The following is a 110,977-nucleotide window of genomic DNA, read 5'->3' on the forward strand; positions in this document are numbered from 1 at the left end:
GCTGGTTCGCGCAACTGGAAAGACGAGCGCTGTACCGGGGCGCCTTCACCAGCGTGGCCGATTTGAAAGCGGCTATCCGCCAATTTATCGAGGCTCATAACGAGCATTCAGCCAAACCGTTCAAATGGAACAAAACAGCTGAGTCCATCATCAGTTCGGTGCATAAAGCAAAGCTGAGTGCGACCAAAAATAAATTAATGGATTAACCGCTCAGGACACTAGCTTACATTGGGAAAATCAGTTATGGGCTATACATATGGCATGGCTTTACGTTCCACATCGTAAGCGCAGCAATCTATCACAACTGGATTCCGGCTTACAGCGCACCAACAGCAGATGCAATTCGCTTACTTTTAACATTTTCGGTCACTATAATTTGCTATCACTTTTTTGAGCTCCCAATACTTAAAATTAAAGATAAGCTAGCATATGGCGTGAAGAAAACGCCACGCCCTACCATGCCAATGGCTACTCCGATAACCCATCCATCAAACACCATTTAATCAGAAAGCCTCCTTCGTGAGATCAGATCACGAAGGAGGCTCTTTTAATACCGCCCTTCAATTGGAAAAATAGTTAAGCCTTCGAGTACCGAACGCCGTCAAAGCTAGCAGACGGACTGGCCGACACCCCCCTCACTACAGCCGCTGATTTGATAGCAACAAACCCAGCAGAAGACGATACGCTACCGAAAATTGAACCCATTCGAATTACGTTCGGTACCAAAAATTCCGGTGTATTGAACACTGTCGTTCCATCTGCAATGTTGCCGCTGTTGGCAGTAACACTACCTCGAAACTCAATATCATCATCGATAAACCTGAATTGTATGCTGCCTGAAAATCCGGCAGCGTAAGACGAGGCGGCTATATCCATCCATGATGTATTGGGCACCGACACCGGACAAATAGTCTCTGCCAGGCATTTCGCGATGGCATAACCGAACACCTCATTCAGATAAGAGGTTTGGTGAACGTTGTCGCGCAGGTATGAGTCTGCAAATGTTGAGTTCAGATACGATGCAGCCAACGGACCTGTTACATGCGTGAGATCAATTAAGTTGTATCCCCTGTCAGCTGCAAATCTACCGATTGCCGCCCGCATGTCCCCACCTTTGCTTGCATTTTGGCTTGCCCCGCCGGACCCACCTGATTGAGCCTGAGTCCACCAAAGCGGAAAGATAGCCAATGTAATTGAGCGCCCTTCGCTTCGCACCTTCTCAAGCACTGCAGAGTACGTAGCAACAAATGCCGCATATGTGTTTGCACCCTGAGTATCATTCGTACCGACAAACACCAACACATCAGACGCATTTACAAAGGGGTTGGAATTAAGATTATTTAGTTGCTGTTGCGTAGTTTGGCCACTAATAGCTCTGTTCTCAATCCCGTTAATCCTTATTCCAAACGAACCATCCAGCGCGTTCGCAATCCACCATGGATGCGCCCCATATAAATCATCAGTCAGGGAATCCCCAAGAAACCCTAAAACTCGCGACCTAGGAGAGTCTGAAACCTTGAATTTTTCTGAGTACCATCCTACATAATTAATAGAGGCTCCAGAACCGATCCCAGTCGCCCCGAATCCTGCGTACATCAGGTAGCCACTAGTTAACTGCACATCTACGAGAACTGACCCACTGATCAAAACTTGAAACCTGATCGATGTGATAAAACGCACAGTTAAAATAGGACAATCGGGACGATAGCCAGGCGTGTCAGAAATAACAGCCGGTCTTAGTACCGTTTGCGCAACCCCTTGATACTTAGTCACCAGCTCCCATACATCACTGTTTGGATAGCCCCTGAGAACACAGTAGCCAGTGGAAAATATCACTCCTACAGCGATTTCCCCTTGATTCGACGGGGGGACACTTACACCAGCCACTACTGAACTGCCCGGCCTGAGCGCATACAAACCAAGCTGAGTCTGTCCTCCGCTAGGAGGAGTCAGATACAAAGTATCGGCACCGCCACCCGCAGGAGAAAACGACACGACCGTATCGCCTCCCAGGCCAATCTGTTTATAAACCAACTCAGTTGCTGCCCCGTTAGCCACAACTGCTTTTGGCCGGCGATCAGTAATGTCCGACTCAGAAAGCCATAACCGCTTTTTGTTCCTACGGCTCCCGCGGCTAAAATTCGCCCTCAGCTCCAAATCGTAATTCTTTGGGTTTCCTTCTGTCACTCGATAAACATAGTCCGTTGTGGTAACGATATTCGAGGAAAACATACCCCCATAAATTGCACCAGAAAATGTCACCTCCGGATCAGGATCCAGTACGATCCCTGACAAATCAGCTCCAGCGACAGGCCAGTAATAGACACCGGTTGAAAGTTTCGGAAATTTAATTTTACCTCCAGGCACAACCGCTGCTTTCGCTCGATTGTATGCTGGGAGATTGTCAGAAACCTCCTCTCCACCACCATAGTCTCTTATCGAAACCTGCTCTTTTAACTTAATGTCCAAAGTTTGATCAAGATTACGAACGAAGGATGCGCCATCTGCCGAGGCCATTTCAGTACGCAATGCACGATCACCAACGGCTTTTAGTTTCGAAGCATCGGTAGCCCAAGACCCAGAAAGAATTAGCGGCAGGCTAGCCTGATCGACAACTTGATAAAGTTCACCGTCCCGCTGAACAAGCTGCTTAGGCCGTTCGACTTTAATTCCAGCACCGTAAATGAGATAGACCGGTTCAAAGCCCAAGCTGTTATACAGGGCATTAAACTCTTGCTCCATTTCATCTAAAGAGTCAGAAATCTTATTCAGCGCGCTGTCAATTTGCGCCTGAACCTGCTCTACGGCAGTAGCTGCGTCCCACGTTGAGATATCGACCAACAGCGGGGCCACGTAGCCGTATCGACTGATCCGCAGATCAATTCTGGCAGCTGTCGTGTAGAAAAAAACCCGTGCATTTGCGTCAGCCTGGACCGGATTTTCTATCGGGGTGGTTACAGGGGAGCTGGAGTACAGAACGGCACGTTCCTGGGTACCGTGAACAAACACGTCCACGGTAGCGCCAGGCAATAGGGCACCGTCTTCGGCTCTTGCGGCGAAGAACTGAATAGGCTGCATAGTTAATCTCTGTCAGGTTTGAAAGACGATCGCGGGCGCGAAATTTAGTTGTGAACGAACACTGCTCCAGGTATCGAAGGCAGCAATCCGCAGGTAGTAGGTTGATCCGGCGATTAACCCTGAAATTTGGCCGCTTGCCGAACTCCCTTGATAACCGACGGTGCCGGCAACAGTGGGGTCGAAGCCCGAGGCCGTCGAGTAAACAAACATGTATCCAGCCGCGTCGGGGGCCGGGCTTGGGGTACAACTCACACTGGCTGTGGTGCCGCTGGTGACAGTTACCGCCGAGCCAGAGACAGCAGGCGGTGCAGTGTTGACCACCACCAGAGCAACCACTGGCGCGTTGCCAGCAGCGTTTCGCTCAACGACCTCCACGCGGTAACTCCGAACCAAAGCACCATCGACAAGCGCATCAGCACGCTGGTAGGTGAAGGTAGTGCCCGTGGTGGGCACCTCACGCAACAACGTGTTGGTAGCAGCATTGCGGATCCTTACCAGTCGATTTTCCGCGCGCACTCCAGCAACCCAACTTACTGTGAAGTAAGGAGCTTCAAAGGTACCCACCAGTTGCAAACTTTCAGCCGAACCAGGTACTACACGCACAGGAGAAAGCATGACGCTGTACGCGGTGACATCGGCTAGATCCTCCAAGGCGCGACCGAAAACATTGAACGACCGAAATTTGACCCAAGCCTGCTTACCTATCTGGTCCACTGCATAGTTGTACTTCCATATCGCATCATCGAGACGAACAAAAGAAGCATCTACGGAATGATGAGAAACAGCCGAACCCAGCCGCCCGCGCCGTAGGTATTTCAAGTTGTAAGTCCCTGGCGCCGTTAGTGTTGCATCCCTGTAGCTGATCAACTCACCATCAATCCAGCACAAGGTCGCTCCACTGTCAGCTTCGGCGGTTGTCGCCGCCGTGAGTTCAGCAGAAACAGATAATTTCACTGACAACGTGTTGGCATTGTCAGGATCTGCCCCGGTGGCCAGCGGCGCGGTTAGTCGTCCAATTCGTGAGCGTCCGTAAACGCTTTCCACCATACGATAACTGTTACCGTCAGCACTGATCCAAACCTCACAACCGCCCCAGTTCACCCCAGCGCCGGCCACAGCCCCCCAGATTTGCTGCTCACCAGGAAGCAACAAACTCTCTGGAGGATTGAAGAGAATGGGCGGCAAAATCGGCCCAGGCGCTGAATTTTGATTGCCCTGATAACCGGTTTTAGCTTGGACTGGGTACTTTGGAGCGCTGCCTACTCCCAGCAAGGCGTCCTCAGCAACAATTGCCAACTTCCCATCCTCGTCCTCTTCTACTGAAACCAGCCTGACCAGTCTGCGATTCAGCTTCAGCGCAGGCTCCGTTACAGTCACGAGATCCATCGGTTCAAGCAAAACGTGCTGCCAGCCCAGGGAAAATCGATATTCATTGCGAATGTAGAGTTTGCGCTGCACCAACAGTTGCGCTGCGTGAGAGCCAATCGCAACGTCACAAATTTCATACGCTTTAATGGTATCCATGGGCCGTGAGCCGAACTGCTCTATGGCCGTTTGATCTACACCGCGCACAACATCCGTATTGTATTCATGGTCACGATCAAGGATCTCCAGTGACACTTCGTTGTAACTGTCGGCTTGACTCTTGATCTTGAGTTGTACGGGGGGCGTGCCAGTCTCAGCCAGAAAATCGTCATCGGTAAGATGCGCAACCGGGGTCACGTTTGGTGACCACGTAATACCGTTGCCGGTAACCACCTGGTCCCCATATGGAATGACCTTCATTTTGCCCGCCGACCAAACCATCTCACTATTGGTCAGCTGCAGCCAACGGGTAATAGCCTCACTCGCCGGCGCCTGCTCATCGAGCACAGGACTTAACAGAAGGTTCTCGGCCAGGCAGTAGTCACGATAACTGGACATGTCAGCAATCCACCGCGGATCGAAACCCACACCATCTAACGGGTCCATCAACAGCCCAGGCAAAAATACACCGGGGTTCGCATCGGCCAGACCGGGCACCTGATAGGGGCCATCAACCTCAAACGTGTGGTTCTGCACGCCAGCGTTATCGTTCAAAAGATAGTGAGCCGAATAAACGTAGGCTGTGTCTGAATAGGCGATCGCCTCGGACGGGTGTTTAGTTTCAAGATAGCCCCACACCGGCTGGTCTGGAATGCCAGGCATAAAACTAAAACCTATCTGGGCGAGCGCAGATTGGGCTACACCACCCACCACTTTTTCTTCGAAGACTTCCTTGTCCCGAAAGATCCGCCGCACCGTTACTAGCGGACCACGTCCAATAGCCAAGATAATGGCCGCATAATAGGTATAGGTCGTGTCCTTTTGCGTAGCCCCGCCACCGCCCTTGCCACCTGTTTTGGTTTTGGTCGTTTTCGCGACCGCCTCAAAGTCTGTGTAATAAATCAGGTTGGGGCTGATGCGGTTACGCCCAGCAACCCATGCGATAGGCTTGCCACTGGCGCTGCTTTGAATCTGCAGGGCGTTAATGCGTGTCGCACTGTTCGAGATGCTACTGCCACCGCCTCCCATCATTCGCCCCCATATCGGTTAAGTGTGTAGTAACGCACCGGCCGGCTCGCCAAGCGTTCCTCGCGCATATCGGCGACTTCTACCCCGATATCGCGGTATGAATGAATAATCCGGTGCTCATCAATGACCACCGCGCCATGGCTGTAAGTACGCCCGAACTTCCAGATGGCAACGTCACCCGGCTGCGGGCTTTGAATTTCATGGCCGTACTCATCAAGCCACCCTAGGTACAGCTCTTGGCTACGGTGTAAATGCCAGTCCTGAGCGTAAGCGCCGGGGTCAATCCAGGGCATGAGGCCAGCCGAGTGAAACACCTCAATCAACAGCCAGGCGCAGTCCACACCAACGCCGAGAAGGTGCTGGCGATGCGCATAGGGCGTTTTGAGCCAACGTCTCACCTCTGCTAATACTGCTTCACGCTGCTGCTGCTCCAGCCCAGTCATACAGAGGTCTCCGCAACGGGGATGAAAGGCATCCCACGATAACGACCACGATTGCCGAACTTGTTGGTGCAAGCGTCCAGCGTGCGCGGGCAACCGGGATAAATCAGGAACTGATCACCTGGTTGTGGTACCGCTGGTAACCCGAGGATAAGACTGACGGTACCGTCATCAGCTTGGTGCCGAACCGTGCGTGAAACACCAGCGTTACCTCCATTCACAAAGCGGATCACGCCTTGGTCAAACCATCCATTCCCCGCCGCGACATCGGTCTGAATGCTCAAGGAAGTGATATTGGCCAAGACGTTCCCTGCCGTTTCAAACAATGCACGGTTTACACCGCAATCAGCGCTATAGACGGTTCGCAGGCAACCTGGCTGAAACACGCCTTTCGGCACCTTAGTGTCCAGCAGCTCCATGGGCGACTTGACCGCAAAAGTTGCCTGCTCTCGATCTGCCGGATCGACTTCGGCCACACGACCGATGAAGCGCGTAATGGTCCCGACCACCGGCTCCCCCCAGTCCGGCATAAATGCTCGGGAAAGAGTCAATGAAGCACCATCGAAACCACCGCCAGCAATAAATGCCAAGACCGGCTCACCAAGCAGTGTGTCCTGTAAACCGGCATAAAAAGTGACGTTCAAGGTGTCAACTTCAACCCCCCGAACCATGCGTATTCCAGTGCGCCGAATCAACGGCCCAGACGCCGAATAGTTCAGCCCGTCAACATAAATCTGACTACCAGCGTCTGTGTATCGCAGCACCTGGCCGCTCGCCAGAGCAATGGTGTAGAGGTCAGCCATAACGAAGCTTCGGGCCGTAGCCAGAAACTGAGTTAGTTCAGGGGATGCTGCGATCATGGTTTAATGCTCTTGAAGGACACGTTTTTCATTTCCCAGATTTTCCCGAACGGCTGCGCACCATCCAGTGAGTCCGAGTCGTACGCACAACGGAAGAAAAAGGCCCCCGTCCACTCCAGAGCAGCGCCGGCTGGTGGTGGTTGACTGAACGTGACCTTGCCTAATTCATCGACGCTGTAGTTCGACACAGGGATGCCACCCACGGCCAACCTTTCAACATTGACCACGCCATAGATCGGCTCAACCCAACTGCCAATAGCCCTGGACAGTTGAAATGTCTGTGTACTGCCATCGCCAAATCCGAAGCGATGTTTCGACACCTGGTGGTCAGTGCGATCGAAGAAAAGAAACTCCCCAAACTGCCCTTTTCGCTCGTTGAAGAACTGCACCAGGCGTGTCCATTCGTCGAGCCCTGGGCGTTTACGGACAGCGTTGTAATTCATCTGAAACGACCAAGTCGGAGCGACGAAGTAAGACGTCGTGCGGCGTCGACCACTTACCGACTGTTGGACGCCCGTACTCCACTCCGGAGACTTTTTGGCTAGCAACGTTTGCCCCGGCATATGGGGCAATACGTCATCAGCCATCACCCCCCGGTCAGGGAAACTGGCTATCCATCGTGCTGGGAAAAAAGGCCCTAGAATCATCAAACGCCCCCTATGCCTTTATGGCTCCATTGCGTCGCATCTTCTGCATTTCATCCGCGAACACCCGCGCATTGCGGCGGATGTCGGCAGGTGTCAGGCGTCCGCTGTTGTCGTGATAGTGATAACCACCGCCGCCACCGCCCAACTGCCCCTCGCCGCTCGCAGCCTGACGAATTACGTTGGCGTACTGCTTTGGCAGAACCATTTCCTGCTCGTGGAGCTGAGTCATTGGGTTTACCCCCGCAGGGATGTCGTAACCGCCTTCAGCGGACGCCACGTTCTTAACCAAGCCAAACACAAACGCACCGGCCGCTACAGCCGCTGCGACGCCAAGCACGGGACCAATAAACGGAATGGCAGACATTGCGGCAAAGGCACCCGCCATCGCCTGCCAGGCACTGGCGATGATGTTGGAGATGGTCGCCGCGCCCCAGATCGCGACCGACATGGCCGCTCCACCCGCCTCTGCAGCAGTACGCACACCGACACCAGTGACGGTCGCCCCGGTTTTCGCCGTCTCGCCGAAGATCCAAGCCATCAAGGGTTTGGTAACCATGTTTTCGATGAACGCGGTACCGATGCTTCCAAAGATCCCTTTTAACAACCCCTGAGTGCTCATCGTTCCGGTGAGGATCCCGTTTAGCCCGCTGGACCAGCTGGACTGCAAGCTTCCCACCATCCCTGTCCAGTTGCTTTGGGACTCCATGGTTTGTTGTCGGCCGATCACGGCCATGCTGTTGCGGTGGGTCTGCTCCAGTGCGAGGATTTGCTGCTGCACCTGCTGCAGCGCGACTGGGTTTCGATCCGGATCCTGATCCAGCAGCGCTTTGCGTTGGGCCAAGGACTCAGCTTCAATCGCATACCGCTGCTTTTCAAACTCAGCCTGGGATTGCAGCAACTGACCTTGTGTAATCAGATTGGCCTGCAAATCCAGCTGCGCCATTTGTTCGGCATGGGCAACATCGGTCAGCCGCGCTTGCTTATCAGCGGCAAATTCCTGCTGTTTCATGTTGGTGATCTGTTGCTGTTTTTCCCGCTCGATGGCGACTACCTCAGCTGCCGCCTTTCGGTACTCCTGGCTGTCCTGGCCGTAAAGCTGCTGACTACGCACCAACGTTTGTTGAGCGATGTTCAATCGCGCGTCCATGTTGTTGCGGTACTGCTGAGCCTGTGCCTGGAGGTCGGCGAACGCCTTACCTTCGTCCTCACGGCGCAACGACCCAAGCGCGGTGAGGTAATTACGTTGCACTCCCAGACGCTCCTTGGCCGTGAGGTCTGTGCGTTTGAGAATCCCCTGCCAGTAGTTCGCTTCCTGTTGCTGGGAGAACTGTAGAAATGTGCCCTGCTCTTCCTGCTGTTGCGAATGCGCGACTTTTTGCGCATCTAGCGCCTCGGACCACTGACTAACCCGCGATGTTGCTTTACCGGGAGAAGTAATGGGGTCGTCCGTCTTTTTCGTAGGAGGCGTCGTGGACGTCTTAACTTTCTCCCGATGCTCAATCGCTGCCGCATAGCCTGCTTCAAGCTTAGTCAGACGGGCGATCTCGATGCCGTAAGCCGTTGGCGCCGTCCTGCCCTGCTGTGGAGGCTTAGTTAGCGCGGTGTCGCCCGTCGCTGCCATGTCAGCCACCTTTCGCCGCTGCTCTTCAATGCGCGCAACACGGGAACGCATACCGGCGTCCACCTCATCAACTTTGTTGGAGACAAGTTGCATGTTCTCCAGCAGCAGACGCTCCTCCACCAATGCCGCTTCAAGTGGAGCCTTACTACCGTTACCACGTGGACCAGGCTTGAAGTCCTTGAGGATTGCTTCATAGCGAGCAACATTCGCCGCTACTTCGTCGACTGTCGCCCCTACACCAGTCATGCCTTTCAAAAGACTATTGAACCAACTAGCTGTCTCAGCCAATCGCTTGTTCAGGCTGACAAAAACAGGCTCCAGAATCGTGCCTATAGTGACTTGCAGCTCGTTACTTTTTGAGTCGAGCTCAGCCTGACTACCAGTCAAGCCGTCAGCCGCTTTCGCGGCGTTGCCAACCTGCGCTTCAGTCTCTTTCATCACCCCGTTGTACTCAGCGGTGATCTTCTGCGAATCGGTCAACTTGTCACGGGTGGTGCCAATGCTCTTGGCATATTCCTCCCACATTTTCGCCACGTTTTTCGTGACACCGGCGTTGTCGACCAACACCGAGTTTTCGTTCTTCAAACCTTCGGTGGCCGACACCACCGCTTCCGACAGACTAAGGTTTGCCTGTCTATTGAAGGCCGCAGCATCTTTCAAGCGCGTGATAACACTCACTGCCTGGTCGACGTTGTAGCCCCGGCTCAAGAGGTTTTGAAGCGCTTTTGCCGAATCTCCCACACTGATCAGGCCATCAGCAGCAAGCTTGTTCGCCTCATCCATGGCGCGGCCAATACCGACGCCCGCGTGGTTGGCAACTGCCTCCAAGCCTCTATAAGCCGCCTGCTGCTGAATTGCCGCATCCTTGCTGTCAACAACCAGTTGCTTGACCTTGAACGCGCCAAGCGCAAAAACACCGATCAGCCCGGCCGCGACGCTGGAAAGCCCAGAGCGCATGATGGTGCTGACGCCGCCCAATGCATCATTGACCGCCGGGCCAAACCGGCTTAATTGCGTTTGGCTACCCACCATTTCGGTATTGATCGCCCGCAGTTCGCGACTGAAAGTCGTTCGAGCGTCACGCATATTCCGCTCAATGCTTTCGATTGCGCGGTCAAAGCCCTGGGTGCCGGCAGTGAACTGGTACGCGATATTTCTATCCATGCCAAAACCTCACATTGCAGACGTAAAAACTCCGCCGGAGCGGAGTTAGTGGGTGATTGGGAAAAATGCCGGATCAGGGTCATACGGGCGGGACGAATGCATCCAGCGCCCCACGCAGATGCTCAGGCAAATCCGCCCGCATGTCTGCCGCCATTGCCGCCAAGTTGCTCGCCAGATCAGGCGCATCCGTAACGTCATCAGTCGGCTTGTAGCCCATGTAACCAGCCACAAGCACGTGCACAGGTGGATGATGCCGCCAGTAGTCGGTCATATGCCCAACCATCACCATGTCCCAATCACGCCGCAGCGTGACCGGGCTTTGACCGGTACTGGCGATCAAGTGAGCGTAGAGCTGGCCCCAGTCGAAGGGGCCTGACCTTCCCCCGGCGCAGGCTCCGTCACTTCAAGCCCAGACGCCCCCATAACGGCACCGAGGGCTTCGCGCATGTTGCCAAGGTCCAGCAGGTTGGCGACTTCGGCGCGCTCCATTTCGGGGTAGTTTCGACGAAGCGCAGCATGGGTGGCGTCGATCACCGTGGAGATACTGTCTTTGTCCATGTTGCCGGCCATGACTCGATTGATCCGGTCCAGCAGTTGCTCCAGGTCACCCAACGTCAGAGGCGGGATAACCAGGGAACTTCCGGGGAACGGGAAGATCACACCGGGGATTTTAACGACGGTCATTCGCTGGAACTCCAGTAAGCGACTTCGCCAAACTCATCGGCATAGCCAGTGAATTCAAAGTCAGGGATTGTGTAGTCGTCCTGCTTAGTCGAAAGACTCAACTTATTGCTGACGAAGTTGGGTACGCGGACGTAGATCGACTTGCCTTTGTATTTCAGGTAAAGCTCGCCCTGGAACACCGGCATATCGCCCATCGGCAAATTGCGTACCGAAAGGCTCTTGCCGGTGGCGACCGAGTAGCGATAGTCGATAAACACCGGTACGCCGACGTCCGCAGTGGCGAACGCATATTCTCCGGTACCAGAGTCGAAGGTGTATTCCCCCTTGGCCGGCGCTGCCAGAACACGGGTGAAGGGAGCAGCACCACCGCCGCGAACCCCCAGGTCACCCGACAGCAAACCAGCACCTGGTGCGGCGACAATGATCTTGCCACCCACCGGGATGTCCTGGGGCGTGGTCGCGTGGTGCACCAGCACCTGGCCGGCCTGCAAGGTTTGCCCGAATACCAGCGCATTCATTTGCGACAGGCTGATCTGGGCGGCCTTGGCCTTGCCGGACAACTTGCCCTGGCCACGCGCGGCATCGACGGCGAACTGCTCGCTACCGAACAACTCCTTGGAGTCGTAGGACAGATCAACCGATGCTTCCTGCATGATGCCCAGCAGGATCGGGGTGGGTGACGCCAAGGCGTTGCCATAGGCGTCCATCAGCGGGGTGGCGTAAAACAACCCACTGCCGAATGCAATTTGCATAATTTATTCCTCAGTAATAGGTGGGGCCGGTGGTCAAGTCGCCGGTGTTGCACAAGTAGGTAAAGCGATAGCGGACCAGGCAGTTGCCTGCGGTGTTGTCCCCTTCGTCCTCGATCCAGTCGATGTAAAACCGCTGGACCCGATCCGCTTCCGGGAAAGCGTCCTCGGTGGCCAACACTGCGTGGACGGCAACCTTCACAAGGTCAGCCACCTGGTCCCAGGCGCCCCCTGTCACAGTGTCTTCCCTGGCGATGATCTCCACCGTAAGTTCGAACTGGTTGCGGTCCACGGCAAAGCTTTCCCGTTCGGTGGTTTCGAGGCTGGGACGCAGCACGATCGCAGGCGTGAGGTCGCGGGTGATCGCTTCGGTACGGCTTCGAAACACGCGATCAGCCGCCGGCGTACCGGCAGCCTTAATCAGCGCCTGCGCCTTGGAGACGATGCGGTCTTGAATTGAGGGCATGGGTCAAACCCTGGTGAGCGAAGCCAGGCTGAAGGCGCCGTCATCGATCATCCGGCGGTCGCGGACCCGGTAGGACACGCCACCGATGGTGATCAGCTTCGAATTGTTGATACCGAGGCGTTCAGCCTCGGCGGTGATGACAAGGATCTCGTAGCCTGTGGACTGGCTGTTGGTGCCGCCCATGCCGTGGATCTCATCCGGCATGTCGCGCGCCGCCAGAAACGGCTCACCATCAACAATCCCGCCAACGTCGAAGTCCTCAAGAAAGCCCCTGAGGTCTTCGTCAAGCATCGGGGCTCACCTTAGCCTTTCGCCCACCATCGGTTGCCGGAGCCGCTGACGGCTCGGCCACCACGACTTCCAACTGGTGGCGGAAGCGATCAGCCACATCGTCTGGCAGTTCAACCACCCCTCCTTGGCTGACCAAGGTGTTGTCAGGCCGGCGGAAGGAGCCAGATTTCACGGTGTAGGATCTATTCGGCATCGCCGGTTCCTCCAGCTTTATCCACTTTCACAAGTCGCTGATCCAGCGCCTTGTCCGGCTCACCGGGGATCACGATCACCTCCCCGACTTTGAACTGGACAGGCTCCAGAATGGTGTAGCGCCCCTTTTTCTTTTCGACCGGCTCCAGGCAGTGCTTTCGGGCGCTGGCCTGGCCGTCTGTCAGGATCAACTCACCACCGTAAAGGGTGATGGTCTCTGTCACGCGGTATTTCGGCATATCAGTGTCCTCGGTGAGGTGGCAGGCCGACCGGCTTATGCCACCAACTGGTTAAGGACGGCGTACTGCCAGCGGCCAAAACCGGCGTTGCGCCAGGTGTCGACACCGTACTGATGCGCGTCGTTGTCAAACTCGTATTCCGAGCCTTCCGCCTTCGCCTTCATCGCGACGTCGGTTTCCTGCTGACGGATGAACGCTTTCAAACGGCCATCGGTACGCAGGGTCACGAACTTGTCCTGCCAAGCATTGAGGCGCACGTTACCGACCACGCGGACCACCACGTTGTCGGGCATGACAATCTCGTTGATGTTGGTTCCGCGTGGAACGCTCAGCGCGGACTGAGCAACGCTCAACAGGTTGAACGGCACCATCACCAGGAACTCGCGAGCCAGTTCGTTGATGGGTTCGCCCTGATCATCCTTGAGGCTGGTGAGCTGGGTCACAGACCGGGCAACTGCCTGTTGGAACTCCTCGACACTCGGTCGGGTTGGTGTGCCATGAACAGCCGCCGCCAGCTCGGAAAGTTTGGTGGTGATTTTGTTCGACTGCACCCCGCTCTGGCCTTCTTCGTGGTCAACGTCGAAGAAGTACTGGCCGTCGTAGCAGACCTGGGTTTCACCATTGAGCAACAGTACCGAAAGCAGCCTGGCCCAGTGTGCATTCGTGCGGTCGGCCAGCTCGCCGAGGCGGATGCGCAGTTGCCCGGTCTTGTCGCGGCGCAGCTCTTTGACCAGAACCTCAATGGTTGCTTCGAAGTGCAGGTTTTCGATTTCGAGTTCAGCACCGATGAAGCCCTTGGCGTGACGCCCGCCAATCCACTCACGCAGTGTCGGTACCATACCGATCCACGGGTAGGTCTCTTTGGCCTGGTCGGAATCGAACAGGTTGGACACGGCGTCAATCCAAGTCGACCCCACATTCTGTTCGAGCATTTCGTAAAACATGCCGATGACGGCACGGCTGGAAAGTACTTCAGCACCCATGGGTGATTCTCCTGAAGAAGGATATGTTCAAAAAAGGAAGGGGTTGGGCGTAGGGTTAAGGCGCGACGGGCACTGGCTGGGCGGCGAACTTGACGATACCGACGCCAGAGCGGACAAAACGGTGAACATGGCCGACCAGGCTATTGCCGGCCGCTGTCAGCAGAAACGCGCCGCTATCGCTGGCATAGACCCGCTTACCGATATCGGCAAGCGCCAGAGCGGCGATGGGCAGCTCAATTTTGCCTTCTTCGCGAAGGCGTACGCGTGCAGCCGCAGCGGCTCCGATGCGATTGTCGACGCCGCGATCAGCGAACCCGACAAACAGATCACCAGCCGCCAGAGGGCGCGCCAGGCCACTGGCAGCGATGATGCCAACGGCCGAGCCTTCGAAGATCTGCACACCGGCGGCAACGGCCAAGTCGTTGATGGTGCCGATCTCGTAAGCGCGGGGGGTATCGAGTGTAAGAGGCATGGGATTCTCCAGAGCCAGGGGTTGAGGGGTTTACCAGGTGCTTACTTTTTCAGAACCTTGACCAAACCACGGTCGGTGGCCTTGCGATAACCGTGATAGGCCTCGAAAGTGCCAAACTCGGCGCGCAGATCCTTGTCACCGTCCCAGGTTGCCTTGGCACGCTCTTCCAGTGGTGCCTCTGGATCTTCTTCGGCGGCAACTGGTGCAGCCGGTGGCGTGGGTGCATTGGGTACCGGCGCAGGGGCCTGACTGCGAATTTCGGCAAGAGCATTGGCGCGCTTGGACTTTTCGGCACCAATCACCTGTGCAGCCGCTTCGGCGCCGCTGGTTTTGCCATCGAACTTGAGGCTGGCGATCAGCTCTTCATGGCCGGGCAACGCGGCCGCCTCGACTGCCTTGATGCGGTCACACTCGGCGCGAGCGCCAGCTGCATGTGCATCGTGTTCCAGGCTGGCCAACAATTCGGCGTGATTCGCTGCTAGGTATTCACGGGTGATGACTGGCTTATCGGGGGTCGGAGTTGGTGCGGTACTACTGGTGGTGGTGGACATAGATCGATCTCCAGAAGGACTGCCGTTGAATTCGGCGATAAGGTTTTCAAGGGTGGATTCACGGTCGGCCATGCCCAGTTCCACGGCATCCGAGCCAATCCGCATGTCGCCCTGGCCGAAGTCAGCCAGGACGGTTTCAACACTGAGGCCGCGATAATTGGCGACGTCTTCGACGAAGATGTCGGTCAGGCGGTCGACGTGGGCCTGTGCGACAGCGCGGCCTGATTCGGTACCGAAGTCCGGCCGCTTTTTCGGGCTTTGGCTGCTGACGATTTCAAAGCTGCCGTCGTCGCCGTTTTTGCGCACCGTCAACACGGTGCCGATGGATCCCACGGCTCCGGTACGGCTCATGACAATTTCATGGGCTGCTGCCGCCATCCAATAACCGGCGCTGGCCGCGTTGCCGGACACATAGGCCACCACCTGCTTGGGAGACGCGCGGATCATCTGAGCGAACTCAGCGATGCCGCTGGCAATACCGCCCGGTGTATCCATCACCAGAATGATGGTGTCGGTCCGCGGATCGTCCACTGCGGTGCTGAACTCTTTTGCCAAAACATCAAGAGAAGTCGCACCGGACAGCGCCGTAAACAAGTTGGCGTAGCGGAACACTGGACCGGTGACCGGCAGCAACGCCACGTTGCCGCGCTGAGTCACGGCGCGGCTGTTCTGCAGGGGCTTGCCCTGCCTGGCCTCCAGCGCTTCCGGGCCTTCGTGTTCGCGACGGGCAATGGCGGTGATGGTCTGCAGCACGTCCGGGGTGATGGCCCAGGGCTCGCGTGACACCAGGTCGAACGCCGTCACCCGGTGCACGGGTGCATCGGTTGGGTTGTCGCTCATAGTTAGGTCCGTTCAGGTAAGTCGGGATTGGCCGGCGGCTCATTGTCCGGGCGGGCCGTCGGTGAAGCTGATAGCCCGTCATCGCGCCGGCGCTTCACCTCCAGGGCACGCTGTTCGTGGTTTTCCTCCCAGTCGCTGCCGTCGTAGAGCATGGATTCCTTCGCCAGCGTGCTGACGCCGATATCGATCCGCTTTTCAGCGGCGTTGATATCCTTCAGCGGATCTACGGTGCCAGGACCATCGCCCACCCACAGAGAACCGCAGTAGGCATAGCGGAGTAGCGGGTGATCGAAAAACCCGGGAGCCTCGATATCCCCCTGCGCAATGGCCTCTTCAAGCCAATGCTCGTACACCGGCTGGCAGAAGTGTGAGCCCAGGAAGTCGCGGCAACCACGAACAAACTGCCAAGCCTCCATGACTGCCGCACGCGCGGCTGTATAGCTGGCCGTGAAGTGCTTGATCAGAACTTCATAGGGCAATTCCAGGGCCATGCCGATCTGGCGCAGCATCGCCAGCACGAACGGGTCAAACGCCATATTCGGCCGGCCTGGGGCCGCAGTGTCAATCGACGCGCCGTCGTCCAGCTCTGCGACAATGCCACCACTAAGCGAACCGTCCCAGCCACCCTGCTCCCGTCCTGCAGGCTGGTCACCGTCGACGGGAGTGTTGCCGGTGGCAGCAGATGCTAATGGGCTCAGGCTCCCGCCTGTCCCCGGCTTGATGAACACAGCGAAGAACGCCGACACCACCGCCGCTTCCAGCTCGGCATCGGTGTAGCGGTCCAGTTGCTTTAGCTTTTCGATCACCGGCGCCAGGTACGGTACGCCACGGGGCTGGCCCACCCGGCGGCGGCGGTAGACATGCAACAACACGCGACCGCCGCGTTCATTGAAGAACGGACGTTCATCCCAGACCCGCTCTTTCACGCCCAGCGCGCCAGGGTGGCTGCGCAGAATGTGAGCCTTGATCGGCGCCCCATCGGCGTCACGTTCAATGCCGGCGGTGAGAATTTCAGTATCGGCTTTGCCCGACGGGTTGCAGATCCGGTCGGCTTCAATAAGCTGAATACAGGCCGAGTAGTGATGACCAGGGCGTTCCTTGTGGGTCAACAGCGGAAACACATCACCGCTGCTCAGTACCGAACGCCAGGTCAGATCCTGCAAGCCATAGAAGTTTTGCTCGCGAGTGATGTCACAGCAGGTGGTTTCCGCCCAGGACTTGAACAACGACTCAGTCTTGCGCTGCCACTCCCTGGCTTGATCTTCATCCCAGCCAAGGATCTGGCGGTTCACCACAGACTTGAGCGCCAGGCCTGTCCCAACTGTTTTTGTCGTCACCGTATTGATCGCGCCGCCGCCGATGGGGTTGTTGCGCTCAAGGTCACGGCACCGCTCGCGAAGCGTGGGCAAGTCGGGCAGCAAGTCAGCCGCTGCACTGCCGGCGGCGGGGTTCCAAGCACTCAACGAGCGCTTGGCCTTCGACGCGCCGCTGTAACCGCCCAGCGCGGTCATGGTGAGCCGGGCATGCATGCGCTTGGCGCCGCGTTCAGGGCTCAACCAGGTGATGGCCTTGTCGAGCAGTGTTGGTTCTGGGGCTTTCGGGGCGCGGCTCATCGCGGCGTGATCCCACGTAGGACAATCCCCCGTGGCCGGCCGCTTTCCAGGCCATCAACTTGCTTCTGCCAGTAGTCGATCGTTTTGGTGATCTCGGCAAGGTCAGCGTACTCCAGCTGGCGGGTGCCGATCCGGTAGCTTTGCTTCTGGCTGACCTTCATGCTCGCATCGAGCCAGGCTTGGAGCTGGCCTTGCGCTTGTTCCAGGGTGATAGCCATGATTAATTCCTGCGTTGGGAGAGCACGCGCATTGCACTGCGGCGCCCAGAAACAACTCTCCCGCCAGCAGGCAGGAGATCGGGGGGTTCAACGGGCGGCGATGGTTCCGGGGTCGCCCCCTCGGTTTCGGGATTGGGCTCGGCCTCAGGCCTAACCGGTTCGGGCTGATCAAACAAACCACCCTGACGGATCTGGGCATCGAGCGCCGCCCAATCCTGTTCCTGGAGTAGATGCGTTTTCAGCGAGCGGGCCGCGTGCAGCGCGTAGGTTTCACAGTCGGTGCCTTCGTTCGGCTCGCCGGCCTTCTTCTGCCACACCTTGCGGTAGTGGTGTCGACGGCTGGGTGCCTTTACTTCGGCGGTGATCTGCCGGAAGTAGTCCGGGCGCACCGTCTTGTAAAAGTGCATCCGACCAGGGCCATCACCAGTCAGCGGTAGCCGCCCTTCAATCCACAGATCCTTGGCCCGCGACGTGCCGACGATGTAAGGGCGCAGGCCGTACTTGGAGGCCTTTTGCTCTTTGTCGGTATCGACGCCCTGCCGAGGCGCGCTGAAGATCTCCCGGCGCTCATCGTCGCGGGTGTTGCCGCGCTCGCTCGCGCCTTTGATCGCCATCACGCCGCTACGTTGGTGCTTACGGCAGAACGCATAAGCCGCGTCCTGGGTGATGGTGCCATCGGAGGTGTCGAGCGAAGTCGCCAGCACTTTCAATTTTGCGCCGCAGGCGTGGGGAATCGCCGCAAACAGCAGCTTTTCCAGATCCAACCAGACGCCTTGGTCAGGTAGCACCACTTCGCCGTAGATTTCACCCCAGTAAAGCAACCAGGATTCCTCACCCCGGCCCCAGGCCCGCATCACCACCGCCAAACGGTCGTGCTGCACATCGACCCCGGCGGTGACCACGATCCCGCCCATGGGCACGTACATCTCCGGGTAGTCCTCTGCGCGTTCGGCCAGTTTGTCGGCTTCGGGCAGATCGGATTTGTACTCGTAGGCACGACCTTGTTTCTGGTTCACGAACTTGATCAGCAGCGACAGGTTGCCCATGGCCGCCTGATGTTCGGCGTTGAGCTTTTCGCGCACGATGTCGGCCAGGCTGGTGCCGGGCAAACAGGCATACAGCTCATTCAGCTCAATGAACCCGGCACGCCCGGCGAAGGGTTTGGTCGGCACCCAGCCGCAGTATGGGTCGCCGGCTTCCACCGCGTTGAACACCGTATTGCGGATGTTCTCTTTACGCTGGTAGTCGTCCCAGATCTCGCCGCAGTGCGGGCAACCGTAGCCGGCCGTCTCAGGATCTGCGCGGCCGTAGATCTCATGAGGGGTTGCTTCTTCCTCAATGTCGAGCCACTTAATATGAGCGAAGTCGAGCACATGCGCCTGACCGCAGGAGTGGCAGATGACCGGCAGCACGCGGCAATCGGTCTGGGCCAGGCGTGCTTCGGTCTTGCTCGCGCCCTTGATCGCCGGCGTTCCGCCTACCAGCATCTTGGATCCGGGATACCGCTTGCCGCGCTCTTCCAGCAGGGCGATCGCATCGCCCTGCCCCTTCACGTCGTCGCTGGTATCGTCCGGTTCCTCTACCACCGACAAGCCCACGGAAGACGTGGACTTGACGTTGCCCGGTGAGTTGGATGCGACCAGCTTGAGGAACCCGCCCGGAAAGGTCTTATGGTCCCAGCGGTTTCCGGATGTGCGGCTGACATCCACCGGCATGAGCTTCGCCACCTCGGTGTTCGCGTTGACGCCGAACTTGAGCTTTTCGTCGTGGAAGTTCTTGCCGTCCTTTTCCTTGGCAAACAGGATCATGATCGGACGCGGCAGGTTGTGGATGAACTTGAACAGGTAGCCGATGAGGAACCACGTCCAGCCGATCTGCGCCGCTTTCATCAGATCGACTTCGCTTACCCGTGGGTCATCCAGGGCAGCGGCAACGCCGAGAAAGTAAGGCGTGTACTGGAAGTCGTAGAGCCCGTGCAGCACACCGCTCTCAGCGGGCAGGTAAAACTCGGTGCTCAGGTAATGCGCCGTTGGGATGTCACGGGGCGGGTTGAACTTCCCCGCTGCTGCCGACAAGCTCCGCGCCAAGTTTTCGCGCGTAGCCTGCAATTCGCTCGGTTGTAGGTCCAGCAACTTTGGCCACCACTATTCGATCTACCGTGAGTTTCTGCACGTTCTCGATTTCCTGAATGATTCGTTCAAGGCCGCCCAGGTATTCCCGGTTTGCGAAGCTGGCCCAGTCGGACAGCACCCGCTCAGCCTCACTCGCCGGGATCAGTGATCTCAGTTTTTCGTGATACGCCAACCGTCCGTTAGCCGACTTCTGCTGCAGGTCATCGATCCGCGCCCTGTTGAGCTGTTCGAGCTGGCTGCCCCCGCGCCCAGCGGCTTTTCCGCGCAGATCGCGGATGTAGGCCGTCCGGATCTCATCCAGGCTTGCGGTCTGCCAGTCTAGGTCCAGCGCTTTGAGCACATCGCGGGCATTTCGCTCGCTCATGTCCAGGTGATCAGCGACTTCACGTTGGGTTGGCATGATCTTGTCCTGTTGCTGACATGGAAGCGGAACCCCCTATGTCATGTTGAATCTGTGAAAAAGTCGGGGTTCGAATTACCCCGTTGGCCCCGGTGCCCGGAAGGACCCATTGATTTCGGGGCACATATGCCCCTGTCAAGCCTAAAACCTGCCAAATCATTGAAATATGGCCAATTTTTGAGAGAAAAAGCACGAAATCGACGGGAGGTCAGCCCCTTTCCATCTCCCGAGCCAGGGCACGCCGGAACAGCGGCTCGAACTCAGCCTGGGCCACGCGATTGGCGACCCCGTAGAAGTCAAAGCGCCGTCGATACGTGGGGCGCTTTACGAAGATCAGGATGGGCCTGGCACCACTGCCGACCCGCTGCCAAATGCCACGAGGGCCGGTGCCGTTACCAGGCCGACCCACGAAGTAGTCCGGCGCATTTCGGTTGCGCCGCTGGCTTCGTTTCGTGCGGTTAGCCATGAAGCCCGACACCCGCTCTGCTGCGCCGAGGGCGGATAGGATCTGCACGATCTGGCCGCGACTGATGTTCCCGTTGCCATCCATTCGGGCGCGCCGACCTGGTACTGCGTACATGTCCGCTGGCATCAAGCCGTAATGGATCAACGCCTTCTCGAAGCGCTTGTGCGGGCGGTTGCCACCGTCCATGTGTACCGGCAAATACTTGGATGCGGGAACACCTGAGCTGGCTTCGTCTTTGACCCACACCCGGGCGTACAGCCGGTTGACCGTGGCGCTGCGCTTGAAGATAGAGTTCAACGTCCAACGTGTGGGGCGATCAAACACCCGGGCCAGTTCGGCTTTCTCGGCAGCCTGGACGCGCTCCGCCGTGAAGGTCAACGCCTTGGCTGCTGCTGTTGGCACCTTCGACCGGCTGATACCGCGCATCTCCCTGACGATCTGATCGATGTTGTCACGCATCTCAAGCCGCATCATGGCCCTGGCTCCTTGAGGCTTAACGCCCTACATCACCGTTTACCGCTGCTGACTCACTCAGGCCCAGCCGCTTGGCTGTCCACCGCTCGTACAGCCCAATGGCAACGTCAGCACCTGCCATCGCCGTAAGGCATCCCAACGCGCCTGATGTCCAAATCGACATGCCCGCCGCGTAAAGCAGCATGATCGCTGACACGCCGCACACAACACAGGCGCCCGACCGAAGGGCCAACCGTCGAACCAGTGCCCAGCCCCGTGCCCCTTCCTTGTCTGCGCGCCACATCTCACCGGACACACCGCCCACCAGAGCCAAGACAATCACTAACCAGATGGGCATCTCTGCCAGCGCTTGCTGTTCGTTCGTCATTGCCTTACCCCATAAACGCGAAAACCCGGCGCAAGGGCCGGGTTTGTGGTGAGGTCGCTGGTTGCGTACCTCTTTGAACATGACTGATTTATACCCCTCCAATCCGGTGGCAGCAAGGGTGCAGCACTGCCACCCCTGCAATCAACGGTAACCCACTGGCAATCAACGGCCATATAACGTTACTGGCTCCAGCGCCGCAGGCCACCTCCTTACCAGCCCCACCAATCACAAGAGAGGCGCGACGTCTGAAACGCCGAAAAACAAAGGCGCTGTCCTTCCGTCCTACTATTTATTAAGTTTTCCATGTAGAGAGAGAAAGTAATAAACGCTGCGCGTATGCGCGTGCGTGATTGTGTGTGCCTACGCCATACGAGAGAGTGCGGGTAAAGGTGGGCCGGTGGGCCGTCACCAGTTACCACGCGGCGTACAGACGTTCCACCAACAAAAACACTGGAGGGTCGCGCCGGGGCAGACAGCACAATCACGCTACACGATCCAAAAGCATGCCAGCAATTTCCAAATGTGCCGAGTGCAATCGCGCATAAAACTGCGTCCGCCCGCACCCACAGTGTGCCCACTTCTGTCGCTCCACGCTCTCATGATTCAGGTAATGCTCACGCACCACCTGGGCCAAAGGCCAGGACAGATGCTTGTTTACGATTACCTCAAGGTCAGCACTCCACGGCAGCAGCATCTTCGAGCCACCGCGTGAACCACGGATCAGTTCTCCCTGGCAATCTATTAACTGCCCCAACATGCTGCTGGCAGATCCTTCAGTGCCTCCCCCGCCATGCATATCGAGAGCCCATAACTTCAACATCTCATCCATTTCAGAGATCAAAATGCGCTCTCCTGCCTGGGTGCAGCCGCTCCACGTTTCCACTCCGCAGGCTTCACATACTCATAGCTACGCATGCCAGCTGGGCCACTGCCTTTGCGCCGCCGGGGCCACTTCATCCGATGCATAATCTTACCGACACGCATCTGCTCAGGCTTGCCCCAGTGGCTCGGATCGATGTTAAGCGCATGCTCAAGCAAGTGAGCGCCTGTCACCGTTTCGCCAATATGCTTGTCGGCCAGGTAGCTGACCACCAGGTCTTCCCACATATCCGCCTGATAGCGCTGATCCTGCTCGGCAGCAAAAATATCAGCCTCCTCACGCTCAACCCACCATGGGTCACCTGCGCGAAAACAGGCTACCGCCTCGGCCCAGAGTTGGTCACGGTCGGCCCGCAGGCCCTCGACATCAACCTTGGTACACATCACCGGCCAGTAACGGCGGTTGCCGGTGTCGTCCTTCAGGTACTCATCTTGGTTGGTAGTGCCAATAAAAACGCTTTGTCGCGGCACATCAAGCATGCGGCGGCCATAGCTCTCACGATAGGTGTCGATAGCCGATGAAACAAACTGCTTGGCCTTGGTCGACTCTGCCTTGTTCAGAGAGTCCAGCTCGGCCATCTCCACAATCCACTTGCCCCGGATCGCCTGATAGGCATCCTTGCTGCTTAGGTCAAACGACGTGTCCATAAACCATTCGCCACCTAAAACCCGTGCAGCAGTGGATTTACCCTCGCCCTGCAAGCCTTCCAGAATCAACATCGAGTCAGCCTTACAACCAGGCCGGAACACGCGAGCTACGGCCGATAGCATCCAGCGCTTGCCGACTTTGCGGGTGTACTCACTGTTCACGACCCCCAACCGATCCTGCAACCAACGCTCAAGACGTGGCATGCCATCCCATTCCAGTGCTTCCAGATACTGACGTACAGGGTGGTAGGAGTTGTCGTTTGCCACGGCACTTACTGCCTCAACAACATGGACCGTCTTCACTCGCAGTCCGTACACGTCAGCAAGCCAAAGCGCGACCCTGATATCGTCCAAATCGCTCCAGTCACCAACACCACCGCCGTACGGTGGCGTGCGCAATTTGCGCGTCTTCGAACTGAATGAGTCCCAAGCGACCACTCCGGCCCAGCGTTTATCGTTACCCAGAATCATTGCCACGTTGAACGGATGTACGATCAATCCGCCCTTTTCGGAATACTGCAGCTTGTCTCGCCACCCCTCATCTGTAGGCGGCCGCACCACCGCCAGCACCTGGCGCCGCACTGCGTCCAGGCCCTCGGCACAGTGCAGATCGTTAAAGTCCGTCCAACCATCCTCGCGGTCGTTATCGAACACGGGCATAACTACCTGACCGCCCACCACCACCGACGCATTGCCGGCTTTGATTACGCCGGCGTTGTATGGCAGACCATTCACCACCGTCTTCCAATCATCATCAGCGCAAAACACTAACTGTCGGCCAGGGTATTTTGTGCGCATAGCCTGTGCCACCGGCAACAAGTTACCGACATCAAAACAAATGCATACCGTCAGCGAGGTCGCCATATGCAGGCTAGCGCCGGTCGCGTATCCCTCTGCGATCAAAATCACATCTCCCGGCTCAGGCTCCGGGCCGATCAAGTGGAACGCTCCTTCCTTCGCCAAGCCATACGGCCAATAGGTTTTGTTCCTGCCCGTATTCACCTGCTTTTCCGGGTATAGCACCTGCAGACCGACAATATCGCCTTTCACATTGCGCATTGGGACAAAGGCCGTGCCACTCTTAGCCTTGTAACGTAGACCTAAGCCGACCACCCGCTTGGCATCCAAGTAACGCGAGCTACCTTTCTCAGACAAGTGCTTCCACATGCCAGCAGCGCGCCTCGCAGCGGTACGGTGCTTTCGCTCCTCGGCCAATGCCGCCTTGCGCTGGCCTTCCTCTGCCCGCGCCCGCATCACTGCCCGATCTTCCGCGCTCAGCCGGCCACCCTTGACCTTGATCTTCTGCCAGCTCCCCTTTTCACCTTGGCGCCAATCCCCAAATGCGCCGAAATACAGCACCCTGCCGTCATCGGTTTGATGCTCATAAATCACATACCAGCCGGTTTTCTCCGGAGCCTTATCGCCGTCGCACTCGCAGCGCACTCGCTTACCAATCACCAGCGGGGTTTCCGGTTTAAGCCCATAGTCCTGCAGCTGGGCCAATACGTCATCGAGCAGTTCGTGATTAGTCATGCCCGTACCCCGCGCCGCCGGTCTGCCAACTCTTCACACTCTGTGCAGCGCGTGCAGCCTCGATCAAGCAACGCCAGCCGACGCGCCTCAGGGATGGCATCTCCACAGTCCACGCACGCCAATGCGCATTGACCCGGTTTCGCAATAGGTCGAGCAGCCAGAGCCATTGCAAAATTAAGAGCGATAACATCGTCAGCTACGTCTGCGTTATCAGCCATGGGTCAGGTCCTCCGCATGCTTCTTGCGCAACACCGCTCGCAACTTGAACACCGCCTGCACCATGCGCTCGGCCAGCAGCTCAAACTCGGCTAGCTCGCCATCGTCCACCTTGTCATCCGACAGCGTGGCCGATAAATGTGTGGCTAACTCACCTTCACGGGATAACAACCCGCCAATGCCCGCCATCAGCGATTGCGCCGTGTCGGTATCACTCAACTCGGAAACGTCGATACCCACCCAGCCAATTGGATGCAGCAACGCATCCACAATGCGCGGGTCACGCGTTGCATCCAGCACCAATTCAAGGTCGCCAATATTTGGTGTATGGCTGCTATTGGTCAGGCTCAGCTTATGGTTGAGGGTGGTGGCGTTGCCGCCGTCGATAGCGGCAATGGCAGTGGCGCCGCCGGGGTAATCGCGAGCTGCGTGGTGCAGCGCTTGCGGTAGGGTCAAGAGCGAACGCTGTGCGCGCTCAATAGAACTGAAATGTTTACGGTTCATGGCATTACACCCAAAAGTCTGCCAGTGACCGCCGCACGCCTGTTTGATACAGTTGCGCCGTGGTCACTAGTAAGTGGTCATATGCAGCCGGTCGCTCTGTGGTAGAAAACCCGGCTGCACCCCCAACGGCAAGGCACATGCTCCGCATGCACCTTGCCGATACAGCCTGCAGACCGTGGTGGGTTAGCAGGCAACCCAAGGCATCCGTGCCTTGGCAGCGCGGTAAAAAGAGACGGTTTTGCATGTGGTTTGCTCCGTCTACCTTTATCGCGACCCGACAGCACTGTGGTGGTGTGTGCCGGGAGAAACTGGGCGGCCTTTCGGTCGCCTTTTTTCTTAAGCCGCTTGAGCTGAGACATCCGCAACAACAGAGTTATGTCCCTGCTTTCGCAAATACTCCCAATCGATATCGGGACGTAACGATTCGCAAGTCACTCGGCCAGTGGTCTGCCTATCAATGGCAATTGCGAGACCCGCATTGGATCGACGATTACCATAGGCAATTTGCTTAAGCTGTCCTGCCGATGTGCCACAGCGAGCGGCAAATGCTTCGAGCTGCGCCGCATCCAAACCCTTTAAGTAGTCAAGTAGAATCATGTTCACCTCCAGAACAGCCAGAGATTAGCAAACGCTAATCCATCAAGCAATAGCAGAATGTAATTTACAAGCTGCTAACGGTAGATACATGATTTACATATGGATATTTACGAAAAACGCTTAACCATCCTCAAAGCCCTGATTGGTGAAAACCAGTTGAAGGATTTTGCAGGAGCGCATACCGATATTGACGCCTCCTATCTTTCGCAGATCCTTAACGGTCATCGGACGCTAGGGGATCGCGCTGCGATGAATCTAGCTAAAAAATTAGCTGTTCCAGCAGAACTGCTCACGACAGGCAATTACTCTGCAGCAGACCAGAATCGCATAACGGCAAAATGGCTAGCACTTGACCTCAAACCGCCAACACTTCCTCATCCCGCGTTTTTCAACGCGGCGATCAACGAAACCGCCCAACGTGCTGCCGAGGAGAGGGAGTGGTCCGCTAAGAACCGCCAGGCAGCACCGGTGCCCGTAGTAGGTAAAGCTATGCTGGGAACTGATGGTTACTTTGACGCTCTTGACTACCCAGCCGGGCATGGTGATGGCTACATAGATATAGTCAGTTCCGACCCCGACGCCTATGGCCTCAAGATGGTGGGTAGCAGCATGCACCCGCGCATCAAAAGCGGAGAGTTTGTTCTTATTGAACCAAATCATCGCTATCAGACCGGCGACGAGGTACTCGTAAAAACAATGGATGGCAGGTCTATGGTCAAGGAGTTCATTTACCTTCGGGACGGACAATATAGATTCGACAGCATTAGCGACGGCTATCCGCCGATCTTTTTGGATGAGCATCTCGTCGAAAAAGTCCATTACGTAGCCGCAATATTGAAGTCGTCAAAATACATCGACATTTAAATTTAGCATTTGCTATTGCATAAAAATTTAGCTGTTGCTAATTTTGCCTCACTCTCATACCACAGAGCGAGGCAATACTCATGCAAACCGCAACCCTGCACGTATTCCCAACGTGCCCACCTAGCCGCATTTTCGAAGTGCGCCGCCTAGCCATAATCCACGGCTGCGCCTTCGCCACCACTAGACGCAAAGCCATCGCTTGTACCACGCCGGCACCGCTCCATCCCAACGATGGCGGGAGGGCTGCCTGATGAGCCTACCAATCCAATATACCTTTGAAGGTAATGAAGTCCGCACGCTGCTAGTGAACGGGGAGCCATGGTTCATTGCTGCTGATGTAGCAGCCGCTCTGGAGTACAGAGAGGCCGAAAAAATGACCCGTTGGCTGGACGATGACGAAAAGGGCCCCCACATTGTGGGGACCCCTGGCGGCGACCAGCGCATGACCATCATCAACGAAGCTGGTCTCTACTCTGCCATCCTGCGCAGCCGCAAAGCGGAAGCAAAGCGCTTCAAGCGCTGGATCACCCATGACGTACTGCCCTCCCTGCGTAAACATGGGGCCTATGTCATGCCTACCGCCAAGCCGGCCAACGCCCCAACAGACGCGCCAATGGCAGCCCATGTCGAGGCAGACCAGATCGTCAGTGCAGGCCGAGTATTCCGCGCTCTATTCACCACTGCTCGCAGCCTGGGCATGGCCCGCCGTCTTGCCGCCACTCGTGCCAACCAGGCTGCCGAGAGGGCGACAGGGATAGACCTTGCCGGCGAGCTGGGTGCATCCGATTGGCTAGAGGGGCCAGACCTACCAGCACCTGAACGCAAGTACTACGAGATGCAACAAAACTTGCGCGCTCACCTCACGGCCAACAACTGGCCGCAAGGCATCACCACCCAGCAAGTGATCGAGGCCATGAACCTATCCCTAGATAAAGGCACGCAAATGGCCGTGGGCCACTGCCTGCAGCTGCTCGGTTACAAGCGCACCCGACTTGGTAGCACGGCGCACAACACCCCGCGCCCGTATGTCTACGTACTCAAAAAACTGGACTTGGCGCAGGAGGCAGCAGCATGAGCCGCCTATCCCTCAACGCTTGCGCTTATATCCGCCTACAGGCCCAAGTAGGTCTTAGCGGAACATTCCATCACACCCTGCACTCACGTGACTGCCGTCAGTCCGTCGCAGCCCAAATCGAGATCGAGCAGTGCACGGCCGGCATCACGGTACTGGTACGTATCTGTGGCACCCAAAATACCTCTGTCACCCTTGATAGGCACCGCAAAAACAACGCCACACGCGTTGCCAGTTTTATTGAAGGTATTGCTAACGGACGCTGTCCGACAGGTGTGCCTGACGCTGATGAGTACCTGGCCGTCAGCAATATTGAGGCTGACCTCCGCCACGCAATCCGCCATGGGCGCGGGACATACCACCTGATCGCCCACGAACTTGAACCCTCCCTACTAATCCAGCGAAACCCACGCGGAGGCTATACAGCCAAGCTCGAACTCGACAACGCAGGGTGCGTGCTCACCCTGCCCGCCGACAAACAGCGCGCCTATGCAATCCTGGCCGACAACCTCAACCGATTCCTGCAGGGCTACCGCAATAGCCTCGCAGCAGCAGCGTGAGGTGCGGTCATGAATCTATCCCTCAAACAAGCAGCCGAACGCCTGGGCCTGGGTCATCGCGTGCTGATGCAACGCATGCGCGACAAGGGCCTGCTGGATAAACACAACCTGCCAACTAATCCCGCCGCTACCAAAGACTTTTTGGTCACCCGCGAGAGTCGCTGGTTTCACGAAAAGCACGGCATGCAATACAAACGCACCACCCGCGTGACCAAAATCGGCATTTCCTGGCTAGCCACGCAACTCGGTATTGAACGCCCAGCGCCGCCCGCAGTGGCCGATCCGCGTGAAGTCGCGTGATGAACCGCACGGAAGTATGGCCGCGCCAGTACGCCAGACAGATCACGGCAATGCGAACCCGCGAGGAGCGCATTGCCGCACTGCAGGAAGTACCGGAACACATACGCGAGCTGGTGCGCACCCACGTACAGACCGCCTGGAACCACCCCAGAGGAAACACACATGGATCGCAAACTGATTGACACACTACTGATCGAACTGTTGAAGCTGCCCGAAGAGAACCGCTCGCCAGAGAAAATTCTGGCTAACCTCACGCTCGCCGCAACCGCTGCCGGCGTGTCCCTAACCACCACCCCCGCTCCGCTGCAAATAGAGCATCTCCAGCTAGCTGCTGCTCTCGACAATCTCGCCATAGACCTTGGCTCGAACTACCGCGCCCGCGCCACGCTGCGCCTTGGTTACGGCATTGAAGGAGTAGAACTGGGGGCCGTGCTTGAGCCGCTTGACAGCAACTCCCCCTTGCCACGGTTCGTGGCTTTCGGGACCACCGCACGCACGGCGCTGGCCGGCATCAACCGCGACATTCGAGCGAGCAACCAACCCCAAGCCAAACCTGGGGCACCACGTAAGACCGGAACACTACAACTCAGCAGCCTCAAGGCGCACGTCGATAAGGCCAACGTAGCATGACGGCCGCCGCACAGCGCGAACTGCGCCTCCCGCCAGCGCCCCGAGGTCAAACCGTAGAGCTACTGTACCGAACCCTCGGGGATCTGCTTGTGCCCATCGACGATGTACGCGAGCGCTATTTCCGCAACCTCAACCCAGACAACTTCACTCGGGCGCTAGCCAGCGGCCGCGTAGCGCTTCCCATCACCACTCTGGACACGAGCGCTAAGCGTCCTCGCTTCATCGACATCCGCCACCTGGCCATCTTCATCGATGCACAGGCGGATGCTGCAGATGTGGAGCTGGCAAACGATCAAGCCGAGCCAGAGGAACTCAACTGATACCACCCGGGTAACAGCTGAAACACCGCAACCGCTGCACCACCAGCCAAGCGGCACACAAACCAAGGAGTAAACCACATGACTTACATACAAATCTGCGCACTGATCAGCATCATCATTGCCTCTGCCCTTCTCTACTGGACCGGCTATCGAGGCGGCTTGACCGATGGCAAAGCCGAAGGTGCCGAGGAAGGCAGAAACATCGAGCGCGCGGACAACGCCAAGGTTATCAAGGCGCTGGAAGATTCACTGCAATTCATTCGTGCGGATCAAAAGTATCTGGCCCAGCAATGCAGAAAACTCACTGACAACCAAAAACTGAGCCCTGACAACCATCAGAACCTTCTCGCCATTGCAGAAAAACTCAAGCTCGCCGCCGACACTTTCCGTGCGGTGAACTCCCAGATCCACGCCACGCAAGCACTTTCTCTGCGCAATAAGGCGTTGGAAATGGCTACCCAGCTTGAGCCAGTCGTACAGGAGAACGCAGCATGAGCCGCGCTATCCCGATGCTACGTCTGACACCGCATGCCGCCGGAACGCTGCAACAACAATACGACAAGGCGACCAAAGACCTGCGCGAGCTTACCCGCCATTACAAGGAGTTCGACCGCCAGTTGAAAGTGCGGATCGGTTACGACGCCGTGCGCCAGTTGCATAAGGAAACCGACAACGCGCTGCTGCTGACCGATCTTGTAAAGGAGGCAGCATGAACTGGATCCTTACCCACTCCGGCAAACGCTTTGACCTGCTCGAACCCGACGCCGACATGATCGATCCACGAGACATCTCGCACTCACTGGCCCATCTGTGCCGCTTCAACGGCCACACCCGCGAGTTCTACAGCGTGGCTCAGCACAGCTGCATCGTGGCCGAGCTGGTGCCAGAAGAACACAAACTCGCCGCCCTGCTCCACGACGCACCCGAGGCTTACCTGGGTGACATGACCCGGCCACTCAAGCAATGGATCAGCGCCTATCAGCACTTCGAGGACTGTATCTGGTGGCGCGTTTGCGAACGCTTCGACATCGTTCCAGAACTCCCCGCCAGCATCCACAAGGCCGACCTGATAGCACTGGCGACAGAACGCCGCGACCTCATGCCAACGGATCCGGCTATCTGGGATTGCTTGGTCGGCATCGAACCCATGCTTGAAACCATCCGCCCCTGGTCTGCCATAGAGGCCCGAAACACCTACCACCAGCGCCTGATGGACCAACTTGCTATAGAACACCGGAGGAAAGCGGCATGAAGAACAACCAGGACAACACCGGAGCCCTGTCCGCTTTGCTCCGCACTGCCGATGGTGTCGACACGCCCGTAACAAACAGTCTCTGCTGCGCAGCAGCAGGCATTATTGCTCCTTCCAGCTCCAATGCCGAGGCACTTATACCCCACGAAAAGCTGCGCCGGGCAGCGCTCGTTGATGCAACGCTAACCGCTTCGGAACGCCCGGCCGCGCAGCCTGCCTTGGGGTATACGCACACCTCGAATGCTGCGGACTACCCGCCAGAATCGAAACCAGGCCGACTTTACTGGCCCGCCGACCTGACCAATATCCGTCCCGAAGAGTGGGCCGCCATATCTCCCAAGCATGTAGCCGAGTTCGCTGGCATGACAGAGGTCTGGCTACTGCTGGAAGCAGCTCAAAAGCGCATTGCCGAATTGGAACAGGTCAATGCAAACCTGTTGGAAAACGCTACCGCACTGAACATCGACTGCGATGTAAATAATGAGGTCGCACTTGAGATGTTGCTTGAGCTAGACACCCTGCGTGCCAAGTTGAAGGCCGAAGATAACTCACACTCCAATACCATTGATCAGCGCGACCGCGCCGAAACATTCGCCGACCAACTAGCCCAGGCAATTTGCGATCACTTCCGTGTGGATATCGGTGAGCACTCAAACCTGAACTGTCCTTGGTCAACGGCCTTGGAGATCATAGGTGGCGACTTCGAGACAGACTCCAATCAGGACAGAGAGCTTAAGCGTCTCCATTCCCTGCTGGCCGAACAGGACGCATTGTTTACGAGCCTGCGAACCTACATCAGCGAACCAATGGGCCGGGTCTACTCGGAGCGAATGAAGGCCCTAGCGTCGATTGATGGACACCCTACCATCGCAACACCTGGCATGCAGGGGACTATATGACTACTGAATACAAGCTGGTGCCAGTTGAACCGACCGAAACCATGGTGATAAACGGCTTCGAGTCGGAGCCGGACGAGTTCTTTACCGATGAGGAAGCCTGGGAGCAGTACCAAGAGATGAGCGGCTGTCAGCAAGCGGCGCACCGGGCAAAACTGTGCTGGGCGGCCATGCTCGCCGCCGCCCCTGTACCGCCGCAAGCTGATGCGCAGCCGGTGGCTTACGCGGTATTCGCTGACAACGGAAATATCCGCATCTGGTCGCGAGACTGTGAGGCTGTCGGCATCAAGGTCATGCAGGAGGAAGGCAAGCAAGCGGTGCCGCTCTACACCCGCCCTGATGCGGGCGAGGTTGAGAAACAGCGACAACTCAAGATGATCCTGGCCGAGCGCGTCGAGAACGCTGAGGATAACTGCTCGGTCTATCGCCAGCAGGTCACCGAGCAACAGGCGCTGCTGCAACTCGCACTGACCATGATCAATCGCGGCATTGTCAGCTTCGATGACCAGATCGAATATCGGCAGAAGCTCGCCGCCCTATCCACCACAAGGCCGGAGGCTGATCATGAGTGAGGTTAAGCGTTGGTACATCGGCGTGTACGGCGGCGAGGCGCAGGCCCGCACCTGTTCACCCCACCCTTTTGAAGTGATCCGTGAAGTCGAAGGCGACACCTTTGTTCTATCGCGGGATCACAACGCAGCGCTCGCCCGTGAAGCCGCCCTGCAACAGCGCCTGACCGCAGCGGATGATCGGGCGGATTTGCTGGAGCGTGATGCCGTTCGATACCGCTGGTTACGTGATCCGGATAACCAGGAAAGCCTTGAGCCGGACAGCGATTACCTGATGCCACCGATAATCTGTGGGCATGCAGAGCATGAAAACATCTTGACCATGGAAGCGCTGGACAAAACCATCGACGCGGCAATGATCGAGGTAGCCAAGCAATGACCACCAACAAAACGATTGACGGCGTGCCGCATGAGGTACTTTCGAATGCTTTCGAAGAGCTGCCCGACTGGAATACCCCGGCGGCCACGAAGCTGCGTGCCCTGCTGGATGCTGAATCGGCACCTTGCGCAAAATCGCAAGCTGAGCCAGCTCGCCCAGCCCAGGGCGAGCCGGTGGTCCTTTCCACCTTCGACCGAACCGAATGGATGCAGATTTTTGACGCTGATCTTTGGACGGATTGGATGGGGGACGATTCGATAACCTCCGAGATCCTCCCCGCGTGGATGGATGAAAACGGCGTTCCAAGAAGCCTGCCATCGAACCAACTATCCAGATTGTTGCAAAGCAAGATCAGACATCTTGAATACAAGCTGAACGAACATCCCGCGCCAACAACGGAGGATGAGCGGGAAAAAGCGATAGATGAAATATCTGAGGCTATAAATCGCATGCCGTACACACGTAAACACCTGGCCGAGTGCCTATACGACGCCGGTTACAGAAAGCAGGTGACGTCATGACAATTACCCACCCCGTGATCCGCTACCACGGCGGCAAGTTTCGGCTTGCAGCATGGGTACTTGAGCACTTCCCCCCACATACTTGCTACGTCGAGCCTTTCGGCGGCGCAGCCGGCGTGCTAATGCAGAAGCCTCGCAGCTATGCCGAGGTGTACAACGACCTCGATCAGGACATCGTCAACCTTTTCGAATGCCTGCGTGACGACGAACTTCGTCAACGTCTAACCGAGCAATTGGTGTTAACCCCCTACTCGCGAGCCGACTTTGAGCGGGCCTGGCTGCCAACCGACAACCAGATCGAGCGCGCCTGTCGCACAGTGATACGTGCCCAGATGGGATTCGGGTCAGCCGGAGCCACCAAGGGCATCACAGGCTTTCGCATTGACTCAAAACGCCAGTACGGCACCGCCCAGCAACTCTGGACACGCTACCCCGACCAACTGGCGTCAATCGGCCAGCGTCTCGCCGGCGTTCTCATTGAGAACCGGACGGCGGTCGAAGTGATGTCTGCTCACGATGCGCCGTCGACACTTCACTACGTCGATCCACCCTATATGCACACAACCCGGGTACGGGGATCGGCGAAGGGGCGTTACTACCGCCACGAACTGGATGACAACCAGCACCTGGAGCTGCTGGCCAGCCTCAAAGATCTGTCGGGAATGGTAGTCCTATCGGGCTACCCAAACGAAATGTACGAAGCCGAACTGCAGGGCTGGGCACGCAACCACACCAATGCCCGAATTTCCGCAGGTCGAGGCGGAGCAACACGCCAAGAATGCCTCTGGATAAACCCCGCCTGCATGAACGCATTGCACCAAACAGGCCTTGAGCTGGGAGAGACGGCATGACCACTCAAAACATTGTTAGCGTGAGTGGCGGCAAAGATAGCACCGCCACTCTGCTCGTCGCCATCGCCATAGAGGTGCCCAACCTGCAGGCCGTCTTCGCGGACACCGGCAACGAACACGAACAGACCTACCAGTACCTGGACTACCTGCAACAGACCACTGGCGTACCAATCACCCGCGTGCGGGCCGACTTCACTCAGCGTATTGAAGGTAAGCGCCGATTCATCGAAACGAAGTGGCGGGAGCAAGGTGTTGCAGAGGCAACAGTACTGGCTGCGCTGGATGTGCTGCAGCCTACGGGCAACCCCTTCCTCGACCTGTGTATCTGGAAAGGAAGGTTCCCCAGCCGCAAGGCCCAGTTCTGCACCATGGAGCTGAAGCGCGATCCCATGCTCGAACAAGTCATCATGCCGATGATGGACAAAGGCGACATGCTGATCAGTTGGCAAGGTGTCCGGGCGGATGAGTCATTGAACAGGCGCTACCTGCCTGAATGTGACGCGGTGGGCGGCGGCCTATTCAACTACCGGCCGATCTTGAAGTGGGACATCCCGGCCGTGTTCGAGGCTCACCGATACATGGGTGTCAAGCCGAACCCACTGTATTCCCAGGGGATGGGCCGGGTTGGCTGCATGCCCTGCATCAACTGCCGCAAGGACGAACTGCGCGAAATCGCACTTAGGTTCCCCGAAGTGATTGACCGGATTGATCGCTGGGAGCGAATTGTTCAGCAGGCCAGCAAGCGTAGAGCCGCCACATTCTTTGCTGGCTCGAATGCCAAGCACCCGAAAGGCTCAATAGCCGATATGACCGCCCTGCAGGTGATGGAGATTGCCAATATCCGGCAGGCCGTCGAATGGTCCAAAACGGCCAGAGGCGGCATCCAGTACGACCTTCTAACAGAAAGCAGCGATAGCACGGCCTGCTCCAGTGCTTACGGACTCTGTGAGTCGAGCTGGGAGCCGATCAAGATAATGGAGGCAGCATAATGATATTCGACGCCAAGACAGACACGCTGCCCACCGCAACCATCAGCGGCGTCGCCCACGAAGGGTTCACCTGCATCACCCGAGCCGGAAAAAAGCTGCGCATGGCCCTGGTCGACGAAGAGGGCAACATTGCCGACGTCGGCCACCATGTTGCCCAGGAAGCCTGGAATGTCTGTATCCAAGTGCAGCACAACTTCTGGATCGGCCAGGGACACATGCGTGTGCTGAGTAAGCCGATCCCGCTCAAGGTCGACAAGGCCGCTTAAACCCCGAAGCCCAACTGCCACTCCCCGGTTTTGCGATCTATTCGTAAAAGCCGGGACTGGCCTCCCTTCCCGACCAGCAACAAGTCGATCACCTTCCCTTCTCGACCGGTCGCCTGCATACCGTGGTGGTACACCACAATACGCTCGAACGTCTCTCTTACCAGGTTCCGCACCTTCATCCGAGCATCGAAGTCCAGCATCTCTACGCCGGAGGCCAGTTGCTCCCATGCCTCAGCAAGTCCAGGCTGGTTGCGGTTCGATACAGCTACTAACTCGCGCTCGGCCTGAGCCACGTCCTTTTGCTTAGCAGCATGCTGCTCCTCAAGTTCACGAGCCTTACGGACGAAGATCAGTGGCGCCGCTCCACCTTCGGCCGCCAACAGCGCCTCGCTCACCCGCTCCAACTGCTGCTCGATCAGCGCCGCCTCAGCCTTGGCAGTCGCCAGTCGCGCCTGCAGCAATTGCGACTGATCATTTCCTTCCAGCAGGCTGCTCAGGTTCATACGGTCGGTGCAATAGCTCATCAGCGCTTTCTCGATTGGCACTACACTGCAACTGCCACCGATGGGGCAACCACTGTTATGTGAATAACCCACACAGATCAGACGCCGGTGGCCATCAGACAAGCTACCGTCAGGCTTGGCCCTATGCATAACATTCTGTCCAACGACGGCCGTACCGCAGTATCCGCAATAAGTAATGCCCAGGCCGGTAACAAGGCCCGGTATCTCCCCTTTGCCCTTGCGCCTGACCCGACTTTCGACGTGCAGAGATAGATCAGCGAACTCGTCTGCCGTCAATATAGGCGGGTAGTACCCCTCCAGCCGATACGTTTCACCGTCCAGGTCCAGCACCTTAGCTCCCACCAAAGCTGGGAGCCGGACAAGCCGGTGCACTTGCAGCGCAGTGATGCCCTTGGTCGTGACGGCCAGACCGCGCTCTGTCATCTCGCGAATGATACGGACCGAGCCATAGCCTTGCCGGAACAGCTCAATCACTAAGCGCACACCCTCGACACGCTCAGGCACCAATTGGAAAGCCTGGCCATCCCAGTGCAGCCATTGTGGATCCTTGCCGTTTCGAATGATGCCCCGGTAACTGCCGGCGACCCAACCTTCACATTGGCGGCGGATTGCGGCTTTCACACGCTTTGACTTGGTATCTGACTCTTCATGCGCACGGATCATCACCAGCAGCGAATACACCAAGTCCATCGGCTGGGCTTTCAAGCCGGCCCGGTTGTACTCCCGGCCGTCACTGGCTGTAACCACGGTGATGCCGGCGTTGATGATCTGGGCCAACTGGGCCTGGGCCTGAATCGGCTCGGCACGGCTCAACCGGTCCAACCCTTCAACGACCAGAACAGAACCGTCAGCAATCCGGCCGTCCTCGACAGCCTGCAGAAAGACGCCTAACGCCCCCTGCTTGACGTGACGCTGGTGATAGGCGGATAACCCTTCATCTCTCAGGGATAGCGACTCATCCAGATCGAGCCCCTTTTCAGCCGCCCAGCGCTGTGCGTACTGGAGTTGACGGTCGGCACTGCTGCCGGTCGCCTGCCTAGGATCGGAGAACCGTAAATAGCTGTATACTCGCGCGCCGCTTTTAGCCATTAGAAAAAATAAGCCCTGATGAGGATCTACCTATAATGATGACAGAGAAAGCCCCGCGTGTAGGTATGATATCCTTAGGGTGCCCAAAGGCTCTGGTCGACTCCGAACGCATCCTCACCCAGCTGCGGATGGAAGGTTATGACGTCGTGTCCACCTACCAGGACGCGGACGTGGTGGTGGTCAATACCTGCGGCTTTATTGACTCGGCCAAGGCGGAATCCCTGGAAGTGATCGGCGAAGCCATCAAGGAAAACGGCAAGGTCATCGTCACCGGCTGCATGGGCGTGGAAGAAGGCAACATCCGCAAGGTGCACCCGAGCGTGCTGGCCGTGACCGGTCCGCAGCAGTACGAGCAGGTGGTCAATGCCGTGCACCAAGTGGTCCCACCGCGTCAGGACCACAACCCACTGATCGACCTGGTACCGCCACAAGGCATCAAGCTGACCCCGCGCCACTATGCGTACCTGAAGATTTCCGAAGGCTGCAACCACAGCTGCAGCTTCTGCATCATCCCGTCGATGCGCGGCAAGCTGGTGAGCCGCCCGGTGGGCGACGTACTGGACGAGGCTCAGCGCCTGGTCAAGTCCGGCGTCAAAGAGTTGCTGGTAATTTCCCAGGACACCAGCGCTTACGGCGTCGACGTCAAATACCGCACGGGCTTCTGGAACGGCGCACCGGTGAAAACCCGCATGACCGAACTGTGCGAAGCCCTCAGCAGCCTCGGCGTGTGGGTGCGTCTGCACTACGTCTACCCGTACCCGCACGTTGACGAATTGATCCCGCTGATGGCCGCCGGCAAAATCCTGCCGTACCTGGACATCCCGTTCCAGCACGCCAGCCCGAAAGTCCTCAAGGCCATGAAACGCCCAGCCTTCGAAGACAAGACCCTGGCGCGGATCAAGAACTGGCGCGAGATCTGCCCGGAACTGATCATCCGTTCCACCTTCATCGTCGGCTTCCCCGGCGAGACCGAAGAAGACTTCCAGTACTTGCTGGACTGGCTGACCGAAGCCCAACTGGATCGCGTCGGCTGCTTCCAGTACTCGCCCGTCGAAGGCGCCCCGGCCAATCTGCTGGACCTCGCTATTGTTCCGGACGACGTCAAGCAGGACCGTTGGGAGCGCTTCATGGCCCACCAACAGGCCATCAGCTCGGCACGCCTGCAACTGCGTATCGGCAAGGAAATCGAAGTGCTGATCGACGAAGTCGACGAGCAAGGCGCGGTTGGCCGCTGCTTCTTCGACGCGCCGGAAATCGACGGTAACGTGTTTATCGACGATGCCAGCGGCCTGAAGCCAGGTGACAAGGTCTGGTGCACAGTGACTGATGCCGACGAGTACGACCTCTGGGCTGAAAAGCGCGCATAAGGTGTAAAGAATTGAAAAAGCCCCGCTCTTTAGCAAGATGCGGGGCTTTTTTAGGTCTATCGTTTTGTCCATCAGCGCTAATTATCGGCAAGGGGCAGCGGGCATGCGCCAGCATTCGATTATCCATACACCTAAAACCAGTGACTATCCGGAAATGACCCGCATCTGGGAGGATTCGGTGCGCGCCACCCATGACTTCCTCCCGGACAGCTACATCGAGTTACTGAAAAACCTGGTGCTGACGCGTTACCTGGATGCAGTGATGCTGATCTGCACCAAGGACTCATGCCAGCGCATCACCGGCTTTGCGGGCGTGGCGGCGGGCAAGGTCGAGATGCTGTTTATCGACCCTGCGCACCGTGGCCAAGGCCTGGGCCGGCAATTGCTGTGCTATGCGATCGAGCAACTGAATGCCGATAAGCTGGACGTCAACGAACAGAACCCGCAAGCCCTGGGCTTCTACTTCAAACAGGGTTTTGAAGTGATCGGACGCACCGACCACGACGGCATGGGTCAGCCTTATCCTTTGCTGCATATGCGCTTGCGCCAGGACCAGCAGCAGGCGCGCAGTGGCTAAAAGCCGCAGCACTGAAATGGGGCCGGGATTAACCGGCGCCACACAGGTACAATAGCTGCCCCCTTTTGTTACGGCCCTTGTCATGACTGACCCCATACGTCTCTCCAAACGCCTCATCGAACTGGTCGGCTGCTCCCGTCGGGAGGCTGAGCTGTTCATCGAAGGCGGCTGGGTCACGGTGGACGGCGAAGTGATCGACGAACCGCAGTTCAAGGTCGCCACCCAGAAAGTCGAACTGGACCCCGATGCCAAGGCCACGGCCCCGGAGCCGGTGACCATCCTGCTGCACGCGCCGGCTGGCGTGGACGCCGAAACTGCGATGCAATCCATCAGCGCCGAGACCCTGTCGGATGAGCACCGCTTCGGCAAGCGCCCGCTCAAGGGCCACTTCTTGCGCCTGACCGCCAGCGCCGACCTGCAAGCCAAGGCCAGCGGCCTCCTGGTGTTTACCCAGGACTGGAAAATCCTGCGCAAACTGACGGCCGATGCCGCCAAGATCGAGCAGGAGTATGTGGTTGAAGTATCCGGGGACATGGTTGCGCACGGCCTCAATCGCCTGAACCACGGCCTGACGTACAAGGGCAAGGAGCTGCCAGCGGTCAAAGCCAGCTGGCAGAACGAGAACCGCCTGCGCTTTGCGCTGAAAAATCCGCAACCGGGTGTGATTGCCTTGTTCTGCGAAGCCGTTGGCTTGAAGGTCGTCGCCATTCGACGCATCCGCATTGGCGGAGTCTCCATCGGCAAAGTGCCGGTGGGCCAATGGCGCTATCTGTCCGGCAAAGAGAAGTTCTAACCGCTCTTTCGCCACCGAACCTCTCGACACCGCCTCTCTGGGCGGTGCTCACAGTTGAATGACCAGGATTGCCAACATGATTCACAACGACGTACTGCGCAGCGTGCGCTACATGCTCGACATCAGCGACAACAAGATGGTCGAGATCATCAAGCTCGGCGGCATGGATGTCACCAAGGACGACCTGCTGACCTACCTCAAGAAAGACGAAGAAGAAGGCTTTGTGTTTTGCCCGGACGACGTCATGGCGCATTTCCTCGATGGCCTGGTGATCTTCAAGCGAGGCAAGGACGAGAGCCGTCCACCGCAGCCGATCGAGTTGCCGGTGACCAACAACATCATCCTGAAGAAACTGCGGGTCGCCTTCGAACTGAAGGAAGACGATATGCACGCCATCCTCAAGGCCGCCGAGTTCCCGGTGTCCAAGCCGGAACTGAGCGCGCTGTTCCGCAAATTCGGCCACACCAACTACCGCACGTGTGGCGATCAGTTGCTGCGCAACTTCCTCAAGGGCCTGACGCTGCGCGTTCGCGCCTAAACCCATGAGCTATAGCGTCTCGCCCATCGGCTTCGTCCGCTCCTGCTTCAAGGAGAAGTTCGCCATCCCGCGCCAGCCGCAACTGGCGCCCGCCGCCCGAGGCGTGCTGGAGTTAGTGGCGCCGTTCGATCAGGGCGAGGCGGTACAGGGCCTGGAGCAGGTCAGCCACGTGTGGTTACTGTTTCTGTTTCACCAGGCTTTGGAAGAAACGCCCCGCCTGAAAGTCCGCCCGCCGCGCTTGGGGGGCAACAAATCCATGGGAGTGTTTGCCACCCGCGCCACTCACCGCCCCAATGGCATCGGCCAATCGGTGGTGAAACTGGACAAAGTGGAAGCCAATCGCCTGTGGATATCCGGCATTGATTTACTGGATGGCACGCCGATTCTCGACATCAAGCCGTATGTGCCCTACGCCGACATCATCGATACGGCGACCAACAGCATCGCCAGTGCCGCGCCGCAGCTGATTCCCGTGCAGTGGCTGAAGTCCGCTCTGCAACAGGCACAAGGCCACGCTCAGCGCCTTGACGAGCCATTGGTGGCCTTGATTGAGCAGTGTTTGGCACAGGATCCACGACCGGCGTACCAGACACCGGGGCCCGAGCGGGAATATGGGGCGCGGTTCTGGGATGTGGACGTGCGGTGGCACTATCCAGAAGCCGGAATGATTTGTGTGCTGGAAGTGGTTGCAGCTGAATAAACCGGAAACAAAATGTGGGAGCGGGCTTGCTCGCGAAGGCGGTGTATCAGTCAAATATGCTTCAACTGACACTCCGCCTTCGCGAGCAAGCCCGCTCCCACATTTTTTTGCGTCGCGTTTACTTCTCGACGAACGCACGCTCGATCAAGTAGTCACCCGGCTCACGCATCCGTGGCGAAACCTTCAGGCCGAAGCTGTTCAACACTTCGCTGGTCTCATCCAACATGCTCGGGCTGCCGCACAGCATCGCACGGTCGTCCTCGGGGTTGATCGGTGGCAGACCAATGTCAGTGAACAGCTTGCCGCTGCGCATCAGGTCGGTCAGACGACCTTCGTTTTCGAACGGCTCGCGGGTCACGGTTGGGTAGTAGATCAACTTGTCACGCAGGGCTTCACCGAAGAACTCGTTCTGCGGCAGATGCTCGGTGATGAATTCGCGGTAAGCGACTTCGTTGACGTAGCGCACGCCGTGGCACAGGATCACTTTTTCGAAACGCTCGTAGGTTTCCGGGTCCTGGATGACGCTCATGAACGGCGCCAGACCGGTACCGGTGCTGAGCAGGTACAGGTGTTTGCCCGGCTTCAAATCGTCCAGCACCAGGGTGCCGGTCGGTTTTTTGCTGATGATGATCTCGTCGCCTTCCTTCAAGTGCTGCAATTGGGAAGTCAGCGGGCCATCCGGGACCTTGATGCTGAAGAACTCCAGATGCTCCTCCCAGTTCGGGCTGGCGATGGAGTAAGCACGCATGAGAGGGCGGCCGTTAGGCTGTTGCAGGCCGATCATCACGAACTGACCGTTCTCGAAGCGCAAGCCCGGGTCGCGGGTACACTTGAAGCTGAACAGAGTGTCGTTCCAGTGATGAACACTGAGGACACGCTCGTGGTTCATGTTGCTCATGTACGGGGAACTCCTGGAAATGGGTCTGCGCCAAATGATAGATGCGCAATTGCACAGCATTCTAATGGCGGCGACAATATCTGTTAACTGGATTATTAAGATAAGGGTTATCGGTTATATCGATATGCGATTTACTCTACGTCAACTGCAAGTCTTCGTCGCCGTCGCCCAGCAGGAAAGCGTCTCCCGCGCTGCTGGCCTTCTGGCCTTATCTCAATCCGCCGCCAGCACCTCAATTACCGAGCTGGAGCGTCAATCCAGCTGCCAACTGTTCGACCGCGCCGGTAAACGCTTGAGCCTCAATGCCCTAGGCCGCCAACTGCTGCCCCAGGCCGTGGCACTGCTGGACCAGGCCAAGGAAATCGAGGACCTGCTCAACGGCAAGTCGGGCTTCGGCTCCCTGGCGGTGGGCGCCACCCTGACCATCGGCAACTATCTAGCAACGCTGCTGATCGGCAGTTTCATGCAACAACACCCGGAGAGCCAGGTGAAACTGCATGTGCAAAACACTGCGCATATCGTGAACCAGGTGGCGCACTACGAAATTGATCTGGGTCTAATCGAAGGCGACTGCAGCCACCCGGACATTGAGGTGCAAACCTGGGTGGAGGACGAACTGGTGGTGTTCTGCGCGCCCCAGCATCACTTGGCCAAGCGTGGCCAGGCAACCATGGAAGAGCTGACTCATGAGGCATGGATTCTGCGGGAGCAAGGCTCCGGCACGCGTCTGACCTTTGACCAGGCCATGCGTCATCATCGCAGCGCGTTGAATATCCGCCTGGAGCTGGAGCACACCGAAGCGATCAAGCGGGCTGTGGAGTCAGGTCTGGGGATCGGCTGTATTTCCCGGCTGGCGCTACGGGACGCTTTCCGGCGCGGCAGCCTGGTACCGGTAGAAACCCCGGACCTAGACCTGGCCCGGCAGTTCTACTTCATCTGGCACAAGCAGAAGTACCAGACCTCCGCCATGCGCGAGTTTCTGGAACTGTGCCGGTCCTTTACCGCCGGGGTGCAGCGCAGCGACGAAATCGTGCTGCCCAACATTGCCTGAGGCCTTTAGATCAGGATCACGGCCCACACCAGGGTAATCATGGTCAACGCCACGAACTGCGCGGCGCTGCCCATGTCCTTGGCGTTCTTCGACAAGGGATGGCGATCCAGGGAGATCCGGTCAATGGCCGCTTCTACTGCCGAATTGAGCAATTCGACAATCAACGCCAGCAAACAGACGGCGATCAACAACGCCCGTTCGACCCGGCTGACATTCAGGAAAAAACTCAGCGGAATCAGGATGACGTTGAGCAACACCAACTGACGAAACGCTGCCTCGCCAGTGAAAGCCGCACGCAGGCCATCCAGGGAGTAACCGCCTGCGTTAAAGATACGTTTGATACCGGTTTGACCTTTGAAAGGCGACATAGAGTAGGCAACTGCAAAAAAAGGAGTGGGAAAACTAGAGCACGCAAAGTCAAAAAAACGTGAACGTATACCATCTTACTGCTGCGAAATTGACTCAAGTTGTTGCAAGAGCAGCGCAGCCTGGGTTCGCGTACGTACCCCAAGCTTGCGGAAAATCGCCGTCACGTGAGCCTTGATGGTCGCTTCAGACACGCTCAGCTCGTAAGCAATTTGCTTGTTCAACAACCCTTCACAGACCATGGTCAGCACCCGGAACTGCTGGGGCGTCAGGCTGGCCAAGCCATCACGTGCGGCCTTGGCTTCATCGGAGACGTTGATCTCTTCGAACGCCTGGGGCGGCCAGGAGACATCGCCCTCCAGCACCGTGCGCACGGCTTTTTGAATATCTTCCATGGAGCTGGACTTGGGAATGAAGCCGCTGGCACCGAACTCCTTGGAGCGCACCACCACGGATGCTTCTTCCTGGGCCGAAACCATCACCACGGGAATTTGCGGGTATTGCCCTCGCAGCAGCACAAGCCCCGAAAAACCATAGGCGCCGGGCATGTTCAGGTCCAGCAACACCAGGTCCCAGTCGGACTTTTCGGTGAGGCGGGTTTCCAGCTCGGCAATGCTGGCGACTTCGACCAAGCGTACATCCGGCCCCAGACCCAGGGTGACAGCCTGATGGAGTGCGCTGCGAAAAAGTGGGTGGTCATCGGCAATCAGGATTTCGTATGTGGCCATTTTTCAAATGATCCTGTTTTTTATGGGAGCACCGATGGGTTCAGTGCTCGCCAAGGCAACACAAGGTGACCGCAAGGCAGGCACCACAGGGCACGTTCAACGCCAAAGCACAGCTCACGACGTTTGAAAATTTACGGCGGCGCCCTGGTCGGCGCGCCAAGCATGCCCAGCACGGCCTGGGTGGTCAAGCGCTACGCCCGTGGGTATTTTACCGGGCACAACGGTTGCCGTGCCATCATGCCAAGGTCCTCTGGCCATGATGCCTATAGATAAGGTGTCAGGCGTGTATGAACAACGTCCTGCGGGTCCAGCACCCACTGAAACTTGGCAGCCAGGTAGTGAGTACTGAAGACATCCAGATAAGCGTCCAGCACCTCGCTGGCCGTCTGATCCCCCGCCAACTCAAGGCACAGGGCAGCGACTTCTGCGGTACAGAAGTGGTCATCGCGCTTGGAGCGCCGCAGCTTGTAGCGCGATAACTGCTCAGGTTCCAGGCTCAGCACCGGTAAGTGCTCAAGGTACGGGCTCTTGCGAAACATCTTGCGTGCCTCGCTCCAGGTTCCATCCAACAGGATGAACAGCGGGCGCTTGCCGGGTGCCAGCTTGACCTCGTTGACCACTCGCTCAGGGGCCACGAACTCACCGGGAAACACGATATAAGGCTGCCACTGCGGGTCCGCCAGCAGCTTCAGCAGCTCAGGCTCTACCTCGGTTCGCGACCAAGGGAACGCCGTCGTATCACCGATCACATCGGCAATCAGCCAGCCGGTGTTGCTGGGTTTCATGGGTTCCACGTCATGCATCAGCAGACACATGGCGGATTTGGCCTCGACCTTAGGCCGCCAGGCACACAGGCAATACTCGGGAATGACCCGGCAGCCCGGGCAGCGCTCAGCGCGAGAACCACGGGCGACAAAAGGCTTGAGGGCCCGGGCCAGACGCTGGGTGCGCAAACGGGAGACGGCGTGGCTCATCGAATGCGCCGCCGCAAAGCAGTGAAGATCAACACGAATAGAACTCGGGGGAAGGCAAAAGTCGCCGCAGTTTACCAGAGCCGGCCACCCTCACCTGCACTTCCCGCAATACGCTGGCCGTACTGACCCAGGGTCACCTATAATCCCGCGCCACTGAACGCACAGCGCAGTGGCTGGTCATAGGACCAGTACCCGAATCAGGAGATTTCCATGCTGCGTTTCATGCTGCGTTATGCCGCCCCCTCCATCGCCCTCGCGCTGGTTTTGCCCGTGGGCGCCCAAGCGGCTTCCTTGCTGGAACTTCAACTGAACAAGAAGCTGCAGAGCGTTGCGGCGGAAAGCAACAAAGACCTGCCAAGGGAATTGGATGAAAAAACCCTGGAAGTGGCCTACACCGTGGAAGGCTCACAACTGATTGACCATCTCAGCGTCCAGCCCGATCGCGCCGAACAAATGCGCGCCAACCCGAAGGCCGTGTATTTCCAACTGGGTCAGAGCGTCTGCCTGAACAAGGGTTATCGTGAGCTGATGGTCAAGGGTGCGGTGATGCGCTATGAAATCACCGAGAACAAGACCAATCGGCCCGTAGCATCGGTCAAGTTCCAGGAAGCTGATTGCCCGGCACCGGCTGCTGCGAAGAAGAAAAAGTAAGCGATGCCCTTTCGCACGCCGCTGATCAGCGGCGTGCAACTCCTCCTTCTGCAAACCCTCCGCTGCGCTCATATCAGCGACTAAACGCCGTGATGAGTGATCAATAAGCTGTTGCCAGCCAAGACTTTATAGGCTCATGATCAAATCATCCCGAAAGCCAGCAGCCTGCGGCTTTTATGTTGTTCTGTAACACTTTCAGGGCAAAAGAGGATTGCCTCGCCTGGCTTGCAGTGCAAAGGTTTTAAATCACAAGGAACATACAGAGCCTGTTTCGCCCACCTCGCTCATCAGAGGTCTGGCGAACCCCGTGTAAAGCCCGGCACGCGCCGAGGCCGACAACGACACATGCAGTGTCGTGGCCCCCGACGAATCTCTCGTCGGCACCCTGGGTTCTGTGAAGAAGGAGAAGTTGAATGCCTTACGAACCGAATGACCTCCTGCTCCATCATTTTCAAGAAAACGGGACCGACCTCACGCAGCAGGTCGACGCGCAACTCAATCTGATTGCCCCCAACAGCCCGAATATCCCCCTTTATCGCGACATGATCTTCACCGTGTTACGCATGGCGCAAGACGACCGTAGCCGCTGGAACGCCAAGATCACCCTGCAGGCGATCCGCGAGCTGGATCACGCCTTCCGGGTGCTGGAGCAATTCAAGGGCCGGCGCAAGGTCACTGTCTTCGGCTCCGCACGTACCCCCGTGGAAAGTCCGCTGTATGCATTGGCCCGGGAAGTCGGTGCTGTCCTGGCACGCTCGGACCTGATGGTCATTACCGGTGGCGGTGGCGGCATCATGGCGGCGGCCCATGAAGGTGCGGGCCTGGAACATAGCCTGGGGTTCAACATCACCCTGCCCTTCGAACAGCATGCCAACCCGACCATTGATGGCACCGAGAACCTGCTGTCCTTCCACTTCTTCTTTACCCGCAAGCTGTTCTTCGTCAAGGAAGCCGATGCCCTGGTGCTGTGCCCAGGTGGTTTTGGCACCCTGGATGAAGCACTAGAAGTCCTGACCCTGATCCAGACCGGCAAGAGTCCGCTGGTTCCAGTGGTGCTACTGGACGTACCCGGTGGTAGTTTCTGGCAAGGAGCGCTGGACTTTGTTCGTAGCCAACTGGAAGCCAACCGTTACATCTTGCCCACCGATCTCAAGCTGGTGCGCCTGGTGCACAGCGCCGAGGACGCGGTAGAAGAAATCAACCAGTTCTACGCCAACTTCCATTCCACCCGCTGGTTGAAGCGCCAATTTGTGATCCGCATGAATCACCCACTGAGTGATCGTGCACTGGCGCATCTCCAGGAAGCGTTTGCCGACCTGAGGCTCAGTGAGGATTTTCATCAGCATGCTTATGAAGGTGAGGTATACGACGAACCGCGCTTCAGCCATCTGACGCGGCTGGTGTTCAACTTTAATGGTCGTGACCAGGGCCGGCTGCGGGAGTTGGTGGATTACATCAACTTGCCGGAGAACTGGGCACACGCCCAGGGGAAAGCTCAGCAACGGGTGACAGAACCGGCATAAGCCAAACGCAAAAAGGCCCGCTATTTTCATAGCGGGCCTTTTTGTATGGTGTCGGTGTATTCAGGTGGAACGAGTGTGGGCTAGGGCCGCTGCGCAGCCCAACGGGGGCAAGCCCCCTCGCCACAGAAGCCCTTCACCGTGGCAAAGTCGTTAGCCATAGGACACTCAATCATCCATGTCCCGACCGCTTAACAAGCGACTGATCATTTCCATCGAGAATCCGCGATAACTCAGGAAGCGACCTTGTTTCGCCCGCTCCCGAGCATCGATGGGCAGATGGCCGGCAAACTTGCGACGCCAAGTGTCTTCCAACTGCGCCTGCCAACTGATACCGCTCTCACGTAACGCGAGCTCGATATCAGCACGTTGCAGGCCGCGCTGGCTCAACTCCTCGCGAATCCGCGCCGGGCCATAGCCAGAGCGAGCCCGGTAGGACACAAAGCTTTCGAGGTAACGGGCTTCCGAAAGCAGCCCCTCTTCCGTTAGACGGTCGAGGGCTGTTTCGATCATTTCAGGAGGAGCGCCGCGCTGACGCAATTTACGCGTCAGCTCGACTCGACCGTGCTCGCGTCGAGCGAGCAGGTCCATTGCAGTGCGCCGTACAGCGACGAGTGTATCCAGTACAACTGTCATCGTTTAGCTCAGATGTCAGCGTCGGCCAGGTCGTCAGCGGTTTCTCGGGTTGCATTCGATTTGACGTCTGCTGTCGGAGTCAGCAGCTTGTCGCGAATCTGCTTCTCAAGGGTCGCAGCCACGTCAGGGTTGTCCTGCAGGAACTTGGCCGAGTTGGCCTTGCCCTGGCCGATCTTGCTGCCGTTGTAGGCATACCAGGCACCGGACTTTTCAACGAAGCCGTGCAGCACGCCCAAGTCAATCATCTCGCCGTTCAGGTAGATACCCTTGCCGTAGAGAATCTGGAACTCAGCCTGACGGAACGGCGGAGCTACCTTGTTCTTCACGACTTTAACGCGGGTTTCGCTACCCACAACCTCGTCACCTTCCTTCACCGCGCCAGTACGACGGATGTCCAGACGGACCGAAGCGTAGAACTTCAGCGCGTTACCACCGGTGGTGGTTTCCGGGCTGCCGAACATCACGCCGATCTTCATCCGGATCTGGTTGATGAAGATCACCAAGCAGTTGGCGTTCTTGATGTTACCGGTGATTTTACGCAGGGCCTGGGACATCAGACGGGCTTGCAGGCCAACGTGCATGTCACCCATTTCGCCTTCGATTTCAGCCTTGGGTACCAGGGCTGCCACGGAGTCGATGACAATCACGTCGATGGCATTGGAGCGCACCAGCATGTCGGTGATTTCCAGCGCTTGCTCACCGGTGTCCGGCTGCGATACCAACAGGTCGTCAACGTTGACGCCCAGCTTGCCGGCGTATTCGGGATCCAGGGCGTGCTCGGCATCGACGAACGCACAAGTGGCGCCCATCTTTTGTGCCTGGGCAATCACCGACAGGGTCAGGGTGGTTTTACCGGAAGATTCTGGACCGTAGATTTCAACGATACGGCCTTTTGGCAGGCCGCCAATGCCGAGCGCGATGTCCAGACCCAGAGAGCCCGTGGAAATAGCCGGGATCGCCTGACGGTCGTGATCGCCCATACGCATTACGGCACCCTTGCCGAATTGACGTTCGATCTGACCCAGGGCCGCAGCCAAGGCTTTCTTCTTGTTGTCGTCCATTAAAGTCCTCACGTAATCAATAAGGCCTGACGGCCAACACCTGTATAAGTAGACAGTATTGTTCCACAAAGATCCGGGATCGACTACCCCTGTTTTTCTATTTCGAGTGCAGCTCGTCGCAATAGCCCCTCTAATGCGGCCTTTACCGTTTGTCGGCGGACCTCGTCGCGATTACCGGGGAAGTGGTGGCGTTCAGCCGTAACCTCATCCCCCACACCCCAGGCCAGCCACACCGTGCCGACCGGTTTGTCGGGTGAGCCACCGTCAGGGCCGGCCACACCGCTGACCGCCACGGCGAACCGCGCCAGGCTTTTCTCCTGGGCGCCTTTGACCATGGCCTCGACCACCTCCTTGCTGACGGCCCCGACTTTGGGGAACAGCGCTTCCGGCACATTCAACTGCCGGGTCTTCTGCCGGTTGGAATACGTGACATACCCCGCCTCGAACCAGGCCGAACTACCGGGAATACGCGTGATTGCTTCAGCGATACCGCCACCGGTGCACGACTCGGCGGTGGTGACATGGGCATTGAGCACCTGTAAGCGGCGGCCAAGTTCAGCGGCGAGTTGGGTAATTTCCTTCACGGTCGTCTCCAGGGGTGGGCGGGCGTTTGCCTACCCTACAGGAGCTTATAGGTCATGCAAGATGCGGACGGGAACAGGATGTTAACGAATGAGGGCACGTATATATGCCTGACAGACCTGCACCTTCATCATGTCAGCACCTTCAACGCCTGCTGATACAGCACCTGGCGAGCCGCCGCGCCGTTCGGCGTTCTGCCTTTGCCGCCGGTATTGATAATGCTGCCAATATTCTGGATATCACTCACGTCAGCCAAGATGTTGAGCCGATTGACCGACCAGAACCAAGCCGCCGACATGACGGCGTGCCGTGGCTGCCCCAGCCACTCAGGATGACTGACCAGATCCAGTCCCAAGGCGTCTCCACATAAGCGATAGTTATGCTTTCCCGTAACCTGAATCAGCCCGCGACCGCGATACTTCCAGCCGTCGCCAGGGGCAGTATTGCCCATGCGACCGGCATATACGTGGCTGGCAATCAACTCGGCTTTTCCGGCAAGGCTCATGGCCAAGGCGTTCGGTTTGTTACGCACCGTATTGTTCACCACCGTTTTGACGTAACCGCCGCCTTTACCGTTCATCTCGGCGTAACGGTTTGGCCAGGTATCGGCCAAACCGTTGGCGCTGTAGTTCAAATTTTCCACCAGGCGAGTCAGTTGGCTCGACTCATGACCAATCTGAGCGATAAACGCCGCACTGCGCAGCCTGGTAATAATCTGATACTCGCCCATTGCCGCGTTAAGGGCTGGAGCAAAAACGCCGGCGATTCGGCCGGCGTTCGGAAGGATGAGCAGCAACTGCTGCTCGGTGATGTCCATGGCATTCTCCAGAAATAAATGCGCTCGTGGGTGTTCCACAGCTCAAGGCGCCAGCCCGCTCGCCACGATCGAGCTGCGGTAACCTTGCGTCGGGTCAATGGTGTGAATCACCGTGGTGATCGACCAGCGGCCCTGCATGTACAGTGGCCAGGTTTCATCCAGCAGCAACAAGCCTTCGGCGGATAGCTGTGGGTTGCCCGGACAATCGATGGTCAACTTCAGCCCTTCTCGCCCGACTCGACGCATTTCACCTTGCGCCACCGCACGGGCTTCGTCTTCGTTCTGACAGCGCTGACGCAGGATCTTGAACGGCGCGTTACCGATCTCGACCTTGTGCTGCTTGCCGCCAGCGGCATCCCACCAATTGACACGACAGCCCTGGTATTTGGCCCGAGCGGTGTCATCGAGTTTGGCGCTGATAAAGGCTTCGTCGCCGGGGCGATTGTTGTGGGTTACCGACAGTCGAACATCCGGCAGTTGCTGGCCGGAGAGCGACTTGACCTGCCCACGCTTGGCCAGCACATACAGCTCGTTGACCGGTTTGGTCACCGCGTCGTAGCGGGCGGCGAGGCGGGTGATAAAGCCCATGTCGGTTTCGTTGGACTGGTCGATATGGGTAATGGGTATGGCGTCCAGGTCCGGCGCCACGCGGGGAGAAAAGCCATGGCGGGTGGTCAATTGGCGAAACAGCGCGCCCAGGGTCGTCGGCCCGTGGCTGGCGGATCGGCGCTGCCTGAAGCCGCTCTGATCAGCCACACTGAATGGCGCCGCCGAAGCCACGATGGCCAGGCGCATGGGGAACAGATGCGGGGTACGCTGGGTGATGATGAACTCACCTTTTTCCACCAGCCCCGACTCCAGGTAACCGACCCGCAGGCCGATTCTGCCGCCGAGGCTAGGCAAGCCGTCGAGGCCTTCGATGTTGAGCATCAGTTCAAGCCGATCGGACTCGATACCGGCGGCGTCGGTGTGTTTCCACTGCATCAACCGTTGATTGAGCAGCGCCGCGTTGGCGCCGTAAATCTCAATCGCCGGGGTATATCCCATAGCCATGTGGCCTCCTTAATCCCAGGCCGAAATAGCCCGCACGGCAGCTGGCCGCGTCTCGACTTCGGGCCCGATCACCCAGACACCGGCCGGTAGCACCGGGCCATATTCGGCAAGCCCGGGATTCAAGCGCCAGAGGATTTCTTCCGCGGCATCATCGCAACGGCCAAGCTCGCGGTAGAGCAGCAGGTTGACCGAATCACCGGCAATACTTCGTACCCTACGCATTAACGAACTCCTCCAGCACCAGCGTCCAGTTGATCACCATGGCGGTACCGTCATCGATCACATCGGTCTGGTTTTCCACCACCGAGTTGATACGCCACAAACCCCAGTTACGCCCGATACCATCCACCAGCGGCAGTGGCATGCGCCCATCCTGCAGGGCACGTAACTCATCCAATCGCTGCATGCCCAAGGCCTGCATCGCACTGCCGGTAAACGTCAGGCTTTGCAGTTTCTGCCCGCCCTGGCGCGACTGTGGCTTGCTGGCAATGATGTCCAGGTTGACCCAGCCGCCATCCGACTGGCGCTGCAACGTCTTGTAGGCAAAGCCTCGTGACAGCCCGAAAATAAAGCTGCCCAGCACCATTTGCTGTCGCATCACGCCACTCCATCGGTCAATGTCGCGCTGCGTCGAACCGCCAGCGCATCGGTCATCATCGGCATGCATTGGTTCTGCAGGGTTTGAATCACCATCGTGGCAACCTGCTGGGCGCTATTGGGGTCCAGGCCACTGATATTGATCACCGGGCTGAGGGTGATTTGCCGGTTGTCCGCCGGCGTATTATTGGTGAGCTGTTTGCCGACCTCGTCCGGGGAGCGCAGGCGGTCGACCATGCCTCCCAGTTTGTCGCCGAGCCAGGCACCGGCATCGCTGCCGAAGAATCCGCCCAATGCGCCGCCGACAGCGGTGCCGATCCCCGGGAGGATCAAGGTGCCAAGCGCTGCGCCCGCAGAGGCTCCAGCCCAGGCGCCGCCGGCGGTACCGAGACCAGCGCCGACGGCGCGCAGGTCACCGTTTTGTGCCCCCTGCACCACGTCCATTGCCGCACTGGCAATTCTCAGAGGTGCAAGCCGGCGAGCGCCCACGGACTCCAGCTTGGCTAATGTGCCCGATAGGCTCGCCGTCAGGCCTTTGGAGCCGCCGCGGGTTGCGGACCTATTCTTCAAAGGCGCGGCGGAAGCCGCAAACGAATTACCCTGAAGCGCGGGCGCGGCTTTGGCGGCGTCCTTGACAGAGAAGGTGCCAAGTGGCTCGCCCTTGATGTTGAGTTGAGGCCCAAGCTTGGGCTGCTCAGCAAAACGGTGCGGATTGAGAGCCCTTCGCTTGCCAACTTCTCTGGCCTTGCCTGCTACGTTGGGCGCAACGGGCGAAACCCTTTGGTCAACTGCGGGAAGCCGGACACGTCGACTCTTCATGCGCCCTGAGGAACGAGCCTTACCCTTCTTGCGGACTGTCTCGCCGACACTCTCGGGCAGCGTTGCAGCTGCGGTATCGAGCACGCTGCCGCCGACCAGCGGGGTTGTCCCGGGGCAGCATGGTTTATCCTTGCCCTGCCCCTTGTCCGTGAGTAAGTCACGAAAAAGTGGAGGCAGTTTCGGCGCGACCTTATCGAGCAAATTGCCCGAAGCCCTGGACTTGATCGTGTCCCACATCGCAGAAATGGCTTCGGAAGCCACCGGGCTAATCACAGCATTTGCCGTTTTAAGAGCATCGGCAGCGACGGGCGAATCCTTCGTGTGCGTGTTTACAAACTTGACGACGGCGGTCTTCGCATCCAGCCACGGGCTCTCGAGCCATACCGAGGCGGAATCGAGCGTGCTGCTCAAGCGCGTTTCACTTTCGCTGTAGGCTTCCCGTTTTGCCTTGATCGAGCTGTCAGAGGTCTCGGTCTTATCAAGAGAGAGATTGGCACCCGAATGTTCCAGCGCCGCCGCGAGGTCGAGGATTTGCACCTGGCCCAAGGTCATGGCGCTGCGCGTCTGGCTCTCGCTGGTTTCGCTCTGCTTGTCATCGCGGCTGTGGACCTGCGTGCTTTGCGTCAGCCGTTGGCTGTCGTGACGATCAGCCACAACCGATGCCGATGCTTTCTGCGGCGTACTGCCGACCAGATCATCGGCGTTAACAGGCCGCACCTCAGATGCCTTGAACTGCGACAAGGTACTGTCGAGCGTATCAATACTTTCCCGCAGCAGCGCTTGGGACAAGCTTAGGCTATTGACCTGTTGGCTGGCGTTGGCCAAGGCCAAGCCTACGTCGGCCAACGGCGCCTGCAGGGCATTCAGTGTCGAACCCGTGGTGAAGCTCTCAGGCGGTGCAAGAGCGTCGAGATGGGCATTCCCCTTGCTGCCAGCCTCACCGTAACTGCCCCAGCCTTCCGTGGCCATGGCGTACGCGAGCGAATAGTTATCTTGCATCCCGCTCTACTCCTGTTTGACGCCAAGGCGAGTGATCGCGATGTCGTAGCGGCGCAATGCTTTACCGACTTCCCAATCGAGGATTTCCGCTTCATTGACCGAGTAAATGAGCGGCACAACGTCGAGGATTACTTCGATGTCGCGCTCCGAAAGAAGGCCGCCGGTTTGTTTAAAAAATCGTCGATGCGCTCCTGCAGTTCGGTCCAGTCGGGCACCGTTAGGCCAGCCAGGTCGGGGATCATCAAGCCGGTGCAGTGAGAGGTGATGAACTCAGCGCGTTCCTTGGCTGTGGTGAGTTTTTTCATCACTTTGGTGGCGCGCAGAGCAGGCATTTCCAGGGTGACCGAGGTCAGGGAGCGGCCGGCGGCGTCCAGCGGCAACAGCAGTTGCACCTGTTCGGTGGTCGGCGACTCGGTAGACTCGTCAGCCGCTTCGCCGAGTTCTTCCAGGAAGTACGACGCCGGGCGGGTCGACATGTCGTGCACGTATTGGGCGATGCTGACGTAGTCCGGGCGCTTGAGTTGGTCGAGTTCTTTTACCGACAGGCCGGTGGCCAGTTTGGCCAACTCGAAGAACTGATCGTCCTCGTCATCACCGGCGCGGGCCAGGGCCTCTTTTTGTGGGGCGTAGAACAGCGGTTTGAGCTGAATCTGCTCGATCGTGGCGCCGGTGTCGGCGGTGATCGGGCACAGCAGGATGTGCAGCGGGGGCATCCAGGCCATGGGCATTTCCTTGGTGATTAAATATCTGTGGCAGCGGGCTTACCCGCGATTGCCGTTGTAGCCGCTGCCGAGGCACGAGGCTGCGATGCGGTCCGCAGGAGCGCCCTCCGGGGGCTGCTTGCGCAGCCCATCACAGCCTCGTGCCTCGGCAGCGGCTACAGAGCAGCGACAGCCTTACGGCATCAGCACCGCACGGCGGGCGTCACCCAGAATGTCCACGCCGTTGAGCACGAATTTCTGCGTGCGTACGTCGATGTCGATCACGGTAATACCGTTGTCCATGCGGTTGTAGGTACGGCAGGACAGTTCCAGGGTGGTGGTGGCCTTATCGCCCATTTTCAGCTTGGCCTCGGTCAGGGATTTCAACTTGCCGCCGACGGTGTGGTAGGTGAAGAAGGTCCGGCCGTCCTGATCCTGGCCAGCCTCACGAACATTCAGCAGGATGTCTTCACCCAGCTTGACGCCCAGGGCCAGCATGATTTCCGGACCGGCGCCTTGCAGCACCAGGGTGGCGCCCAGCACCTTGCCGCTCTTGGCCATTTCCTCGCCGATAAAACGGCCGCCGGTCATGGGCTCCATGTCGAATTCAATCTTCGGCGGGGTGAACTCCTCCACGGTGGCGGACAGCGGCAGGCCTTGGAGGGTGGCCGCAATGGCCTGTCTGACTCGGTTGGTAAACATTAGAGAACGTCCTCCAGGAACTGCTCGATGATTTCATCGCGGGCGTTGAGTTGATAAATCATGTGTTCGTTCGGCGCGTAGCGGCCATAGTCGATGACGATGAACCAGGTGCCGTTCTTGTACTTCTCGACACTGTTCAATTCCGGGTGCAGGTACACGCTGCCGCCGGGGATGGTTTCGTCGGCCACCAGGGTTTGCAGCCAGTCGTTGATGCGCTTGACCTCCTGGTCCATAAACGACTTGGTCAGGTTCTTGGCCATGGCTTTCTGGCCGGCCTTGACCAGCTTGCGGCTGATGGCGTCTTCCAGGCCGACGTAGCTGATGAACTTGCCGGTGATGGAGCGGTTGCCCAGCAGCGAGAAGCCGCCAAGGATGGTGCGGGCGTAATAGCTCACGCCGTAGCGGTTGAGCAGATCGCCTTCGGTGGAGGTGTCGAGGATGTTGTACTCAACCACGCGGGAAACGTCTTCGGCGAAGGTCACCTGGTTGCCCGGGCTTTCCCACTGCTTGACCTTGGCCAGTGCGGCAATGGCCAGGGACGATGGCGCGAGGAACACGTTCTTCTTCGCAGCCTTGGAATACACCGACGGCATGTTGTGCACCAGCAGGCAACGGTCGAAGCCCAGATCAGCACCGCCCAGCTCGCCGCTGTAGGTCACTTGGTCAGCGACGGACGCGTCCTTGCCATCCAGCACCACACGGGCCTTGATGCGTTTGCCGAAGGAAGCGAACTCACCGGCCACAGCCTTGGTGCCGGTGAAGCCTGGGGCGCCAATGATGGTCAGGTCTTCCGGGACGCTGCTCAGGGCAGCGAGGCCCAGTTTGCGACCCGTCACAGGCTCATTACCGCCGATGACATTGTTCAGGGTGTCGGCCGGGGTTGCGCCCTCTTCGACGATCACCACGTAGACCGGCACCTTGACCACTTTGAGGATCTGGTACACCGCATGAAACAACGTGCCCGCTTCAGCGCCGGTAGGGTCCAGCAGCGCCTGGGCAGTGAAACTATTGATGCGGAACGGGGCGTTTTTCGGGATCGACAGGTGCGCATTGGGCGCGGTGCCGACCAGACCGATCACGTTGTCACCCAGACCACCCATGGCCTCGGGGGATTCAGTGGCATTGACGGTGATGCCGTTATGCTCGAAGTTCAAAACCTCAGCCATGATTATTCAGCCTTCTTGGTGGCGGCCTTCTTGGCCTTGGTGGTGTCCAGGACGCTGGTCAATTCCAGGCGGCCGGCGGTGCGCAGGGCGGATGCTTCGACGTCCAGCAGGTCCAGTTCCTGGCCGACGGTGGACCAATGGCCACCTCCGGTGGGGAATGGGACGAGGACGGTGTAGGTTTGGCGGTTTGCCATGTTTGAGATTCTCCGGGTGCAAAACGCCAAAGCCCCTGTGGGAGGGGCTTTGGGCGGGCGAAAAAAAACCGCTTTCGCGGTGGGGGGGTTAACTCAGGAAAACGGGGACCTCTGGCCATACAACCTTATAGGGATCACCTAAATCTTGTGGGACATCACGTAATGTCTGCCGATATAGCGCGAGCTCACTACGCTGCGTGTCACTAAGAGGACTATCTGCAGCTTGCATTGCGTCTGTAGCAGCCAATAACTGATGACGACGCGTGCGAATGGATGCCCATTCGGCAAGGGCAATAGACTCAGGGTTAGTTTTATACTGAACCTGCACTTCCAATTTTTCGCTCAATTAAAATTCCACCTTATCAGTAAGCGATAGCTTCGACTTAATACTTCCCACCTCAAACAAAGCACCGATACCAACCTGCATCGTATCAATACGAATAGTCGTCACATAGATACTTGTAAATTTTAGACGCATGATGACATTGCCATTTGTATCGGTATAAATACCCGGCGACATATTCCCAAAAACGGCTTTATTCAGTACCGCCCGCTGAGGTGAGTAGCAGTAACCAACGATAGTCTCATCTACAATACTGGCGCTACCATAGCTATAGCCACGAATATTAAACCAGAACATTTGATCGTGAGTATTGATGTTAACGGGCAATTTAAAGTGCATGAAAACGGCATCTGACGTCCCTAGGTCAACCACCGAGAATCCACCGGACGCTCCCGTATTTTGAGGTCCGCCAGTCCCCCAAACACCACCTTGAAAGACGTTCATCAGAAACGAGCCTTGAGCGCCCACCACACCAACCATATCTTTTTTATTGCGAAACTCATCAAACTCCGCACGTGCGATATCCATACGGTTGTCAATTTGTGAGATTTTCCCATCAACAGCTTTTGTCAGACTATCTGTTGCGGTGACAAGGTCACCAATTTTCTGTTCAATACCCATACCAAACCTCTAAGTTATAAATTTATTTACTACCATAAACCTTGTAGCCTGCGTAAGAAAACATTCTTCAAAAGAACAATTATGCTTTTCGCTCAAGCGCCATAACCCGAAACAAAACACCTAAGTGTCTAGCCATATTATTTACGTTTGCGGCGGCAACTGTCGCCAACTCCTCAGCCAACAACAAATTAAGGTTTTCACTCCCCACCACAATCGTCACGCTATCCGCCGGCAACGGCGATACATCCAGCGTAAACTTCTGCAACACCCGCGCCGCCGCTGCCTTGTAAGTCAGCAACTTCCCGGCCACCGAATACACGGCCAATAGCGTCCCACTGGCGAGGTAAAACCCGAACTCGCCAATCTCATACTCGCCCTCGCCATCAAACAGCGCGGCCATTCTGAGTTGCCGGTCGCCCAGGTCCTCGTAATCCACAATTGCCACCCGCTGGCGTTCATCGCGCAAGGCGGTTTCGGTACCGTCCGGGTCATAACGGCCCGTGCCGGCGCCGATGTGGGTGATCTCGCCTTTCAAGCCCTGGTTCTTTGCCTGCAGCACTTCATCCAATCCCTTGGAGGTGAAGCGCACCAGGCGCGTAATGTCTTCTGTCATGGCTGCGCCCTGAGGTCGTAGTCGTTGATGGTGTAGTGCCGGGCAACCCCGACACTGTTAAGCCGGGCAGCCAGCCCGAGTTCGGGCAGTGCGCCCCACAGAAACAGCTCGCCGTCACTCAGCGGGGTATGGGCCGCACTGTTTAATGAAAATCCGCCGTGCAGCTTCACTTCAGGCAAAGCGCCCGCATGGCTGTCGTCACTGATGCTCAGGCCGGGATCGGCCGCTGCCGCCACGCGCAAGCCACCTTGGGTCTCGTGAACAAGGGTGATGGTTGCCTGATCCCGTTCGCTCTTGGCCGCGTTGATGCGGCGAATCAAACGGTTGTGGTCGCCGCTGGACCAACTGCGGCCGATGATCGCCTGCACGTCGAAGGTGTAAGGCAAACCCAAGGGGTGTTGTTGGTACCAGGCACTGATATTGGGGGTGAAACCCAGTGACTCCACGGCGTAGGTCAATGCCTTTGGTGTACCGGCCTGGCGCTGGATCTGCCAGGACAGGGCTACCGTCAGGCGCTTTTCCGACTCGCTGGCGGCCGCATCCCATTCGCTGACGCCACGGTCGGCAGCGAGGTATGGCAAGAATTCCACCGGTGTTTCAAGCGGGTTCATCAACGCAGGAAACGGTGGTGTAACTCGCTCGAGCAACTGGCCGAAACCTTGGTCCAGCGCTTTCTCCAGCGGCGAACTGTTGGCGGGCAGCAAACTTGGTTTGGGCTCACTCATAGTGTGCGCACCTCCACCTCGACGCCCGTGCAATACGGGGCCTGGAATGCCGTGGTAACGATCGGCTCCAGCGGTTCAAGTATCTGCAACTGGGCGGCACCCGCCGTATGGATGGTGTAATCGATCCAGCTCGGATCCACTCGCCCTTCCAGACGATGGCAAGACTCGGCGTAGGCTTGCAGCAGTTGCTGCGCCGCTACCTGCGTCAGCCCTGAATCCGGGCCTGCATTGATCTTCGCCACCACTCGAATCTTGTAACGCAAGATCTGCGCGCCCTGCACCGTGACCAGATCGGTTTCCGGCCGCACATCGGGCCGGGTGAAGTGCCGGCGAACGCCGTCGAGCAAGTCGGCCGATGGCGTGCCATCTCCTTCACGGGACAAGACGGTGACCATCACCTCGCCGGGGGCGGTTCGACGGCCATTGCCATCCTTGACCTGGGCGGCATACCCGTCCGGGTCGAAGGTGTAGGTGACGGTCACCACGCCCGGTGCTGCGCTTTGTACTTTCACCGCAGGTCGCTCACCCAGGGTGAAGACCTCGCGTCGGTACTGCATCCGCGAGCCCGCTGCCGGAGCATGAGGTGCCAGGTAGTAGCGCAACCGGGCGTCGTCATCGCTTTCCAGGGTGGGCGGAACCGGCGGGAAGGCCGCCGGGTCGCCTGGGTCCAGCACCTGGCGTTCCAGGCCCATGTCAGCGAGCCGTGCATCAAGGTTGCTGCCGGTGGCCCACCACGCGAGCATCTGCTTGATGCGGGCGTTGTACTTGCGTTCATGGGTTTGTAAACGCACGCAAAAAGCTTCCAGAGCCAGGGTCAGCAATTCACTTTCATTTTCCAGGCTGACCTTCAGTTTTGCCGCGCTTTGCGGCGAGCGCTCGGCGACGTAACTGACCACGAATGCCTTGAATTCAGCCAGCAACGGTTCGAACTCGTCGACGGCAATGATCGCCGGCTCGGCCAGCTGGTTCTGGCCGGGTATCAGCATGCTCATGTCACTACCTCGAAGGATTGTTTGCGGTTTTTCCAGGTGCCGGCGAAGCGCAGCAACAGACCGGCGCCCTGACGGCTGGCGACGATCACCTGCGGTTCAAAATCGGCGATGCCGTTCTGCGGGTTGTAGAACGCCTGGGCAGCGTGGCTTTGGGCAAGAATCAACAGGTCATCCCCCAGGTTCTGCCCCAGCAACTGCGGGATCATCGAACCGTACAGCGGACGCTTTTGCCGGGTGCCCAGCGGGGTGGTCAACGCCCGGGTGGCGCGCTGCACGAATTGCAGCCAGTCATCCACCGTAGCGCCGGTATTTCTATCGATTCCGATCATGGGAAGTCCTTATCTGGGGCTGATGACCCGGCCCAAGTGATCCACCACCGGACCACTGAAGTGAACACCGCCGGCATCCAGCAACATGCCGACCGCACCGACTTTCAGCTCGAGGCTCTGAGCGGTCATGGCCAGACTGGTTGCACCGATGCTCACATCGACCCGGTCGCGAGAGCCCTTGACGACGGTCGGCCCGTTGCCCCAGTTGAAAACATGGCTGGCATCGTCGTAGTCGCTTTGCGTGCCGTCCTGATGACGGCGGCGGGTCAACGTGGCGACGTTTGAAACCGGCGGAAAGCGATCGCTGTGCAGGCCAAACAAGGCCACTGACTGAGCGCCGCCCTCGCCCCCGCCATAGTTGAGCAACAGGCATTGCTCGCCCACCGAGGGGATACGGGTCTCGGTCTGCGCGCCAGCGCTGGGGTTGAAGAAACGGATGGCCGGGGTGAGCAGTTCGCCATGGCTGACCTTGCAGGTATTGCTGGCGGCATCGACCTCCTGGCACACGCCGATCCGGCAGAAGCTTTCGGCGCGGCGGTAGAGGTCTTCGAACTGAGTTTCCATTTCTGCCAGGCGCTCGACGATCGGCGCCAATTGCATACGTAACAGCGCATCAAACATGGGCTACCCCGACAGTTCCTGATATTGATCGGGGTCGTCGATGTTCGAGACTTCCCAAGTGCAGGCAAACACAGGCTTGCCCAGCGGGTCGTCGAGCAACGGCTGGCCGAGATAAAGGGTTTGAGTGAAGGAAACGGTCCAGGTGTCGTAGTCGGGTTGTGTGCCGAGCAGCGTTGGTACGGCGACGATACTCGCCGGCAAATCGCACTGCGCTGACGGCAGGCCCCAACGGTTGTCCAGCACCAGATCCATCAGTTGGCTGGCCAAGTCACAGGCATCAAACGGCAATGATCCCTGGGCAACCATGGCCTTGAGAGAGATCGCCATGACATGGGCCTTGCGCCCCTCAAGGGAGCGGATTCCGGGACCATTGCCTTCGACCGTGATCAATACGCCGGTCTTATCCTCAGCGCCCTGGAAGTCCAGGTAACTGCCTATGCGCAACTCAGGAAAGGCACGGCGCAGTGCTTCCCCGATGGCCACCGGCAACTGGGAAGGTTTTTCGATAAGCATCATTTAAGTAGCTTCCTTGCAACAGTCACGGCTGGTTGGGCGGCGGGCCTTCGTTGACCCCGATTCGCTTGGCTGCCCAGCGCTCATATAAGCCGATGGCCACGTCGGCACCGGCCATGGCGGTCAGGCAGCCAATGGCGCCAGCGGTCCAGATCGACATGCCGGCGGCGTAACACAGCATCAATGCCGAGACCCCGCAGACCATGCACGCCCCGGAGCGCAGGGCTAGGCGGCGAATCAGGGACCAGCCTCGGGCGCCTTCCTTGTCGGCGCGCCACATTTCTCCGGAAACCCCGCCGATCACCGCTAATACGATGACCAGCCAGATAGGCATTTCCGCTAACGCTTGCTGCTCGTTTGTCATGTCACGCCTCCTGGAATGAGTGATACCGGCCTGGCGCCGGTGCGTTGATTAATCCGTATGAGTTTCAAATCCATTGCGTCTCAAAGGTCGCCTTCTTCAGGTAGGCATTCCAAAAAGCCCGGTTGCCCGGGCTTTTCAGTAATGCGGTCCTTGACCTTTCGGCGCTACTGGCGCGGTACGGGTCCATTTAAACTGTTAGTTCCGACCACGATCCCTGTCTGCCGGATAACTGCTTCTGGTGCTTTACGCTGCACACCCGGGTCAGTTGCCAACCCTCTGAACCGTTAAGGCCGGTTCATCGCTGCCTGTTTTTTGTAAAACGGTGAAACTAAAGAGCGTCGGCATCCTTGCCGGTGTTGCCTGGCATCCCTGCCACCTTGAGGGGCGTCCTTGCCGATGTTGCGTGCCTTCCTTGTCTTCCCTGGCAGCATCCTTGCCGCCTCCACCAGACTTTGTTGGCTGGCTTGAGATGAAGAATATGCATGTATGCATATACAGTCAATGCGCAAATGCATTTATTTTTGCACTGTAAATGCACTGACGCATTAAAGCCTTGCAGGTAAAGGGTTTTCCGGTTTTGCACAGGCGAAAAAAAGCCCGCTCGGTGGCGGGCTTTGTCTTACAGAGGGCGGTTAACGGGCGTACATGCCCCACCAGAAAACGTGACCGAGGATGCTGATCTGCTCTTCCTGGATTTCCTGAAAGCTGTAGTCCTCGTCCGGGTGCTCATCACGATTGAAGCTGCGCAAACGAATCCCCGAAGGCAGGCGATAGAGCTGTTTGACCCGCAGCTGACCGTTGTGATTGATGGCGTACAAATCACCGTCGACGATGTCGCCAATCCCGCACTTGCCGGCATTGACCCCCACCGTCGCACCGTCCCGCAGCACCGGCAACATACTGTTGCCGCGTACGGTCACGCATTTAGCCTGGTCGAACTGCACGCCGTTATGCCGCAGGCTGCGCTTGCCGAAACGCAGGCTGGCCTTCTCGCTTTCCTCGATGACGAATCTTCCTGATCCAGCAGCCAATTCAACCTCGCGCAGAAAGGGGATCGACACCTCGTCATCGTTGACGGGGGTATCGTCGTCCCACAGGCTTATATCCTTGAGTTCCGAATGCATCGGGTCGCGCTCGTCTTCCCGCGACACCACCAAAGCCACGCGCCCGCGCAGTTGATCGGTGCTGACGCGAAAGTAATCGGCGATGCGTGAGATGTGCTTGTCCGATGGATCAACGATCTTGCCGCTGAGAATCCGGGACAGTGTGGATTGAGGCACGCCGGTGCGCCGGTGAAGCTCCGTGGGGGAGATCCGGTCGCGATCCAGCAGCTCTCTTAAGACGATAGAAACGTTGCGTTTTTGCATAAAGCGGATATTGAAGGCAGTTTTCGCGGTTGGCAAATGCTATTTTGCATATTTATGCATTTGCCATGCCTTTATATGGTGCTTTTGTGAACTGCGAAGCCTCGACCTTGCGTGTTAACCTTGCGCCCATCGCAAAAAATGCTGGGCCAAGCGCCCCCTTTGCCCCATCACTTTCAACGAATCCGCTAAGTATCTGATGAGTAAAAACACTTCCGATCTGTCCTCCCACACCCCAATGATGCAGCAGTACTGGCGTCTGAAAAACCAGCACCCTGATCAGTTGATGTTCTATCGCATGGGCGACTTCTACGAGATCTTCTATGAAGACGCGAAGAAAGCGGCCAAGTTGCTGGACATCACCCTGACAGCGCGTGGGCAGTCGGCCGGGCAGGCGATTCCGATGTGCGGGATTCCTTACCATTCGTTGGAAGGTTACCTAGTCAAGCTGGTCAAGCTCGGTGAGTCGGTGGTGATCTGTGAGCAGATCGGCGACCCGGCCACCAGCAAGGGCCCGGTGGAACGTCAGGTGGTGCGCATTATTACCCCGGGGACGGTGAGTGATGAGGCGCTGCTGGATGAGCGTCGCGACAACCTGATCGCGGCGGTGCTGGGGGATGAACGGCTGTTCGGCCTGGCAGTGCTGGATATCACCAGCGGCAACTTCACGGTGCTGGAGATCAAGGGTTGGGAGAACCTGCTGGCGGAGCTGGAGCGCGTCAATCCGGTGGAGTTGATGATTCCGGACGATTGGCCCAAGGACCTGCCGGCGGAACGCCGCCGTGGGACCAAGCGCCGCGCACCGTGGGATTTCGAACGTGACTCGGCACTGAAAAGCCTGTGCCAACAGTTCTCCGTGCAAGACCTCAAGGGCTTTGGTTGCGAAACCCTGACCCTGGCCATCGGCGCCGCCGGTTGCTTGCTCAGCTACGCCAAGGAAACCCAGCGTACCGCCCTGCCTCATTTGCGTAGTCTGCGTCATGAGCGCCTGGACGACACAGTGGTGCTCGATGGCGCCAGCCGGCGCAACCTGGAGTTAGATACCAACCTGGCCGGCGGTCGCGACAACACCCTGCAATCGGTGGTCGACCGTTGCCAGACCGCCATGGGCAGCCGTCTGCTGACCCGTTGGTTGAACCGCCCGCTGCGGGATTTGACGGTGCTGCAATCCCGTCAAACCTCTATTACGTGCCTGCTGGACCGCTATCGCTTTGAAAAGCTGCAACCGCAGCTCAAGGAAATCGGCGATATCGAGCGCATTCTCGCGCGGATCGGCCTGCGCAACGCGCGGCCTCGTGACCTCGCACGCCTGCGGGACGCCCTCGGCGCCCTGCCGCAGTTGCAAGCGGCGATGACTGAACTGGAAGCACCGCATCTGCAACAGTTGGCCGTGGTCACCAGCACCTACCCGGAACTGGCGGCGCTGCTGGAAAAAGCCATCATCGACAACCCGCCCGCGATCATCCGCGACGGTGGCGTATTGAAGACCGGTTACGACAGCGAGCTGGACGAACTGCAATCCCTGAGCGAGAACGCCGGGCAGTTCCTGATCGACCTGGAAGCCCGCGAGAAAGCCCGTACCGGCCTGGCCAACCTGAAAGTCGGCTACAACCGCGTCCACGGCTACTTTATTGAGTTGCCGAGCAAGCAAGCCGAGCAGGCGCCTATCGATTATCAACGCCGCCAGACCCTCAAGGGTGCCGAGCGCTTTATCACCCCTGAGCTGAAAGCGTTCGAAGACAAGGCGCTATCGGCCAAGAGTCGCGCCCTGGCCCGCGAAAAGATGCTCTATGAAGCGCTGCTCGAAGACTTGATCGGCCAACTGGCGCCGTTGCAGGACACCGCTGCCGCCCTGGCGGAACTGGACGTACTGAGCAACCTGGCCGAGCGCGCACTGAACCTTGACCTGAACTGCCCGCGCTTTGTCAGCGAGCCGTGCATGCGCATCGTCCAGGGTCGTCACCCAGTGGTGGAGCAGGTATTGACCACGCCGTTCGTGGCCAATGACCTGTCCCTGGACGACGATACCCGCATGCTGGTGATCACTGGTCCGAACATGGGCGGTAAATCCACCTACATGCGTCAGACCGCACTGATTGTGCTGCTGGCCCATATTGGCAGCTTCGTGCCGGCGGCCAGTTGCGAATTATCCCTTGTGGACCGCATCTTTACCCGAATCGGTTCCAGCGATGACCTGGCCGGCGGCCGTTCGACCTTTATGGTGGAAATGAGCGAAACCGCCAACATCCTGCACAACGCTACCGAGCGCAGCCTGGTGTTGATGGACGAAGTGGGGCGTGGCACCAGCACCTTCGACGGCCTGTCCCTGGCATGGGCGGCAGCCGAGCGGTTGGCCCACTTGCGGGCATATACGTTATTCGCCACCCACTATTTTGAGTTGACGGTGCTGCCGGAAAACGAGCCGCTGGTCGCCAACGTGCACCTCAATGCCACCGAGCACAACGAGCGCATCGTGTTCCTGCACCATGTGCTGCCAGGACCGGCCAGCCAGAGTTATGGCTTGGCCGTGGCCCAGTTGGCCGGGGTGCCCACGGAGGTGATCACCCGTGCTCGCGAGCACCTGAGCCGCCTGGAAGAGACCGCCCTGCCCCACGAGTTGCCCGTGGCCAGTCCCGCGAAAGCGGCCAGCAAATCCAGTGCTCCTCACCAAAGCGACATGTTCGCCAGCCTGCCCCATCCGGTTCTGGATGAGCTGGCCAAGCTTGACCTGGATGACTTGACGCCGCGAAAAGCGCTGGAAATGCTCTATGCACTGAAGACACGGATCTAACGCAGACGCTTGCAAGCTGATAGAATCTCGCGCGGTTTGGGATGCTGCGGGCTTTTAGCCTGGCCCGCAGACTATCGCTCCCGAACCTCGCGAGCCCCGCCACAAGGGGTTTCGCTGCCGCCGCCTGAGGAGAAAATTAGAAATGACCTTCGTCGTCACCGACAACTGCATCAAGTGCAAGTACACCGACTGCGTAGAAGTCTGTCCGGTGGACTGCTTTTACGAAGGCCCGAACTTCCTGGTGATCCACCCGGATGAGTGCATTGACTGCGCGCTGTGCGAGCCAGAATGCCCGGCCGTCGCCATTTTTTCCGAGGACGAAGTCCCGGCAGAAATGCAGGAATTTATTCAGTTGAACGTTGATCTGGCCGAAATCTGGCCGAATATCACTGAGCGCAAAGACCCGATGCCCGATGCAGCCGAGTGGGATGGCAAAAAAGGCAAGATTGCAGACCTCGAGCGCTAATAGCGTCGACGCCCTCCAAAAGGCCCCTTGCGGGCCTTTTTGCGTTTCTCCCCTCAGGGTTTCACTTTTCTACAGGCAAAAAAAAGGGGCGGTATGACCCGCCCACATTTTTTCCCTAGTCCCTGTGTTCCTTTTCATCATCCTGATGAATCGCATCCTGCGAGGTTCCCTGAGTCATCGTTCCTTGATGACTGTGTCAATCCGTGGACACAGGACTGATCTTAGAGAGTTCCCGATTAAATTCAACGTGATCCAACGGATAGAATCCAGGGTCTTTCATTTAAAAACACAATAAATAGTTATTATATTTCAGCAGCTTAGTAAATATAGGCAGTCATTCGAGCTGCCTGCGTCCGGTAAAAAACCCAAACACTTACGAAAAAGTAAGCAAATGCTTACACCAGCAATTACGTAAACGCCAAACGATCGCTATTAAATGTTCTGCGGGCAAGAAAAAGCCCCGACACTGTCGAGGCTTGTCTACCCACAGATGAATCAGTCGTCGCTGACCGTGATAGTCGGCATTGCCTGGGCGCCCGCCTCTTGCAGGACAATCCGTGCACCAACATGACGGGCCAGCTCTTGGTACACCATGGCAATCTGGCTATCAGGCTCGGCGACCACGGTAGGCTTGCCACCGTCGGCCTGCTCACGAATCACCATCGACAGCGGCAACGACGCCAGCAGTTCGACACCGTACTGGGTCGCCAGTTTTTCACCGCCGCCTTCACCGAACAAATGCTCGGCATGGCCACAGTTGGAGCAAATGTGCACCGCCATGTTTTCCACGACGCCCAGCACCGGGATATTGACCTTGCGGAACATCTCCACGCCTTTCTTCGCGTCCAGCAGCGCCAGATCCTGGGGCGTGGTGACGATCACCGAACCGGCCACCGGTACCTTTTGCGCCAGGGTCAGCTGGATATCACCGGTGCCTGGCGGCATGTCGATCACCAGGTAATCCAGGTCGCCCCAGGCGGTCTGGGTGACCAGTTGCAGCAGGGCACCGGAGACCATCGGCCCGCGCCAGACCATCGGCGTGTTGTCATCGGTCAGGAATGCCATGGACATCACTTCCACACCATGGGACTCGATGGGCACGAACCACTTCTGATCCTTGATCTTCGGCCGGGTGCCTTCGGCGATGCCGAACATCACACCCTGGCTCGGACCATAAATGTCCGCATCCAGAATCCCGACGCGTGCGCCTTCACGGGCCAGGGCCAGGGCCAGGTTGGCGGCGGTGGTGGATTTACCCACTCCACCCTTGCCAGAAGCGACGGCAACCACGTTCTTGACGTTGGCCAACCCTGGAATCTGCGCCTGGGCCTTGTGCGGTGCGATCACGCACTGAATATCGACCTTGGCTGCGCTCACGCCGTCCAGACCTTCAATGGCCATTTGCAGCATCTGCGCCCAACCGCTCTTGAACAGACCTGCGGCATAACCCAGTTCAAGCTGGACCGAGACCTTGTCACCCTGCACATCAATGGCACGAACGCACCCGGCGCTGACCGGGTCCTGGTTCAGGTAAGGGTCGGTGTACTGGCGAAGAACGGCTTCCACCGCTGCGCGATTGACGGCGCTCATGGGCTACTCCCGAAAAAGACTGACTAAAACAGGCGGCTATCCTAACCGTTCCTGACGGCCTGCGGCATGCTTTCGCGGTAATGGAAAACGCTGAAACAACGCCACGGGGTGAAATAAATTTCCCGGCGCTTTATAGTGGCCGACCTCCGTTTCATCAAGTAGCCGAGCCCCATGTCCGAGCCACGCAAGATCCTCGTCACCAGCGCCCTGCCCTATGCCAATGGTTCAATCCACCTTGGCCATATGCTTGAGTACATCCAGACCGATATGTGGGTGCGCTTCCAGAAGCATCGCGGCAATCAATGCATTTATGTCTGCGCGGACGACGCCCACGGTTCGGCCATCATGTTGCGCGCCGAAAAGGAAGGCATTACCCCGGAACAACTGATCGCCAACGTCCAGGCTGAACACAGCGCCGACTTTGCCGAATTCCTGGTGGACTTCGACAACTTCCATTCGACGCACTCTGAAGAGAACCGTGAGCTGTCGAGCCAAATCTATAAGCGGCTGCGGGACGCCGGTCACATCGCCACGCGTTCAATCACGCAGTATTTCGACCCGGAAAAGAAAATGTTCCTGGCCGACCGCTTCATCAAGGGCACCTGCCCGAAATGTGGCACCGAAGACCAGTACGGCGATAACTGCGAGAAATGTGGTGCTACCTACGCGCCCACCGACCTGAAGAATCCGAAGTCGGCGATCTCCGGCGCCACCCCGGTGCTCAAGGACTCCCAGCACTTCTTCTTCAAGCTCCCGGATTTCCAGCAAATGCTGCAAACCTGGACCCGCAGCGGCACCCTGCAGGACGCCGTGGCCAACAAGATCGCCGAATGGCTGGATGCCGGCCTGCAACAGTGGGACATCTCCCGCGATGCGCCGTACTTCGGCTTCGAAATCCCAGACGAGCCAGGCAAGTACTTCTACGTGTGGCTGGACGCGCCGATCGGCTACATGGCCAGCTTCAAGAACCTTTGCGACCGTACGCCGGAGCTGGACTTCGACGCGTTCTGGGGCAAGGACTCCACCGCCGAGCTGTATCACTTCATCGGCAAGGACATCGTCAACTTCCACGCCCTGTTCTGGCCAGCAATGCTCGAAGGTTCGGGCTATCGCAAGCCGACCGGCATCGCCGTACACGGCTACCTGACGGTCAACGGCCAGAAGATGTCCAAATCCCGTGGCACCTTTATCAAGGCGCGCACCTACCTGGATCATCTGTCACCGGAATACCTGCGCTACTACTACGCAGCCAAGCTGGGCCGTGGCGTCGACGACCTGGACCTGAACCTGGAAGACTTCGTACAGAAGGTCAACTCGGACCTGGTGGGCAAGGTGGTCAACATCGCCAGCCGTTGCGCGGGCTTTATCCACAAGGGCAACGCCGGCGTGCTGGTGGCAGAAAATGCCGCGCCCGAGCTGACCGACGCGTTCCTGGCCGCCGCGCCAAGCATTGCCGACGCCTATGAAGCCCGAGACTTTGCCCGCGCCATGCGCGAGATCATGGGCCTGGCCGACCGTGCCAACGCCTGGATTGCCGACAAGGCACCGTGGTCGCTGAACAAACAGGACGGTAAGCAGGATGAAGTCCAGGCCATCTGCGCCACGGGCATCAACCTGTTCCGCCAGTTGGTGATCTTCCTCAAGCCGGTGCTGCCGTTGCTGGCGGCCGACGCCGAGGCGTTCCTCAATGTACCGCCACTGACCTGGAACGATCACGCGACCTTGCTCAGCAACCACCAACTCAATGAGTTCAAGCCGCTGATGACCCGCATCGACCCGGTGAAAGTCCAGGCCATGACCGACGCATCCAAAGAAGATCTGGAAGCCAGCAAGACTGACACTGGCGAAGCCGCACCTGCCGGTAATGGCGAACTGGCTAAAGATCCGCTGTCCGCGGAAATCGACTTCGACGCGTTTGCCGCGGTCGACCTGCGCGTGGCGCTGATCCTCAAGGCCGAAGCCGTGGAAGGCGCCGACAAGCTGCTGCGCCTGACCCTGGACATCGGTGATGAGCAACGCAACGTGTTCTCCGGGATCAAGAGTGCCTACCCGGACCCGGCCAAACTGGAAGGTCGCCTGACCATGATGATCGCCAACCTCAAGCCCCGGAAAATGCGTTTCGGCATCTCCGAAGGCATGGTGATGGCAGCCGGCCCTGGCGGCGAAGAGATCTACTTGCTGAGCCCTGACAGCGGCGCCAAGCCCGGCCAGCGCATCAAGTAAACCTTCCGGTGGCGAGCAGGTTTGTCCGCGTTGAGTCGCGAAGCGGCCCAAAAAAAGGGACTGCTACGCAGTCCAACGCGGGCAAGCCCGCTCGCCACAGGGCTAGTGCCCCTTCCTCGCTTGCCGGATAATCGGATTCTGTTTGCTTAACCCGGCATGCCCATGACCGATATGCTTTTCACCCTTGTCAGCACGGCCCTGATCAGCAACTTCGTGTTGCAGATGCCGCTGGCTGTCGACCCGGTGCTGGCATCATCCACTGATCCACGCAGACAAGTGCATGCCCTGGGCATTGCCACCACCTTGCTGATGGTGCTGAGCAGTGTCGTCGGCTATCTGCTTGACCACTATGTGCTGCAGCCACTGGCGCTGACATCTTTGCGGTTGTTCGTATTTCTGCCGGTGACCATTGTGTTGATTCAACCACTGCTAAGCGTGCTGTCCCGCCAGTTACCCAAACTGTCGTTCGATGGCCTGTGGCCGTTGGTCCTGGGGAACGCCGGGGTGTTGGCCGTGCTGTTAATGGGTACGCAGGACGATAGAGGGCTGGCGCATATGACAGCCTTGAGCCTTGGCGCTGGCCTAGGCTTTTGGCTGGTGCTGAGCCTGTTCAGCGATCTGCGCCAACGTATTGCCGGTAACGATATCCCGCTGCCCTTTCGAGGCTTGCCCGTAGAGCTGATCAGTGCCGGGCTAATAGCCGTGGCTTTTCTGGGTTTCAACGCAATGATCAAACCATGAGCCTGATTCAACGTATCGATGCGCTGCTGCCACAGACCCAATGTGGCAAATGCGGGCATCCTGGCTGCAAGCCCTACGCCGAAGGGATTGCCCAAGGCGAAGCCATCAACAAATGCCCTCCGGGCGGACGGGAAACCATTGCCGGACTGGCGCAGCTGTTGAACGTCCCCGTATTGGACCTGGACACTTCCCGCGGAGACGCACCGGCGCAGATCGCCTTTATCCGCGAGGCGGAGTGCATTGGCTGCACCAAATGCATCCAGGCCTGCCCGGTAGACGCGATCGTCGGTGCGGCCAAGCTGATGCACACGGTGATTATCGACGAGTGTACGGGTTGCGACCTGTGTGTCGCGCCCTGCCCCGTTGACTGCATCGAAATGCATCCGATGGCCAGGGTGCTGCCGATTGTGGGTGGCCTTGCGTCCAACGATCAGGAGCGCCAGGCACGCAGTATCAAGCGCGACCGTGCCCGGCGGCGCTTTGAACAGCGCAACGCACGGCTGCAACGGGAGGAGGAACAGAAACTCGCCGAACGCCTGGCCCGCGCCAAACGCCCTGCTGTTGTTGAGACGGTGACGGTCAACCCGGTCCAGGCAGCCATCGAGCGGGTTCGCGCGCAAAAAGCCGCCGACATGGACGCTGCAGTGAAAAAGGCCAAGATCAACCTGGCCATGAGCCGTGCCCAGCTACACAAATCCCTACAAGCGTTCGGCCATCCACCTACCTTTGAACAGCAGTCGCAGTTAGTCATCCTGCAGCGGCAATTCGAAGCTGCTGAACAGGCACTCGCGGCGCTTGACGTGAACAGCACACCGCCGCCAGCTCCGAACAAGGACCCAGAGCTGAAACGGGCGAAAATACAGCTGGCGATGCGTCGTGCTGAACTGCAAAAAGCCCAAAACCAAAACGCCGGCCCGCAACAACTGGCGGTATTGAGTGCAGCACTGGCCGCAGCCGAACACGCCTTGCATGACGCTGAAGCTACGTCCGACCAGCCCCGTCCCGACTTGCAACGGGTGGAAAAGCGGCCGATCGATAGTCAGCTACGCCAACTGAAAACCACCCTGGCCTATGCCCGTGCCGACTTGAGCAAAATTCAACGCCAACCTGGTGCCAGCGAGGCCGAGCTGGCTGATGCGCAGCGCCGTCTCGACGACGCCCTGCGCTTGGTGAATAGCCATGTCAGCGGGTGAAACGGTCGACCGCCAGCAGCAGGCGATGAAACGTGTGCTGCTGGCGACCGTGCCAGGCTTGTTGGTCATGTTCTGGCTGTACGGTTGGGGCGTGTTGATCAACCTGTTGTTGGCCGGTACTTGTGCGCTGGTGCTGGAAGCGAGTGTGCAACGGTTGCGCCGGCGCTCGGTCAACGATCTCAGCGGCTTGGTCAGCGCTACGCTGCTGGCCTTGGCATTGCCTCCTTATTGCCCCTGGTGGCTATGTGTGTCGGCAGTAGCCAGCGCATTGCTGCTGGGCAAACACCTGTATGGCGGCAACCAGAACCCCTTCAACCCGGCCATGGTCGGTTATGCACTGATGCTGGTGGCCTTTCCACAACCCATGACTCACTGGCCCGCGTCTCACGGCATGGACCTGCTGGCGGGCCTGCAACAGGTGTTCGGCCTGCATGGCAACGCTCCGGATGCCTGGGCCCAGGCCACTGCCCTGGATGTCCTGCGAATCAACAAGAGCCTGACCATCGACGAACTGTTTGCCAGCAGTACAGCCTTCGGTTACGTCGCAGGCCGGGGCAGTGAATGGGTCAACCTGGCGTTTCTCGCCGGTGGACTGTTTCTGTTGCAGCAACGGGTGTTCAGTTGGCATGCACCGGTGGGCATGCTCGGCAGCTTGTTCATCATCAGCCTGTTGTGCTGGAACGGCTCGGGGTCGGACTCCCATGGCTCGCCGCTGTTTCATCTGCTCACCGGCGCCAGCATGCTCGGGGCATTTTTTATTGTTACCGAACCCGTGTCCGGCCCTAAAAGCCCACGCGCGCGCCTGATGTTTGGCGCCGGGGCAGGCTTGCTGATTTACCTGATCCGTACGTGGGGCGGGTACCCTGACGGTGTAGCGTTTGCAGTATTGCTGATGAACCTGGCAGTGCCGGCACTGGAACGCCTGGCGACACCAAAACAGCCAGCGGTGACCTCATGAAACGCGCCCGGGGCCTGCTGATTGTATTGCTGATCGCCGCCGCCGGGATTGCCCTGACCCTGCTCGTCCACCAGTTGACCGCCAGCCGCGCCGCCCAGGAACAACAAGACCAGCAACGCCGCGCCTTTCTGGACATCCTGCCCGGTGGTAGCTACGACAACCAGCCACTGGAACATCCACTGGCGATGAACCCGCAGGTATTGGCAAACAGTCAACTGCTGGGCGGTTATCTCGCCACCCTGTCGAGCCAGCCCAATGCGGTGCTGCTGCACTCGCAGGTCAGTGGCTACGGCGGCCCCATCGAGTTGCTGATCGCCATTTCCCAGAATGGAAAGTTGCTGGGGGTGAAAACCCTGAAGCAGTCGGAAACCCCTGGCCTGGGTGGACATATCGCCGAGGGCAACAATCCTTGGCTGGCCGCCTTCAAGGCACGGTCTCGTCACGATCCAGCGGATGCGGGCTGGGCTTTGAAGAAGGACCAAGGGCAATTCGATCAAATGGCCGGCGCTACCATCACCTCTCGGGCGGTAATCAACGCGGTGCATGATGCCTTGCGCTATTTTGATGAGCAGCGGCAATCGATGCTGGAGCAACCTGCCCGTGACTAAATCACCTGGCCTTGCCGGCTCATTGATGCTCGCGCCACTGGTTGGAGTGAGTGACACGCTGCCCAAGGCGCTGGGTTTCTGGGCACTCTCGGTGTTAATCGTGACGCTGTACGGCGTGGGCATGTGGGGCGTGCGAAACCTTCTCGGCGAGCGTATGCGGCTGATCGCCAGCCTGCTGCTCGCCGCTACGCTGGTCAGTTGCGCACAACTGATCTTGCAGGCCTTTGCACTGACCTTGTATCAACAACTGGGTGTTTACCTGGCGCTGATCAGCGTCCAATGCGTGCTGCTGGAGCATTCAGGCGGATTCGACGCAGGCCAGGGCAAAACGCGATTGCAACTGTTCGGCCTGTTTGGCCTACTGCTGATTACACTTGGGTTAGTGCGTGGATTGATCGGCAGCGGCACCCTCACCACACTCGCACCAGGCGGGTTTATCCTGCTCGGGTTATTGCTCGCAGGCCGACAAGCCTGGGTTCACTTTTCAAAATCACACTGACCGTCTGCAAGGAACCGCGCGCCCCATGAATGCCGCAAAACGCCTGGAAATTTTCCGTCGGCTTCACGAAGACAATCCGGAACCGAAAACCGAACTGGCCTACTCTTCGCCGTTCGAGTTGCTGATTGCCGTGATTCTTTCGGCCCAGTCAACAGACGTCGGCGTCAACAAAGCCACCGCCAAGCTGTATCCGGTGGCCAACACGCCTGCAGCCATTCACGCCCTAGGGGTTGAAGGGTTATCCGATTACATCAAGACCATTGGTTTGTATAACAGCAAGGCAAAAAACGTCATTGAGACCTGTCGGTTGCTCGTAGAGCGTCATGCTGGCGAAGTTCCGCAAACACGCGAGGAGCTCGAAGCGCTGCCCGGTGTCGGCCGAAAAACCGCCAACGTCGTGCTCAATACCGCTTTCCGCCAGTTGACCATGGCCGTGGATACGCACATTTTCCGCGTCAGCAACCGAACCGGCATTGCCCGCGGGAAAAATGTGGTGGAGGTTGAAAAACAGCTAATGAAGTTTGTGCCCAAGCCCTATCTGCTTGACTCACATCATTGGCTGATCCTTCACGGACGCTACGTCTGCCAGGCCCGCAAGCCCCGCTGCGGCAGTTGCCGCATCGAAGACCTGTGCGAATACAAGGACAAGACCTCCGACGATTGAGCAACCATTGCTTTTTTGGATCAGTCGATTGAAAAAATCTTTTTTACCCGCAACAGGATAATCGTTATAAGGAGCGCCAACGGCAGTCTTAGCCTGGAGTTAACCTTATGAGCACTGGCAAAGAACAATTGGATGTAGAAGACGAGCTTGTTGGCGCTGAATCCGACGACGATGCAGCGGAAGCACCTGCAGAAGTGGCCAAGACCAATTTAAGCAAACGCCGCACCATCGACAATCTTCTGGAAGAGCGACGCTTGCAAAAACAGTTGGCCGATTACGATTTCGATCTCTAATCGAACCAACACCGGTAGCGATCAGAAGCCTCCCCTACGGAGGCTTTTCTGTGTATACCCCCTGAGCGAGCCGACCTTCCCTACACCAGGCCGTTGCGTTGAGCCAGTTCGATCAGGTCTACCAGGGAACGCGCATTGAGCTTGAGCAGCAGGCGCGTCTTGTAGGTGCTCACGGTTTTATTGCTCAGGAACATGCCATCGGCGATCTCCTTGTTGGTCTTTCCTCGGGCCAGCTGTTGCAGCACCATCATCTCTCGGCCTGAAAGACGCTCGACCATATCGGCCTCACTGGCGTTCCCCAAGGTGGAGCGCACCGAGTTCAACGCCTGGTTGGGGAAGTAGCTGTAGCCGCAGAGCACCGCCTTTATCGCGCTCAACAGCTCCGTCAGGTCCTGTTGCTTGCACACATAGCCAGCAGCCCCTGCCTGCATGCACCGCATGGAAAAATGACCGGGCGCCTGGGACGTCAGCACCAGCACCTTGAAGGGGTGCGCCTGTTTGGTAGACGACAGTCGACATATAACTTCCAGACCGTCGAGTTTGGGTATTCCAATATCCAGTATGACAATATCCGGCATATGCTCCCGTGCAAGTTGCAATGCATCGACACCGTTATCAGTCTCGGCAACGACCTCATAACCATGACGTTCCATTAGCATACGTACAGCAAGACGAATGACGGGATGATCATCCACGATCAGCACTTTATTCATGGGCAAGTCCAATTTCGCTGTTCGAATTATTTAGAGCAAGCACAATAGCCTAGTCGTTTCCTCCTTGGCATAGCACTCCCCCCCAAGCAACAGTAAGCAGAGACCCACCCCACAAAGAGATAGGATTTACCCTACAAAAAGACGCCACAACTGATGTATCGAGTTTTGTTGGGACTTTCAGACGTTTCCGAGGGCAAACATATCTTGAGTGAAAAGTCCTCAGAGCAATGACCAAAGGTAAACATCCCGCACACCGACTTCAGGAAATGCCCCTTGTTTACCAGCAATATTCCGGCGTCCACCCAATAAACTCAAACACTAAAAAGTTCCAACCAGCATATTTTATTACACAGTAGTTTTCTGACAGAACATTCAACAAACATTACCTGAACGGCTAATAATTGAGTGAAATTTCTGCCATACAAGTCCCCACACTCTGAATGAAAACTACATCATGAGATGTCGTAACGACCAAAATCAATCCCTCGAGCGGATCGACATATCGCTTCGCGACGAATTAAACGAAGGTTAAACTTATTTAACGACGCAAAGTCGCCATATGTTTAAAGCATAAACAGAACTCAAAAAAATGGCCCTTTAAGCAAGGGGCCATTTTTCATCGCAACTTAAATCACTCAGAACAACTTGCGACCTTTGTTGGCCGCAATACGCATACGCAATGCGTTGAGCTTGATGAAACCAGCAGCATCCGCCTGATTGTAGGCGCCGCCATCTTCTTCAAAGGTGGCGATATTGGCATCGAACAGCGACTCATCGGACTTGCGCCCGGTGACGATCACATTGCCTTTATAGAGCTTCAAGCGCACCACACCGTTCACGTGAGCCTGGGACGCATCGATCATCTGTTGCAGCATCAGACGCTCAGGGCTCCACCAGTAGCCGGTGTAGATCAGGCTGGCGTACTTGGGCATCAACTCGTCTTTGAGGTGAGCCACTTCACGGTCCAGGGTGATGGATTCGATAGCGCGGTGAGCGCGCAGCATGATGGTGCCACCCGGGGTTTCGTAGCAGCCACGGGACTTCATGCCCACGTAACGGTTCTCGACGATGTCCAGACGGCCGATACCGTGCTCGCCACCGATACGGTTCAGGGTCGCCAATACGGTGGCCGGGGTCATTTCGACGCCGTCCAGCGCGACGATGTCGCCGTTGCGGTAGGTCAGTTCCAGGTACTGGGCCTTGTCAGGAGCGTTCTCCGGGGAGACGGTCCACTTCCACATGTCTTCTTCGTGCTCGGTCCAGGTATCTTCCAGCACGCCGCCTTCATAGGAGATGTGCAGCAGGTTGGCGTCCATCGAGTACGGGGACTTCTTCTTGCCGTGACGCTCGATCGGGATGTTGTGCTTTTCAGCGTAATCCATCAGCTTTTCACGGGACAGCAGGTCCCATTCACGCCAAGGAGCAATCACTTTCACGCCTGGCTTCAAGGCGTACGCGCCCAGTTCGAAACGGACTTGGTCGTTACCCTTGCCGGTGGCACCATGGGAAATGGCGTCAGCGCCGGTTTCGTTGGCGATTTCGATCAAGCGCTTGGCGATCAGCGGACGTGCGATGGAGGTACCCAGCAGGTACTCGCCTTCGTAGACAGTGTTGGCGCGAAACATCGGGAAAACGAAATCGCGGACGAACTCTTCGCGCAGGTCATCAATGTAGATCTCTTTCACGCCCATGGCTTGCGCCTTGGCGCGTGCAGGTTCGACCTCTTCGCCCTGACCCAGGTCAGCGGTGAAGGTCACCACTTCACAGTTATAAGTATCCTGCAGCCACTTGAGGATCACCGAAGTGTCCAGGCCGCCGGAATACGCGAGAACGACCTTGTTTACGTCGGCCATGCCATCACTCCACGGGGTTGTACGGAAAGGCGTCGATTCTACCGACCAAAACCGTGAAATTACAGAGGCGCGACAGCAAATGAAGATAAAGCGACAGATTATGTCGAACGGGCGACGAATTGCCGCACCTTACGACGTGGCTGCGGCGTTGCTCGGCGCAGTGGCCTGGGGCGCCGGTTTCTCAGGGGTTGCCACCCGTTCCAGGTGAATATTGACCCGCCGATTCCTGGCCCGGTTGGCGGGATTGGTATTGGGCACCAACGGGTAGCGTTCGCCGTGAAAACGCAGGGTAATCTGGGACTCCGCAATGCCGTTGGCCTTCAGATAGTCCATCACTGCCAGGCCGCGCCGACGGGACAGGTCGCGGTTGGTCAGGCGATTACCGCTGTTGTCCGAGTGACCGTCCAACTCGATGTGGTTGACTGTCGGGTCGGCCTTGATGAATTCCAGCATGACTGACAGCTTCTTCTTGGCAGCCGCGTCCAACTCGATTCCGCCGCCGGGGAAGCCCACTTCCGCCTGTTTAACCTGCTCGAAATTCATCGGCAGCAGCTTGGCAGTACACAGTTGATAGTCACTGTAGGCTTTGTTGAATTTCACCGGCAGCAGACGTACTTCGGAGTAACCACCGTCACGGCCATAGTGGCGCACCGTTGGACTGCGGCCCTCGAGCAGCCCATTGAACAAGCGTCCGGCCTGGGCTTGGGAGCTGTTGAACAACACATCGCCACTGCCAACGCGTACGGCCCCCAGATTGATGTCACCGCGCCCCGGCTGCCACGGCGCGGCCGCGGCCAACAAGGTCGCAGAACCGGCGCCCAGTAAGCCGTTGTAGGCCTTCAGACGAAATGTCGCTTGCTCGCCGGCCCGGCGCACAAACTCGCCCGAACCAAAATCGGTGATGGGTTGGCTCAAGCGGCACTCGAATTTATCGCCCTCCACCTTCCACTCAATATTCTCCAGACGTGTCTGGAACGTGAGGGCCATCGCGGGCAAGCTGGCGAACACACTGAGCAGGGCTAGATAATGCTGGCGCACGGGAGGCTCCACAGGTTTCTACAACACATCAAGGCGTCATACATCGTTAAGGCATACCCAGGGATATCGGTCGCCACCTGCAAAACTTGATAGCGAGTGCCTGCAAGAGTCTTTTCCGGTAGCATTCCCACCAGATTGACCCGCCTGGAATCCCCAATGTCCGACCGCCTGACCCTGCTGCGTCCCGACGACTGGCATATTCATCTTCGCGATGGTGCAGCGTTACCCCAAACCGTGGCCGATGTAGCGCGCACGTTTGGCCGCGCCATCATCATGCCTAACCTGGTACCTCCGGTGCGTAATGCCGTGGAAGCCGATGCCTATCGCCAGCGTATCCTTGCTGCGCGTCCGGCCGGCAGCCGCTTCGAGCCGTTGATGGTGCTTTACCTGACCGACCGTACCCAGCCCGAAGAGATTCGTGAGGCCAAGGCGAGCGGTTTCGTCCATGCCGCCAAGCTCTATCCCGCGGGTGCAACCACCAACTCCGACTCTGGCGTGACCAGCATCGACAAGATCCTGCCGGCTATCGAAGCCATGGCAGAAGTCGGCATGCCGTTGCTGATCCACGGCGAAGTCACCCGTGGCGATGTCGACGTGTTTGATCGCGAGAAGGTCTTCATCGACGAACACATGCGCCGCGTAGTGGAGCTGTTCCCGACCCTCAAGGTCGTGTTCGAACACATCACCACCGCTGATGCCGTGCAGTTCGTCACCGAGGCTTCGGCCAATGTCGGGGCGACCATCACCGCGCATCACCTGCTGTACAACCGCAACCACATGCTGGTGGGCGGGATTCGGCCGCATTTCTATTGCTTGCCGATCCTCAAGCGCAATACCCACCAGGTAGCACTGCTGGATGCCGCCACCAGCGGCAGCGAAAAGTTCTTCCTCGGCACCGACTCGGCCCCCCACGCCCAGCACGCCAAGGAAGCGGCGTGTGGCTGTGCTGGCTGCTACACCGCCTATGCGGCGATCGAGCTGTACGCCGAAGCGTTCGAACAACGCAATGCCCTGGACAAACTCGAAGGCTTCGCCAGTCTCAATGGCCCGCGTTTCTACGGCCTGCCGGCGAATACCGACCGCATTACCCTGGTCCGTGAAGACTGGACCGCCCCTGCCAGCCTGCCATTTGGCGAGTTGACCGTCATCCCGCTGCGCGCCGGTGAAACACTGCGCTGGCGCCTGCTGGAGGAACACCCGTGAGTGAAGACCATTTCGACGACGAACACGAAGGTCATGGCGGTGGCGGTTCACGCCACCCAATGGCTGAACGCTTTCGTGGCTACCTGCCAGTGGTCATCGACGTAGAAACCGGCGGTTTCAACTGCGCCACCGATGCATTGCTGGAAATTGCCGCCACGACCATCGGCATGGATGAACAGGGTTTTGTGTTCCCGGAGCATACCCACTTTTTCCGCGTCGAGCCGTTCGAGGGCGCCAACATCGAAGCGGCTGCCCTGGAATTCACCGGAATCAAGCTCGATCACCCGCTGCGCATGGCCGTCAGTGAAGAAGCCGCGATGACCGACATCTTTCGTGGCGTGCGCAAGGCCTTGAAAGCCAATGGCTGCAAACGCGCGATCCTGGTGGGGCATAACAGCAGTTTCGATCTGGGCTTCCTCAACGCTGCCGTAGCGCGCCTGGACATGAAGCGCAACCCGTTTCATCCGTTCTCCAGTTTCGACACTGCGACTCTCGCCGGTTTGGCTTATGGTCAGACCGTACTGGCGAAAGCCTGCCAGGCAGCCGGTATCGACTTCGATGGTCGTGAGGCCCACTCGGCCCGCTACGACACCGAGAAAACCGCCGAGCTGTTCTGCGGCATCGTCAACCGCTGGAAACAGATGGGTGGCTGGGAAGACTTCAACGACTGAGGTTGAATCCCGCGCATAAAAAAACCGGCCCTCACAGGCCGGTTTTTTTATGCCGCTAACCTGGCTTACAGCTTGCCAGCGTTCTCGGTCAGGTAAGCCGCGACGCCTTCTGGCGAAGCGTTCATGCCCTTGTCGCCTTTTTTCCAGTTGGCAGGGCAAACTTCGCCGTGCTCTTCGTGGAATTGCAGCGCGTCAACTAGACGGATCAGCTCTTCCATGTTACGGCCCAACGGCAGGTCGTTGATGATCTGCGAGCGGACAACGCCCTTGTCGTCGATCAGGAACGCGCCACGGAAAGCTACGCCGCCTTCGGACTCAACGTCGTAGGCCTTGGCGATGTCGTGCTTCATGTCGGCAGCCATGGTGTATTTGACTTTACCGATGCCGCCATCGTTGATGGCGGTGTTGCGCCAGGCGTTGTGGGTGAAATGGGAGTCGATGGAAACGGCAACCACTTCAACGTTACGCGCCTTGAAGTCGTCCATGCGGTGATCCAGAGCGATCAGTTCCGATGGGCAGACGAAGGTGAAGTCCAGCGGGTAGAAGAACACCAGGCCGTATTTGCCTTTGATGGCTTCAGACAGTTTGAAGCTGTCTACGATTTCGCCATTGCCGAGGACGGCTGGTACGTCGAAATCTGGGGCTTGTTTGCCGACGAGTACGCTCATTGGATATCTCCTGGTGTGGTAGCTGAAGTAAAAGGACCGGCCTCAGTGTGCCTTGGCTAAACGACAGGCCTGTGACGCGATCACGCTTCGTGAAGACCGAACATCATACACCGAAAAAACCGTTCGTCAGCGCGAGGCTGCGCAACCACAAAGGTCGGAGAAACTACTTTGACAATCATTCTCGTTAACATTAAGATCCATCGCACTTAAGCCTCAAACCCGCGATGGTTCTCCCTTATGTATGTCTGCCTCTGCACTGGCGTCACCGACGGACAAATCCGCGAAGCAATCTACGAAGGTTGCTGCAGCTACAAAGAAGTACGTGAGACCACCGGCGTTGCCAGCCAATGCGGCAAATGTGCCTGCCTGGCCAAGCAAGTGGTACGGGAAACCCTGACGCAGTTGCAAACTGCCCAGGCTGCGATCCCCTACTCAGCAGAATTTACACACGCGTAATTGGCGTGTTTTAAAGAACCGGACTTAATGTCCGGTTTTTTTATGCCTTGATTTCAATCAGTTAGCGTCAAGACGCGGAACACAAACATTCTTATTCCGATTAATTTTCATATATTATTCAATAACTTAGGTTTGACAGTAGTCATTGCTCGGCTCAAACTCCGCCCTATATACAGCGAATACAGGGCAGGACCCCAATCATGAAAGGCGACATCACAGTCATCCAGCAACTCAACAAAATCCTTGCCAATGAACTGGTCGCGATCAATCAGTACTTCCTGCATGCGCGCATGTATGAAGATTGGGGCCTGGAAAAGCTGGGCAAGCATGAGTACAAAGAATCCATCCACGCCATGAAAGACGCGGACAAGCTGATCAAGCGCATACTTTTCCTTGAAGGCCTGCCGAACGTCCAGGATCTGGGCAAGCTGAACATCGGCGAGCACACCCAGGAAATGATCAACTGCGACTTGAACTTCGAACGCAAAAGCCACACCGACCTCAAGGCCGCCATCGCTCATTGCGAAACCAAGGGCGACTTCGGCAGCCGCGAACTGCTGGAAGATATCCTTGAGGATCAGGAAGAACATATCGACTGGCTGGAAACCCAAGTGGGCCTGATCGATAAAGTCACTATCGAGAACTATCTGCAATCGCAGATGGGTGAATAACCCTTAATTCTCGGCCACTAAAAAGCCCCGCTCTCCTATGGAGAAGCGGGGCTTTTTATTACCGCAGCCTAAAACAAATCAGGCTTCGGTCTTCGCAGCAGCTTTTGCCGCTGCGTCTTTGATCAGCGTCTGCAACGAACCATCAGCTGCCATCTCGGTGATGATGTCGCTACCACCGACCAACTCACCCGCAACCCACAACTGCGGGAAGGTAGGCCAGTTGGCGTACTTCGGCAGGTTGGCGCGGATTTCCGGGTTCTGCAGGATATCCACGTAGGCGAACTTCTCGCCACATTGCATGATTGCCTGGGAAGCCTTTGCGGAGAAGCCACACTGAGGGGCGTTAGGCGCACCCTTCATGTAAAGCAGAATGGTGTTGTTGGCAATCTGCTCTTTAATCGTTTCGATGATATCCATGGAACACCTCGGCTGGAACTTTCCGACTCATGGGTCGGCACGGTGGCGCATTGTAACGCAAAGCCCAGCATGACGCTCGGACTCCCCGACAGACAATCCTCAAGCCGCCGCCACCTGCACCGGCACACCATTCAACGCCGCATTGCCCGACAACTCATCCACTTGCCGCTCATCCGTCAGGTCATTGGCACTCGCACCGGGCTGCCCGCTGGCAATCGTCATCTGCACTCCGGGGCGGCCATGACCCCAACCGTGAGGCAAGCTGACCACACCGGGCATCATGTCCAGGCTGGCCACCACTTCCACTTCAATCATGCCGATCCGCGAGCTGACACGCACCCGCTGGCCGTCGCTCAATTGACGCTGGGCGAGATCATCAGGATGCATCAGCAACTGGTGCCGAGGCTTACCCTTCACCAGGCGGTGATAGTTATGCATCCAGGAATTATTGCTGCGCACGTGTCGGCGCCCGATCAATAACAACTCATCGGCCTCAGGCAGAGGTTGCGCGACGAATCTCACCAGGTCGGCCAGAATCACTTCAGGCGCGGCCTGCAGGCGACCATTGACGGTTTTCAAGCGCCCGGCCAGATTGGCTTGCAACGGCCCCAGGTCCAGGCCGTGGGGATGATCAGCCAGCGCGGCCACTGAAAGCTTGTGACTGGACGCATCGCCATACGCTCCGGCTCGTATGCCGAAGTCGATCATCTGCGCAGGCGGCATGGTCGGTTTGAGGCTGTTACCGGTCTTCGCCGCAAATGCCTGGGCCAACCCGACAAAGATTTCCCAGTCATGCAGCGCACCTTCGGGCTTGGGCAGGATGGCGCGATTGAACCGCGTGACATTACGCACCGCGAACATATTGAAGGTGGTGTCGTAATGATCGTTTTCCAGGGCCGAGGTGGACGGCAGGATCAGGTCCGCATAGCGCGTGGTTTCATTGATATACAGATCGATGCTGACCATGAACTCCAGACCATCCAGGGCTTGTTCCACCTGCCGCCCATTGGGCGTGGAAAGCACCGGGTTGCCCGCCACCGTCACCAGCGCGCGGATTTGCCCTTCGCCTTCGGTGAGCATTTCTTCAGCCAGCGCCGATACCGGCAGCTCGCCACTGTATTCAGGGCGCCCGGAAACCCGACTCTGCCAACGATTGAAATGACCGCCGGAAGTGGCCGCCACCAGATCCACCGCTGGCGTGGTGCATAAGGCGCCGCCCACACGATCCAGGTTGCCGGTGACCAGGTTAATCAACTGCACCAGCCAGTGGCACAAGGTGCCGAAGGCCTGGGTCGAGACCCCCATCCGCCCATAACAGACCGCCTTGTCGGCCGCCGCAAAATCCCGCGCCAATTGGCGAATCTGTTCGGCAGGCACGGCGCATTGACGGCCCATGGTCTCAGCGGTAAACCCGGCAACGGCACGGCGCACCTCATCCAGGCCATCTACAGGCAGGTGGCTGTCACGGGTCAGATTCTCGGCAAACAGGGTATTGAGCAGCCCGAACAACAGCGCCGCATCACCACCGGGGCGCACGAACAGATGCTGGTCGGCGATCGCCGCTGTTTCACTGCGTCGCGGATCGACCACCACCACTTTGCCGCCACGGGCCTGGATGGCCTTCAGGCGCTTCTCCACATCCGGCACGGTCATGATGCTGCCGTTGGAGGCCAACGGGTTGCCCCCCAGGATCAACATGAAATCGGTATGGTCGATGTCCGGAATCGGCAGCAACAGGCCGTGGCCGTACATCAGGTGACTGGTGAGGTGATGAGGCAGTTGGTCCACCGACGTGGCGGAAAAGCGATTGCGCGTCTTGAGCAGGCCAAGAAAGTAATTACTGTGGGTCATCAAGCCATAGTTGTGCACGCTGGGATTGCCCTGATACACCGCCACCGCGTTCTGCCCATGACGCGCCTGGATCCCCGCCAGCCGCTCCGCCACCAGGGCAAAGGCCTCCTCCCAGGGGATGGGCTGCCACTCGCTACCCACCCGTAACATGGGCTGGTGCAGGCGGTCCGGATCATTCTGGATATCCTGCAGCGCCACGGCCTTGGGGCAGATATGGCCGCGACTGAAGCTGTCCAGCGGGTCGCCCTTGATCGAGGTGATCGTCAGGCTGCCGTCTTCGGCCTGGGTGGTTTCCAGGGTCAGGCCGCAGATGGCTTCGCACAGATGGCAGGCACGGTGATGGAGAGTCTTGGTCATGGCCAGTCTCTTTTGTTATGGGCAGCGTCGTCGGGGTGAGCGCTTTGCGCAAAACTATGGCCCGCCACCGATCCTGGCGCCAGTAACGTTCGTCGTGTGAATCCGCCGCCATCAGGTTCGGCCATGGCGAAGCATTAGGAAATGTTTCGGCCCCACCTGGCCACCCCCTTGTAGCCCGCTCAAACCGACACAATATGGCTTGCGCCCGCCTTGACGCGTTGCAAAGTTGAGCGGCGCCAGTGTACAAATGACTCGCTGCTGTCAGGAAACAGGCTTCAAAAGCGCTTTCCCCGCGTCCTTGAACACCCCCTAAAAACCGTAGCCTATTGGTAAGACGCGACATTTAATGTCAATATCGCGCCTTCCCCTATTTCGTCGCCCCGTGCGGCTTTCGCCGCAGGTCTCGCCCGTTGTCACAATAAACAAGGCTTTGAGTATCTGCGGTCTGTTGCAAAAAGGTAGTTAATGATGAGCGCAAGGCACTTTCTCTCCCTGATGGATTGCACGCCCGAAGAGCTGGTCAGCGTGATCCGTCGAGGCATTGAGCTTAAAGACCTGCGTAACCGCGGCGTACTGTTCGAGCCTTTGAAAAACCGCGTGCTCGGGATGATTTTCGAGAAGTCGTCCACCCGCACCCGCCTGTCCTTCGAAGCCGGGATGATCCAGCTCGGCGGCCAGGCCATCTTTCTCTCGCCACGGGACACCCAACTGGGCCGTGGCGAACCTATCAGCGACTGCGCCATCGTCATGTCGCGCATGCTCGACGCGGTGATGATCCGTACCTTCGCCCACAGCACCCTGACCGAATTTGCCGCCAACTCCCGGGTACCGGTGATCAACGGCCTGTCCGATGACCTGCATCCCTGCCAGTTGCTGGCCGATATGCAGACGTTCCTCGAACACCGTGGCTCGATCCAGGGCAAGACCGTGGCCTGGATCGGTGACGGCAACAACATGTGCAACAGCTATATAGAAGCGGCGATCCAGTTCGACTTCCACCTGCGCATTGCCTGCCCTGAAGGCTACGAGCCCGCCGCAGAATTCCTCGCCAAGGCCGATGGCCGCGTACAAATCGTGCGCGACCCTCGGGACGCGGTCGTCGGCGCCCATCTGGTGAGCACCGACGTCTGGACCTCCATGGGCCAGGAAGACGAAACCGCCAAGCGCCTAGCGCTGTTCGCACCGTTCCAGGTGACTCGTGCCCTGCTCGACCTGGCCGCGCCGGACGTACTGTTCATGCATTGCCTGCCGGCCCACCGGGGTGAAGAAATCAGCCTCGACCTGCTGGACGATCAGCGTTCGGTAGCCTGGGACCAGGCGGAAAACCGTCTGCACGCGCAAAAGGCCTTGCTCGAATTTCTCGTCGAGCCGGCGTACCACCACGCATGAGCCAGCCATTACTGCTGAATCTGCGCAATCTGGCATGCGGCTATCAGGATCAACGAGTGGTGCAGAACCTCAATCTGCACCTCAACGCGGGCGACATCGGTTGCCTGCTGGGCTCCTCTGGCTGCGGCAAGACCACCACCCTGCGGGCGATTGCCGGGTTTGAGCCGGTGCATGAAGGAGAAATCAGCCTCGCGGGCGAAGTCATCTCCAGCGCCGGTTTTACCCTCGCCCCGGAGAAACGTCGGATCGGTATGGTGTTCCAGGACTACGCGCTGTTTCCGCACCTCAGCGTGGCCGACAACATCGCCTTCGGCATCCGCAAGCATCCGCAAAAAGATCGAGTGGTGGTCGAGCTGCTGGAACTGGTCAACCTGAAGGGCCTGGGCAAGCGCTTCCCTCATGAGTTGTCCGGTGGTCAACAACAGCGTGTCGCCCTGGCTCGGGCGTTGGCGCCGGAGCCACAGCTATTGTTACTGGACGAACCCTTCTCCAACCTCGACGGTGAGCTGCGGCGCAAGCTCAGCCATGAAGTGCGCGACATCCTCAAGGCTCGGGGCACCAGTGCGATTCTGGTGACCCATGACCAGGAGGAAGCCTTCGCGGTAAGTGACCATGTTGGCGTGTTCAAGGAAGGTCGCCTGGAACAGTGGGATACGCCCTACAACCTCTATCACGAACCACTGACACCGTTTGTTGCCAGCTTTATCGGACAGGGTTATTTCATTCGAGGGCAACTGACGACGCCGGAATCCGTCAGTACCGAGCTGGGTGAGTTGCGCGGCAATCGTGCCTATACCTGGCCGACTGGCGGCGCGGTAGATGTATTGCTGCGTCCGGATGACATCGTCTACGACCCGGACAGCGCGCTGAAAGCACGGATCGTCGGCAAGACCTTCCTGGGGGCGTCAACCTTGTATCGCCTGCAACTGCCAACCGGTGCCCAGCTGGAGTCGATCTTCCCCAGCCATGCTGATCATCAGGTGGGTGCTGAGGTTGGCATTCGCGTGGCGGCTGAACATCTGGTGCTGTTCCAGGCCTCGGGCAGCACGGCGGCGCAGATTCCCCAGGTCGAATCAGGCGTTCGGCGCTACAGCACCGCCACTTGAAGAAATCGAATCAAATGTGGGAGCGGGCTTGCTCGCTCCCACATTTGATCGTCATACCCGGCCAATCTGCGCAAACTTGCCCTGGGTATGTTCCGCCAGCACCGTGGCTGCCAACTCCACCTCAAGCCCTCTCCTCCCCGCACTCACAAAAATTGTCGCAAATGGCTGCGCCGTCACATCAATGAATGTGCGCAAACGCTTCTTCTGCCCCAGCGGGCTGATTCCCCCCAGCAAATACCCAGTCGATCGTTGCGCGGCTGCGGGGTCGGCCATCTCGACCTTCTTCACCCCCGCAGCATGAGCCAGAGCCTTTAAATCCAGACTTCCGACGACCGGCACCACCGCCACCAGCAACTCGCCTTTTTCGCTGCTGGCCAACAAGGTCTTGAACACCTGCGCCGGATCAAGTCCCAGTTTTTCCGCGGCCTCCAGACCATAGGACGCCGCCTTGGGGTCGTGTTCGTAACTGTGGATACGATGTTCGGCGCGAACTTTTTTCAACAAGTCCAATGCGGGCGTCATGAAGGCTCCAGGCTTGGCATCAAGGTGGAAAAACGGATCACTAATTCTAGGCCAAGCCCGCGCAAAAGGCTCTAGTCCGACCCACTCTGCGACGTATCCGGACAGGGAGTGACAGCCCTTTTATCAATTTCCTTCGCAATCATTCACCACACCAATAGTTATAAAATGACCGATGGTTCACTTTCGACCTTTGACAGCCGTGTTTCTTGTCTATATTTTTTCGTTTACGAATACTATAGAAACAGTCCTTCGGTACCCCAGCAGCACGCCGCGAACAGGATGGGGATCCTCGCCACGGTGAAAATCGCCTCTTGCCCGTTATGGCAAGACGCCCGACAACAACAAAAACAGAGGTTTTCAATGACAACTGCTCTTCAACAGCCTCCACTCTCAAGCCAATGCATGGCCGAATTCCTGGGGACTGCGCTGCTGATTTTCTTTGGTACCGGATGTGTTGCTGCGCTCAAGGTCGCGGGTGCCAGCTTTAGCTTGTGGGAAATCAGCATCATTTGGGGGATCGGCGTCAGCATGGCGATCTATCTGAGCGCCGGCACTTCCGGGGCTCACCTCAATCCGGCCGTGAGTATCGCGCTGTGTATTTTTGCCGATTTCGACAAGCGCAAACTGCCGTTCTACATCATTGCTCAAGTGGCAGGCGCCTTCTGCGCAGCCGCGTTGGTTTACACGCTTTATAGCAACCTGTTTTTCGATTACGAACAAACCCACCATATGGTCCGCGGCTCTCAGGCCAGCCTGGAATTGGCGTCGGTGTTCTCCACCTACCCACACCCACTGCTGAGTACTGCCCAAGCTTTCCTGGTGGAAATGGTCATCACCGCCATCCTCATGGGCGTGATCATGGCCCTGACCGACGACAACAACGGCTTGCCCCGTGGCCCGCTGGCGCCGCTGCTGATTGGTTTACTGATCGCGGTGATTGGCAGCGCCATGGGCCCGCTGACCGGGTTTGCGATGAACCCGGCCCGTGACTTCGGCCCCAAGTTGATGACCTTTTTCGCCGGTTGGGGCGAAATAGCCTTCACTGGCGGGCACGACATTCCTTACTTCCTGATTCCGATCTTTGCACCGATTGTCGGTGCCTGCCTCGGTGCAGCAGCGTATCGCGGGCTGATTGCCCGTCACCTGCCAAGCGCCGCACCTGCTACAACTGATGCAACCGAAGCTGCTGCCACCGGCAAAACCCGTACTTCCTGATGCGATAGCCTGGGCCGTACTGCCCTTTTGCGGCCCAGGCTGTTTACTTGACTCCCCTATTCTCCGTCCAAGGCAATCGACATGACCGACATTCAGAATAAGAACTACATCATTGCCCTCGATCAGGGTACGACCAGTTCCCGGGCGATCATCTTTGATCGTGACGCCAACGTGGTCTGCACCGCCCAGCGTGAATTCGTACAGCACTACCCGCAAGCCGGCTGGGTTGAACATGACCCGATGGAAATCTTCGCGACACAGAGCGCCGTGATGGTCGAGGCCCTGGCACAAGCCGGCCTGCACCATGACCAGGTCGCCGCCATCGGTATCACCAACCAGCGTGAAACCACCGTGGTCTGGGACAAGGTCACCGGCCGCCCGATCTACAACGCCATTGTCTGGCAGTGCCGCCGCAGCACCGAGATCTGCCAGCAGCTCAAGCGCGACGGCCATGAGCAATACATCAGCGACACCACCGGCCTGGTGACCGACCCGTACTTCTCCGGCACCAAGCTCAAGTGGATCCTCGACAACGTCGAAGGTAGCCGCGAGCGTGCGCGCAACGGCGAACTGCTGTTCGGTACCATCGACAGCTGGCTGATCTGGAAATTTACCGGCGGCAAGACCCACGTCACTGATTACACCAACGCCTCGCGCACCATGCTCTTCAACATCCACACCCTGGAGTGGGACGCGAAGATGCTGGAGATCCTGGATATCCCCCGCGAAATGCTCCCGGAAGTGAAGTCCTCCTCGCAAATCTATGGCCGCACCAAAAGCGGTATCGCCATCGGCGGTATCGCCGGTGACCAGCAAGCGGCGCTGTTCGGCCAAATGTGCGTAGAACCGGGCCAGGCGAAAAACACCTACGGCACCGGCTGCTTCCTGTTGATGAACACCGGCGACAAGGCCGTGAAGTCCAAGCACGGCATGCTCACCACCATCGCGTGCGGCCCACGCGGCGAAGTGGCCTACGCCCTGGAAGGCGCCGTGTTCAACGGTGGCTCCACCGTACAATGGCTGCGGGACGAGTTGAAGATCATCAATGACGCCCACGACACCGAATACTTCGCCAGCAAGGTCAAGGACAGCAACGGTGTGTACCTGGTCCCGGCCTTCACCGGCTTGGGCGCTCCGTACTGGGACCCCTACGCCCGTGGCGCGCTGTTCGGCCTGACCCGTGGCGTACGCGTGGATCACATCATTCGTGCAGCCCTGGAGTCGATTGCCTACCAGACTCGCGACGTACTCGACGCGATGCAGCAGGACTCCGGCGAACGCTTGAAATCCCTGCGGGTAGACGGCGGCGCAGTGGCTAACAACTTCCTGATGCAGTTCCAGGCCGACATCCTCGGCACTCAGGTTGAACGTCCGCAAATGCGCGAAACCACTGCACTGGGCGCTGCCTACCTGGCAGGCCTGGCCTGTGGTTTCTGGGGCAGCCTGGACGAATTGCGCGGCAAGGCCGTCATCGAGCGCGAGTTCGAACCTCAGTTGGACGAAGCCGCCAAGGAAAAACTCTATGCCGGCTGGAAGAAAGCCGTCAGCCGCACCCGCGACTGGGAACCCCACGAAGGCGCTGAATAAGCCAACGGCTGGACCTCTATAGGGTTGTAACTGGCAGGGAGCAGATTCCTGCGTCATCATGGGCCACTTTTTTGTACGGCAGCCCAAAGGACGCCCCATGAATCTGCCTCCCCGCCAGCAGCAAATCCTCGAACTGGTCCGCGAACGCGGCTATGTGAGTATCGAGGAAATGGCGCAGTTGTTCGTTGTCACCCCGCAAACCATCCGCCGTGATATCAATCAACTGGCCCAAGATAATCTGCTGCGTCGCTACCACGGTGGCGCGGCTTATGACTCCAGCGTCGAGAACACCGAGTACGCCATGCGTGCCGACCAGATGCGCGACGAGAAACAGCGAATCGGCGAAGCTATTGCCGCACAGATCCCCGATCACGCCTCGCTGTTCATCAACATCGGCACCACCACCGAGTCCATCGCCCGGGCGCTGCTGAACCACAACCACCTGAAAATCATCACCAACAACCTCAACGTCGCCACGATGCTCAGTGCCAAGGATGACTTTGATGTGCTATTGACCGGCGGCAACGTACGCCGTGACGGCGGCGTGGTGGGCCAGGCCAGCGTGGATTTCATCAACCAGTTCAAGGTCGACTTTGCCCTGGTAGGTATTAGCGGTATCGATGAAGACGGCAGCCTGCTGGATTTCGATTACCAGGAAGTGCGGGTGTCCCAGGCGATCATCGCCAATGCGCGCAAAGTGATCCTGGCGGCGGACTCCAGCAAATTCGGACGCAATGCCATGATTCGCCTGGGACCTATCAGCTTGATTGATTGCTTGGTCACCGACCAGCAGCCGGTTCCAGCGCTGGTGCAGTTGCTCAATCAGCACAAGATTCGGCTGGAAGTGGTTTAAGCCCAGACAGCGTCCGCGCCTGTACCACCGCCTTCGCGAGCAAGCCCGCTCCCACAGTGGATCGCATTCCAAGTGTGGGAGCGGGCTTGCTCGCGAAGGCGGATTAGCTCACGAGACATTTCTTGAGTCGGTCACCCGACTCACGTTCACAAATTTTCCTTTTCCTGCCCTTCGATCAGTATTTTCAATCGAAGTCGGGTGGCTGTGCCCGCGTTTATAGGCTACCATTTTCGCAAATGAACATTAATGTTCGAATTCCAATACGAAAAAGATTGCGAGGCCAGCCGATGAACCCTTCTACCTTGCCTGCTCCACCGCTTGCCGAAGTCTATGACGTCGCCGTTATTGGCGGCGGGATCAACGGCGTCGGCATTGCAGCAGACGCAGCCGGGCGCGGTTTGTCGGTATTCCTTTGCGAAAAGGACGACCTGGCCAGCCACACCTCCTCGGCCAGCAGCAAGCTGATCCACGGCGGCCTGCGCTACCTTGAACATTACGAATTCCGCCTGGTACGCGAAGCCCTGGCTGAACGTGAAGTACTGCTGGCCAAGGCCCCGCACATCGTCAAGCAAATGCGTTTTGTGCTGCCGCACCGCCCGCACCTGCGCCCAGCGTGGATGATTCGTGCCGGCCTGTTCCTGTATGACCACCTGGGCAAGCGGGAAAAACTCGAAGGTTCGAAAAGCCTCAAGTTCGGCCCGGACAGCCCGCTGAAAAGCGAAATCACCAAAGGTTTCGAATATTCCGATTGCTGGGTCGACGACGCCCGCCTGGTGGTACTCAACGCCATGGCCGCCCGGGAAAAGGGTGCCCATATCCACACCCAGACCCGTTGCGTCAGCGCTCACCGCAGCAAAGGACTGTGGGAAATGAACATGGAACGGGCCGATGGCAGCCTGTTCTCGATCCGCGCCAAGGCGCTGGTGAACGCAGCCGGCCCTTGGGTTGCCAAGTTTATCAAGGACGACCTGAAGCTGGATTCGCCCTACGGTATCCGCCTGATCCAGGGCAGCCACCTGATCGTGCCGAAACTGTACGAAGGCGCCCACGCGCACATTCTGCAGAACGAAGACCAACGCATCGTCTTCACCATTCCGTACCTGAACCACTTCACCATCATCGGCACCACTGACCGTGAGTACACCGGCGACCCGGCAAAAGTGACGATTACCGAAGGTGAAACCGACTATATGCTGAATGTGGTCAACGCCCACTTCAAGAAACAGCTGAGCCGCGACGACATCGTCCGCACCTATTCCGGCGTGCGCCCGCTGTGCAATGACGAGTCCGACAACCCATCGGCCATCACCCGCGACTACACCTTGTCGCTGTCCGGCAACACCGGCGAAGCACCACTGCTGTCGGTGTTCGGTGGCAAGCTGACCACCTACCGCAAGCTGGCGGAGTCGGCGATGGGTCATCTGGCACCGTACTTCACACAGATGAGGCCGAGCTGGACCGCCAAGGCACCATTGCCCGGCGGCGAAGACATGACCACGCCAGAAGCGCTGGCCGTGGCGATTCGCAACAAATTCGACTGGGTTCCGAGCGAGATCGCCCGGCGCTGGTCCACCACCTACGGCAACCGCACCTGGCGCCTGCTGGAAGGCGTGCAATCCCTGGCGGATATGGGCGATCACCTCGGTGGCGGCCTCTACACCCGGGAAGTCGACTACCTGTGTGCCGAAGAGTGGGCCATGCACCCTGAAGACATCCTGTGGCGCCGCAGCAAGCTGGGGCTGTTCACCACCCCGGAAGAACAGGCAAACGTGCAGCACTACCTGGCCAAGGTTGAACAGAACCGCAGCAAGATTGAAGCGGCCTGACACACCCGCAATGACAAAGCCCCTGCGCCGAAAGGTTCAGGGGCTTTTTTATGACTGTTCAAATAGTCGGTTTTCCGAACGCTATTCCATCGCTGATTCGGTTTGCCGGATCAAACCCTGGAAAACCTTCAGTCACATAAAGTTAATACTGTTATAAATCATGTAGTTAACAACTTGTTTGAAGCCTGGCACGACTCATGCTCTACACTCGTAGGCGATTGCCTGAGGTGCCTCAGGAGCCGCCATAGGCATTCGCTGTACAAAAAGGGCCGTCTTAACCGGCTTCATAAAAAAAACAAATGTCGAGGAAGTATTGATGCGCATCATTCCCCATATTTTGGGCGCAGCTATCGCTGCTGCTCTGATCAGCACTCCAGTTTTCGCCGCCGAACTCACCGGCACACTGAAGAAAATCAACGACTCCGGCACCATCACTCTCGCTCACCGCGACAGCTCCATTCCGTTTTCCTACATCGCGGATGGCTCGGGCAAACCAGTGGGTTACTCCCACGACATTCAACTGGCTGTCGTTGAAGCCCTGAAAAAAGACCTGAGCAAGCCCGACCTGAAGGTCAAGTACAACCTGGTGACCTCGCAAACGCGTATTCCGCTGATCCAGAACGGCACCGCGGACCTCGAGTGCGGCTCCACCACCAACAACGCCGAACGCGCCCAGCAAGTTGATTTCTCGACCAACATCTTCGAAATCGGCACCCGCCTGCTGGTCAAGAAAGACAAGGAAGGCAAGCCGTCCTACGCCGACTTTGCCGACCTTAAAGGCAAGAACGTCGTGACCACCGCCGGCACCACGTCCGAGCGCATCATCAAGGCGATGAACGCTGACAAGCAGATGGGCATGAATGTCATCTCCGCCAAGGACCACGGCGAATCCTTCCAGATGCTCGAAAGCGGCCGCGCCGTCGCCTTCATGATGGATGACGCCCTGCTGGCCGGTGAAGAAGCCAAGGCCAAGAAGCCCGATGACTGGGTTATCTCCGGTACTCCACAGTCCTTCGAAGCCTACGCCTGCATGGTTCGCAAAGGCGACCCGGCCTTCAAGAAAGCGGTGGATGACGCCATCGTCGGCCTGTACAAATCCGGCGAGATCAACAAGATCTACGCCAAATGGTTCGAAAGCCCGATTCCACCAAAAGGCCTGAACCTGAACTTCCCGATGAGCGAAAAGGTCAAGGAGCTGATCGCGAATCCGACCGACAAGCCGGCTCCGGAAGTAAAGATCTAAAAACCTGACTAACCTTATCTCCTGAGGGAGCTCACCCTCCCTCAGGCGTCTGTTACTACCTGCTGGCTTTATTTTGGAACACTCGACCTGGCGGTTTTCGAGCCGATCGTGTGTGCCTGGCGTTCAACGTCAGGCGGGAACGGATCTTCCCCAAGCGGGTGCTTGTACATCGATCGATCTCGAGGGGAGACCCTAATGAATTACAACTGGGACTGGGGCGTGTTCTTCAAGTCCACCGGCGTCGGCAGCGAGACTTATCTCGACTGGTACATCGCCGGTTTGGGCTGGACCATCGCCATCGCCATCGTGGCATGGATCATCGCCTTGCTGCTGGGCTCGATACTGGGCGTCATGCGCACCGTGCCAAACCGTCTCGTATCGGGCATCGCGACCTGCTACGTGGAGCTGTTTCGTAACGTACCGCTACTGGTTCAGCTGTTCATCTGGTATTTCCTGATACCCGACCTGCTGCCGCAGAACCTGCAGGACTGGTACAAACAAGACCTCAACCCGACCACCTCGGCCTACCTGAGCGTTGTCGTGTGCCTGGGCCTGTTCACTGCCGCCCGGGTTTGCGAACAAGTACGCACCGGCATCCAGGCGCTGCCACGGGGCCAGGAAGCCGCTGCGCGCGCCATGGGCTTCAAGCTGCCGCAGATCTACTGGAACGTACTGCTGCCGCAGGCCTACCGGATCATTATTCCGCCGCTTACCTCCGAGTTCCTCAACGTCTTCAAGAACTCCTCCGTGGCGTCCCTGATCGGCTTGATGGAACTGCTGGCGCAAACCAAACAGACCGCCGAGTTCTCGGCCAACCTGTTCGAGGCCTTCACCCTGGCCACGCTGATTTACTTCACCCTGAACATGAGCCTGATGCTGCTGATGCGTGTGGTCGAGAAGAAAGTCGCGGTGCCCGGCCTGATCTCCGTGGGGGGCAAATAATGGAATTCGATTTCAGCGGCATCATCCCCGCTATTCCCGGCTTGTGGAATGGCATGGTCATGACCTTGAAGCTGATGGTCATGGGCGTGGTCGGCGGGATCATCCTCGGCACCATCCTGGCTCTGATGCGCCTGTCCTCCAGCAAACTGCTGTCTCGTGTGGCCGGCGCCTATGTGAACTATTTCCGTTCGATCCCGCTGCTGTTGGTGATCACCTGGTTCTACCTGGCAGTGCCGTTCGTGCTGCGCTGGATCACCGGCGAAGATACGCCGATCGGTGCGTTCACCTCCTGCGTCGTGGCGTTCATGATGTTCGAGGCGGCGTACTTCTGCGAAATCGTGCGGGCCGGCGTGCAGTCGATCCCCAAGGGCCAGATGGCGGCCGCGCAGGCCATGGGCATGAGCTACGGCCAGACCATGCGCTTGATCATCCTGCCCCAGGCGTTCCGCAAGATGACCCCGTTGCTGCTGCAACAGTCGATCATCCTGTTCCAGGACACCTCGCTGGTATACACCGTGGGCCTGGTGGACTTCCTGAATGCCTCGCGCTCCAACGGCGACATCATTGGCCGCTCCAATGAGTTCCTGATCTTCGCCGGTGTTGTCTACTTCATCATCAGCTTTGCCGCCTCGCTGCTGGTCAAGCGTCTGCAAAAAAGGTTTGCCGTATGATCTCTATCAAGAACATCAACAAGTGGTATGGCGACTTCCAGGTGCTGACCGATTGCAGCACCGAGGTTAAAAAAGGCGAAGTGATCGTGGTATGCGGGCCGTCCGGCTCCGGCAAATCCACCTTGATCAAATGCGTCAACGCCCTGGAGCCGTTCCAGAAAGGTGACGTGGTGGTGGATGGCACGTCCATCGCCGACCCGAAGACCAACCTGCCAAAACTGCGCTCGCGCGTCGGCATGGTGTTCCAGCACTTTGAGCTGTTCCCGCACCTGACCATCACCGAAAACCTGACCATCGCGCAGATCAAGGTGTTGGGTCGCAGTAAGGAGGAAGCCACCAAGAAAGGCTTGCAACTGCTGGAGCGTGTCGGCCTGTCGGCTCACGCCCACAAGCATCCCGGCCAGCTTTCCGGTGGTCAGCAACAGCGTGTGGCGATTGCCCGTGCGCTGGCCATGGACCCGATCGTCATGCTGTTCGACGAACCGACCTCGGCCCTGGACCCGGAAATGGTCAACGAAGTGCTGGACGTGATGGTGCAACTGGCCCACGAAGGCATGACCATGATGTGTGTGACCCACGAGATGGGCTTTGCCCGTAAGGTCGCGGACCGGGTGATCTTCATGGATGCCGGCAAGATCATCGAAGACTGCCCGAAAGAGGAGTTCTTCGGCGATATCAGCGCCCGCTCCGAGCGCGCGCAGCACTTCCTTGAGAAAATCCTGCAGCACTAAAAGCACACCGCTCTCACTGCCGAAACCGGAAAAATGTGGGAGCGGGCTTGCTCGCGATAGCGGCTGTAGCCGCTGTCGAAGAATGAGGCTGTGATGGGCTTGGTGCGGCATTCCGACATAGCAGCCCCAAGGCGGCGGTCGTGCGGACACGCATCGCAGCCTCGTACCTCGGCAGCGGCTACACGCTTTCGCGAGCAAGCTCGCTCCCACATTGGACCGTGCAGGCTGGCAAGCTCTGGTTGACCCAAGGCATCTGTGATGAAATGCGACCCCACCCTCTATCGCGCCGCACCGCCATCACTTGCCGTGAAGCCTCGTCTGATTCGCCAATTGTTCCTGCCGCCACTGATCATCCTGATGATGATCGGCCTGGGTTATATCGGCTTCTGGATCAGCGAGTACTACGGAATCCACACCCTGGGCGAGAATGGCGAGCGTCAGTTGGAGCTGCACGCCCGTACCGTCGAGAGTGAGATCAGCAAATACACCTACCTGCCCAGTCTCCTGGAGCTGGAGTCCAGCGTCTCCAGGCTGCTGGCCGACCCGTCTGCGGAACACCGCAAGACCGTCAACGATTACCTCGAAGGCCTGAACCGGCGTAGCCGCAGTCGGGCCATTTATGTGATGGACACCACCGGCCGCGTGCTGGCTACCAGCAACTGGCGCGATGCCGACAGTTACCTGGGGGAGGACCTGTCCTTTCGCGCCTATTTCCAGAACGCGGTGCGCGGCCAACCCGGCCGGTTCTATGGCATCGGCAGCACCAACGGCGAGCCGGGTTACTACCTGGCCCATGGCCTGGAAGAACACGGCAAGATCATCGGCGTCGCGGTGGTAAAAGTGCGCCTGGAAGCGTTGGAAGAACGCTGGCAACGGGCGCGCCTGGAAGCCTTCGTCAGTGACGAGAACGGCATCATCATTCTGTCCAGCGACCCGGCGCGCCGCCTCAAGGCCGTGCGACCCTTGAGTGATGACACCAAGGAGCGCCTGGCCCGCAGCCTGCAATATTACTGGGCGACCCTCAACGAGCTGGAACCCCTGGCCCGCGAGCGGCTCAGCGAGGGTACGGAAAAACTGACCTTCCCGGCCAACAGCGAAGTGGTGGCCGACGACAACGAAGTCAGCTACCTGGCCCAGACCCGGCCCCTGAACGACACACCGTGGAACTTCACCCTGCTCACCCCCCTGCATGACCTGCGCCAGGCAGCGGTCAACCAGGGCATCCTGGTGGCCGTGGCCTTTGCCTTGGTGGCGTTCCTGCTAATCGCCTGGAACGAGCGGCGCAAGGTCATCGCCACCCGCCTCGCGGCGCGGGAAGCCTTGCAGGAAGCCAACAACCAGTTGGAGCGCAGGATCGCCGAACGCACCACCGATCTGCGGGCCAGCAACGAACGGCTCAAGAGCCAGATCCGCGAACGGCGCCAGGCCGAAGAAACCTTGCGCCGGGCCCAGGATGAACTGGTCCAGGCCGGTAAACTGGCCGCCATCGGCCAGATGTCCACCAGCATCGCCCATGAACTGAACCAACCCTTGGCCGCCCTGCGTACGCTGTCGGGCAACACCGTGCGCTTCCTGGAGCGCGGCGCCCTGGACACCGCCAGCGCCAACCTCAAGACCATCAACGAACTGATCGACCGTATGGGCCGCATCACCGCCAGCCTGCGTTCCTTTGCAAGGCGCGGCGACGACCAAGGCGAAGCGAGCCTGGGCAAGGCAGTAGACGCGACCTTTCAGGTCCTGGGCAGCCGCCTGGACAGCATGCCGCTGACCCTGCACCGCAACTTCACGCCCGCACAATTGCAAATCGACCAGACCCGACTGGAGCAAATCCTGGTCAACCTGATCGGTAACGCCCTGGACGCCATGCAGGCGCAACCGGCTCCCGAGCTGTGGCTGGAGGGTGACACCGTCGACGGTAAATACCGCCTGCGGGTACGCGACAACGGGCACGGTATTGACGCGCAAACCCGCAAGCATTTGTTCGAACCCTTTTTCACCACCAAACCCGGCGAACAGGGACTGGGCCTTGGCCTCACCCTGTCGGCCAGCCTCGCGGCGGCCACCGGCGGCACACTGGCCGTCGAGCCCCCGGTCAACGGTGGTACAGCCTTTGTCCTGAGCTTGCCCCTGGCAGGCCCTCAACCCGGCGAGTCGACATGAATACCGAACACAACACCGACCTGACCGTCCTGATCGTCGAAGATGATCCCCATGTACTGCTCGGCTGCCAGCAAGCCCTGGCCCTGGAAGACATCCCCAGCGTGGGCGTAAGCAGCGCCGAAGAAGCCCTGACCCGGGTCGGTGAAAACTTTGCCGGTATTGTCATCAGCGATATTCGCCTGCCGGGCATCGATGGGCTGGAACTGCTGACCCGTCTGAAAGCGTTGGACAAGAGCCTGCCGGTTGTACTGATCACCGGCCACGGCGACATCTCCATGGCCGTCGGCGCCATGCGCAACGGCGCGTATGACTTCATGGAAAAACCCTTCTCCCCCGAGCGCCTGGTGGACGTCGCCCGCCGCGCCCTGGAACAGCGAGGCCTGGCTCGGGAAGTCTGGTCGTTGCGTCGGCAACTGGCCGAGCGCGACTCCCTGGAAGGCCGGATCATCGGCCGCTCACCCGCCATGCAGAACCTGAGGGAGTTGATCGCCAACGTCGCCGACACCTCAGCCAACGTGCTGATCGAAGGCGAAACCGGTACCGGCAAGGAATTGGTCGCCCGTTGCCTGCACGACTTCAGCCGCCGTCATTCCCACCAGTTCGTGGCCTTGAACTGCGGCGGCCTGCCGGAGAACCTGTTCGAAAGCGAAATTTTCGGCCACGAAGCCAACGCCTTTACCGGCGCGGGCAAACGGCGGATCGGCAAGATCGAGCACGCCCACGAAGGCACACTGTTCCTCGATGAAGTGGAAAGCATGCCGATGAACCTGCAGATCAAGCTGTTGCGAGTCTTGCAGGAACGCACCCTGGAACGCCTCGGGTCGAACCAGAGTGTAGCGGTGGATTGCCGGGTGATCGCCGCCACCAAGTCCGACCTCGATGACCTGAGCCGGGCCAATCAGTTTCGCAGTGACCTGTATTACCGCCTCAACGTGGTGACCCTGGAACTGCCGCCCCTGCGCGAACGCCGGGAAGATATCCTGCAACTGTTCGAACACTTTCTACAGCAATCGTCCCTGCGCTTTGACCGTACTGCACCGGACCTGGACAACCAGACCCTGTCCAACCTGATGAGCCACGACTGGCCGGGCAACGTGCGCGAGTTGCGCAACGTCGCCGAGCGCTTTGCCCTGGGATTGCCGGCGTTCAAGAAAAGCGGCGCCAGCAGCGGCAGTAACAACTTGGCGTTTACCGAAGCGGTGGAAGCCTTCGAACGCAACCTGCTCAACGACGCCTTGCAGCGCAGCGGTGGCAACCTGACCCAGGCCAGCCAGGAACTGGGTATGGCCAAGACCACGCTGTTCGACAAGGTCAAGAAGTATGGTTTGAGTCACTAGGAGCGCATTGTGGATTTATTGCTTAAGGCTGCGCTGGGTGCGGGGGTGGTGCTGATCCTGGCGGCGCTGGCCAAGACCCGAAACTATTACATCGCAGGCTTGGTGCCGCTGTTTCCGACCTTTGCGTTGATCGCCCATTACATCGTCGGCAAGGGTCGCTCGGTGGAGGATTTGAAGACCACCATCGTGTTCGGGATGTGGTCGATCATTCCGTACTTTGTGTACCTGGCGACGTTGTACGTGATGGTGGATCGGCTGCGGCTGGAGGCGTCACTGGCCGTGGCGGCAGTGGCGTGGTTAATGGCGGCTACGGTGTTGGTGAGCGTGTGGGTGCGCATTCACGCCTGACGTTCAGACTCACCCCAATCAAAAATGTGGGAGCTGTCGAGCTTTAGCGAGGCTGCGATGGGATCACCTCGGTGCACCTGTCAGACCGCAGCGATCCCATCGCAGCCTCGCTAAAGCTCGACAGCTCCCACAGGAGATCATCGTCGCCAAGATTCAGCGAATGATCTTTTCCACCTGAATCCCCAACTTCTTCAACCGATACCAGAAGCTGCGCTCGGAAATCCCGATCTTCTGGGCTGCCGCCGCCTGCACGCCGTTGCTCTCCTGCAACGCCGCCAGAATGTAGGCCTTTTCCACCTCGGCCAACGCCGCATCCAGGTCTTGAGGCACGCCCGGCCCTTCGCTGAGAACCGCCCCCACGCTGCTGTCTGTCGGACGAGAAGCAAACAGATATGCCGGCAGATCAATGTCCTCGATCACCGCACTGGCGGCCACGATGGTCGCCCGTTCCACGCAGTTCTGCAGTTCGCGGATATTGCCCGGCCAGCCGTAGGCCGCCATGGCCTGTAACGCCTCCGGACTGAAGCCGGTGATGCGTTTGCCGGTGGTGGCGCTCAAGGTCTGGGCAAAGTGCCGGGCCAGGGGCGCGATATCTTCCACGCGCTCGCGCAGGGCCGGCAGGGGGATCGGGAAGACGTTGAGGCGGTAGTAGAGGTCCTCGCGGAACTCCTTGTTGGCCACCGCCTCCAGCAAGTTCTTGTTGGTGGCGGCGATCACCCGTACATCCACCTTGCGCTCGCGCGGATCGCCCACCGGCTCGATCACCCGCTCCTGCAGCGCGCGCAGGATTTTCGCCTGCAATGCCAGGGGCATATCGCCCACTTCATCGAGGAACAGCGTGCCCTTGTCGGCCTGCATGAAACGCCCGACCCGATCCGCCACGGCGCCGGTAAAGGCGCCCTTGCGATGGCCAAACATCTCGCTTTCCAGCAAACCCTCGGGAATGGCCGCGCAGTTGACCGCCACAAAAGGCCGGTCGGCGCGGTTGCCATGTTTGTGGATAGCCCGGGCGACCATTTCCTTGCCGGTGCCGCTTTCGCCGGTCAGCAGGATGGTCGCGTTGCTGTCACGCACCGAATCCACCGCCTGCAACACCCGCCGGAAGGCCGGACTATCGCCCACCAGGCTGTCGAACTGGGCATGCTCGTCCAGTTCGGCGCGCATCCGCGCGTTGTCGCGCATGATGTCGCGAAACTGCAATGCCTTGGCCACGGTGATGTCCAGCTCATCGATATCGAAGGGCTTGGCGATGTAGTCATAGGCGCCGTTACGCATCGATTGCACGGCGTTTTTCACGGTGCTGTAGGCCGTCATGACAATCACCGGCAACTGCGGGTAACGCACTTTGATTTCCGCCAACAGCGCCGGGCCATCCATGCCAGGCATACGCCAGTCGCTGATCACCAGGTCGATGTCTTCCTGTTCCAGCACCTTGAGCGCGTGCAAGCCGTTGCCCGCCGTGAACACCTGGATGCCGCTCTGGCTCAAGGCCGAGGAGAGCAGGTAACACAGCTTGGGCTCGTCGTCGACCACCAATACGTTATGTGTCATCACCATCCTCATCAAAACCGTCGTCTTCACCGTTAGCCGGAATGTACAGGCTGAAGGTGGCGCCGGCATCTTTCTCGCTGGCACATTCGATACTGCCGTCATGACTTTCCATGATCGAGAAGACTTTGGCCAGGCCCAGGCCAGTGCCCGAGGCCTTGGTGGTGACGAATGGCGTAAAGATGCGCTCGATCATGTCCGCCGCAATACCCTGGCCGGTATCGGCGATGGTGATCACGGTGTTTTCTCCCTCCGTGCCGATGCCCAGGGTCAGGCAACCGCCGTCTGGCATCGCATCGATGGCGTTGAGAATCAAATTGAGGCACGCCTGTTTGAATTGCTTGGCATCCGCGTAGATCGTCGCACCGGGCGCGCGGTCATCGATTTTCGCATTGATGTTGTGGGTGGACAGCTCCGGGCCACAGAAACCGAGAATATCCTCCACCAGCGGCCGCGCCAGTTGCCGAGTACGCAGGGGGGCACTGGGTTTGGCGAAGTCGAGGAACTCGGTGATCAGGTCGTTGATCCGGCTGACTTCGCTGATCACGTATTCCAGGTGACGCTTGTCGGTTTCCGGCAGATCGACCCGGCGGTGCAACAACTGGGTGGCCGTCTTGATGATGCCCAGCGGGTTGCGAATTTCGTGGGCCAGGCCCATCGCGACTTCACCCAGGGCGTGCAGCCGGTCGCGACGGCGCAACTGGGCCTCCAGGTGATGCAGTTCGCCCAGGCGTTCGGTCATGTGGTTGAACGTGCTGCCCAGCTCGGCCAGCTCATCACCGCCACTGACCGGCACCCGATGTTGATAATTACCGGAAATCACCGCCCGCACCCCTTCAGACATATTGCGCAGTGGGTGAGTCAGGCGCTTGGACACCCACCAGCCGACGCTGAGGGACAACGCCGAACTGAGCAAAAATATCAGCACAAACAAATTGCTCTGATTGACCAGTCCCACCAGGCTGGTGTGGCGCAGCAAACCACTGAAAATCACCCCTTGCAGGTCGCCCGTATCATTGAAGATCGGCCAGTACAGGCCGCTGTAGTTGTTGGTGAATTGCTCGCTGGGCTGCTTGGTGGAGCGCATCAGGGTTTCGATGTGCTCCGGGACCTTGCTGGGGTGGTCCTCGAAACGCTGGGTGGAGAAGATTTCCGAGAAATCATCCGCGTTGGCCAGATACAGGCGCAAGTCCAGGGAGTGCACGTCGGCGACGCTGGTAAGGAAACTGCTGTCCAGGTAGGTGGCAATCACCAACTGGTAGTCGACACCTTCCTGTTCAGTCTCAAAGGCAGAAATCACTGCGCCGGTCGGCACGCCACCGACTTTCAGGGTTTGCAGCACCGCGTTGGGTGCCAGGCTGATTTGCCCGACCACATCATCGGACGCGGTGGTAAACACCACCTTGTGATCGCTGGTGCGAATCAACGCCACCACATCGATACCGATGGCGTCGGCAATGTCGGCAGTCAGCTTGTCGTGCCTGGCGGCGCTAGGGGACGACGGCGACCGGGTATAGCGCAGGAACAACTGCGCGGCGCGGGCGTTATCCCGCAGGATTTCACTGATCTCATCCTTGACGATCTTGGTCGACTCTTGCAGCCAGATACGCACGTTGCTGTCGAAAATCTGCGACAGAGTCGTGGCCGCCAGCTCAGCGGCAATCATGGTCGGAATGACGCTGACCAGCCAGAACGCCAGGACCAACTTGCGCTGGACGCTCCAACGCGAAATGGCAAAGGGGCGGGCTTTTTGGCGGGTCTTGGTGATCATCAGGTTTCGCTTATCGCAGCAGCCATGGCGGGGTCGGATCGATCCGGACGAATAAACACTTTTACGACTTTAAGCAGCGTGTTGAGCAACCAATTGCGATGGCGGAAAAACACACTATTACCCTCGAACTGGCAGCCCAGACGCAGTTTACTGGCATACCCGGCCTGACCACACTCATACCGCGCAATATTGTTCTGAATACAGTAGTCGACGTTGGTCAGCCAACTGCGAAAGTACAGGTTGTACTCGCGGCTGCGGGCCAGGTCATGGGCGAAGAATTTGTCGATCAACCGATCCTGGTTCAGCAGGATCAGGTTGAACGCCACCAGTTGCTCGTCCACCCAGTACAGAACACAGACCGCACGCTCTCCCAACTGTTCGAGGATACCGGTGAAATACCCGCTCGGCAGACGCTCGAATTGCAGGTCGGCGCGTTCCAGGGTGGCTTCATACAACCGCATGATCTCTGGCAGCACGTCATCGATAGTGCGTCGCCACTCCACCCTCGGGCCTGGCGCGCGCAACTTGCGGCGCAGATCCTTGCGGGTGGATTTGCCCAGGGAACCCAGGTAGGCGTCCACTGAACCAAAAGGGATGGGCAACAGCGCCGATGGCAGGCTGGGCATACTTTGAAAGCCCGCCGCCTGGCAACTGTTGGCCCAATGTTCGTCGTTGCTCGGCGCGTCTTTCACCGCCAACAGGCCAATGCCGAAGTCATCGGCATCCCGGCGTGCGGCCTGGAGCAATTGTTCAAGTAACGCCTGGCGCCGGGACTCGGGAATATGGCTGGCAGTACCCGCGTCGCACTGCTCGGCCACCGGCGAGCCGATGGCGTACAGACCCAATTGAAAAACACCCGGCCACAGTCGCTCCAGGCGCTCGGTAAAGCGCTTGCCGATGCCCGACACGGTGGTGTCGAGGCGGTAATGGGTGATAAACGCCGGGGCAACCGCCACCAGCGTTTCGCCCTCGAATACCGCCAGGTAACGCCACTGAAAATCATCAATGGCCGCTTTTTCCACGGCCAGGTAATAGTCCCAATCCTCCAGGGCAGCCGGAAAGCAGTCGTTCCAGGCACTGCGTTCGATAGCACCGATGGTCGAAAAGGCTCGGGCGGTAATCACAACATCTCCCTTTGATTCTGTACAACTCCGTGTAGGAGCGAGGGGGACGCCTAGCTCTTGCTCGCGAAGCACGCACTGAGAAAAGCCAGGCAACCCGCGTTTTCGTTCACGTTTTTCGCGAGCAAGCTCGCTCCTACAGAGAGCCATATCAGGCCACGCAATACAGGTTTTCGTTCACGATCGTTGCGTGTTGCTGGACAAAGTCGGCGCTCAACTCGATCACCCGACGGTATTGCAGGTCGACGGTGATCATGTGGTAGCAGTTGTCCAACAGGATCTTGGTCACCGGCCCGCCAAGATGACGTTCCACGTAATCGGCGTTCCAGCGGCTGGTGATGTCGTCCTCGATGGAATGCAGCACCAACGCCGGGGTCTTGATCGACGGCATGCGCTTCTTGACCACGGCGTTCATGCGGTGCAACTCGCGCACCGTCACGCCCTCCATGGTCAACAAACCGGCCTGGCTGCTCTCCCCTTCCTTCATCTGCCGCTCGACGATCGCCCGCAGGCGCTCGTTCTTGATGCCATAGGGAGGTTTTTCCTCGAAGCTGCAGATGTGCACGCCGAATGGAATCTTCATCAGCAATGGCGTCAGGAACGCCAGCTTGTTGATGCTCCAGCCGTCGTACTTCAACGTCGTGGAGTACATCAGCAAGCCGGTGACCTGGCCGGGAAACTCCGAAGCCAGGTACATCGACATGACCGCACCCATGGACAAACCACCGACAAACACTTGCTCATGCCGTTGGCGCACGCCGACGAACGTTTTGCGCACACCTTCGTACCAGTCCAGCCAGCCGGTGGCTTGCAGGTCGCTGTTGTCCCCGCAGTGCCCGGCCAGCGTCGGCACGTACACCGTGCAATTACCCACCTTGGCCAGGCCCTGGGCCACCCGACGGAGTTCCGTCGGGGTGCCGGTCAGGCCGTGGATCAACAGAATCCCCACCGGCCCTTCGCCGAGAACGAAGCCGGCATCACCTTCACCGAGGTCGATCCCGTGCTGGTTCACCGCTTGGTCGCCCGCACCAGCAGTTGCTCGAGCAGCTTCAGGCCCAGGTCGATTTCCGGGTAGCTGATTTCCAGCGACGGTGCCAGGGTGATCACGTTCTTGTAGTAGCCGCCCACGTCGAGGATCAGACCGAGTTTCTGGCCATCAACTACCATGTCGCCCTTCATGCCTTCCTCGACCATGTAGTCCAGGGTCGCCTTGTCCGGAGTGAAGCCGTCAGCGGTGCAGATTTCGCAGCGCAGAGCCAGGCCCAGGCCGTCGACGTCGCCGATGATCGGGAAGCGCTTTTGCAGCTCTTGCAGGCCGGCCAGGAAGTATTTGCCCTTGGCCATGACCATCGCGCCGTAGTCGACTTCGCTGGTCATCTTGAACATTTCCAGGCCTACCGCAGTACCCAACGGGTTGGACGCGAAGGTGGAGTGAGTGGAGCCAGGCGGGAAGATTTTCGGGTTGATCAGCTCTTCACGGGCCCAGATACCGCCCAGCGGGTTCAGGCCGTTGGTCAGTGCCTTACCGAAAACGATCACGTCGGGTTTGACATCGAAGTGTTCGATCGACCACAGCTTGCCGGTACGCCAGAAGCCCATCTGGATTTCGTCGCAAACCATCAGGATGCCGTGCTGGTCAAGGACGTGCTTGAGCTCGCTGTAGAAGTTCATCGGCGGGATCACGTAACCGCCGGTGCCCTGGATCGGCTCGACGTAGAAGGCTGCGTATTCACACTGATTGGTTTTTGGGTCCCACACGCCGTTGTATTCAGTCTCGAACAAACGAGCGAACTGCTGCACGCAGTGGCTGCCGTACTCTTCCTTGCTCATGCCTTTCGGGCCACGGAAGTGGTACGGGAACGGGATGAAGTTGGCGCGTTCGCCAAAGTGGCCGTAGCGGCGGCGATAGCGGAAGCTGGACGTGATCGACGACGCGCCGAGGGTACGACCGTGGTAGCCGCCTTCGAAGGCGAACATCAGGCTCTTGCCGTTGGAAGCGTTACGCACCACTTTCAGGGAGTCTTCGATGGACTGCGAACCACCGACGTTGAAGTGCACGCGACCGTCGAGACCGAACTTGTTCTTGGCGTCGACTGCGATCATTTCCGACAGCTCGATCTTGCCTTTGTGCAGGTACTGGCTGGCGATTTGCGGCAGGGTGTCGATCTGCTGTTTCAGCGCGTTGTTCAGGCGCGGGTTGGCGTAACCGAAGTTAACGGCCGAGTACCACATTTGCAGGTCGAGGTAAGCCTGGTCTTCGGTGTCCCAGACATAGGAGCCTTCGCAACGGCTGAAAATGCGCGGAGGATCAATGTAGTGAACGGTGTCGCCGTAGGAGCAGTACTTGGCTTCTTTATCCAGAAGAACCTGGTCTTCTGCGGTAGCGATGCGGATATCAGACATGGTGGAAGAGTTCCTGATTATCAGAAGAAGTATTGAAAGAGGTGGCGTTGGCGGCCATGCCTTGAGGCAGTTGGGCCAGCAGCGCAGGCACTTCGGCAAAAGTGTCGAAGCGCGCGTAGGGGATGTTGTGGGTTTCGCAGTACTCGGCCAGGCTGCCTTTGGCGAAGACGAAGTCGGCGGTGGAAGCCACGCACATGTCGGACTTGCCATCGCCGATCACCAACACGCGCTTGTTGCGCGGGGTGGACTTGCACTTGCAGTTACCGGACGCGGCACGGCAGGCATCGCTGGAATACGGGAAATCGATGCGCCAGCTGTTCTGGTCAACCTGACGCAGGCGGTTGGCGAGGATCGGCAGCAAAGTCACGTAGTTGCGCGACAGAATCCGCGCAATACCTTGCTCGATGCCATCGCTGACCACTTCGATGGAAGCTCCCAGGCCGATGACGTGATCGACGAAGTCCGGGAAGTCGGGGTCGATTTCAACGCTGTCGAAGTACGCCAGCAGTTCGGCCGGAGTCGCCTTGATCAGGGCCAATTGGCGGCTCAGGCATTCGCGGGAACCGATTTGCCCGTCCAGCCATTCCTGTTCGATGGTTTCCCACTCGGGGCCGGCGAAGCGTTGGAGGACGTTGTCGATGACATCGGTAGGGGTGATGGTCCCGTCGAAGTCACACACGATATGCCAGTGGATCATCTGCATTTACCTATTGGGTAGGAACGCGCTGTTGCGCTTGCAGAGGGATAGAGCATGGAGTGTGCCAAGTGCGCCAACCCCCGATAACACGGGGCTCGCAGGGCTTTTACTTTTGAATATGTCGTAAACAGCTACAATTTTTGTAGCTTGCTACAAACAAGATGAGTGCTTGCGCAGGTAGCGCCCTTCGCGCGTTCATGCGCGCATGTTCAGATAAGGAAATGTTCCATGTTCAGGGTTACCTCTGCTGTATTCGCCGGCCTGCTTGGCCTGTGGGGCGTTTCAGTCACCGCAATGGCGGACGGGATTACCGGTGAAGCAGGCCTGGGTATCAGTTATCAGCCCCACGATCCCACCGGCAGCCGTTATGAAACGGTGCCTGTTCCGTATTTCGACCTGGATTGGGGAGATGTCAGTCTTGGTACCGACGACGGCTTGACCTGGAGCGCCCTCAACACCAATGGTTTCACCGCCGGCCCCTACATCAATTACTTGCCGGGGCGCACCGCCAACGGTTCGCTGCGAGGCTTGCGCAACGTGTCGAACATGGCCGAGATCGGCGGCTTTATCCAATACGCACCAGCCGACTTCTGGCGGGTCTACGCCCAGGTGGGTCGGGCCGTCGGCGGCGGTCATGATCAAAGTGGCGTGCTGGGCAAGGTCGGCGGCGAACTGGGTTACCCACTGGGCGGCGGGATCATCGGCAGCAGCGGCCTGATGGCGCACTTTGCCGATGGACGCCAGACCCAGACCTATTTTGGCGTCGACGCTAACGAGTCCGCGGCGTCCGGCTTTCGCCCCTACAACGCCAGCGGCGGCTTCCAGAACCTGACGTTGACCCAGAGCTTCGAATTTCCACTGGCCCCCAATTGGTCGCTGCTGACCAGTGCCAGTTGGGTACACCTGGTGGGCTCGGCGGCAGACAGCAGCATCGTCAAGCAGACCGGGGATGTGAACCAAGGGCAGGTGCAGACGGCGATCAGCTACACATTCGACTGAAGTACACCGTTTTTTTTACACCCTGACGACTGCTGCGCAGCCGATCGCAGGCTGCGCCAGCGGCTACAGGTGATCGACACGGCCTGTAGCCGCTGCCGAAGAATGAGGCTGCGATAAGGGCCGAAGGACCTTCAGCGGTTTCAAGACACTAACGACTGCTACGCAGCCGATCGCAGGCTGCGCCAGCGGCTACAGATGATCGACACGGCCTGTAGCCGCTGCCGAAGAATGAGGCTGCGATAAGGGCCGAAGGACCTTCGGCGGTTTCAAGAGACTGACGACTGCTGCGCAGCCGATCGCAGGCTGCGCCAGCGGCTACAGATGATCGACACGGCCTGTAGCCGCTGCCGAAGAATGAGGCTGCGATAAGGGCCGAAGGACCTTCAGCGGTTTCAAGACACTAACGACTGCTGCGCAGCCGATCGCAGGCTGCGCCAGCGGCTACAGGTGATCGACACATCCGTGTAGCCGCTACCGATCAGTTCTCTTCGCCTTCAGCCAACAACGCAATCCCGCCAATAATCACCGCCACGCCCACCCAGTGCAGAAAGCTGATGTGCTCACCCAGGCCCAGCCAGGAACCGAGCAACACCACCACAAACACCAATGAACTCAGCGGAAACGCCAGGGACAGGCTGCTGCGGCGCAAAATCAGCATCCATACAAAGAACGCGCCGATATAGCTGCCGATGGCCGCCAGGATTCCCGGGTTTCTCGCCACATCCCACAACCATTGCAGGGTGAAGTCCATCTGCCCCAGTTGATCGCCGGCCACCTTGGTGAACAATTGCCCGGCACTTTCGGTGCCAATCAGCAACGCCCACAACACCACGGTGCCCAGGCGCCCGTGCAACCAGCCCTCGGGGCGAGCGGGGCTCATGGAAATATTCTCTGAGTTCATGCTTGCGCCCCTGAAATAGCCACCAGCATGACGCCGGCCGTGATCACGAAAGTACCCAGCCAGCGACGGCGGCTGACGGTTTCCCCGAGCACCACCTTGCCGGCAAACACCACGCCGCAATACGCCAGCGCCGCTGCCGGAAACAGCAGGCTCAGGGGCGCGCGGGACAAGGCTTCGAGCCAGACGAAAAACTCAATGGCGTAGGCGGCGATACCCGCCCACAGCAAAGGTGCATTGAACACCTGACCCCAGAATGCATTCAGGCGAAAACCGCCCTCCAGTTCCGGCAGGCGATCCAGGCCCAATTTGAAACACAGTTGACCGATCACATCGAGCACGATGGAAAAGGCCACCAACAGCACCACAGTCAGGGTCACGGGAACAGCTCCTCAAACAGATTGATCAACGCTTCGTTGGTCGCCGAATTGCGCAGCAAGTCTTCATCGCTCCAGCGTTCGGCGGGGGGTTGGTCAGACTTGGCTTCCCAGCGTTTGAGCGCATTACTGAAGGCCGGCTGGGCAAATTCGCCGCACACGTCGATGCCGATGATCCGCTTGCTCGCCGCCAGTGCCCGCAGGGCCTGCAGCAAGTGAGTCAAGCGCATGCCGCCCTGATCCCAGTTGGTGGCGGCGTCTTCGCTGGCGAGCACGTCCTTGTCGATGGTGATCCAGATCGCCTCGGTGGGCAGGCTGGCGATCATCTGCGTCAGAAACGCGGCCCAGTCCAGCTCGGCCAGGTTGCGCCAATGC

At 58.4% G+C, this 110,977-nt stretch carries 122 protein-coding genes and 1 pseudogene (1 of these 123 cut by a window edge); 53 read left to right on the plus strand and 70 right to left on the minus strand.

The features are described from left to right. Positions 1-206: pseudogene (locus tag J7E41_RS07680) on the plus strand (IS630 family transposase); the annotation flags it as partial. A 370-nt stretch (positions 207-576) separates the two neighbouring features. On the opposite strand, the gene J7E41_RS07685 reads toward J7E41_RS07680, so the two are convergent. From J7E41_RS07685 to J7E41_RS07810, 26 genes are all read right to left on the minus strand, one after another. Then, entirely contained in the window at positions 577-3,078 is a 2,502-nt protein-coding gene (locus J7E41_RS07685) for an SGNH/GDSL hydrolase family protein (protein WP_214991414.1), read from the minus strand. 12 nt (positions 3,079-3,090) lie between these two features. Continuing rightward, positions 3,091-5,634: a phage tail protein gene (locus J7E41_RS07690; protein ID WP_214991416.1), complete on the minus strand. Its 2,544-nt coding sequence runs from the start codon at positions 5,632-5,634 to the stop codon at positions 3,091-3,093. Next, positions 5,631-6,074 (minus strand): NlpC/P60 family protein, encoded by a 444-nt coding sequence (locus J7E41_RS07695; protein WP_214991418.1) that lies wholly within the window; start codon positions 6,072-6,074, stop codon positions 5,631-5,633. Before J7E41_RS07695 ends, J7E41_RS07690 begins: the two co-directional genes overlap by 4 nt. Beyond that, positions 6,071-6,931, minus strand: a complete 861-nt coding sequence (locus J7E41_RS07700; protein WP_214991420.1) for a DUF2163 domain-containing protein — start codon at positions 6,929-6,931, stop codon at positions 6,071-6,073. The genes J7E41_RS07695 and J7E41_RS07700 overlap by 4 nt, the downstream gene beginning before the upstream one ends. Next, positions 6,928-7,578 (minus strand): DUF2460 domain-containing protein, encoded by a 651-nt coding sequence (locus J7E41_RS07705; RefSeq protein WP_353049391.1) that lies wholly within the window; start codon positions 7,576-7,578, stop codon positions 6,928-6,930. Before J7E41_RS07705 ends, J7E41_RS07700 begins: the two co-directional genes overlap by 4 nt. Before the next feature lie 10 nt (positions 7,579-7,588). Next, positions 7,589-10,363 (minus strand): hypothetical protein, encoded by a 2,775-nt coding sequence (locus J7E41_RS07710; RefSeq protein WP_214991424.1) that lies wholly within the window; start codon positions 10,361-10,363, stop codon positions 7,589-7,591. Positions 10,364-10,442: 79 nt separating this feature from the next. Continuing rightward, a complete protein-coding gene (locus J7E41_RS07715) occupies positions 10,443-10,634 on the minus strand; it encodes a hypothetical protein (protein ID WP_214991426.1) in 192 nt (63 codons plus the stop codon). Between the two features lie 65 nt (positions 10,635-10,699). Beyond that, positions 10,700-11,047, minus strand: coding sequence for a hypothetical protein (locus tag J7E41_RS07720; RefSeq protein ID WP_214991428.1), 348 nt, complete (start codon positions 11,045-11,047; stop codon positions 10,700-10,702). Continuing rightward, positions 11,044-11,799 carry a hypothetical protein gene (locus tag J7E41_RS07725; RefSeq protein WP_177142123.1) on the minus strand — a complete coding sequence of 252 codons (756 nt, stop codon included), beginning with the start codon at positions 11,797-11,799 and terminating at the stop codon, positions 11,044-11,046. Before J7E41_RS07725 ends, J7E41_RS07720 begins: the two co-directional genes overlap by 4 nt. A gap of 10 nt (positions 11,800-11,809) precedes the next feature. Continuing rightward, positions 11,810-12,262, minus strand: coding sequence for a hypothetical protein (locus tag J7E41_RS07730; protein ID WP_214991430.1), 453 nt, complete (start codon positions 12,260-12,262; stop codon positions 11,810-11,812). A gap of 3 nt (positions 12,263-12,265) precedes the next feature. Further along, positions 12,266-12,553 carry a hypothetical protein gene (locus J7E41_RS07735; RefSeq protein ID WP_214991432.1) on the minus strand — a complete coding sequence of 96 codons (288 nt, stop codon included), beginning with the start codon at positions 12,551-12,553 and terminating at the stop codon, positions 12,266-12,268. After that, entirely contained in the window at positions 12,546-12,746 is a 201-nt protein-coding gene (locus J7E41_RS07740; RefSeq protein ID WP_214991434.1) for a hypothetical protein, read from the minus strand. Before J7E41_RS07740 ends, J7E41_RS07735 begins: the two co-directional genes overlap by 8 nt. After that, a complete protein-coding gene (locus J7E41_RS07745) occupies positions 12,736-12,984 on the minus strand; it encodes a hypothetical protein (protein WP_214991436.1) in 249 nt (82 codons plus the stop codon). Before J7E41_RS07745 ends, J7E41_RS07740 begins: the two co-directional genes overlap by 11 nt. Before the next feature lie 35 nt (positions 12,985-13,019). Next, entirely contained in the window at positions 13,020-13,967 is a 948-nt protein-coding gene (locus J7E41_RS07750; protein WP_214991438.1) for a Mu-like prophage major head subunit gpT family protein, read from the minus strand. Between the two features lie 55 nt (positions 13,968-14,022). Continuing rightward, complete coding sequence (locus J7E41_RS07755; RefSeq protein WP_214991440.1) at positions 14,023-14,439, minus strand: hypothetical protein; 417 nt, start codon at positions 14,437-14,439, stop codon at positions 14,023-14,025. 41 nt (positions 14,440-14,480) lie between these two features. Next, positions 14,481-15,830, minus strand: coding sequence for a S49 family peptidase (locus J7E41_RS07760; protein WP_214991442.1), 1,350 nt, complete (start codon positions 15,828-15,830; stop codon positions 14,481-14,483). A gap of 2 nt (positions 15,831-15,832) precedes the next feature. Continuing rightward, positions 15,833-17,443 (minus strand): phage portal protein, encoded by a 1,611-nt coding sequence (locus tag J7E41_RS07765; protein WP_214991444.1) that lies wholly within the window; start codon positions 17,441-17,443, stop codon positions 15,833-15,835. After that, a complete protein-coding gene (locus J7E41_RS07770; protein WP_032892955.1) occupies positions 17,440-17,661 on the minus strand; it encodes a DUF6148 family protein in 222 nt (73 codons plus the stop codon). Before J7E41_RS07770 ends, J7E41_RS07765 begins: the two co-directional genes overlap by 4 nt. A gap of 2 nt (positions 17,662-17,663) precedes the next feature. Then, positions 17,664-19,736, minus strand: a complete 2,073-nt coding sequence (locus J7E41_RS07775) for a phage terminase large subunit family protein (RefSeq protein WP_251029387.1) — start codon at positions 19,734-19,736, stop codon at positions 17,664-17,666. Beyond that, on the minus strand, positions 19,699-20,193 hold the full coding sequence (locus J7E41_RS07780) for a hypothetical protein (protein WP_214991446.1): 495 nt from the start codon (positions 20,191-20,193) through the stop codon (positions 19,699-19,701). The genes J7E41_RS07775 and J7E41_RS07780 overlap by 38 nt, the downstream gene beginning before the upstream one ends. A gap of 208 nt (positions 20,194-20,401) precedes the next feature. Then, on the minus strand, positions 20,402-21,133 hold the full coding sequence (locus tag J7E41_RS07785; protein ID WP_214991448.1) for a hypothetical protein: 732 nt from the start codon (positions 21,131-21,133) through the stop codon (positions 20,402-20,404). A gap of 19 nt (positions 21,134-21,152) precedes the next feature. Next, complete coding sequence (locus tag J7E41_RS07790; protein WP_032892960.1) at positions 21,153-21,500, minus strand: phage holin family protein; 348 nt, start codon at positions 21,498-21,500, stop codon at positions 21,153-21,155. 837 nt (positions 21,501-22,337) lie between these two features. After that, complete coding sequence (locus tag J7E41_RS07795; protein WP_214991790.1) at positions 22,338-24,545, minus strand: VapE domain-containing protein; 2,208 nt, start codon at positions 24,543-24,545, stop codon at positions 22,338-22,340. Between the two features lie 11 nt (positions 24,546-24,556). Continuing rightward, positions 24,557-24,778, minus strand: a complete 222-nt coding sequence (locus tag J7E41_RS28390; protein WP_214991450.1) for a TraR/DksA C4-type zinc finger protein — start codon at positions 24,776-24,778, stop codon at positions 24,557-24,559. Continuing rightward, positions 24,771-25,280: a phage regulatory CII family protein gene (locus J7E41_RS07805; RefSeq protein ID WP_214991452.1), complete on the minus strand. Its 510-nt coding sequence runs from the start codon at positions 25,278-25,280 to the stop codon at positions 24,771-24,773. Before J7E41_RS07805 ends, J7E41_RS28390 begins: the two co-directional genes overlap by 8 nt. 336 nt (positions 25,281-25,616) lie before the next feature. Then, positions 25,617-25,877: a transcriptional regulator gene (locus tag J7E41_RS07810; protein WP_214991454.1), complete on the minus strand. Its 261-nt coding sequence runs from the start codon at positions 25,875-25,877 to the stop codon at positions 25,617-25,619. A 99-nt stretch (positions 25,878-25,976) separates the two neighbouring features. On the opposite strand from J7E41_RS07810, the gene J7E41_RS07815 reads away from it, so the two are divergent. The 16 genes from J7E41_RS07815 to J7E41_RS07890 all read left to right on the plus strand — a co-directional run bounded on the left by J7E41_RS07815 (position 25,977) and on the right by J7E41_RS07890 (position 35,346). After that, entirely contained in the window at positions 25,977-26,741 is a 765-nt protein-coding gene (locus J7E41_RS07815) for a S24 family peptidase (protein ID WP_251029388.1), read from the plus strand. Positions 26,742-26,991: 250 nt separating this feature from the next. Further along, positions 26,992-27,816, plus strand: coding sequence for a BRO-N domain-containing protein (locus J7E41_RS07820; RefSeq protein WP_214991456.1), 825 nt, complete (start codon positions 26,992-26,994; stop codon positions 27,814-27,816). Beyond that, entirely contained in the window at positions 27,813-28,373 is a 561-nt protein-coding gene (locus J7E41_RS07825) for a hypothetical protein (RefSeq protein WP_214991458.1), read from the plus strand. The genes J7E41_RS07820 and J7E41_RS07825 overlap by 4 nt, the downstream gene beginning before the upstream one ends. 9 nt (positions 28,374-28,382) lie before the next feature. Beyond that, positions 28,383-28,673, plus strand: a complete 291-nt coding sequence (locus tag J7E41_RS07830; protein WP_214991460.1) for a phage antirepressor KilAC domain-containing protein — start codon at positions 28,383-28,385, stop codon at positions 28,671-28,673. Between the two features lie 162 nt (positions 28,674-28,835). After that, complete coding sequence (locus J7E41_RS07835; RefSeq protein ID WP_214991462.1) at positions 28,836-29,303, plus strand: hypothetical protein; 468 nt, start codon at positions 28,836-28,838, stop codon at positions 29,301-29,303. Next, positions 29,300-29,623 (plus strand): pyocin activator PrtN family protein, encoded by a 324-nt coding sequence (locus J7E41_RS07840; RefSeq protein WP_214991465.1) that lies wholly within the window; start codon positions 29,300-29,302, stop codon positions 29,621-29,623. Before J7E41_RS07835 ends, J7E41_RS07840 begins: the two co-directional genes overlap by 4 nt. 78 nt (positions 29,624-29,701) lie before the next feature. After that, positions 29,702-30,118 (plus strand): hypothetical protein, encoded by a 417-nt coding sequence (locus tag J7E41_RS07845; RefSeq protein ID WP_214991467.1) that lies wholly within the window; start codon positions 29,702-29,704, stop codon positions 30,116-30,118. Beyond that, positions 30,115-30,336 (plus strand): hypothetical protein, encoded by a 222-nt coding sequence (locus J7E41_RS07850; protein ID WP_214991469.1) that lies wholly within the window; start codon positions 30,115-30,117, stop codon positions 30,334-30,336. Before J7E41_RS07845 ends, J7E41_RS07850 begins: the two co-directional genes overlap by 4 nt. Next, a complete protein-coding gene (locus J7E41_RS07855) occupies positions 30,333-30,875 on the plus strand; it encodes a phosphohydrolase (RefSeq protein ID WP_214991471.1) in 543 nt (180 codons plus the stop codon). The genes J7E41_RS07850 and J7E41_RS07855 overlap by 4 nt, the downstream gene beginning before the upstream one ends. Continuing rightward, on the plus strand, positions 30,872-31,774 hold the full coding sequence (locus J7E41_RS27975; RefSeq protein WP_251029389.1) for a hypothetical protein: 903 nt from the start codon (positions 30,872-30,874) through the stop codon (positions 31,772-31,774). Before J7E41_RS07855 ends, J7E41_RS27975 begins: the two co-directional genes overlap by 4 nt. After that, the gene (locus tag J7E41_RS07865) at positions 31,771-32,343 is read left to right on the plus strand and encodes a hypothetical protein (protein WP_214991473.1); all 573 of its coding nucleotides are present in this window, start codon (positions 31,771-31,773) and stop codon (positions 32,341-32,343) included. The genes J7E41_RS27975 and J7E41_RS07865 overlap by 4 nt, the downstream gene beginning before the upstream one ends. Continuing rightward, positions 32,336-32,719, plus strand: coding sequence for a hypothetical protein (locus J7E41_RS07870; protein WP_214991475.1), 384 nt, complete (start codon positions 32,336-32,338; stop codon positions 32,717-32,719). The genes J7E41_RS07865 and J7E41_RS07870 overlap by 8 nt, the downstream gene beginning before the upstream one ends. Then, positions 32,716-33,240: a hypothetical protein gene (locus J7E41_RS07875; RefSeq protein WP_214991477.1), complete on the plus strand. Its 525-nt coding sequence runs from the start codon at positions 32,716-32,718 to the stop codon at positions 33,238-33,240. The genes J7E41_RS07870 and J7E41_RS07875 overlap by 4 nt, the downstream gene beginning before the upstream one ends. Continuing rightward, a complete protein-coding gene (locus J7E41_RS07880) occupies positions 33,237-34,091 on the plus strand; it encodes a DNA adenine methylase (RefSeq protein ID WP_214991478.1) in 855 nt (284 codons plus the stop codon). Before J7E41_RS07875 ends, J7E41_RS07880 begins: the two co-directional genes overlap by 4 nt. Next, positions 34,088-35,080 carry a phosphoadenosine phosphosulfate reductase family protein gene (locus J7E41_RS07885; protein WP_214991480.1) on the plus strand — a complete coding sequence of 331 codons (993 nt, stop codon included), beginning with the start codon at positions 34,088-34,090 and terminating at the stop codon, positions 35,078-35,080. The genes J7E41_RS07880 and J7E41_RS07885 overlap by 4 nt, the downstream gene beginning before the upstream one ends. Next, a complete protein-coding gene (locus J7E41_RS07890) occupies positions 35,080-35,346 on the plus strand; it encodes a hypothetical protein (protein WP_214991482.1) in 267 nt (88 codons plus the stop codon). Before J7E41_RS07885 ends, J7E41_RS07890 begins: the two co-directional genes overlap by 1 nt. Here the strand turns inward: J7E41_RS07890 and J7E41_RS07895 are convergent. Next, a complete protein-coding gene (locus tag J7E41_RS07895) occupies positions 35,343-36,959 on the minus strand; it encodes a recombinase family protein (protein ID WP_214991484.1) in 1,617 nt (538 codons plus the stop codon). The two genes, J7E41_RS07890 and J7E41_RS07895, sit on opposite strands and share 4 nt — an antisense overlap. Positions 36,960-36,997: 38 nt before the next feature. On the opposite strand from J7E41_RS07895, the gene rimO reads away from it, so the two are divergent. The 5 genes from rimO (at position 36,998) to tsaA (ending at position 40,934) form a co-directional block, all read left to right on the plus strand. Then, a complete protein-coding gene (gene rimO, locus J7E41_RS07900) occupies positions 36,998-38,326 on the plus strand; it encodes a 30S ribosomal protein S12 methylthiotransferase RimO (RefSeq protein ID WP_214991794.1) in 1,329 nt (442 codons plus the stop codon). 103 nt (positions 38,327-38,429) lie between these two features. Next, the gene (locus J7E41_RS07905; RefSeq protein ID WP_214991486.1) at positions 38,430-38,903 is read left to right on the plus strand and encodes a GNAT family N-acetyltransferase; all 474 of its coding nucleotides are present in this window, start codon (positions 38,430-38,432) and stop codon (positions 38,901-38,903) included. An 82-nt stretch (positions 38,904-38,985) separates the two neighbouring features. Further along, positions 38,986-39,696 (plus strand): rRNA pseudouridine synthase, encoded by a 711-nt coding sequence (locus J7E41_RS07910; protein ID WP_214991488.1) that lies wholly within the window; start codon positions 38,986-38,988, stop codon positions 39,694-39,696. Between the two features lie 76 nt (positions 39,697-39,772). Further along, positions 39,773-40,234: a DUF1456 family protein gene (locus tag J7E41_RS07915; RefSeq protein WP_214991490.1), complete on the plus strand. Its 462-nt coding sequence runs from the start codon at positions 39,773-39,775 to the stop codon at positions 40,232-40,234. A 4-nt stretch (positions 40,235-40,238) separates the two neighbouring features. Further along, a complete protein-coding gene (gene tsaA, locus J7E41_RS07920) occupies positions 40,239-40,934 on the plus strand; it encodes a tRNA (N6-threonylcarbamoyladenosine(37)-N6)-methyltransferase TrmO (protein WP_214991492.1) in 696 nt (231 codons plus the stop codon). A gap of 118 nt (positions 40,935-41,052) precedes the next feature. Here the strand turns inward: tsaA and fpr are convergent, their stop codons facing one another. Then, positions 41,053-41,832: a ferredoxin-NADP reductase gene (gene fpr / locus J7E41_RS07925; protein WP_003231344.1), complete on the minus strand. Its 780-nt coding sequence runs from the start codon at positions 41,830-41,832 to the stop codon at positions 41,053-41,055. 124 nt (positions 41,833-41,956) lie between these two features. On the opposite strand from fpr, the gene J7E41_RS07930 reads away from it, so the two are divergent. Beyond that, the gene (locus tag J7E41_RS07930; RefSeq protein WP_214991494.1) at positions 41,957-42,883 is read left to right on the plus strand and encodes a LysR family transcriptional regulator; all 927 of its coding nucleotides are present in this window, start codon (positions 41,957-41,959) and stop codon (positions 42,881-42,883) included. 5 nt (positions 42,884-42,888) lie between these two features. Here the strand turns inward: J7E41_RS07930 and J7E41_RS07935 are convergent, their stop codons facing one another. From J7E41_RS07935 to J7E41_RS07945, 3 genes are all read right to left on the minus strand, one after another. Continuing rightward, a complete protein-coding gene (locus tag J7E41_RS07935) occupies positions 42,889-43,251 on the minus strand; it encodes a diacylglycerol kinase (RefSeq protein ID WP_003172176.1) in 363 nt (120 codons plus the stop codon). A 75-nt stretch (positions 43,252-43,326) separates the two neighbouring features. Then, complete coding sequence (gene erdR, locus J7E41_RS07940) at positions 43,327-43,977, minus strand: response regulator transcription factor ErdR (protein ID WP_214991496.1); 651 nt, start codon at positions 43,975-43,977, stop codon at positions 43,327-43,329. 263 nt (positions 43,978-44,240) lie between these two features. Beyond that, positions 44,241-44,951: a tRNA-uridine aminocarboxypropyltransferase gene (locus tag J7E41_RS07945; protein ID WP_214991498.1), complete on the minus strand. Its 711-nt coding sequence runs from the start codon at positions 44,949-44,951 to the stop codon at positions 44,241-44,243. Positions 44,952-45,161: 210 nt separating this feature from the next. Between J7E41_RS07945 and J7E41_RS07950 the strand changes: the two genes are divergently transcribed. Further along, positions 45,162-45,602: a PA3611 family quorum-sensing-regulated virulence factor gene (locus J7E41_RS07950; RefSeq protein ID WP_214991500.1), complete on the plus strand. Its 441-nt coding sequence runs from the start codon at positions 45,162-45,164 to the stop codon at positions 45,600-45,602. Between the two features lie 413 nt (positions 45,603-46,015). Then, positions 46,016-47,125 (plus strand): TIGR00730 family Rossman fold protein, encoded by a 1,110-nt coding sequence (locus J7E41_RS07955; RefSeq protein WP_214991503.1) that lies wholly within the window; start codon positions 46,016-46,018, stop codon positions 47,123-47,125. A 165-nt stretch (positions 47,126-47,290) separates the two neighbouring features. On the opposite strand, the gene recX is transcribed toward J7E41_RS07955, so the two are convergent. The 22 genes from recX to J7E41_RS08065 form a co-directional block, all read right to left on the minus strand. Continuing rightward, the gene (recX, locus tag J7E41_RS07960) at positions 47,291-47,758 is read right to left on the minus strand and encodes a recombination regulator RecX (RefSeq protein WP_214991505.1); all 468 of its coding nucleotides are present in this window, start codon (positions 47,756-47,758) and stop codon (positions 47,291-47,293) included. An 8-nt stretch (positions 47,759-47,766) separates the two neighbouring features. Continuing rightward, entirely contained in the window at positions 47,767-48,819 is a 1,053-nt protein-coding gene (recA, locus tag J7E41_RS07965; RefSeq protein ID WP_214991507.1) for a recombinase RecA, read from the minus strand. Between the two features lie 83 nt (positions 48,820-48,902). Further along, complete coding sequence (locus tag J7E41_RS07970; RefSeq protein WP_214991509.1) at positions 48,903-49,403, minus strand: CinA family protein; 501 nt, start codon at positions 49,401-49,403, stop codon at positions 48,903-48,905. Between the two features lie 128 nt (positions 49,404-49,531). Next, positions 49,532-50,218 (minus strand): glycoside hydrolase family 19 protein, encoded by a 687-nt coding sequence (locus J7E41_RS07975; RefSeq protein WP_214991511.1) that lies wholly within the window; start codon positions 50,216-50,218, stop codon positions 49,532-49,534. Between the two features lie 42 nt (positions 50,219-50,260). Further along, positions 50,261-51,271 (minus strand): contractile injection system protein, VgrG/Pvc8 family, encoded by a 1,011-nt coding sequence (locus tag J7E41_RS07980; protein ID WP_214991513.1) that lies wholly within the window; start codon positions 51,269-51,271, stop codon positions 50,261-50,263. 9 nt (positions 51,272-51,280) lie between these two features. Next, positions 51,281-51,493, minus strand: a complete 213-nt coding sequence (locus J7E41_RS07985; protein ID WP_214991516.1) for a tail protein X — start codon at positions 51,491-51,493, stop codon at positions 51,281-51,283. Next, a complete protein-coding gene (locus tag J7E41_RS07990) occupies positions 51,486-51,869 on the minus strand; it encodes a phage tail protein (RefSeq protein WP_214991518.1) in 384 nt (127 codons plus the stop codon). The genes J7E41_RS07985 and J7E41_RS07990 overlap by 8 nt, the downstream gene beginning before the upstream one ends. Further along, positions 51,869-53,686, minus strand: coding sequence for a phage tail tape measure protein (locus J7E41_RS27980; RefSeq protein ID WP_251029390.1), 1,818 nt, complete (start codon positions 53,684-53,686; stop codon positions 51,869-51,871). The genes J7E41_RS07990 and J7E41_RS27980 overlap by 1 nt, the downstream gene beginning before the upstream one ends. Before the next feature lie 128 nt (positions 53,687-53,814). After that, positions 53,815-54,408 (minus strand): phage tail assembly protein, encoded by a 594-nt coding sequence (locus J7E41_RS08000; protein WP_214991520.1) that lies wholly within the window; start codon positions 54,406-54,408, stop codon positions 53,815-53,817. 174 nt (positions 54,409-54,582) lie between these two features. Beyond that, positions 54,583-55,089, minus strand: coding sequence for a phage major tail tube protein (locus J7E41_RS08005; protein WP_214991522.1), 507 nt, complete (start codon positions 55,087-55,089; stop codon positions 54,583-54,585). Further along, complete coding sequence (locus tag J7E41_RS08010; RefSeq protein WP_214991524.1) at positions 55,089-56,255, minus strand: phage tail protein; 1,167 nt, start codon at positions 56,253-56,255, stop codon at positions 55,089-55,091. Before J7E41_RS08010 ends, J7E41_RS08005 begins: the two co-directional genes overlap by 1 nt. Before the next feature lie 2 nt (positions 56,256-56,257). Next, entirely contained in the window at positions 56,258-56,449 is a 192-nt protein-coding gene (locus tag J7E41_RS08015; protein ID WP_169356112.1) for a hypothetical protein, read from the minus strand. Between the two features lie 88 nt (positions 56,450-56,537). After that, complete coding sequence (locus J7E41_RS28310) at positions 56,538-56,777, minus strand: tail fiber assembly protein (RefSeq protein WP_353049394.1); 240 nt, start codon at positions 56,775-56,777, stop codon at positions 56,538-56,540. 18 nt (positions 56,778-56,795) lie between these two features. Beyond that, positions 56,796-57,413: a hypothetical protein gene (locus J7E41_RS08025; protein WP_214991526.1), complete on the minus strand. Its 618-nt coding sequence runs from the start codon at positions 57,411-57,413 to the stop codon at positions 56,796-56,798. 79 nt (positions 57,414-57,492) lie between these two features. Beyond that, a complete protein-coding gene (locus J7E41_RS08030) occupies positions 57,493-58,026 on the minus strand; it encodes a phage tail protein (protein ID WP_214991527.1) in 534 nt (177 codons plus the stop codon). After that, a complete protein-coding gene (locus J7E41_RS08035) occupies positions 58,023-58,751 on the minus strand; it encodes a phage tail protein I (protein ID WP_214991528.1) in 729 nt (242 codons plus the stop codon). Before J7E41_RS08035 ends, J7E41_RS08030 begins: the two co-directional genes overlap by 4 nt. Continuing rightward, entirely contained in the window at positions 58,748-59,743 is a 996-nt protein-coding gene (locus J7E41_RS08040) for a baseplate J/gp47 family protein (RefSeq protein ID WP_214991529.1), read from the minus strand. The genes J7E41_RS08035 and J7E41_RS08040 overlap by 4 nt, the downstream gene beginning before the upstream one ends. Continuing rightward, the gene (locus tag J7E41_RS08045; protein ID WP_155581276.1) at positions 59,740-60,072 is read right to left on the minus strand and encodes a phage baseplate protein; all 333 of its coding nucleotides are present in this window, start codon (positions 60,070-60,072) and stop codon (positions 59,740-59,742) included. The genes J7E41_RS08040 and J7E41_RS08045 overlap by 4 nt, the downstream gene beginning before the upstream one ends. A gap of 9 nt (positions 60,073-60,081) precedes the next feature. Continuing rightward, complete coding sequence (locus J7E41_RS08050; RefSeq protein ID WP_214991531.1) at positions 60,082-60,693, minus strand: phage baseplate assembly protein V; 612 nt, start codon at positions 60,691-60,693, stop codon at positions 60,082-60,084. Positions 60,694-60,696: 3 nt separating this feature from the next. Continuing rightward, positions 60,697-61,209, minus strand: a complete 513-nt coding sequence (locus tag J7E41_RS08055) for a hypothetical protein (protein ID WP_214991533.1) — start codon at positions 61,207-61,209, stop codon at positions 60,697-60,699. Between the two features lie 22 nt (positions 61,210-61,231). Next, positions 61,232-61,570: a phage holin family protein gene (locus J7E41_RS08060; RefSeq protein ID WP_214991535.1), complete on the minus strand. Its 339-nt coding sequence runs from the start codon at positions 61,568-61,570 to the stop codon at positions 61,232-61,234. Positions 61,571-62,202: 632 nt separating this feature from the next. Next, positions 62,203-62,937: a LexA family transcriptional regulator gene (locus J7E41_RS08065; protein WP_214991537.1), complete on the minus strand. Its 735-nt coding sequence runs from the start codon at positions 62,935-62,937 to the stop codon at positions 62,203-62,205. A 196-nt stretch (positions 62,938-63,133) separates the two neighbouring features. Between J7E41_RS08065 and mutS the strand changes: the two genes are divergently transcribed. Next, entirely contained in the window at positions 63,134-65,725 is a 2,592-nt protein-coding gene (gene mutS, locus J7E41_RS08070) for a DNA mismatch repair protein MutS (RefSeq protein ID WP_214991539.1), read from the plus strand. A 142-nt stretch (positions 65,726-65,867) separates the two neighbouring features. Continuing rightward, entirely contained in the window at positions 65,868-66,191 is a 324-nt protein-coding gene (gene fdxA, locus J7E41_RS08075) for a ferredoxin FdxA (protein WP_214991541.1), read from the plus strand. Positions 66,192-66,686: 495 nt separating this feature from the next. On the opposite strand, the gene apbC is transcribed toward fdxA, so the two are convergent. Beyond that, positions 66,687-67,781 carry an iron-sulfur cluster carrier protein ApbC gene (gene apbC / locus J7E41_RS08080; protein WP_214991543.1) on the minus strand — a complete coding sequence of 365 codons (1,095 nt, stop codon included), beginning with the start codon at positions 67,779-67,781 and terminating at the stop codon, positions 66,687-66,689. A 171-nt stretch (positions 67,782-67,952) separates the two neighbouring features. Here apbC and metG point away from each other — a divergent pair, with 171 nt between their 5' ends. From metG to J7E41_RS08120, 8 genes are all read left to right on the plus strand, one after another. Beyond that, positions 67,953-70,004: a methionine--tRNA ligase gene (gene metG, locus J7E41_RS08085; protein ID WP_214991545.1), complete on the plus strand. Its 2,052-nt coding sequence runs from the start codon at positions 67,953-67,955 to the stop codon at positions 70,002-70,004. Positions 70,005-70,166: 162 nt separating this feature from the next. Next, positions 70,167-70,745 carry an Rnf-Nqr domain containing protein gene (locus J7E41_RS08090; RefSeq protein WP_214991547.1) on the plus strand — a complete coding sequence of 193 codons (579 nt, stop codon included), beginning with the start codon at positions 70,167-70,169 and terminating at the stop codon, positions 70,743-70,745. Beyond that, positions 70,742-71,938 (plus strand): electron transport complex subunit RsxB, encoded by a 1,197-nt coding sequence (gene rsxB, locus J7E41_RS08095; protein WP_214991549.1) that lies wholly within the window; start codon positions 70,742-70,744, stop codon positions 71,936-71,938. Before J7E41_RS08090 ends, rsxB begins: the two co-directional genes overlap by 4 nt. Beyond that, a complete protein-coding gene (locus J7E41_RS08100; RefSeq protein ID WP_214991551.1) occupies positions 71,925-72,896 on the plus strand; it encodes an RnfABCDGE type electron transport complex subunit D in 972 nt (323 codons plus the stop codon). The genes rsxB and J7E41_RS08100 overlap by 14 nt, the downstream gene beginning before the upstream one ends. Continuing rightward, complete coding sequence (locus J7E41_RS08105; protein ID WP_214991553.1) at positions 72,893-73,504, plus strand: RnfABCDGE type electron transport complex subunit G; 612 nt, start codon at positions 72,893-72,895, stop codon at positions 73,502-73,504. The genes J7E41_RS08100 and J7E41_RS08105 overlap by 4 nt, the downstream gene beginning before the upstream one ends. Next, positions 73,497-74,003, plus strand: coding sequence for an Rnf-Nqr domain containing protein (locus J7E41_RS08110; protein WP_353049392.1), 507 nt, complete (start codon positions 73,497-73,499; stop codon positions 74,001-74,003). The genes J7E41_RS08105 and J7E41_RS08110 overlap by 8 nt, the downstream gene beginning before the upstream one ends. 25 nt (positions 74,004-74,028) lie before the next feature. Continuing rightward, the gene (gene nth, locus J7E41_RS08115; RefSeq protein WP_214991557.1) at positions 74,029-74,667 is read left to right on the plus strand and encodes an endonuclease III; all 639 of its coding nucleotides are present in this window, start codon (positions 74,029-74,031) and stop codon (positions 74,665-74,667) included. Positions 74,668-74,774: 107 nt separating this feature from the next. Next, the gene (locus tag J7E41_RS08120) at positions 74,775-74,960 is read left to right on the plus strand and encodes a PA3496 family putative envelope integrity protein (RefSeq protein ID WP_155581262.1); all 186 of its coding nucleotides are present in this window, start codon (positions 74,775-74,777) and stop codon (positions 74,958-74,960) included. 80 nt (positions 74,961-75,040) lie between these two features. On the opposite strand, the gene J7E41_RS08125 is transcribed toward J7E41_RS08120, so the two are convergent. From J7E41_RS08125 to J7E41_RS08135, 3 genes are all read right to left on the minus strand, one after another. After that, the gene (locus tag J7E41_RS08125; protein ID WP_155581261.1) at positions 75,041-75,673 is read right to left on the minus strand and encodes a response regulator transcription factor; all 633 of its coding nucleotides are present in this window, start codon (positions 75,671-75,673) and stop codon (positions 75,041-75,043) included. Positions 75,674-76,308: 635 nt separating this feature from the next. Next, the gene (locus J7E41_RS08130; RefSeq protein ID WP_088422930.1) at positions 76,309-77,526 is read right to left on the minus strand and encodes an argininosuccinate synthase; all 1,218 of its coding nucleotides are present in this window, start codon (positions 77,524-77,526) and stop codon (positions 76,309-76,311) included. Between the two features lie 129 nt (positions 77,527-77,655). Further along, entirely contained in the window at positions 77,656-78,564 is a 909-nt protein-coding gene (locus tag J7E41_RS08135) for a flagellar protein MotY (RefSeq protein WP_214991559.1), read from the minus strand. Positions 78,565-78,720: 156 nt separating this feature from the next. Between J7E41_RS08135 and pyrC the strand changes: the two genes are divergently transcribed. Beyond that, positions 78,721-79,767: a dihydroorotase gene (gene pyrC / locus J7E41_RS08140; protein WP_214991561.1), complete on the plus strand. Its 1,047-nt coding sequence runs from the start codon at positions 78,721-78,723 to the stop codon at positions 79,765-79,767. Beyond that, positions 79,764-80,438 (plus strand): ribonuclease T, encoded by a 675-nt coding sequence (rnt, locus tag J7E41_RS08145; protein ID WP_169356134.1) that lies wholly within the window; start codon positions 79,764-79,766, stop codon positions 80,436-80,438. The genes pyrC and rnt overlap by 4 nt, the downstream gene beginning before the upstream one ends. Before the next feature lie 65 nt (positions 80,439-80,503). On the opposite strand, the gene J7E41_RS08150 is transcribed toward rnt, so the two are convergent. Next, positions 80,504-81,106 carry a peroxiredoxin gene (locus J7E41_RS08150; protein WP_003172097.1) on the minus strand — a complete coding sequence of 201 codons (603 nt, stop codon included), beginning with the start codon at positions 81,104-81,106 and terminating at the stop codon, positions 80,504-80,506. Between the two features lie 237 nt (positions 81,107-81,343). Here J7E41_RS08150 and J7E41_RS08155 point away from each other — a divergent pair, with 237 nt between their 5' ends. Both J7E41_RS08155 and bfr read left to right on the plus strand, forming a co-directional pair. Beyond that, positions 81,344-81,562 carry a bacterioferritin-associated ferredoxin gene (locus J7E41_RS08155; RefSeq protein ID WP_003208706.1) on the plus strand — a complete coding sequence of 73 codons (219 nt, stop codon included), beginning with the start codon at positions 81,344-81,346 and terminating at the stop codon, positions 81,560-81,562. Between the two features lie 200 nt (positions 81,563-81,762). After that, positions 81,763-82,233 carry a bacterioferritin gene (gene bfr, locus J7E41_RS08160; protein WP_214991563.1) on the plus strand — a complete coding sequence of 157 codons (471 nt, stop codon included), beginning with the start codon at positions 81,763-81,765 and terminating at the stop codon, positions 82,231-82,233. A 78-nt stretch (positions 82,234-82,311) separates the two neighbouring features. Here bfr and grxD read toward each other — a convergent pair whose 3' ends face one another. Both grxD and J7E41_RS08170 read right to left on the minus strand, forming a co-directional pair. Continuing rightward, positions 82,312-82,650, minus strand: coding sequence for a Grx4 family monothiol glutaredoxin (grxD, locus tag J7E41_RS08165; protein ID WP_214991565.1), 339 nt, complete (start codon positions 82,648-82,650; stop codon positions 82,312-82,314). Between the two features lie 99 nt (positions 82,651-82,749). Then, positions 82,750-84,858: a molybdopterin oxidoreductase family protein gene (locus J7E41_RS08170; protein ID WP_214991567.1), complete on the minus strand. Its 2,109-nt coding sequence runs from the start codon at positions 84,856-84,858 to the stop codon at positions 82,750-82,752. A 468-nt stretch (positions 84,859-85,326) separates the two neighbouring features. Between J7E41_RS08170 and argF the strand changes: the two genes are divergently transcribed. Continuing rightward, positions 85,327-86,247 carry an ornithine carbamoyltransferase gene (argF, locus tag J7E41_RS08175; RefSeq protein WP_214991569.1) on the plus strand — a complete coding sequence of 307 codons (921 nt, stop codon included), beginning with the start codon at positions 85,327-85,329 and terminating at the stop codon, positions 86,245-86,247. Further along, the gene (locus J7E41_RS08180; RefSeq protein WP_214991571.1) at positions 86,244-87,353 is read left to right on the plus strand and encodes an ABC transporter ATP-binding protein; all 1,110 of its coding nucleotides are present in this window, start codon (positions 86,244-86,246) and stop codon (positions 87,351-87,353) included. Before argF ends, J7E41_RS08180 begins: the two co-directional genes overlap by 4 nt. Before the next feature lie 51 nt (positions 87,354-87,404). On the opposite strand, the gene ybaK is transcribed toward J7E41_RS08180, so the two are convergent. Next, positions 87,405-87,875 carry a Cys-tRNA(Pro) deacylase gene (gene ybaK, locus J7E41_RS08185; protein ID WP_214991573.1) on the minus strand — a complete coding sequence of 157 codons (471 nt, stop codon included), beginning with the start codon at positions 87,873-87,875 and terminating at the stop codon, positions 87,405-87,407. A gap of 360 nt (positions 87,876-88,235) precedes the next feature. Here ybaK and J7E41_RS08190 point away from each other — a divergent pair, with 360 nt between their 5' ends. The 11 genes from J7E41_RS08190 (at position 88,236) to J7E41_RS08240 (ending at position 100,788) form a co-directional block, all read left to right on the plus strand. After that, positions 88,236-89,090: an MIP/aquaporin family protein gene (locus tag J7E41_RS08190; protein WP_214991580.1), complete on the plus strand. Its 855-nt coding sequence runs from the start codon at positions 88,236-88,238 to the stop codon at positions 89,088-89,090. An 81-nt stretch (positions 89,091-89,171) separates the two neighbouring features. Beyond that, positions 89,172-90,677 carry a glycerol kinase GlpK gene (glpK, locus tag J7E41_RS08195; protein WP_214991582.1) on the plus strand — a complete coding sequence of 502 codons (1,506 nt, stop codon included), beginning with the start codon at positions 89,172-89,174 and terminating at the stop codon, positions 90,675-90,677. 97 nt (positions 90,678-90,774) lie between these two features. Next, positions 90,775-91,530 carry a DeoR/GlpR family transcriptional regulator gene (locus J7E41_RS08200; RefSeq protein WP_169356143.1) on the plus strand — a complete coding sequence of 252 codons (756 nt, stop codon included), beginning with the start codon at positions 90,775-90,777 and terminating at the stop codon, positions 91,528-91,530. Positions 91,531-91,817: 287 nt separating this feature from the next. Next, on the plus strand, positions 91,818-93,356 hold the full coding sequence (gene glpD / locus J7E41_RS08205; protein ID WP_214991584.1) for a glycerol-3-phosphate dehydrogenase: 1,539 nt from the start codon (positions 91,818-91,820) through the stop codon (positions 93,354-93,356). A 316-nt stretch (positions 93,357-93,672) separates the two neighbouring features. After that, positions 93,673-94,599 (plus strand): glutamate/aspartate ABC transporter substrate-binding protein, encoded by a 927-nt coding sequence (locus J7E41_RS08210; RefSeq protein WP_214991586.1) that lies wholly within the window; start codon positions 93,673-93,675, stop codon positions 94,597-94,599. 195 nt (positions 94,600-94,794) lie between these two features. Continuing rightward, the gene (locus J7E41_RS08215; protein ID WP_214991588.1) at positions 94,795-95,541 is read left to right on the plus strand and encodes an amino acid ABC transporter permease; all 747 of its coding nucleotides are present in this window, start codon (positions 94,795-94,797) and stop codon (positions 95,539-95,541) included. Then, positions 95,541-96,212, plus strand: a complete 672-nt coding sequence (locus J7E41_RS08220; protein WP_214991591.1) for an amino acid ABC transporter permease — start codon at positions 95,541-95,543, stop codon at positions 96,210-96,212. The genes J7E41_RS08215 and J7E41_RS08220 overlap by 1 nt, the downstream gene beginning before the upstream one ends. After that, the gene (locus tag J7E41_RS08225; protein ID WP_010170183.1) at positions 96,209-96,943 is read left to right on the plus strand and encodes an amino acid ABC transporter ATP-binding protein; all 735 of its coding nucleotides are present in this window, start codon (positions 96,209-96,211) and stop codon (positions 96,941-96,943) included. The genes J7E41_RS08220 and J7E41_RS08225 overlap by 4 nt, the downstream gene beginning before the upstream one ends. A gap of 258 nt (positions 96,944-97,201) precedes the next feature. Next, entirely contained in the window at positions 97,202-99,103 is a 1,902-nt protein-coding gene (locus tag J7E41_RS08230; RefSeq protein ID WP_214991593.1) for a sensor histidine kinase, read from the plus strand. Beyond that, a complete protein-coding gene (locus tag J7E41_RS08235) occupies positions 99,100-100,440 on the plus strand; it encodes a sigma-54-dependent transcriptional regulator (protein ID WP_214991595.1) in 1,341 nt (446 codons plus the stop codon). The genes J7E41_RS08230 and J7E41_RS08235 overlap by 4 nt, the downstream gene beginning before the upstream one ends. Positions 100,441-100,458: 18 nt before the next feature. Beyond that, a complete protein-coding gene (locus J7E41_RS08240; protein WP_214991798.1) occupies positions 100,459-100,788 on the plus strand; it encodes a GlpM family protein in 330 nt (109 codons plus the stop codon). 153 nt (positions 100,789-100,941) lie between these two features. On the opposite strand, the gene J7E41_RS08245 is transcribed toward J7E41_RS08240, so the two are convergent. From J7E41_RS08245 to J7E41_RS08270, 6 genes are all read right to left on the minus strand, one after another. Then, complete coding sequence (locus J7E41_RS08245) at positions 100,942-102,339, minus strand: sigma-54-dependent transcriptional regulator (protein WP_214991597.1); 1,398 nt, start codon at positions 102,337-102,339, stop codon at positions 100,942-100,944. Next, positions 102,329-104,107, minus strand: coding sequence for a sensor histidine kinase (locus J7E41_RS08250; RefSeq protein WP_214991598.1), 1,779 nt, complete (start codon positions 104,105-104,107; stop codon positions 102,329-102,331). The genes J7E41_RS08245 and J7E41_RS08250 overlap by 11 nt, the downstream gene beginning before the upstream one ends. After that, positions 104,107-105,231 carry a GNAT family N-acetyltransferase gene (locus J7E41_RS08255; protein ID WP_214991600.1) on the minus strand — a complete coding sequence of 375 codons (1,125 nt, stop codon included), beginning with the start codon at positions 105,229-105,231 and terminating at the stop codon, positions 104,107-104,109. Before J7E41_RS08255 ends, J7E41_RS08250 begins: the two co-directional genes overlap by 1 nt. Positions 105,232-105,379: 148 nt before the next feature. Next, the gene (locus tag J7E41_RS08260) at positions 105,380-106,240 is read right to left on the minus strand and encodes an alpha/beta hydrolase (RefSeq protein ID WP_214991602.1); all 861 of its coding nucleotides are present in this window, start codon (positions 106,238-106,240) and stop codon (positions 105,380-105,382) included. Continuing rightward, the gene (locus J7E41_RS08265; protein WP_214991604.1) at positions 106,237-107,631 is read right to left on the minus strand and encodes an aspartate aminotransferase family protein; all 1,395 of its coding nucleotides are present in this window, start codon (positions 107,629-107,631) and stop codon (positions 106,237-106,239) included. The genes J7E41_RS08260 and J7E41_RS08265 overlap by 4 nt, the downstream gene beginning before the upstream one ends. Further along, positions 107,624-108,328 carry an MtnX-like HAD-IB family phosphatase gene (locus tag J7E41_RS08270; protein WP_214991606.1) on the minus strand — a complete coding sequence of 235 codons (705 nt, stop codon included), beginning with the start codon at positions 108,326-108,328 and terminating at the stop codon, positions 107,624-107,626. The genes J7E41_RS08265 and J7E41_RS08270 overlap by 8 nt, the downstream gene beginning before the upstream one ends. Positions 108,329-108,556: 228 nt before the next feature. On the opposite strand from J7E41_RS08270, the gene J7E41_RS08275 reads away from it, so the two are divergent. Further along, positions 108,557-109,327, plus strand: coding sequence for a MipA/OmpV family protein (locus J7E41_RS08275; RefSeq protein WP_214991608.1), 771 nt, complete (start codon positions 108,557-108,559; stop codon positions 109,325-109,327). Positions 109,328-109,805: 478 nt separating this feature from the next. On the opposite strand, the gene J7E41_RS08280 is transcribed toward J7E41_RS08275, so the two are convergent. The 3 genes in view from J7E41_RS08280 to J7E41_RS08290 are tightly spaced (each overlapping or abutting the next) and all read right to left on the minus strand, a layout consistent with a single transcriptional unit that may run on beyond the window. Further along, a complete protein-coding gene (locus tag J7E41_RS08280) occupies positions 109,806-110,228 on the minus strand; it encodes an EamA family transporter (protein ID WP_214991610.1) in 423 nt (140 codons plus the stop codon). Then, on the minus strand, positions 110,225-110,605 hold the full coding sequence (locus tag J7E41_RS08285; RefSeq protein ID WP_214991612.1) for a transporter: 381 nt from the start codon (positions 110,603-110,605) through the stop codon (positions 110,225-110,227). Before J7E41_RS08285 ends, J7E41_RS08280 begins: the two co-directional genes overlap by 4 nt. After that, positions 110,602-110,977 carry the final stretch of an arginase gene (locus J7E41_RS08290; protein ID WP_214991614.1) on the minus strand. Its footprint extends 545 nt past the window's final position, so 376 of the gene's 921 nt are visible here — the last part of the coding sequence; the start codon falls outside the window, past its right edge; its stop codon occupies positions 110,602-110,604. The genes J7E41_RS08285 and J7E41_RS08290 overlap by 4 nt, the downstream gene beginning before the upstream one ends.

The sequence above is a fragment of the Pseudomonas fluorescens genome, from assembly GCF_018614655.1.
GTDB lineage: Bacteria > Pseudomonadota > Gammaproteobacteria > Pseudomonadales > Pseudomonadaceae > Aquipseudomonas > Aquipseudomonas fluorescens_BX.

Excerpts from the sequence above, each read along its gene's own strand:
- J7E41_RS07685 (WP_214991414.1), bottom strand. The coding sequence starts at position 3,078 with ATGCAGCCTATTCAGTTCTTCGCCGCAAGAGCCGAAGACGGTGCCCTA.
- J7E41_RS07690 (WP_214991416.1), bottom strand. The coding sequence starts at position 5,634 with ATGATGGGAGGCGGTGGCAGTAGCATCTCGAACAGTGCGACACGCATT.
- J7E41_RS07695 (WP_214991418.1), bottom strand. The coding sequence starts at position 6,074 with ATGACTGGGCTGGAGCAGCAGCAGCGTGAAGCAGTATTAGCAGAGGTG.
- J7E41_RS07700 (WP_214991420.1), bottom strand. The coding sequence starts at position 6,931 with ATGATCGCAGCATCCCCTGAACTAACTCAGTTTCTGGCTACGGCCCGA.
- J7E41_RS07705 (WP_353049391.1), bottom strand. The coding sequence starts at position 7,578 with ATGATTCTAGGGCCTTTTTTCCCAGCACGATGGATAGCCAGTTTCCCT.
- J7E41_RS07710 (WP_214991424.1), bottom strand. The coding sequence starts at position 10,363 with ATGGATAGAAATATCGCGTACCAGTTCACTGCCGGCACCCAGGGCTTT.
- J7E41_RS07715 (WP_214991426.1), bottom strand. The coding sequence starts at position 10,634 with ATGACCGACTACTGGCGGCATCATCCACCTGTGCACGTGCTTGTGGCT.
- J7E41_RS07720 (WP_214991428.1), bottom strand. The coding sequence starts at position 11,047 with ATGACCGTCGTTAAAATCCCCGGTGTGATCTTCCCGTTCCCCGGAAGT.
- J7E41_RS07725 (WP_177142123.1), bottom strand. The coding sequence starts at position 11,799 with ATGCAAATTGCATTCGGCAGTGGGTTGTTTTACGCCACCCCGCTGATG.
- J7E41_RS07730 (WP_214991430.1), bottom strand. The coding sequence starts at position 12,262 with ATGCCCTCAATTCAAGACCGCATCGTCTCCAAGGCGCAGGCGCTGATT.
- J7E41_RS07735 (WP_214991432.1), bottom strand. The coding sequence starts at position 12,553 with ATGCTTGACGAAGACCTCAGGGGCTTTCTTGAGGACTTCGACGTTGGC.
- J7E41_RS07740 (WP_214991434.1), bottom strand. The coding sequence starts at position 12,746 with ATGCCGAATAGATCCTACACCGTGAAATCTGGCTCCTTCCGCCGGCCT.
- J7E41_RS07745 (WP_214991436.1), bottom strand. The coding sequence starts at position 12,984 with ATGCCGAAATACCGCGTGACAGAGACCATCACCCTTTACGGTGGTGAG.
- J7E41_RS07750 (WP_214991438.1), bottom strand. The coding sequence starts at position 13,967 with ATGGGTGCTGAAGTACTTTCCAGCCGTGCCGTCATCGGCATGTTTTAC.
- J7E41_RS07755 (WP_214991440.1), bottom strand. The coding sequence starts at position 14,439 with ATGCCTCTTACACTCGATACCCCCCGCGCTTACGAGATCGGCACCATC.
- J7E41_RS07760 (WP_214991442.1), bottom strand. The coding sequence starts at position 15,830 with ATGAGCGACAACCCAACCGATGCACCCGTGCACCGGGTGACGGCGTTC.
- J7E41_RS07765 (WP_214991444.1), bottom strand. The coding sequence starts at position 17,443 with ATGAGCCGCGCCCCGAAAGCCCCAGAACCAACACTGCTCGACAAGGCC.
- J7E41_RS07770 (WP_032892955.1), bottom strand. The coding sequence starts at position 17,661 with ATGGCTATCACCCTGGAACAAGCGCAAGGCCAGCTCCAAGCCTGGCTC.
- J7E41_RS07780 (WP_214991446.1), bottom strand. The coding sequence starts at position 20,193 with ATGCCAACCCAACGTGAAGTCGCTGATCACCTGGACATGAGCGAGCGA.
- J7E41_RS07785 (WP_214991448.1), bottom strand. The coding sequence starts at position 21,133 with ATGATGCGGCTTGAGATGCGTGACAACATCGATCAGATCGTCAGGGAG.
- J7E41_RS07790 (WP_032892960.1), bottom strand. The coding sequence starts at position 21,500 with ATGACGAACGAACAGCAAGCGCTGGCAGAGATGCCCATCTGGTTAGTG.
- J7E41_RS28390 (WP_214991450.1), bottom strand. The coding sequence starts at position 24,778 with ATGGCTGATAACGCAGACGTAGCTGACGATGTTATCGCTCTTAATTTT.
- J7E41_RS07805 (WP_214991452.1), bottom strand. The coding sequence starts at position 25,280 with ATGAACCGTAAACATTTCAGTTCTATTGAGCGCGCACAGCGTTCGCTC.
- J7E41_RS07810 (WP_214991454.1), bottom strand. The coding sequence starts at position 25,877 with ATGATTCTACTTGACTACTTAAAGGGTTTGGATGCGGCGCAGCTCGAA.
- J7E41_RS07815 (WP_251029388.1), top strand. The coding sequence starts at position 25,977 with ATGGATATTTACGAAAAACGCTTAACCATCCTCAAAGCCCTGATTGGT.
- J7E41_RS07820 (WP_214991456.1), top strand. The coding sequence starts at position 26,992 with ATGAGCCTACCAATCCAATATACCTTTGAAGGTAATGAAGTCCGCACG.
- J7E41_RS07825 (WP_214991458.1), top strand. The coding sequence starts at position 27,813 with ATGAGCCGCCTATCCCTCAACGCTTGCGCTTATATCCGCCTACAGGCC.
- J7E41_RS07830 (WP_214991460.1), top strand. The coding sequence starts at position 28,383 with ATGAATCTATCCCTCAAACAAGCAGCCGAACGCCTGGGCCTGGGTCAT.
- J7E41_RS07835 (WP_214991462.1), top strand. The coding sequence starts at position 28,836 with ATGGATCGCAAACTGATTGACACACTACTGATCGAACTGTTGAAGCTG.
- J7E41_RS07840 (WP_214991465.1), top strand. The coding sequence starts at position 29,300 with ATGACGGCCGCCGCACAGCGCGAACTGCGCCTCCCGCCAGCGCCCCGA.
- J7E41_RS07845 (WP_214991467.1), top strand. The coding sequence starts at position 29,702 with ATGACTTACATACAAATCTGCGCACTGATCAGCATCATCATTGCCTCT.
- J7E41_RS07850 (WP_214991469.1), top strand. The coding sequence starts at position 30,115 with ATGAGCCGCGCTATCCCGATGCTACGTCTGACACCGCATGCCGCCGGA.
- J7E41_RS07855 (WP_214991471.1), top strand. The coding sequence starts at position 30,333 with ATGAACTGGATCCTTACCCACTCCGGCAAACGCTTTGACCTGCTCGAA.
- J7E41_RS27975 (WP_251029389.1), top strand. The coding sequence starts at position 30,872 with ATGAAGAACAACCAGGACAACACCGGAGCCCTGTCCGCTTTGCTCCGC.
- J7E41_RS07865 (WP_214991473.1), top strand. The coding sequence starts at position 31,771 with ATGACTACTGAATACAAGCTGGTGCCAGTTGAACCGACCGAAACCATG.
- J7E41_RS07870 (WP_214991475.1), top strand. The coding sequence starts at position 32,336 with ATGAGTGAGGTTAAGCGTTGGTACATCGGCGTGTACGGCGGCGAGGCG.
- J7E41_RS07875 (WP_214991477.1), top strand. The coding sequence starts at position 32,716 with ATGACCACCAACAAAACGATTGACGGCGTGCCGCATGAGGTACTTTCG.
- J7E41_RS07880 (WP_214991478.1), top strand. The coding sequence starts at position 33,237 with ATGACAATTACCCACCCCGTGATCCGCTACCACGGCGGCAAGTTTCGG.
- J7E41_RS07885 (WP_214991480.1), top strand. The coding sequence starts at position 34,088 with ATGACCACTCAAAACATTGTTAGCGTGAGTGGCGGCAAAGATAGCACC.
- J7E41_RS07890 (WP_214991482.1), top strand. The coding sequence starts at position 35,080 with ATGATATTCGACGCCAAGACAGACACGCTGCCCACCGCAACCATCAGC.
- J7E41_RS07895 (WP_214991484.1), bottom strand. The coding sequence starts at position 36,959 with ATGGCTAAAAGCGGCGCGCGAGTATACAGCTATTTACGGTTCTCCGAT.
- rimO (WP_214991794.1), top strand. The coding sequence starts at position 36,998 with ATGACAGAGAAAGCCCCGCGTGTAGGTATGATATCCTTAGGGTGCCCA.
- J7E41_RS07905 (WP_214991486.1), top strand. The coding sequence starts at position 38,430 with ATGCGCCAGCATTCGATTATCCATACACCTAAAACCAGTGACTATCCG.
- J7E41_RS07910 (WP_214991488.1), top strand. The coding sequence starts at position 38,986 with ATGACTGACCCCATACGTCTCTCCAAACGCCTCATCGAACTGGTCGGC.
- J7E41_RS07915 (WP_214991490.1), top strand. The coding sequence starts at position 39,773 with ATGATTCACAACGACGTACTGCGCAGCGTGCGCTACATGCTCGACATC.
- tsaA (WP_214991492.1), top strand. The coding sequence starts at position 40,239 with ATGAGCTATAGCGTCTCGCCCATCGGCTTCGTCCGCTCCTGCTTCAAG.
- fpr (WP_003231344.1), bottom strand. The coding sequence starts at position 41,832 with ATGAGCAACATGAACCACGAGCGTGTCCTCAGTGTTCATCACTGGAAC.
- J7E41_RS07930 (WP_214991494.1), top strand. The coding sequence starts at position 41,957 with ATGCGATTTACTCTACGTCAACTGCAAGTCTTCGTCGCCGTCGCCCAG.
- J7E41_RS07935 (WP_003172176.1), bottom strand. The coding sequence starts at position 43,251 with ATGTCGCCTTTCAAAGGTCAAACCGGTATCAAACGTATCTTTAACGCA.
- erdR (WP_214991496.1), bottom strand. The coding sequence starts at position 43,977 with ATGGCCACATACGAAATCCTGATTGCCGATGACCACCCACTTTTTCGC.
- J7E41_RS07945 (WP_214991498.1), bottom strand. The coding sequence starts at position 44,951 with ATGAGCCACGCCGTCTCCCGTTTGCGCACCCAGCGTCTGGCCCGGGCC.
- J7E41_RS07950 (WP_214991500.1), top strand. The coding sequence starts at position 45,162 with ATGCTGCGTTTCATGCTGCGTTATGCCGCCCCCTCCATCGCCCTCGCG.
- J7E41_RS07955 (WP_214991503.1), top strand. The coding sequence starts at position 46,016 with ATGCCTTACGAACCGAATGACCTCCTGCTCCATCATTTTCAAGAAAAC.
- recX (WP_214991505.1), bottom strand. The coding sequence starts at position 47,758 with ATGACAGTTGTACTGGATACACTCGTCGCTGTACGGCGCACTGCAATG.
- recA (WP_214991507.1), bottom strand. The coding sequence starts at position 48,819 with ATGGACGACAACAAGAAGAAAGCCTTGGCTGCGGCCCTGGGTCAGATC.
- J7E41_RS07975 (WP_214991511.1), bottom strand. The coding sequence starts at position 50,218 with ATGGACATCACCGAGCAGCAGTTGCTGCTCATCCTTCCGAACGCCGGC.
- J7E41_RS07980 (WP_214991513.1), bottom strand. The coding sequence starts at position 51,271 with ATGGCTATGGGATATACCCCGGCGATTGAGATTTACGGCGCCAACGCG.
- J7E41_RS07985 (WP_214991516.1), bottom strand. The coding sequence starts at position 51,493 with ATGCGTAGGGTACGAAGTATTGCCGGTGATTCGGTCAACCTGCTGCTC.
- J7E41_RS07990 (WP_214991518.1), bottom strand. The coding sequence starts at position 51,869 with ATGCGACAGCAAATGGTGCTGGGCAGCTTTATTTTCGGGCTGTCACGA.
- J7E41_RS27980 (WP_251029390.1), bottom strand. The coding sequence starts at position 53,686 with ATGCAAGATAACTATTCGCTCGCGTACGCCATGGCCACGGAAGGCTGG.
- J7E41_RS08000 (WP_214991520.1), bottom strand. The coding sequence starts at position 54,408 with ATGGCCTGGATGCCCCCGCTGCACATCCTGCTGTGCCCGATCACCGCC.
- J7E41_RS08005 (WP_214991522.1), bottom strand. The coding sequence starts at position 55,089 with ATGTTTACCAACCGAGTCAGACAGGCCATTGCGGCCACCCTCCAAGGC.
- J7E41_RS08010 (WP_214991524.1), bottom strand. The coding sequence starts at position 56,255 with ATGGCTGAGGTTTTGAACTTCGAGCATAACGGCATCACCGTCAATGCC.
- J7E41_RS08015 (WP_169356112.1), bottom strand. The coding sequence starts at position 56,449 with ATGGCAAACCGCCAAACCTACACCGTCCTCGTCCCATTCCCCACCGGA.
- J7E41_RS08025 (WP_214991526.1), bottom strand. The coding sequence starts at position 57,413 with ATGGGTATTGAACAGAAAATTGGTGACCTTGTCACCGCAACAGATAGT.
- J7E41_RS08030 (WP_214991527.1), bottom strand. The coding sequence starts at position 58,026 with ATGACAGAAGACATTACGCGCCTGGTGCGCTTCACCTCCAAGGGATTG.
- J7E41_RS08035 (WP_214991528.1), bottom strand. The coding sequence starts at position 58,751 with ATGAGTGAGCCCAAACCAAGTTTGCTGCCCGCCAACAGTTCGCCGCTG.
- J7E41_RS08040 (WP_214991529.1), bottom strand. The coding sequence starts at position 59,743 with ATGAGCATGCTGATACCCGGCCAGAACCAGCTGGCCGAGCCGGCGATC.
- J7E41_RS08045 (WP_155581276.1), bottom strand. The coding sequence starts at position 60,072 with ATGATCGGAATCGATAGAAATACCGGCGCTACGGTGGATGACTGGCTG.
- J7E41_RS08050 (WP_214991531.1), bottom strand. The coding sequence starts at position 60,693 with ATGTTTGATGCGCTGTTACGTATGCAATTGGCGCCGATCGTCGAGCGC.
- J7E41_RS08055 (WP_214991533.1), bottom strand. The coding sequence starts at position 61,209 with ATGATGCTTATCGAAAAACCTTCCCAGTTGCCGGTGGCCATCGGGGAA.
- J7E41_RS08060 (WP_214991535.1), bottom strand. The coding sequence starts at position 61,570 with ATGACAAACGAGCAGCAAGCGTTAGCGGAAATGCCTATCTGGCTGGTC.
- J7E41_RS08065 (WP_214991537.1), bottom strand. The coding sequence starts at position 62,937 with ATGCAAAAACGCAACGTTTCTATCGTCTTAAGAGAGCTGCTGGATCGC.
- mutS (WP_214991539.1), top strand. The coding sequence starts at position 63,134 with ATGAGTAAAAACACTTCCGATCTGTCCTCCCACACCCCAATGATGCAG.
- fdxA (WP_214991541.1), top strand. The coding sequence starts at position 65,868 with ATGACCTTCGTCGTCACCGACAACTGCATCAAGTGCAAGTACACCGAC.
- apbC (WP_214991543.1), bottom strand. The coding sequence starts at position 67,781 with ATGAGCGCCGTCAATCGCGCAGCGGTGGAAGCCGTTCTTCGCCAGTAC.
- metG (WP_214991545.1), top strand. The coding sequence starts at position 67,953 with ATGTCCGAGCCACGCAAGATCCTCGTCACCAGCGCCCTGCCCTATGCC.
- J7E41_RS08090 (WP_214991547.1), top strand. The coding sequence starts at position 70,167 with ATGACCGATATGCTTTTCACCCTTGTCAGCACGGCCCTGATCAGCAAC.
- rsxB (WP_214991549.1), top strand. The coding sequence starts at position 70,742 with ATGAGCCTGATTCAACGTATCGATGCGCTGCTGCCACAGACCCAATGT.
- J7E41_RS08100 (WP_214991551.1), top strand. The coding sequence starts at position 71,925 with ATGTCAGCGGGTGAAACGGTCGACCGCCAGCAGCAGGCGATGAAACGT.
- J7E41_RS08105 (WP_214991553.1), top strand. The coding sequence starts at position 72,893 with ATGAAACGCGCCCGGGGCCTGCTGATTGTATTGCTGATCGCCGCCGCC.
- nth (WP_214991557.1), top strand. The coding sequence starts at position 74,029 with ATGAATGCCGCAAAACGCCTGGAAATTTTCCGTCGGCTTCACGAAGAC.
- J7E41_RS08120 (WP_155581262.1), top strand. The coding sequence starts at position 74,775 with ATGAGCACTGGCAAAGAACAATTGGATGTAGAAGACGAGCTTGTTGGC.
- J7E41_RS08125 (WP_155581261.1), bottom strand. The coding sequence starts at position 75,673 with ATGAATAAAGTGCTGATCGTGGATGATCATCCCGTCATTCGTCTTGCT.
- J7E41_RS08130 (WP_088422930.1), bottom strand. The coding sequence starts at position 77,526 with ATGGCCGACGTAAACAAGGTCGTTCTCGCGTATTCCGGCGGCCTGGAC.
- pyrC (WP_214991561.1), top strand. The coding sequence starts at position 78,721 with ATGTCCGACCGCCTGACCCTGCTGCGTCCCGACGACTGGCATATTCAT.
- J7E41_RS08150 (WP_003172097.1), bottom strand. The coding sequence starts at position 81,106 with ATGAGCGTACTCGTCGGCAAACAAGCCCCAGATTTCGACGTACCAGCC.
- J7E41_RS08155 (WP_003208706.1), top strand. The coding sequence starts at position 81,344 with ATGTATGTCTGCCTCTGCACTGGCGTCACCGACGGACAAATCCGCGAA.
- bfr (WP_214991563.1), top strand. The coding sequence starts at position 81,763 with ATGAAAGGCGACATCACAGTCATCCAGCAACTCAACAAAATCCTTGCC.
- grxD (WP_214991565.1), bottom strand. The coding sequence starts at position 82,650 with ATGGATATCATCGAAACGATTAAAGAGCAGATTGCCAACAACACCATT.
- J7E41_RS08170 (WP_214991567.1), bottom strand. The coding sequence starts at position 84,858 with ATGACCAAGACTCTCCATCACCGTGCCTGCCATCTGTGCGAAGCCATC.
- argF (WP_214991569.1), top strand. The coding sequence starts at position 85,327 with ATGAGCGCAAGGCACTTTCTCTCCCTGATGGATTGCACGCCCGAAGAG.
- J7E41_RS08180 (WP_214991571.1), top strand. The coding sequence starts at position 86,244 with ATGAGCCAGCCATTACTGCTGAATCTGCGCAATCTGGCATGCGGCTAT.
- ybaK (WP_214991573.1), bottom strand. The coding sequence starts at position 87,875 with ATGACGCCCGCATTGGACTTGTTGAAAAAAGTTCGCGCCGAACATCGT.
- J7E41_RS08190 (WP_214991580.1), top strand. The coding sequence starts at position 88,236 with ATGACAACTGCTCTTCAACAGCCTCCACTCTCAAGCCAATGCATGGCC.
- glpK (WP_214991582.1), top strand. The coding sequence starts at position 89,172 with ATGACCGACATTCAGAATAAGAACTACATCATTGCCCTCGATCAGGGT.
- J7E41_RS08200 (WP_169356143.1), top strand. The coding sequence starts at position 90,775 with ATGAATCTGCCTCCCCGCCAGCAGCAAATCCTCGAACTGGTCCGCGAA.
- glpD (WP_214991584.1), top strand. The coding sequence starts at position 91,818 with ATGAACCCTTCTACCTTGCCTGCTCCACCGCTTGCCGAAGTCTATGAC.
- J7E41_RS08210 (WP_214991586.1), top strand. The coding sequence starts at position 93,673 with ATGCGCATCATTCCCCATATTTTGGGCGCAGCTATCGCTGCTGCTCTG.
- J7E41_RS08215 (WP_214991588.1), top strand. The coding sequence starts at position 94,795 with ATGAATTACAACTGGGACTGGGGCGTGTTCTTCAAGTCCACCGGCGTC.
- J7E41_RS08220 (WP_214991591.1), top strand. The coding sequence starts at position 95,541 with ATGGAATTCGATTTCAGCGGCATCATCCCCGCTATTCCCGGCTTGTGG.
- J7E41_RS08225 (WP_010170183.1), top strand. The coding sequence starts at position 96,209 with ATGATCTCTATCAAGAACATCAACAAGTGGTATGGCGACTTCCAGGTG.
- J7E41_RS08230 (WP_214991593.1), top strand. The coding sequence starts at position 97,202 with ATGAAATGCGACCCCACCCTCTATCGCGCCGCACCGCCATCACTTGCC.
- J7E41_RS08235 (WP_214991595.1), top strand. The coding sequence starts at position 99,100 with ATGAATACCGAACACAACACCGACCTGACCGTCCTGATCGTCGAAGAT.
- J7E41_RS08245 (WP_214991597.1), bottom strand. The coding sequence starts at position 102,339 with ATGACACATAACGTATTGGTGGTCGACGACGAGCCCAAGCTGTGTTAC.
- J7E41_RS08250 (WP_214991598.1), bottom strand. The coding sequence starts at position 104,107 with ATGATCACCAAGACCCGCCAAAAAGCCCGCCCCTTTGCCATTTCGCGT.
- J7E41_RS08265 (WP_214991604.1), bottom strand. The coding sequence starts at position 107,631 with ATGTCTGATATCCGCATCGCTACCGCAGAAGACCAGGTTCTTCTGGAT.
- J7E41_RS08270 (WP_214991606.1), bottom strand. The coding sequence starts at position 108,328 with ATGATCCACTGGCATATCGTGTGTGACTTCGACGGGACCATCACCCCT.
- J7E41_RS08275 (WP_214991608.1), top strand. The coding sequence starts at position 108,557 with ATGTTCAGGGTTACCTCTGCTGTATTCGCCGGCCTGCTTGGCCTGTGG.
- J7E41_RS08280 (WP_214991610.1), bottom strand. The coding sequence starts at position 110,228 with ATGAACTCAGAGAATATTTCCATGAGCCCCGCTCGCCCCGAGGGCTGG.